Source organism: Streptomyces sp. GL_140, from assembly GCF_057834465.1.
The window spans coordinates 1,353,459-1,463,750 of sequence record NZ_CM174404.1 but is presented as its reverse complement, the minus strand read 5'-3'; the positions used below and the strand labels follow the sequence as shown (position 1 = coordinate 1,463,750).

The 110,292-nt window shown below is 71.0% G+C and carries 116 protein-coding genes and 2 pseudogenes (2 of these 118 running past the window's edge); 53 read left to right on the top strand and 65 right to left on the bottom strand.

Annotated elements, in window-relative coordinates; genetic code table 11:
- From AC3IYJ_RS06810 to AC3IYJ_RS06800, 3 genes are all read right to left on the bottom strand, one after another.
- Positions 1-577, bottom strand: the 5' portion of a protein-coding gene (locus AC3IYJ_RS06810; protein ID WP_489400439.1) for a 4'-phosphopantetheinyl transferase family protein. Its footprint begins 113 nt before the window's first position; 577 of the gene's 690 nt are visible here — the first part of the coding sequence; the start codon lies at positions 575-577; its stop codon lies off the left edge, out of view.
- Positions 574-5,358: a type I polyketide synthase gene (locus tag AC3IYJ_RS06805; protein ID WP_489400438.1), complete on the bottom strand. Its 4,785-nt coding sequence runs from the start codon at positions 5,356-5,358 to the stop codon at positions 574-576. Before AC3IYJ_RS06805 ends, AC3IYJ_RS06810 begins: the two co-directional genes overlap by 4 nt.
- Positions 5,359-5,444: 86 nt before the next feature.
- Positions 5,445-7,631: an MMPL family transporter gene (locus tag AC3IYJ_RS06800; RefSeq protein WP_489400437.1), complete on the bottom strand. Its 2,187-nt coding sequence runs from the start codon at positions 7,629-7,631 to the stop codon at positions 5,445-5,447.
- 203 nt (positions 7,632-7,834) lie between these two features.
- On the opposite strand from AC3IYJ_RS06800, the gene AC3IYJ_RS06795 reads away from it, so the two are divergent.
- From AC3IYJ_RS06795 to AC3IYJ_RS06765, 7 genes are all read left to right on the top strand, one after another.
- The gene (locus AC3IYJ_RS06795) at positions 7,835-8,674 is read left to right on the top strand and encodes a HipA family kinase (RefSeq protein WP_489400436.1); all 840 of its coding nucleotides are present in this window, start codon (positions 7,835-7,837) and stop codon (positions 8,672-8,674) included.
- A complete protein-coding gene (locus AC3IYJ_RS06790) occupies positions 8,671-9,054 on the top strand; it encodes a DUF3037 domain-containing protein (protein ID WP_214957904.1) in 384 nt (127 codons plus the stop codon). Before AC3IYJ_RS06795 ends, AC3IYJ_RS06790 begins: the two co-directional genes overlap by 4 nt.
- A 144-nt stretch (positions 9,055-9,198) precedes the next feature.
- Positions 9,199-9,960 (top strand): 3-oxoacyl-ACP reductase FabG, encoded by a 762-nt coding sequence (gene fabG, locus AC3IYJ_RS06785; RefSeq protein ID WP_489400435.1) that lies wholly within the window; start codon positions 9,199-9,201, stop codon positions 9,958-9,960.
- A 47-nt stretch (positions 9,961-10,007) separates the two neighbouring features.
- Positions 10,008-10,766, top strand: a complete 759-nt coding sequence (locus AC3IYJ_RS06780) for an SDR family oxidoreductase (protein WP_384651531.1) — start codon at positions 10,008-10,010, stop codon at positions 10,764-10,766.
- Positions 10,767-10,918: 152 nt separating this feature from the next.
- Entirely contained in the window at positions 10,919-12,502 is a 1,584-nt protein-coding gene (locus AC3IYJ_RS06775) for an ABC transporter substrate-binding protein (RefSeq protein WP_489400434.1), read from the top strand.
- 137 nt (positions 12,503-12,639) lie between these two features.
- On the top strand, positions 12,640-13,308 hold the full coding sequence (ung, locus tag AC3IYJ_RS06770; RefSeq protein ID WP_489402721.1) for a uracil-DNA glycosylase: 669 nt from the start codon (positions 12,640-12,642) through the stop codon (positions 13,306-13,308).
- 95 nt (positions 13,309-13,403) lie between these two features.
- Entirely contained in the window at positions 13,404-13,892 is a 489-nt protein-coding gene (locus AC3IYJ_RS06765) for a hypothetical protein (protein WP_489400433.1), read from the top strand.
- Between the two features lie 66 nt (positions 13,893-13,958).
- Here AC3IYJ_RS06765 and AC3IYJ_RS06760 read toward each other — a convergent pair whose 3' ends face one another.
- Both AC3IYJ_RS06760 and AC3IYJ_RS06755 read right to left on the bottom strand, forming a co-directional pair.
- On the bottom strand, positions 13,959-14,552 hold the full coding sequence (locus AC3IYJ_RS06760) for a hypothetical protein (RefSeq protein ID WP_489400432.1): 594 nt from the start codon (positions 14,550-14,552) through the stop codon (positions 13,959-13,961).
- Positions 14,553-14,671: 119 nt separating this feature from the next.
- Complete coding sequence (locus AC3IYJ_RS06755; RefSeq protein ID WP_489400431.1) at positions 14,672-15,196, bottom strand: DinB family protein; 525 nt, start codon at positions 15,194-15,196, stop codon at positions 14,672-14,674.
- Positions 15,197-15,280: 84 nt separating this feature from the next.
- On the opposite strand from AC3IYJ_RS06755, the gene AC3IYJ_RS06750 reads away from it, so the two are divergent.
- Positions 15,281-16,186: a Gfo/Idh/MocA family protein gene (locus AC3IYJ_RS06750; RefSeq protein ID WP_489402720.1), complete on the top strand. Its 906-nt coding sequence runs from the start codon at positions 15,281-15,283 to the stop codon at positions 16,184-16,186.
- Here the strand turns inward: AC3IYJ_RS06750 and lnt are convergent.
- From lnt to AC3IYJ_RS06725, 5 genes are all read right to left on the bottom strand, one after another.
- Positions 16,158-17,696, bottom strand: a complete 1,539-nt coding sequence (lnt, locus tag AC3IYJ_RS06745) for an apolipoprotein N-acyltransferase (protein ID WP_489400430.1) — start codon at positions 17,694-17,696, stop codon at positions 16,158-16,160. The genes AC3IYJ_RS06750 and lnt overlap by 29 nt on opposite strands.
- 97 nt (positions 17,697-17,793) lie before the next feature.
- A complete protein-coding gene (locus AC3IYJ_RS06740) occupies positions 17,794-18,264 on the bottom strand; it encodes a nuclear transport factor 2 family protein (RefSeq protein ID WP_489400429.1) in 471 nt (156 codons plus the stop codon).
- Positions 18,265-18,334: 70 nt separating this feature from the next.
- Entirely contained in the window at positions 18,335-18,511 is a 177-nt protein-coding gene (locus AC3IYJ_RS06735) for a hypothetical protein (protein WP_489400428.1), read from the bottom strand.
- A 114-nt stretch (positions 18,512-18,625) separates the two neighbouring features.
- The gene (locus AC3IYJ_RS06730; protein WP_489400427.1) at positions 18,626-19,504 is read right to left on the bottom strand and encodes an undecaprenyl-diphosphate phosphatase; all 879 of its coding nucleotides are present in this window, start codon (positions 19,502-19,504) and stop codon (positions 18,626-18,628) included.
- A 48-nt stretch (positions 19,505-19,552) separates the two neighbouring features.
- Positions 19,553-20,293: a TVP38/TMEM64 family protein gene (locus tag AC3IYJ_RS06725; protein ID WP_489400426.1), complete on the bottom strand. Its 741-nt coding sequence runs from the start codon at positions 20,291-20,293 to the stop codon at positions 19,553-19,555.
- Positions 20,294-20,342: 49 nt separating this feature from the next.
- Between AC3IYJ_RS06725 and AC3IYJ_RS06720 the strand changes: the two genes are divergently transcribed.
- Entirely contained in the window at positions 20,343-21,068 is a 726-nt protein-coding gene (locus tag AC3IYJ_RS06720) for a DNA alkylation repair protein (RefSeq protein WP_489400425.1), read from the top strand.
- Between the two features lie 313 nt (positions 21,069-21,381).
- A pseudogene (locus AC3IYJ_RS06715) lies at positions 21,382-21,648 on the top strand (GTP-binding protein); the annotation flags it as partial.
- A gap of 114 nt (positions 21,649-21,762) precedes the next feature.
- Here the strand turns inward: AC3IYJ_RS06715 and AC3IYJ_RS06710 are convergent.
- The 9 genes from AC3IYJ_RS06710 to AC3IYJ_RS06670 form a co-directional block, all read right to left on the bottom strand.
- On the bottom strand, positions 21,763-22,284 hold the full coding sequence (locus AC3IYJ_RS06710) for an NUDIX hydrolase (RefSeq protein WP_489402719.1): 522 nt from the start codon (positions 22,282-22,284) through the stop codon (positions 21,763-21,765).
- Positions 22,285-22,314: 30 nt separating this feature from the next.
- On the bottom strand, positions 22,315-23,436 hold the full coding sequence (locus AC3IYJ_RS06705; protein WP_489400424.1) for an adenosylhomocysteinase: 1,122 nt from the start codon (positions 23,434-23,436) through the stop codon (positions 22,315-22,317).
- A 15-nt stretch (positions 23,437-23,451) separates the two neighbouring features.
- Positions 23,452-23,874, bottom strand: coding sequence for an ATP-binding protein (locus AC3IYJ_RS06700; protein ID WP_489400423.1), 423 nt, complete (start codon positions 23,872-23,874; stop codon positions 23,452-23,454).
- 92 nt (positions 23,875-23,966) lie between these two features.
- Positions 23,967-24,815: a helix-turn-helix domain-containing protein gene (locus AC3IYJ_RS06695; protein WP_489400422.1), complete on the bottom strand. Its 849-nt coding sequence runs from the start codon at positions 24,813-24,815 to the stop codon at positions 23,967-23,969.
- Positions 24,816-24,827: 12 nt separating this feature from the next.
- Complete coding sequence (locus AC3IYJ_RS06690; RefSeq protein ID WP_489400421.1) at positions 24,828-25,346, bottom strand: DUF6879 family protein; 519 nt, start codon at positions 25,344-25,346, stop codon at positions 24,828-24,830.
- Positions 25,327-25,593, bottom strand: a complete 267-nt coding sequence (locus AC3IYJ_RS06685; RefSeq protein WP_489402718.1) for a hypothetical protein — start codon at positions 25,591-25,593, stop codon at positions 25,327-25,329. Before AC3IYJ_RS06685 ends, AC3IYJ_RS06690 begins: the two co-directional genes overlap by 20 nt.
- Before the next feature lie 159 nt (positions 25,594-25,752).
- Positions 25,753-26,688 (bottom strand): major capsid protein, encoded by a 936-nt coding sequence (locus AC3IYJ_RS06680; RefSeq protein ID WP_489400420.1) that lies wholly within the window; start codon positions 26,686-26,688, stop codon positions 25,753-25,755.
- 1,300 nt (positions 26,689-27,988) lie between these two features.
- A complete protein-coding gene (locus AC3IYJ_RS06675) occupies positions 27,989-28,153 on the bottom strand; it encodes an HNH endonuclease (protein ID WP_489400419.1) in 165 nt (54 codons plus the stop codon).
- A 949-nt stretch (positions 28,154-29,102) separates the two neighbouring features.
- Positions 29,103-30,599, bottom strand: a complete 1,497-nt coding sequence (locus AC3IYJ_RS06670) for a recombinase family protein (RefSeq protein ID WP_489400418.1) — start codon at positions 30,597-30,599, stop codon at positions 29,103-29,105.
- A 53-nt stretch (positions 30,600-30,652) separates the two neighbouring features.
- Here AC3IYJ_RS06670 and AC3IYJ_RS06665 point away from each other — a divergent pair.
- The 3 genes and pseudogenes from AC3IYJ_RS06665 to AC3IYJ_RS06655 all read left to right on the top strand — a co-directional run.
- Positions 30,653-31,570, top strand: a pseudogene (locus tag AC3IYJ_RS06665) (EF-Tu C-terminal domain-related protein); the annotation flags it as partial.
- 85 nt (positions 31,571-31,655) lie between these two features.
- Positions 31,656-32,549, top strand: coding sequence for a patatin-like phospholipase family protein (locus tag AC3IYJ_RS06660; protein ID WP_489400417.1), 894 nt, complete (start codon positions 31,656-31,658; stop codon positions 32,547-32,549).
- A gap of 67 nt (positions 32,550-32,616) precedes the next feature.
- Entirely contained in the window at positions 32,617-33,408 is a 792-nt protein-coding gene (locus tag AC3IYJ_RS06655; RefSeq protein WP_489402717.1) for a spermidine synthase, read from the top strand.
- Here AC3IYJ_RS06655 and AC3IYJ_RS06650 read toward each other — a convergent pair.
- Together AC3IYJ_RS06650 and AC3IYJ_RS06645 are read right to left on the bottom strand one after the other, a co-directional pair.
- Positions 33,395-34,744 (bottom strand): MFS transporter, encoded by a 1,350-nt coding sequence (locus AC3IYJ_RS06650; protein ID WP_489400416.1) that lies wholly within the window; start codon positions 34,742-34,744, stop codon positions 33,395-33,397. The genes AC3IYJ_RS06655 and AC3IYJ_RS06650 overlap by 14 nt on opposite strands.
- Before the next feature lie 71 nt (positions 34,745-34,815).
- Complete coding sequence (locus AC3IYJ_RS06645; protein ID WP_489400415.1) at positions 34,816-35,874, bottom strand: DUF8017 domain-containing protein; 1,059 nt, start codon at positions 35,872-35,874, stop codon at positions 34,816-34,818.
- Between the two features lie 95 nt (positions 35,875-35,969).
- Between AC3IYJ_RS06645 and AC3IYJ_RS06640 the strand changes: the two genes are divergently transcribed.
- The 4 genes from AC3IYJ_RS06640 to AC3IYJ_RS06625 all read left to right on the top strand — a co-directional run bounded on the left by AC3IYJ_RS06640 (position 35,970) and on the right by AC3IYJ_RS06625 (position 40,085).
- A complete protein-coding gene (locus AC3IYJ_RS06640) occupies positions 35,970-36,422 on the top strand; it encodes a DUF4442 domain-containing protein (RefSeq protein WP_250740213.1) in 453 nt (150 codons plus the stop codon).
- Between the two features lie 111 nt (positions 36,423-36,533).
- Positions 36,534-36,686 carry a DUF2191 domain-containing protein gene (locus AC3IYJ_RS06635; RefSeq protein WP_330300797.1) on the top strand — a complete coding sequence of 51 codons (153 nt, stop codon included), beginning with the start codon at positions 36,534-36,536 and terminating at the stop codon, positions 36,684-36,686.
- A gap of 156 nt (positions 36,687-36,842) precedes the next feature.
- Positions 36,843-39,353 carry a beta-glucosidase family protein gene (locus AC3IYJ_RS06630; protein ID WP_489400414.1) on the top strand — a complete coding sequence of 837 codons (2,511 nt, stop codon included), beginning with the start codon at positions 36,843-36,845 and terminating at the stop codon, positions 39,351-39,353.
- Between the two features lie 60 nt (positions 39,354-39,413).
- Entirely contained in the window at positions 39,414-40,085 is a 672-nt protein-coding gene (locus tag AC3IYJ_RS06625; RefSeq protein ID WP_489400413.1) for a DedA family protein, read from the top strand.
- A gap of 55 nt (positions 40,086-40,140) precedes the next feature.
- Here the strand turns inward: AC3IYJ_RS06625 and AC3IYJ_RS06620 are convergent, their stop codons facing one another.
- Positions 40,141-40,686: a gamma carbonic anhydrase family protein gene (locus AC3IYJ_RS06620; protein ID WP_489400412.1), complete on the bottom strand. Its 546-nt coding sequence runs from the start codon at positions 40,684-40,686 to the stop codon at positions 40,141-40,143.
- 125 nt (positions 40,687-40,811) lie between these two features.
- Between AC3IYJ_RS06620 and AC3IYJ_RS06615 the strand changes: the two genes are divergently transcribed.
- Both AC3IYJ_RS06615 and AC3IYJ_RS06610 read left to right on the top strand, forming a co-directional pair.
- Positions 40,812-41,552, top strand: a complete 741-nt coding sequence (locus AC3IYJ_RS06615) for an acyltransferase (RefSeq protein WP_489400411.1) — start codon at positions 40,812-40,814, stop codon at positions 41,550-41,552.
- The gene (locus AC3IYJ_RS06610; RefSeq protein WP_489400410.1) at positions 41,549-42,151 is read left to right on the top strand and encodes a GNAT family N-acetyltransferase; all 603 of its coding nucleotides are present in this window, start codon (positions 41,549-41,551) and stop codon (positions 42,149-42,151) included. Before AC3IYJ_RS06615 ends, AC3IYJ_RS06610 begins: the two co-directional genes overlap by 4 nt.
- 21 nt (positions 42,152-42,172) lie before the next feature.
- On the opposite strand, the gene AC3IYJ_RS06605 is transcribed toward AC3IYJ_RS06610, so the two are convergent.
- The gene (locus AC3IYJ_RS06605) at positions 42,173-43,042 is read right to left on the bottom strand and encodes an EamA family transporter (protein ID WP_489400409.1); all 870 of its coding nucleotides are present in this window, start codon (positions 43,040-43,042) and stop codon (positions 42,173-42,175) included.
- Between the two features lie 147 nt (positions 43,043-43,189).
- Between AC3IYJ_RS06605 and AC3IYJ_RS06600 the strand changes: the two genes are divergently transcribed.
- Positions 43,190-43,804, top strand: coding sequence for an XRE family transcriptional regulator (locus tag AC3IYJ_RS06600; RefSeq protein ID WP_489400408.1), 615 nt, complete (start codon positions 43,190-43,192; stop codon positions 43,802-43,804).
- Positions 43,805-43,834: 30 nt separating this feature from the next.
- On the opposite strand, the gene AC3IYJ_RS06595 is transcribed toward AC3IYJ_RS06600, so the two are convergent.
- Positions 43,835-44,269: a CoA-binding protein gene (locus AC3IYJ_RS06595; RefSeq protein ID WP_489400407.1), complete on the bottom strand. Its 435-nt coding sequence runs from the start codon at positions 44,267-44,269 to the stop codon at positions 43,835-43,837.
- Positions 44,270-44,336: 67 nt separating this feature from the next.
- Between AC3IYJ_RS06595 and AC3IYJ_RS06590 the strand changes: the two genes are divergently transcribed.
- The 3 genes from AC3IYJ_RS06590 (at position 44,337) to AC3IYJ_RS06580 (ending at position 49,271) form a co-directional block, all read left to right on the top strand.
- Positions 44,337-44,963, top strand: a complete 627-nt coding sequence (locus AC3IYJ_RS06590; protein WP_489400406.1) for a YigZ family protein — start codon at positions 44,337-44,339, stop codon at positions 44,961-44,963.
- Positions 44,964-45,066: 103 nt separating this feature from the next.
- Entirely contained in the window at positions 45,067-46,239 is a 1,173-nt protein-coding gene (locus tag AC3IYJ_RS06585) for an exonuclease SbcCD subunit D (protein ID WP_489400405.1), read from the top strand.
- Positions 46,236-49,271, top strand: a complete 3,036-nt coding sequence (locus AC3IYJ_RS06580; RefSeq protein WP_489400404.1) for an AAA family ATPase — start codon at positions 46,236-46,238, stop codon at positions 49,269-49,271. The genes AC3IYJ_RS06585 and AC3IYJ_RS06580 overlap by 4 nt, the downstream gene beginning before the upstream one ends.
- 101 nt (positions 49,272-49,372) lie before the next feature.
- Here the strand turns inward: AC3IYJ_RS06580 and AC3IYJ_RS06575 are convergent, their stop codons facing one another.
- The 4 genes from AC3IYJ_RS06575 to AC3IYJ_RS06560 all read right to left on the bottom strand — a co-directional run bounded on the left by AC3IYJ_RS06575 (position 49,373) and on the right by AC3IYJ_RS06560 (position 55,634).
- Positions 49,373-51,094, bottom strand: a complete 1,722-nt coding sequence (locus tag AC3IYJ_RS06575; protein WP_489400403.1) for a DUF885 domain-containing protein — start codon at positions 51,092-51,094, stop codon at positions 49,373-49,375.
- Between the two features lie 291 nt (positions 51,095-51,385).
- Entirely contained in the window at positions 51,386-52,837 is a 1,452-nt protein-coding gene (locus AC3IYJ_RS06570; RefSeq protein ID WP_489400402.1) for a GNAT family N-acetyltransferase, read from the bottom strand.
- A gap of 188 nt (positions 52,838-53,025) precedes the next feature.
- On the bottom strand, positions 53,026-54,627 hold the full coding sequence (locus AC3IYJ_RS06565) for an alkaline phosphatase D family protein (protein WP_489400401.1): 1,602 nt from the start codon (positions 54,625-54,627) through the stop codon (positions 53,026-53,028).
- Between the two features lie 149 nt (positions 54,628-54,776).
- Positions 54,777-55,634 carry an alpha/beta fold hydrolase gene (locus AC3IYJ_RS06560; RefSeq protein ID WP_489400400.1) on the bottom strand — a complete coding sequence of 286 codons (858 nt, stop codon included), beginning with the start codon at positions 55,632-55,634 and terminating at the stop codon, positions 54,777-54,779.
- A 298-nt stretch (positions 55,635-55,932) separates the two neighbouring features.
- Between AC3IYJ_RS06560 and AC3IYJ_RS06555 the strand changes: the two genes are divergently transcribed.
- On the top strand, positions 55,933-56,691 hold the full coding sequence (locus AC3IYJ_RS06555; protein WP_489400399.1) for a GntR family transcriptional regulator: 759 nt from the start codon (positions 55,933-55,935) through the stop codon (positions 56,689-56,691).
- 137 nt (positions 56,692-56,828) lie between these two features.
- On the opposite strand, the gene AC3IYJ_RS06550 is transcribed toward AC3IYJ_RS06555, so the two are convergent.
- The 3 genes from AC3IYJ_RS06550 to AC3IYJ_RS06540 all read right to left on the bottom strand — a co-directional run bounded on the left by AC3IYJ_RS06550 (position 56,829) and on the right by AC3IYJ_RS06540 (position 59,955).
- On the bottom strand, positions 56,829-57,986 hold the full coding sequence (locus tag AC3IYJ_RS06550) for an ROK family transcriptional regulator (protein ID WP_489400398.1): 1,158 nt from the start codon (positions 57,984-57,986) through the stop codon (positions 56,829-56,831).
- 129 nt (positions 57,987-58,115) lie between these two features.
- Positions 58,116-58,766: a response regulator transcription factor gene (locus tag AC3IYJ_RS06545; protein ID WP_489400397.1), complete on the bottom strand. Its 651-nt coding sequence runs from the start codon at positions 58,764-58,766 to the stop codon at positions 58,116-58,118.
- A 4-nt stretch (positions 58,767-58,770) separates the two neighbouring features.
- Positions 58,771-59,955: a sensor histidine kinase gene (locus AC3IYJ_RS06540; protein WP_489400396.1), complete on the bottom strand. Its 1,185-nt coding sequence runs from the start codon at positions 59,953-59,955 to the stop codon at positions 58,771-58,773.
- 108 nt (positions 59,956-60,063) lie between these two features.
- Between AC3IYJ_RS06540 and AC3IYJ_RS06535 the strand changes: the two genes are divergently transcribed.
- Both AC3IYJ_RS06535 and AC3IYJ_RS06530 read left to right on the top strand, forming a co-directional pair.
- Entirely contained in the window at positions 60,064-60,975 is a 912-nt protein-coding gene (locus AC3IYJ_RS06535) for an ABC transporter ATP-binding protein (RefSeq protein WP_489400395.1), read from the top strand.
- A gap of 26 nt (positions 60,976-61,001) precedes the next feature.
- Positions 61,002-61,751 carry an ABC transporter permease gene (locus tag AC3IYJ_RS06530; protein WP_489400394.1) on the top strand — a complete coding sequence of 250 codons (750 nt, stop codon included), beginning with the start codon at positions 61,002-61,004 and terminating at the stop codon, positions 61,749-61,751.
- A gap of 51 nt (positions 61,752-61,802) precedes the next feature.
- Here AC3IYJ_RS06530 and AC3IYJ_RS06525 read toward each other — a convergent pair whose 3' ends face one another.
- The 5 genes from AC3IYJ_RS06525 to AC3IYJ_RS06505 form a co-directional block, all read right to left on the bottom strand.
- Positions 61,803-62,576, bottom strand: coding sequence for an SDR family oxidoreductase (locus tag AC3IYJ_RS06525; protein ID WP_489400393.1), 774 nt, complete (start codon positions 62,574-62,576; stop codon positions 61,803-61,805).
- Positions 62,577-62,726: 150 nt separating this feature from the next.
- Positions 62,727-63,824 carry a M20 family metallopeptidase gene (locus tag AC3IYJ_RS06520; RefSeq protein ID WP_489402716.1) on the bottom strand — a complete coding sequence of 366 codons (1,098 nt, stop codon included), beginning with the start codon at positions 63,822-63,824 and terminating at the stop codon, positions 62,727-62,729.
- Positions 63,825-63,920: 96 nt separating this feature from the next.
- Positions 63,921-64,454 (bottom strand): G/U mismatch-specific DNA glycosylase, encoded by a 534-nt coding sequence (gene mug / locus AC3IYJ_RS06515; RefSeq protein ID WP_489402715.1) that lies wholly within the window; start codon positions 64,452-64,454, stop codon positions 63,921-63,923.
- The gene (gene purB, locus AC3IYJ_RS06510) at positions 64,451-65,884 is read right to left on the bottom strand and encodes an adenylosuccinate lyase (protein ID WP_489400392.1); all 1,434 of its coding nucleotides are present in this window, start codon (positions 65,882-65,884) and stop codon (positions 64,451-64,453) included. Before purB ends, mug begins: the two co-directional genes overlap by 4 nt.
- A gap of 217 nt (positions 65,885-66,101) precedes the next feature.
- The gene (locus AC3IYJ_RS06505) at positions 66,102-66,839 is read right to left on the bottom strand and encodes a GntR family transcriptional regulator (protein WP_489400391.1); all 738 of its coding nucleotides are present in this window, start codon (positions 66,837-66,839) and stop codon (positions 66,102-66,104) included.
- Between the two features lie 193 nt (positions 66,840-67,032).
- Here AC3IYJ_RS06505 and AC3IYJ_RS06500 point away from each other — a divergent pair, with 193 nt between their 5' ends.
- From AC3IYJ_RS06500 to AC3IYJ_RS06455, 10 genes are all read left to right on the top strand, one after another.
- Positions 67,033-67,266, top strand: coding sequence for a helix-turn-helix domain-containing protein (locus AC3IYJ_RS06500; RefSeq protein ID WP_489400390.1), 234 nt, complete (start codon positions 67,033-67,035; stop codon positions 67,264-67,266).
- The gene (locus AC3IYJ_RS06495) at positions 67,263-67,610 is read left to right on the top strand and encodes a hypothetical protein (protein WP_489400389.1); all 348 of its coding nucleotides are present in this window, start codon (positions 67,263-67,265) and stop codon (positions 67,608-67,610) included. The genes AC3IYJ_RS06500 and AC3IYJ_RS06495 overlap by 4 nt, the downstream gene beginning before the upstream one ends.
- Positions 67,611-67,626: 16 nt before the next feature.
- A complete protein-coding gene (locus AC3IYJ_RS06490; RefSeq protein WP_489400388.1) occupies positions 67,627-68,046 on the top strand; it encodes a hypothetical protein in 420 nt (139 codons plus the stop codon).
- A complete protein-coding gene (locus AC3IYJ_RS06485; protein WP_489400387.1) occupies positions 68,043-68,318 on the top strand; it encodes a hypothetical protein in 276 nt (91 codons plus the stop codon). The genes AC3IYJ_RS06490 and AC3IYJ_RS06485 overlap by 4 nt, the downstream gene beginning before the upstream one ends.
- The gene (locus tag AC3IYJ_RS06480; protein WP_489400386.1) at positions 68,315-68,692 is read left to right on the top strand and encodes a DUF6907 domain-containing protein; all 378 of its coding nucleotides are present in this window, start codon (positions 68,315-68,317) and stop codon (positions 68,690-68,692) included. The genes AC3IYJ_RS06485 and AC3IYJ_RS06480 overlap by 4 nt, the downstream gene beginning before the upstream one ends.
- On the top strand, positions 68,692-68,871 hold the full coding sequence (locus AC3IYJ_RS06475) for a hypothetical protein (RefSeq protein WP_489400385.1): 180 nt from the start codon (positions 68,692-68,694) through the stop codon (positions 68,869-68,871). Before AC3IYJ_RS06480 ends, AC3IYJ_RS06475 begins: the two co-directional genes overlap by 1 nt.
- A gap of 38 nt (positions 68,872-68,909) precedes the next feature.
- Entirely contained in the window at positions 68,910-69,170 is a 261-nt protein-coding gene (locus AC3IYJ_RS06470; protein WP_489400384.1) for an HNH endonuclease, read from the top strand.
- 718 nt (positions 69,171-69,888) lie between these two features.
- Complete coding sequence (locus AC3IYJ_RS06465; RefSeq protein ID WP_489400383.1) at positions 69,889-70,275, top strand: hypothetical protein; 387 nt, start codon at positions 69,889-69,891, stop codon at positions 70,273-70,275.
- A 38-nt stretch (positions 70,276-70,313) separates the two neighbouring features.
- Positions 70,314-70,592 carry a hypothetical protein gene (locus AC3IYJ_RS06460; protein WP_489400382.1) on the top strand — a complete coding sequence of 93 codons (279 nt, stop codon included), beginning with the start codon at positions 70,314-70,316 and terminating at the stop codon, positions 70,590-70,592.
- Entirely contained in the window at positions 70,589-70,987 is a 399-nt protein-coding gene (locus AC3IYJ_RS06455; protein WP_489400381.1) for a DUF6907 domain-containing protein, read from the top strand. Before AC3IYJ_RS06460 ends, AC3IYJ_RS06455 begins: the two co-directional genes overlap by 4 nt.
- 1,379 nt (positions 70,988-72,366) lie before the next feature.
- Here AC3IYJ_RS06455 and AC3IYJ_RS06450 read toward each other — a convergent pair.
- Complete coding sequence (locus tag AC3IYJ_RS06450) at positions 72,367-72,855, bottom strand: helix-turn-helix domain-containing protein (RefSeq protein WP_489402714.1); 489 nt, start codon at positions 72,853-72,855, stop codon at positions 72,367-72,369.
- 292 nt (positions 72,856-73,147) lie between these two features.
- Here AC3IYJ_RS06450 and AC3IYJ_RS06445 point away from each other — a divergent pair, with 292 nt between their 5' ends.
- From AC3IYJ_RS06445 to AC3IYJ_RS06425, 5 genes are all read left to right on the top strand, one after another.
- Complete coding sequence (locus AC3IYJ_RS06445) at positions 73,148-73,351, top strand: hypothetical protein (protein ID WP_400003915.1); 204 nt, start codon at positions 73,148-73,150, stop codon at positions 73,349-73,351.
- Between the two features lie 2 nt (positions 73,352-73,353).
- On the top strand, positions 73,354-73,890 hold the full coding sequence (locus AC3IYJ_RS06440; protein ID WP_489400380.1) for a DUF6879 family protein: 537 nt from the start codon (positions 73,354-73,356) through the stop codon (positions 73,888-73,890).
- Positions 73,887-74,729 (top strand): helix-turn-helix domain-containing protein, encoded by an 843-nt coding sequence (locus AC3IYJ_RS06435; RefSeq protein WP_489400379.1) that lies wholly within the window; start codon positions 73,887-73,889, stop codon positions 74,727-74,729. The genes AC3IYJ_RS06440 and AC3IYJ_RS06435 overlap by 4 nt, the downstream gene beginning before the upstream one ends.
- A gap of 275 nt (positions 74,730-75,004) precedes the next feature.
- Complete coding sequence (locus AC3IYJ_RS06430) at positions 75,005-75,217, top strand: hypothetical protein (protein WP_489400378.1); 213 nt, start codon at positions 75,005-75,007, stop codon at positions 75,215-75,217.
- On the top strand, positions 75,217-75,378 hold the full coding sequence (locus AC3IYJ_RS06425) for a hypothetical protein (protein WP_489400377.1): 162 nt from the start codon (positions 75,217-75,219) through the stop codon (positions 75,376-75,378). Before AC3IYJ_RS06430 ends, AC3IYJ_RS06425 begins: the two co-directional genes overlap by 1 nt.
- A gap of 106 nt (positions 75,379-75,484) precedes the next feature.
- Here AC3IYJ_RS06425 and AC3IYJ_RS06420 read toward each other — a convergent pair whose 3' ends face one another.
- The 14 genes from AC3IYJ_RS06420 to AC3IYJ_RS06355 form a co-directional block, all read right to left on the bottom strand.
- Positions 75,485-76,528, bottom strand: a complete 1,044-nt coding sequence (locus tag AC3IYJ_RS06420) for a tyrosine-type recombinase/integrase (protein WP_489400376.1) — start codon at positions 76,526-76,528, stop codon at positions 75,485-75,487.
- A 42-nt stretch (positions 76,529-76,570) separates the two neighbouring features.
- On the bottom strand, positions 76,571-76,735 hold the full coding sequence (locus AC3IYJ_RS06415) for a hypothetical protein (protein WP_489400375.1): 165 nt from the start codon (positions 76,733-76,735) through the stop codon (positions 76,571-76,573).
- Positions 76,736-76,790: 55 nt separating this feature from the next.
- A complete protein-coding gene (locus AC3IYJ_RS06410; RefSeq protein ID WP_489400374.1) occupies positions 76,791-77,129 on the bottom strand; it encodes a helix-turn-helix domain-containing protein in 339 nt (112 codons plus the stop codon).
- Complete coding sequence (locus AC3IYJ_RS06405; RefSeq protein WP_489400373.1) at positions 77,129-77,500, bottom strand: hypothetical protein; 372 nt, start codon at positions 77,498-77,500, stop codon at positions 77,129-77,131. The genes AC3IYJ_RS06410 and AC3IYJ_RS06405 overlap by 1 nt, the downstream gene beginning before the upstream one ends.
- Positions 77,501-77,529: 29 nt before the next feature.
- Positions 77,530-80,253 (bottom strand): phage tail tape measure protein, encoded by a 2,724-nt coding sequence (locus tag AC3IYJ_RS06400; RefSeq protein ID WP_489400372.1) that lies wholly within the window; start codon positions 80,251-80,253, stop codon positions 77,530-77,532.
- Between the two features lie 154 nt (positions 80,254-80,407).
- On the bottom strand, positions 80,408-80,983 hold the full coding sequence (locus AC3IYJ_RS06395) for a hypothetical protein (RefSeq protein WP_489400371.1): 576 nt from the start codon (positions 80,981-80,983) through the stop codon (positions 80,408-80,410).
- 492 nt (positions 80,984-81,475) lie between these two features.
- Positions 81,476-81,769: a hypothetical protein gene (locus tag AC3IYJ_RS06390; protein ID WP_489400370.1), complete on the bottom strand. Its 294-nt coding sequence runs from the start codon at positions 81,767-81,769 to the stop codon at positions 81,476-81,478.
- A gap of 110 nt (positions 81,770-81,879) precedes the next feature.
- On the bottom strand, positions 81,880-82,125 hold the full coding sequence (locus AC3IYJ_RS06385) for a hypothetical protein (protein ID WP_489400369.1): 246 nt from the start codon (positions 82,123-82,125) through the stop codon (positions 81,880-81,882).
- Positions 82,122-82,316: a hypothetical protein gene (locus AC3IYJ_RS06380; protein ID WP_489400368.1), complete on the bottom strand. Its 195-nt coding sequence runs from the start codon at positions 82,314-82,316 to the stop codon at positions 82,122-82,124. The genes AC3IYJ_RS06385 and AC3IYJ_RS06380 overlap by 4 nt, the downstream gene beginning before the upstream one ends.
- On the bottom strand, positions 82,313-82,540 hold the full coding sequence (locus AC3IYJ_RS06375) for a hypothetical protein (protein ID WP_489400367.1): 228 nt from the start codon (positions 82,538-82,540) through the stop codon (positions 82,313-82,315). Before AC3IYJ_RS06375 ends, AC3IYJ_RS06380 begins: the two co-directional genes overlap by 4 nt.
- Positions 82,541-82,689: 149 nt before the next feature.
- On the bottom strand, positions 82,690-84,090 hold the full coding sequence (locus tag AC3IYJ_RS06370; protein WP_489400366.1) for a DNA primase family protein: 1,401 nt from the start codon (positions 84,088-84,090) through the stop codon (positions 82,690-82,692).
- Positions 84,087-84,518 carry a DUF2742 domain-containing protein gene (locus tag AC3IYJ_RS06365; RefSeq protein WP_489400365.1) on the bottom strand — a complete coding sequence of 144 codons (432 nt, stop codon included), beginning with the start codon at positions 84,516-84,518 and terminating at the stop codon, positions 84,087-84,089. Before AC3IYJ_RS06365 ends, AC3IYJ_RS06370 begins: the two co-directional genes overlap by 4 nt.
- Before the next feature lie 83 nt (positions 84,519-84,601).
- Positions 84,602-84,856, bottom strand: coding sequence for a DNA-binding protein (locus tag AC3IYJ_RS06360; RefSeq protein ID WP_489400364.1), 255 nt, complete (start codon positions 84,854-84,856; stop codon positions 84,602-84,604).
- A complete protein-coding gene (locus AC3IYJ_RS06355) occupies positions 84,853-85,065 on the bottom strand; it encodes a helix-turn-helix transcriptional regulator (RefSeq protein WP_489400363.1) in 213 nt (70 codons plus the stop codon). The genes AC3IYJ_RS06360 and AC3IYJ_RS06355 overlap by 4 nt, the downstream gene beginning before the upstream one ends.
- A 115-nt stretch (positions 85,066-85,180) precedes the next feature.
- Between AC3IYJ_RS06355 and AC3IYJ_RS06350 the strand changes: the two genes are divergently transcribed.
- Both AC3IYJ_RS06350 and AC3IYJ_RS06345 read left to right on the top strand, forming a co-directional pair.
- The gene (locus tag AC3IYJ_RS06350) at positions 85,181-85,834 is read left to right on the top strand and encodes a helix-turn-helix domain-containing protein (protein ID WP_489400362.1); all 654 of its coding nucleotides are present in this window, start codon (positions 85,181-85,183) and stop codon (positions 85,832-85,834) included.
- A gap of 69 nt (positions 85,835-85,903) precedes the next feature.
- Positions 85,904-87,094, top strand: coding sequence for a site-specific integrase (locus tag AC3IYJ_RS06345; protein ID WP_489400361.1), 1,191 nt, complete (start codon positions 85,904-85,906; stop codon positions 87,092-87,094).
- Between the two features lie 148 nt (positions 87,095-87,242).
- Here the strand turns inward: AC3IYJ_RS06345 and AC3IYJ_RS06340 are convergent, their stop codons facing one another.
- The 3 genes from AC3IYJ_RS06340 to AC3IYJ_RS06330 all read right to left on the bottom strand — a co-directional run bounded on the left by AC3IYJ_RS06340 (position 87,243) and on the right by AC3IYJ_RS06330 (position 90,494).
- Positions 87,243-88,049, bottom strand: coding sequence for an SGNH/GDSL hydrolase family protein (locus AC3IYJ_RS06340; protein WP_489400360.1), 807 nt, complete (start codon positions 88,047-88,049; stop codon positions 87,243-87,245).
- Between the two features lie 91 nt (positions 88,050-88,140).
- On the bottom strand, positions 88,141-89,160 hold the full coding sequence (locus AC3IYJ_RS06335; RefSeq protein ID WP_489400359.1) for a hemolysin family protein: 1,020 nt from the start codon (positions 89,158-89,160) through the stop codon (positions 88,141-88,143).
- Positions 89,157-90,494, bottom strand: coding sequence for a hemolysin family protein (locus AC3IYJ_RS06330; protein WP_489400358.1), 1,338 nt, complete (start codon positions 90,492-90,494; stop codon positions 89,157-89,159). The genes AC3IYJ_RS06335 and AC3IYJ_RS06330 overlap by 4 nt, the downstream gene beginning before the upstream one ends.
- Before the next feature lie 209 nt (positions 90,495-90,703).
- Between AC3IYJ_RS06330 and AC3IYJ_RS06325 the strand changes: the two genes are divergently transcribed.
- Positions 90,704-91,129, top strand: coding sequence for a GNAT family N-acetyltransferase (locus AC3IYJ_RS06325; RefSeq protein ID WP_489400357.1), 426 nt, complete (start codon positions 90,704-90,706; stop codon positions 91,127-91,129).
- Positions 91,130-91,165: 36 nt separating this feature from the next.
- On the opposite strand, the gene AC3IYJ_RS06320 is transcribed toward AC3IYJ_RS06325, so the two are convergent.
- The 5 genes from AC3IYJ_RS06320 to bioB all read right to left on the bottom strand — a co-directional run bounded on the left by AC3IYJ_RS06320 (position 91,166) and on the right by bioB (position 98,106).
- Positions 91,166-93,754, bottom strand: coding sequence for an FtsX-like permease family protein (locus AC3IYJ_RS06320; RefSeq protein ID WP_489400356.1), 2,589 nt, complete (start codon positions 93,752-93,754; stop codon positions 91,166-91,168).
- 5 nt (positions 93,755-93,759) lie between these two features.
- A complete protein-coding gene (locus AC3IYJ_RS06315) occupies positions 93,760-94,575 on the bottom strand; it encodes an ABC transporter ATP-binding protein (protein WP_489400355.1) in 816 nt (271 codons plus the stop codon).
- Between the two features lie 160 nt (positions 94,576-94,735).
- Entirely contained in the window at positions 94,736-95,443 is a 708-nt protein-coding gene (bioD, locus tag AC3IYJ_RS06310; RefSeq protein WP_489402713.1) for a dethiobiotin synthase, read from the bottom strand.
- Between the two features lie 100 nt (positions 95,444-95,543).
- Positions 95,544-96,866 carry an adenosylmethionine--8-amino-7-oxononanoate transaminase gene (locus AC3IYJ_RS06305; RefSeq protein WP_489400354.1) on the bottom strand — a complete coding sequence of 441 codons (1,323 nt, stop codon included), beginning with the start codon at positions 96,864-96,866 and terminating at the stop codon, positions 95,544-95,546.
- Positions 96,859-98,106, bottom strand: a complete 1,248-nt coding sequence (gene bioB / locus AC3IYJ_RS06300) for a biotin synthase BioB (RefSeq protein ID WP_489400353.1) — start codon at positions 98,104-98,106, stop codon at positions 96,859-96,861. The genes AC3IYJ_RS06305 and bioB overlap by 8 nt, the downstream gene beginning before the upstream one ends.
- A 155-nt stretch (positions 98,107-98,261) precedes the next feature.
- Here bioB and AC3IYJ_RS06295 point away from each other — a divergent pair, with 155 nt between their 5' ends.
- The gene (locus tag AC3IYJ_RS06295; protein WP_489400352.1) at positions 98,262-99,437 is read left to right on the top strand and encodes an 8-amino-7-oxononanoate synthase; all 1,176 of its coding nucleotides are present in this window, start codon (positions 98,262-98,264) and stop codon (positions 99,435-99,437) included.
- Positions 99,438-99,521: 84 nt separating this feature from the next.
- Here the strand turns inward: AC3IYJ_RS06295 and AC3IYJ_RS06290 are convergent, their stop codons facing one another.
- Together AC3IYJ_RS06290 and AC3IYJ_RS06285 are read right to left on the bottom strand one after the other, a co-directional pair.
- Entirely contained in the window at positions 99,522-99,743 is a 222-nt protein-coding gene (locus tag AC3IYJ_RS06290; protein WP_489400351.1) for a DUF397 domain-containing protein, read from the bottom strand.
- A 12-nt stretch (positions 99,744-99,755) separates the two neighbouring features.
- The gene (locus AC3IYJ_RS06285) at positions 99,756-100,640 is read right to left on the bottom strand and encodes a helix-turn-helix domain-containing protein (protein WP_489400350.1); all 885 of its coding nucleotides are present in this window, start codon (positions 100,638-100,640) and stop codon (positions 99,756-99,758) included.
- A 197-nt stretch (positions 100,641-100,837) separates the two neighbouring features.
- On the opposite strand from AC3IYJ_RS06285, the gene AC3IYJ_RS06280 reads away from it, so the two are divergent.
- A complete protein-coding gene (locus AC3IYJ_RS06280; protein ID WP_489400349.1) occupies positions 100,838-101,287 on the top strand; it encodes an ATP-binding protein in 450 nt (149 codons plus the stop codon).
- Positions 101,288-101,348: 61 nt separating this feature from the next.
- Here AC3IYJ_RS06280 and AC3IYJ_RS06275 read toward each other — a convergent pair whose 3' ends face one another.
- Positions 101,349-101,738 (bottom strand): VOC family protein, encoded by a 390-nt coding sequence (locus AC3IYJ_RS06275; protein ID WP_489400348.1) that lies wholly within the window; start codon positions 101,736-101,738, stop codon positions 101,349-101,351.
- Positions 101,739-102,071: 333 nt separating this feature from the next.
- Between AC3IYJ_RS06275 and AC3IYJ_RS06270 the strand changes: the two genes are divergently transcribed.
- From AC3IYJ_RS06270 to AC3IYJ_RS06240, 7 genes are all read left to right on the top strand, one after another.
- Positions 102,072-102,374: an urease subunit gamma gene (locus AC3IYJ_RS06270; RefSeq protein ID WP_371614748.1), complete on the top strand. Its 303-nt coding sequence runs from the start codon at positions 102,072-102,074 to the stop codon at positions 102,372-102,374.
- A 15-nt stretch (positions 102,375-102,389) separates the two neighbouring features.
- On the top strand, positions 102,390-102,701 hold the full coding sequence (locus AC3IYJ_RS06265) for an urease subunit beta (RefSeq protein ID WP_489400347.1): 312 nt from the start codon (positions 102,390-102,392) through the stop codon (positions 102,699-102,701).
- Positions 102,694-104,415, top strand: a complete 1,722-nt coding sequence (locus AC3IYJ_RS06260) for an urease subunit alpha (RefSeq protein ID WP_489400346.1) — start codon at positions 102,694-102,696, stop codon at positions 104,413-104,415. The genes AC3IYJ_RS06265 and AC3IYJ_RS06260 overlap by 8 nt, the downstream gene beginning before the upstream one ends.
- Before the next feature lie 13 nt (positions 104,416-104,428).
- Positions 104,429-105,103 (top strand): urease accessory protein UreF, encoded by a 675-nt coding sequence (locus AC3IYJ_RS06255; RefSeq protein ID WP_489400345.1) that lies wholly within the window; start codon positions 104,429-104,431, stop codon positions 105,101-105,103.
- A gap of 43 nt (positions 105,104-105,146) precedes the next feature.
- A complete protein-coding gene (gene ureG / locus AC3IYJ_RS06250; RefSeq protein WP_489400344.1) occupies positions 105,147-105,842 on the top strand; it encodes an urease accessory protein UreG in 696 nt (231 codons plus the stop codon).
- Between the two features lie 86 nt (positions 105,843-105,928).
- Positions 105,929-106,675: an urease accessory protein UreD gene (locus tag AC3IYJ_RS06245; protein WP_489402712.1), complete on the top strand. Its 747-nt coding sequence runs from the start codon at positions 105,929-105,931 to the stop codon at positions 106,673-106,675.
- Positions 106,676-106,883: 208 nt separating this feature from the next.
- A complete protein-coding gene (locus tag AC3IYJ_RS06240) occupies positions 106,884-108,557 on the top strand; it encodes an alpha/beta hydrolase (protein ID WP_489400343.1) in 1,674 nt (557 codons plus the stop codon).
- Between the two features lie 44 nt (positions 108,558-108,601).
- Here the strand turns inward: AC3IYJ_RS06240 and AC3IYJ_RS06235 are convergent, their stop codons facing one another.
- The 3 genes from AC3IYJ_RS06235 to AC3IYJ_RS06225 all read right to left on the bottom strand — a co-directional run.
- Positions 108,602-109,312, bottom strand: a complete 711-nt coding sequence (locus AC3IYJ_RS06235) for a lysophospholipid acyltransferase family protein (protein ID WP_489400342.1) — start codon at positions 109,310-109,312, stop codon at positions 108,602-108,604.
- A 153-nt stretch (positions 109,313-109,465) separates the two neighbouring features.
- Positions 109,466-109,624: a hypothetical protein gene (locus tag AC3IYJ_RS06230; protein WP_489400341.1), complete on the bottom strand. Its 159-nt coding sequence runs from the start codon at positions 109,622-109,624 to the stop codon at positions 109,466-109,468.
- 32 nt (positions 109,625-109,656) lie between these two features.
- Positions 109,657-110,292: the 3' portion of a cytochrome c oxidase assembly protein gene (locus tag AC3IYJ_RS06225; protein ID WP_489402711.1), read on the bottom strand. Its footprint extends 294 nt past the window's final position; the window shows 636 of its 930 coding nt (coding positions 295-930); its start codon lies beyond the right edge, outside the window; the stop codon is at positions 109,657-109,659.

Genomic DNA, 110,292 nt, shown 5'->3' with positions numbered 1-110,292 from the left:
CGAGTATCTCCACGCCGCGCGCGGCGGCGCCGAAGATGCCGCTCCGGTCGGCCTTGACCGCGGCCTCCTTCAGGGCCCAGGCGCCGGCCAGGGCATCGGGGCGGTCCGTACCGATGAGGGAGAGTTCCCCGGCGGACAGGACGTGATCGGCGACGCGCAGTACCGCGGGGGCCGAGACGGTCGTGCACAGGTCCACTCCGACCGGTTCCGGCGCGAGGGCCGCGGCGACGTGGCCGGCGGTGTGGCTGATCGAGACGTTCAGGCCGGGTACCGCACTGCCGCCGACCAGGACGCGGGGACTGCCGTCGGTGCGGGGAAGGACCTCCACCTCGTCCGCCGGTACGGAGAGGAGCTCGCGGACCACCTGCTTGGCGAGCAGACGGCCCGCCACCCACTCGGCCCGCCGCCGCGCCGGCAGCTCGCGGACCAGGCGCCGCTCGGCGGGCGAGAGCAGGGGTTCCCGGTCCCGGTGGGGACCGGAGCGCCGGGCCACGGCGACGGCGGCTCCGCCCCATCGGTGGACGTGTCCCGGCGCGATCGGCGGGAAGCAGGTGTGCACGGCCGCGGCGGGGGTCATGCGGCCGCGGGGGCCGTGTCCGGCTGCCGCAGCTCGCGCTCCAGCGCGCTCACGGCGTACCGGATCTGGTCGGGCGTGTGGTCACAGGTGATGAAGAAGCGCAGCCGGGCCATTTCCTCGGGCACGGCCGGGTGGAGGATCGGATTGACGCTGATGCCCTGCTGGAAGAGGGCCTCGGCGAGGCGCAGGGTCTTCAGCGAGTCCCCGACGATGCACGGGACGATCGCCGTGTCCCGGCTGTCCCCGATGTCGATGCCCGCGTCCCGCGCGAGGCGGACGAACAGTGCGGCGTTCTCCCGCAGCCGGGCCACCCGCTCCGGCTCGTCGCGCAGGACCCGCAGGGCGGTCAGGGACGCGGCGGTGTCCGCCGGGGTGAGGCCGGCGCTGTAGACGAAGCCCGGAACGGTGTAGCGCAGGTACTCGACGACCCGGCGGTTCCCGGCGACGTAGCCTCCGCAGCTCGCCAGGGCCTTGGACAGCGTCCCCGACCACAGTTCGACGGCCGAGCGGTCGATGCCGAAGTGCTCGCCGATGCCTCCGCCCGTCGCGCCGATCGTGCCGACGCTGTGCGCCTCGTCGATCATCAGCAGGGCGCCGTGCCGGCGCTTGACCTCCAGGAGGGCGGGCAGATCGGCGATGTCGCCGTCCATGCTGTAGACACCCTCGACGACGACGAGAACCCGTCGGTACTGGTGGCGGACCTGCCCGAGGAGGGCGTCCAGGGCGGCCGCGTCGTTGTGCGGGAACGGCCGCCGGGTCGCGCCGGACAGCTTGCACCCCTGGAGGATGCTGTCGTGGGCGAGGGAGTCGTGGACGACGAGGTCCCCGGGTCCCACGAGGTGCCCGATCACGGTGACGTTGGTGGCGTGCCCGTTGGCCAGGGCGAGCGCGGCCTCGCATCCGAGCAGGTCGGCGAGTTCCGCTTCGAGTTCCAGGTGGAGCGGACGGCTGCCGGAGAGCAGTCGGCTGGCGGACACCGACGTCCCGCAGCGTTCGATGGCCTCCTTGGCCGCCTCGCTCACCCGGGGGTGCGTCGCCATGCCCAGGTAGTTGTAGCTGGAGAACGAGAGCAGCTCCCGGCCGTCGACGACCGTCGTGTCCGTCATCCCGCCTTCGTGGACGAGGAAGTACGGATTCGCCAGCCCGGCCCGGCCGAGGAGGGCGACGCGATCGCCGTGGGCGGTCACCTCGGGGAAGCACTCGATCCGCGTGTGCTCCTCGGGCAGCGGGGCGGGGGAGGACGGGTCCGGGGAGGACGGGGCCGGTACGGTCCGGTCCGCGTCGGGGGTGGGCGGCTCGGCGGCCGGGGGGACCACGGTCAGGTGGACGGGCGGCGAGGGCGGGGACTCGCCCCCGTGGTCGGCGCGCTGCCCGGGGACGACTGCCGCCGCGCCGTCCGCGGCGGGGGCGCCCGCGATCATCGCGGCTATCCCCGCGATGGTCGGCCGGTCGGCGGCCTTCTCGTCGAACCTCCAATGCGGCCACTGCCGCTTGAGGGCGACGAACAGGTCGGTCAGCATCAGCGAGTCGAAACCGAGATCGTCGATCAGCAGTTGGTCCTCGCGCAGACCGCTGACGGGGAAGGCGCTGATCCGGGCCACGTGCGAGAGGACGGCTTCGGTGACCTCGCCGAGGCCGTCGGCCCGTACGGGCTTCCCGTCGGCCGGTGCGGCGGGGGCGCTCGGCACGGCGGCGGCCGGAGCCGGGGCCGGGGCCTCGGGGGCCGGTGAGGCGGGGGCCTGCTCGGCGGGGCTCGGGGCGCTCAGGGTCTTGCCGAGGCGGGCGAGCAGGGTGACCTGCTGCTGGACCAGCTGGAGCAGTTCACTCATGGAGCCGTTCACGGAGTCGTTCGTCGAGTCGTTCATCGGGGCCTCCTCGGTCGATGCGAACTCGGTTGGTGCGGGTGCGGGTGCGGGTGCGGGTGCGGGTGCGGTCGCGGCGGGCTCGGGCCGTATGCGGGTGTCCTCGTTCGTGGCGGTGCGCCGCTCCGGCACCCAGTAGGACCGGGTGTCGAGCTTCGCCACCGGCAGGTCCAGCAGACGGCGGTCCTCCCGGCGGACCAGGGCGCGCGGGTCGACGGGGGTGCCCAGGACCGCGAGCCGGGCGAGGGCCAGCGCGAGGCTGCGTCCGCCGTCCGGCGCTCCACCCTCGACGGGGACGACGTGGACGTCGCCGTGGCCGGTGAGGTTGCGGCGCACCGAGGTGAGGAGCGAGTTTCCGCCCGTCACCTGGAGGAAGACGCGGGCGCCCTGCTCGTAGGCGGTGTGGACGGCGTCCTCGAACAGGACGGGCGCGCAAGCGTGCCGGGTCCACAACCCGCGCAGCACCTCGGGGTCGGTGCAGACCTCCGCGTTCACGGTCGAGACGAACGGCAGGACCGGGCTGCTGATGGGACGGCCGGCGAGGCCGGAGCGGATGGTGTCCTCGACCGAGGCCAGCCTCGGCGAGTGGAAGGCGCTGGACACCTCCAGCGCCGCCGTCACCACCCCGGCCTCGGCGCAGGCCTGTCGCATGGCGTCGACCCCCTGCTGCGTCCCGCTGACCACGACCTGGCGCGGCTGGTTGAAGCAGGCGAGCCAGACGTCGCCGATGCCGTGCATGAGCCGACGGCAGGTCTCCTTGTCGGTCTGCACGGCGAGCATCCCGCCCCGGAATCCCGACTCGGCCCGCCGGAGGGTCGCACCGCGGTGGACGAGCAGCCGGATCGTGTCCACCGGGGTGAGCGCTCCGGCCGCCGCGGCCGCGGCGAACTCTCCGGCGCTGTGGCCGAGGGTGAGGTCGGGGGCGATCCCGCAGTCGGCCAGGACGCGGGTGGTGGCCATCTGGACGGCGCCGAGCAGCGGCTGGCACACATCGGTGGCGGCGAGCTGCACCCTGAGCTGCTCGGTGTCGCCCCGGGACGTCGCGGCCTCGCCGTAGAGCAGGTCGGCGAGGTCGATGCCGAGGTCCCGCCGGGCCACCGCGCTCAGGACACAGACGGCCGACCGGAAGGCGGTGAACCTCTCGTGGAGGTCCCGCATCATGCCCGGCCGCTGGCTCCCCTGACCGGGGAAGAGGAAGGCGATGCGGCGCTGCGCCTCCGGCAGCGGGGCGTCGGAGGCGAAGGCGCCGTCGCCGAGGTCGCCCCGGGTGCCGGCGAGGAGCTGCTCACGGGCGTGGCGCAGCCGCCGGACGAAGGAGTCGGTGTCGTCGGCCACGATCGCGAGCCGGGCCTTCAGGGGCTCGCGCGATCCCAGGGTGTGGGCCACGGCGGCCAGCGGGGCACGGTCCGCCGTGTCGAGTGCGTCGAGTACGTCGCCGATGTGCTGGTCCAGCAGTTCGGCGTTGCCGGCCGTGAGGAGGACGAGCTGGGGTCCGGTGCCTTCGGCACGTTCCGGGCGGCGCCCGGGGTCCGGGGCGGGCTGCTGCTCCTCCAGGACCACGTGGACGTTCGTGCCGCCGAAACCGAACGAGCTGACGGCGGCACGCCGGGGAGTGCCGGTGCTCGGAAAGGGACGTGCGGTGTCCGCGAAGCGCAGGCCCGCGGCCGAGACGGGCAGGTCGGGATGGGGGGTGGTGTGCGGCTGCGGCACGATCGTGCGGTGGTGGACGACCAGGGCAGTCTTGATCAGTCCGGCGATGCCCGCCGCCGACAGGGAGTGCCCGATGAGGGCCTTGCCCGCGCCGAGGTAGCACAGGCCGGGGTCGTCGTCGGGGTACTCGGTGCGCAGCCGGCGCAGCGCCTCCGTCTCGGCACGGTCTCCGGCGGCGGTACCGGTGCCGTGGGCCTCCAGGAAGCCCACGGAGGAGGGGGAGACCTCCGCGTCGTCGTAGGCCCGGAGCATGGCGCGCAGCTGGCCTTCGGCGGTGGGAACCAGCGGTCCCGGGGACGCCCCGTCGTTGGCCGAGCCGATGCCCTTGATCACCGCGTAGACGCGGTCGCCGTCCGCGAGGGCGTCGGCGAGCGGCCGCAGGACGACGGTGCCCGCGCCCTCGCCGAGGACGAATCCGTCGGCCTCCTCGTCGAAGGGGCGGCACACCCCGGCGGCGGACAGTGCGCGGAGCCTGGAGAAGCCGACCAGGCTGTCGGGGGTGAGGTTGAGGTACACGCCGCCGACGAGGGCGGTCCGGCAGGTTCCCCGGCGCAGGTGGGCCATCGCCTGGTCCAGTGCGACCAGCGACCCGGAGCAGGCGGCGTCGACGGCGAAGCTGGGGCCGCCGAGGCCGAAGTGCCGGCTGACGGTCCCGGCCGCCATGTTGAGCAGGCTCCCGGGAAGGGTGAAGGAATCGACGGTGCCGAGCTGCCGTGCCCGCTCCTTGACCGCCTCGAGGGCGCGGGGGTCGTCCGCCGCGCAGGAGTCCTCGGCCAGGGTGATGGCACGGAGGGGGGCCGTCATGAGGTCCTTGTACTCGGACACCGAGATCCCGAAGAAGACCCCGGTGTTCTCCCGGTCGAAGTCGCGGCGGCCCAGCCCCGCGTCGTCGAGCGCCTCGCGGGTGACGTCGAGCATCAGCCGGTGCTGCGGGTCCATGGCCCGCGCGCGGGCGGGCGCCACCCCGTAGTGCGTGGCGTCGAACCGGTCCACGTCGTCCAGGAAGGCGACCTGGTCGGTGTAGGCGGCATTGGGGCCGGACCGGGTGCCGGGCTCGTGGAAGAGGTGGTGGTTCCAGCGCTTCCCCGGGACGGTGGAGAACTGCCGTTCCCCGCTCAGCAGGAGCTTCCAGTAGCCGTGGACGTCGGGGGCCCCGGGAAAGCGGCAGCCGAGTCCGACGATGGCGATGTCGTTGACGATGTCGTTCATGACGGATCTTCCTTGTCGTACTGGTCGTGGCGCCCTGAGCGGCCTGCGGCCGCGGTGGCGAGGGAGGGAGGGTGTGCGCCCGGTGGTCAGCGGCGCGCGGGGGTGTGCGTACGGACGGGGGTGCGGGCCGGTTTGCAGCGGCCCGGGGGACATCGCCCGGGAGCGGCCGGCGGTGGCCGGGGGGTCGGGCTCGGCGCCTTGCGCCGCAGCGGCCGCGGCGCCCACCAGTTCAGGCCGCCGGCCAGCCGCATCAGCGCCGGTACGAGGACGCCCCGCACGAGCGTGGCGTCGAGGAGGACGCCGAGACCGGCGCCGATCCCGAAGAACTGCAGGAGGGAGACCCGGGAGGTGCCGAAGCTCAGGAGGGTGAACGCGAGCAGGGCTCCGGCGGTGGTCACGATGGAGCCGGTGCGCGAGACGCCGGTGACGATCGAGCGGGCGTTGTCCTGCCCGGCCTCGTGCGCCTCCTTGATGCGGGCGAGGACGAACACCTCGTAGTCCACCGAGAGCCCGAAGACGATGCAGAACAACAGCACCGGCATGGTCGTGGTGAGCGGTCCGGGCGTGAAGCCGAGCAGGTGGCTCAGGTGCCCCGTCTGGAAGATCCACACCATGGCTCCGAGGACCGCCGTCAGGCTGAGGGCGTTCAGCGCGATCGCCTTGAGCGGCAGGAGCAGGCTGCGCGTGAATCCGAAGAGCAGCAGGAAGGTCGTCAGGGCGATCAGGGCGAGGGCCACCGGAATCCGGTTTCCCACCGTGTCCTTGGCGTCGACCAGTACCGCGTCCGGTCCGCCGACCAGGACCTCGGCGCCCGCCGGGGCGGGCGCCGCGCCGTGGATCTCGCGGATCTCGCGGACGAGCCGCTGGGCGGCGCGCGATCCGGGGTCGGCCAGCGGCACCACGGAGAGCAGGGCCGGTCCGTCGCCGACGGGTCCCACGACCCGGGCGACCTGGGGGAGCGCGGCGAGCCGGCGGGCGTACTCCTGCTGGGCCGGCCGGGACGCCCGACCCGTGATGACGACGGTGAGGGCGCTGGAGCCCTTCATGTCGAACGCTCCGCGCACCAGGTCTCCGGTCCGCCGGCTGGACGCGCTCACCGGCAGCGCCCGGTCGTCGGGGGTGGCGAATCCGGCGTGCGCGACCGGCCCGGCGAGCACCAGCAGCAGGCCGATCACCGGCAGCGCCGCGAGCAGCGGACGGCGTACGACGATCCGCGCCAGCCCCTCCCAGAAGCGCGAGCGGGACCCGGCGCGGACCCGGCGGCGCCACGGCACGGGCCAGGCGTTCACCCGCTTGCCGAGCAGCGTGAGCAGGGCCGGCAGGACGGTCAGGGCGCTCACCGCGGCGATCACCACCACGGCGATGCCCGCGTAGGCGAAGGAGCGCAGGAAGTACGGCGGGAAGACCAGCAGCGTCGCGAGGGCGGCGCAGACCGTCGCAGCGCTGAAGACGATCGTGTGGCCCGCCGTGCGCACGGTCCGGATGGCGGCGTTGCGCGGCCGGTAGCCGTGGGCGAGCTCTTCGCGGAACCGCGAGACGATCAGCAGTCCGTAGTCGATTCCCAGCCCCAGGCCGAGCGCGGTGGTGAGGTTCAACGCGAACACGGACACGTCGGTGACGGAGCCGAGGACGCTCAGGACCAGCAGGGTCCCGGCGATGGCGAGGACCCCGATCAGCAGGGGCAGGGCGGCTGCGACCGCACTGCCGAAGACCAGGACCAGCAGGACCAGCGTGCCGGGCAGGACGACGGACTCGGCCCGCTTCAGGTCGGACTCCGCGATGTCCTGGAGCTGGGCGTCGGTCAGCGCCGTCCCTCCCACGTCCACCGTCAGGGCCTCACCGGCGGAGGTGGGGACGGTCAGCTCCGCGCTCAGCCGCTCGACCCGCGCCGCGAGCTGTTCGCCCTCTCCGTCCACGTGGGCGGTGAGCATGGCCGCCCCGCCGTCCCGGCCGCGCAGCTGGGCCGCGCGGCCGGTCCAGTACGAGGTCACGGCGCTCACGTGCGGCTGGGCGGTGAGGCGGGCGGTCAGTTCCTCGCCCGCGCTCCGGGCCGCCGGGTCGTCAACGGAACCGCCCCGGGGCCGTGCCACGACGACGAGGTTGGGGGACGCCCCCAGGTGCTCGGCCGCCACGCGGCCGGCGCGGCTGGACTCGGAGCGCGGGTCGTCGTACCCCTGTGTCTTCAGCCGGCCGGTCGCCTGGGCCCCGAACACGGCGGACACCAGGAGGAACAGGAGCGCGGCGAGGAGGACGAGGCGGGGACGGCGGGTCACGAGGACCCCTGAGCGATGGGACATCGGGGCCTCCGGTCCGGGTGGGGGCCGTCCTGCTCGGTGCGGGACGGTCGATTTCCACCGTGCCCGGAGCGGGGACGAGGTCGTAGACCCGGCTATTCGTTACTTGACAGGCGACCCGAAAGCCGCATTCCGGGAAAAACCTTGGATCATGATCCACGTCCGCCCGTTAGCCTGGGAAAATGCTCACAGAAGTGATCGCGACCCGCTACGTCACGCCCCTGCGTGAGGGCGGCTCTCTGCCCGGGATCGTCGAGGCCGACGATCTCGGCACATACGTCATGAAATTCACCGGAGCCGGCCAGGGGCGCAAGACCCTGGTCGCCGAGGTCATCTGCGGCCGCCTGGCCCAGCGGCTGGGGCTGCGCGTCCCGAGGCTGGTGCAGATGCAGCTCGACCCCGTGATCGGGCTCGGCGAGCCCGACCAGGAGGTCCAGGAGCTGCTCAAGGCCAGCGGCGGCCTGAACCTCGGAATGGACTACCTCCCCGGCTCGATCGGCTTCGACCCGCTCGCCTACCAGGTGGACCCGGTCGAGGCGGGGCGCGTCGTCTGGTTCGACGCCCTGATCAACAACGTCGACCGGTCCTGGCGCAATCCGAACATGCTGGTCTGGCACGGGGACCCGTGGCTCATCGACCACGGCGCCACCATGATCTGGCACCACAACTGGCCCACGGCCGAGAGCGCCGCCGCCAAGCCGTACAACGCCTCCGACCACGTGCTCGCCCCGGTCGGTCCGGACATCGCGGCGGCCGCCGCCGCGCTCGCCCCCCTCGTCACGAGGGAGCTGCTCACCGAGGTCGCGGCCGACGTGCCCGACGAATGGCTGGTCGACGAGCCCGGCTTCGACTCCACCGACGCGCTGCGCCGCGCCTACGTCGACGTGCTGCTGCCGCGCGCGGCGACGATCCACGAGAGGATCTCGATGGAGGCCGAGGTGAAGCCCCGGTCGGGCCCGCCCGGCTGGCTCGCCGACCGCCTCGACCCCCGTCCCCGGAAGAACAAGAGCGACAACGAGTGACCAAGCGGGACGTGTTCGAGTACGCGCTGGTGCGCGTCGTGCCCAGGATGGAGCGCGGCGAGTGTTTCAACGCCGGCGTGATCGTCTACTGCCGTGCGCACTCCTACGTGGCTGCGCGCACCCACCTCGACGAGGCCAAGCTCCTCGCCCTGGACCCGAAGGCCGACGTGGCCGGGGTCCGGGCCGCACTGCGCGGGGTCGAAGGCGTGTGCAGCGGGGGTGAGCGGGCCGGACAGGCGGCTGGGGACGATGCGGGCCGCCGGTTCCGCTGGCTGATCGCGCCGCGCAGCACGGTGGTGCAGCCGGGGCCCGTCCACACGGGGCTGACGGCCGACCCCGCCGCCGAGGTGGAACGGCTGCTCGACCTGCTGGTCCGCTGAGCCCCTGACCGGCATGACCTCGGGAGCCCTGGTGCCCGGTGGCGTTGACACCGGGTGCCAGGGCTCCTAGCGTCTCCTCAGCTGAAGCTACTAAGCGGTTGCTCACCCATGGGGAGCCGCTTTCCTAGGGCGAGGAGATCCAGCATGTCCACCACCGAGCAGCGCGTCGCGATCGTGACCGGGGCGGCCCGCGGCATCGGCGCGGCCACCGCCGTGCGCCTGGCCGCCGAAGGACGGGCGGTCGCCGTTCTCGACCTCGACGAGGCGGCCTGCAAGGACACCGTGGAGGCGATCACGGCGGTCGGCGGCAAGGCCGTCGCGATCGGCTGCGACGTCTCCGACAGTGCGCAGGTGGAGGCGGCCGTCGAGCGCGTGGTGAGCCTGCTCGGCGCCCCGACCATCCTGGTCAACAATGCGGGTGTGCTGCGGGACAACCTGCTCTTCAAGATGAGCGACAACGACTGGGACACCGTCATGAACGTGCACCTGCGCGGCGCGTTCCTGATGTCGAAGGCCTGTCAGAAGCACATGGTGGCCGCCAAGTTCGGCCGCATCGTGAGCCTCTCCAGCAGCTCGGCGCTCGGCAACCGCGGCCAGGCCAACTACTCGGCGGCCAAGGCCGGTCTGCAGGGCTTCACCAAGACCCTGGCCATCGAGCTCGGCAAGTTCGGCATCACCGCGAACGCCGTGGCCCCCGGTTTCATCGTCACCGAGATGACCGCGCACACGGCCGCCCGGGTCGGCATGGACTTCGAGGACTTCCAGGCCGCGGCCGCCACCCAGATCCCGGTGCAGCGCGTCGGGCGCCCGGACGACGTGGCCAACGCCATCGCCTTCTTCACCGGCGAGGCCGCGGGCTTCGTCTCCGGCCAGGTCGTGTACGTGGCCGGCGGCCCGCTCAGCTGACGAGAGGCGGGGCCCACCAGATGAGCGACGAAGGGGCAGGCGGCGCAATGAGCAGTGGAACGGACAGCGGCAGGGTCGCGCTGATCACCGGCGCGAGCCGGGGCATCGGGTACGGCATCGCCGAGGCGCTGGTGGCACGCGGAGACCGGCTCTGCATCACCGGGCGCAACGAGGAGGCACTCAAGGAGGCCGTCGAGCGGCTGGGCGCGGACCGGGTGATCGGGGTCGCGGGGAAGGCGCACGACGAGGCCCACCAGGCCGTCGCCGTCGAGCGCACGATGGAGGCCTTCGGCCGCGTCGACTTCCTGATCAACAACGCGGGAACCAATCCGGTCTTCGGGCCGATCGCGGACCTGGACCTCGGGGTCGCCCGCAAGGTCTTCGAGACCAACGTGATCTCGGCGCTCGGTTTCGCCCAGCGGACCTGGCACGCCTGGCAGAAGGAGAACGGCGGGGCGATCGTGAACATCGCCTCGATCGCCGGGGTCTCCGCCTCGCCCTTCATCGGGGCGTACGGGATGAGCAAGGCCGCCATGATCAATCTGACCCTGCAGCTCGCCCACGAGATGGCGCCGGGGGTCCGGGTCAACGCGATCGCGCCCGCCGTGGTGAAGACGAAGTTCGCGCAGGCCCTCTACGAGGGCCGTGAGCAGGAGGCCGCGGCGGCGTATCCGCTGGGCCGGCTCGGGGTCCCGGAGGACATCGGAGGGGCCGCCGCGTTCCTTACATCTGCACAAGCGGAATGGATCACGGGACAAACTCTGGTCGTTGACGGGGGAATGTTCCTCAATGCCGGAGTGCATTGACCGATAGTCGGACGCATTTGCCTCCCAAGGGGAGGTAAATGCGTACCGAATATGCACTAACTCGGTCAAGTGCCTCACGAAACCTGCCCATTGGATTTGTGAGGCACTGCGGTAGGGTCTGCCGCACCCCTGGCTGATCGAGGAGCGTGCACGTGTTCAACCGGACCAGATGCCTGCAGATCACTGCGGCCCTTGCGTCCATATCCCTGCTCTCCGGCTGCAGCCTGTTTTCGGACAGTAGCGGCGACGGAGCGAAGCGGATTGTCGTAGGAACGACGAGCGCACCCAGCACACTCGATCCGGCAGCAGCCTGGGACGGCTCCTGGGAGCTGTACCGGAACGTCTACCAGACGCTGCTGGCTTTCCCCACGGGTGCCACCAAGCCCCAGCCCGACGCGGCCCAGAGCTGCGATTTCACGGACTCCGGGAACGAGTCGTACCGCTGTGTCCTGAAGAAGGGCCTGAAGTTCTCCGACGGCGAGGCGCTCGACGCCAAGGCCGTCAAGCACTCCCTCGACCGGATCATGACCATCGACGCCCCGGCCGGCCCCAAGGCCCTCTTCGGCAGCCTGGACAAGATCGAGACGCCGGACGCGCAGACGGTGGTCTTCCACCTGAAGACCCCCGACGCCACCTTCCCGTTCGTACTCGGCTCGCCGGCCGCCTCGCTGGTCGCGCCGAAGGCCTACCCGGCCGACAAGCTCCGCGAGGACGGCAAGGTCACCGGCTCCGGCCCGTACACCCTGGAGTCCTACAAGGAGGGCTCCGAGGCGGTCCTGAACAGCAACGGCAGCTACACGGGCTTCGCCAACCGCCGCAACGACGGCGTGACGATCCGCTACTTCGCGGACTCCAAGAAGATGATCGCCGCGCTCCGGGGCAAGGAGGTCGACGCGACCTACCGAGGCCTGTCCGCCCAGGAGGTCAAGGACCTGCAGAGCCCGGAGTCGCACAACGAGGGCGTCCAGGTCGTCGAGAACGTCGGTTCGGAGATCCGCTACCTGGTCTTCAACCCGAAGGACCCGCAGGTCGCCAAGCTCCCGGTGCGCCAGGCCATCGCCCAGGTCGTCGACCGCGGGGCGCTGGTCTCCAAGGTCTACCAGGGCACCGCCGAGCCGCTGTACTCGATGGTTCCCAAGGGGGTCGTCGGTCACAAGACGCCGTTCTACGACAAGTACGGCCAGGCCGACGTCGCGAAGGCCAAGAACATCCTCAAGGCCGCCGGGATCACCCAGCCGGTGGACCTGACCTTCTGGTACACCACGGACCGCTACGGCGCCTCCACGGCCGAGGAGTTCACCGAGCTCAAGCGCCAGCTGGAGGAGAGCGGACTCTTCAAGATCACCCTGCGAGGCCAGCCCTGGAAGGCCTTCCAGGAGGGCTACAAGAAGGGCGACTACCCGGTGTTCGGCCGCGGCTGGTTCCCCGACTTCCCGGACCCGGACAACTTCATCGCGCCGTTCGTCGGCAAGGACAACGCGGTCGGCACCCCGTACGACGCCACTGTGATCCTCAACGACCTGCTGCCCAAGTCCCGCCGCGAGAGCGACCGGTCGGCCGGAGTCCACGAGTTCGAGCAGGCCCAGCAGATCTTCGCCGACGACGTCCGGCTCCTGCCGCTCTGGCAGGGCAAGCTGTACGTGGCCGCGCGCGACGACATCGCCGGCGCCGAGCGGGCGCTCGACCCGCAGACCGTCATGCAGGTGTGGGAGCTGTACCGCAAGACCAGCTGGTAGCCGCCGCGGCGGTGCGGGTGGGTGAGGCGTTGTCAGTGGCCCCCGGTAGGTTCTTGAGCAGTTGCGCGAAGCAGTTGCGCGAGGTGAAGACGCGAAGTCTTGAAGAACGTGTACCGGAGGTTGTCGCCGTGACCCAGATGCTGCCCGAGTCCTGGCTCCCCGTCCTCGGCGGGGAGCTGGACCAGCCCTACTTCAAAGAGCTCCTGGAGTTCGTAGAGAAGGAGCGGGCGAACGGGCCGGTCTACCCGCCCCGCGAGCAGGTCTTCGCGGCCCTGGAGGCCACGCCCTTCGACCAGGTGAAGGTGCTGGTCCTCGGCCAGGACCCCTACCACGGCGCCGGCCAGGGCCACGGGCTCTGCTTCTCCGTGCAGCCCGGCGTGAAGACCCCGCCCTCGCTGCGCAACATCTACAAGGAGATGCACGCGGAGCTCGGCACCCCCATCCCGGACAACGGCTATCTGATGCCGTGGGCCGAGCAGGGCGTCCTGCTCCTCAACGCGGTGCTCACCGTCCGCGAGGCCGAGCCCAACTCGCACAAGGCCAAGGGCTGGGAGAAGTTCACCGACGCGGTGATCCGCGCGGTGGCCGAGCGCCCCGACCCGGCCGTCTTCGTCCTCTGGGGGGCGTACGCGCAGAAGAAGCTCCCGCTGATCGACGAGGAGCGGCACGCGGTCGTCAAGGGGGCCCATCCCTCCCCGCTGTCGGCCAAGAAGTTCTTCGGCTCGCGCCCGTTTACGCAGATCAACGAGGCTGTCGCCGCCCAGGGGCATGCGCCGATCGACTGGCGGATCCCGGACCTGGGCTGATGCCCGACCGCGCCTAGGCGGCATTGCCGGTGCCTCCGGCTAGCGTCTTGATGATCAGACCGGAGCAGGTCTGGCAGAGCTAGCCGGAGGCCGCGTTGACGGAGCAGCAGGAGGCGTCGGAGGACGCCGTCATGACCAGGATCGGCCAGGCGGTCATCCTGCTGCACGCAGGTGACCGCGAGGAGGCCCGCAACCGGCTCGGCGAGATCTGGTCCGAGATCGGCGAACAGGGCGATTCGCTGCACCGCTGCACGCTCGCCCACTACATGGCCGACGCCCAGGACGACCCCGCCGAGGAGCTGGCCTGGGACCTGCGCGCCCTGACCGCCGCCGACGGGCCGGGTCCGCCACCGGCCGTCCGGGTCTTCTACCCCTCGCTGCACCTGAACCTGGCCGCCGACTACGTGAAGCTGCGCCGGCCCGAGACGGCCCGGATCCACCTGGCGCGGGCCCGCGCCGCCACCGGCGCGCTGGCCGACGACGGGTACGGGAACGGCGTACGGGCCGCCATCGCCCGGCTGGAGCGGCGGCTCGCGGCGGAACCGGGCGACCGGCCCAGGCCGTTCCCGGAACAGCATCCGTAGGACGGATCGCGATACGAGTCGCGGTACGGGTCGCGATACGGGTCGCGATACGGGTTCGCGCGGGGGTCAGCCGCCGTGGACGCCCGCGCAGATGCGGGCCTCCGGGCTGTCCGGATGCCAGCGCCCCTGCCGTCGGCCCAGCGCGCACACGTCGGCCGGCCGCACCGGCAGCTCGCCCACCAGCTCGCGCGGAACCTCCGCCTCCCCCGACCGGGGGCGGTTCGGGTGGTGGCCGCCGTGCCGCCCGTCGCCCTCGCCCCGGCCCGGTTTGCCCGCGTGTTCACCCGGCTGCCGGGGCTCGGGGATGTCCGGGACCGGCAGGGCGGACCCGCCCCCGGCGGCCGTCCCGCGTGCCGCGGTCCCGGTGTCCGGGTCCGCCGCGGGGGCGCCGGAGCGCGGGGCGGACTGCCGGCCGCCGGCCGGGGGCGGCCCGGCCGACTGCCCCGGCATCGCCTTCAGGGCCTCCAGGGCGGGCGCCTGGACGACCACCGGAGTGGCTCCGGGCCCTCCTCGCGGCTCGTGCCGGGGCGCCGCCCCCGGGGTGCTGGGGGCTGCGGCCGGCTGGACGGAAGCCGGGGTCACGTTCACGCAGCCGGAGACGGCCGAGACCGCACAGGCGACTCCGAGCAGCAGTTTTGTCGTGGTTCGGGTTGGATGCACTCGCGCAACTCTGGTGTGCGAGGACCCCGTTGCGAAAACCCGGAGCCGATATTCACCCCGCATGAGTTACGGCCGTCCGCCCGTTGACCCGGGAGCGCCCGTTCGCCGCCGCCCCGGGGCTACTCGCCCGTGGCGCCGTCGATGTGTTCCCGGAGCAGGTCCGCGTGGCCGTTGTGGCGCGCGTACTCCTCGATCATGTGGGTGTAGACCCAGCGCAGGCTGAACACCTCGCCCCGGCGGTGGCTGGCGGCCGACGAGGTGAGGTCCAGGGAACGCCCTGCGGCGGCCTGCCGGGACAGCTCCACCTCGGTCTGCCACACCTGCTCGGCCTCGGCCCAGGTGTCCTTCTCGGTGAAGTCGAAGTCCCCGTCCCGGTTCTCCGCGGTGCAGTACAGCTCGGACAGGTCCTCGCCCAGCATGATCTCCCGGAACCAGTACCGCTCCACTTCCGCCATGTGCCGCACGAGCCCCAGCAGACTCAGCGAGGACGGCAGCAGCGGGGTCGTGCGCAGCTGCTCCTCCGACAGCGCCTCGCACTTCCAGGCGAGGGTGGAACGGTGGTAGTCGAGCCAGCCGTCCAGCATGTCGCGTTCGTCGGCCGTGGTCGCGGGTTCGGTGCGGTGTGATCCGTCGCTGAGAGTCATGGGCCCCATCCTGGTCGAACCCGGTCGGGGTGACCACCGATTAGGCTGCGTACCTCGCACATGGAACGAACCTGGAGGCTCCTGGTGAAGGTCGGCTGCATCGGACTCGGCGACATCGCGCAGAAGGCGTACCTGCCCGTCCTCACCACGCGTCCAGGCCTCGAACTGCACCTCCAGACACGGACTCCGGCCACGCTGGAGCGGGTCGGCGCCCACCACCACCTTCCGCCCGGACGCCTGCACACCGACCTCGACTCGCTGCTCGCGCAGAAGCTCGACGCGGCCTTCGTGCACGCCCCGACCGCAGTCCACCCCGAGATCGTGGAACGGCTGCTGGAGGCGGGCGTGCCGACGTACGTGGACAAGCCGCTCGCCTACGAGCTCGCGGACTCGCGGCGGCTGGTGGAACTGGCCGAGGAGCGCGGGGTGTCGCTCGCCGTGGGCTTCAACCGCCGTCACGCGCCCGGCTACGCGCAGTGCGCCGACCATCCGCGCGAGCTGATCGTCATGCAGAAGAACCGGGTCGGCCTGCCCGAGGACGTGCGGACCTTCGTCCTCGACGACTTCATCCACGTCGTCGACACCCTGCGTTTCCTGCTGCCCGGCGAGGCCGACCACGTCGATGTGCGGGCCGTGGTGCGTGAGGGGCTCATGAGCCAGGTGGTGCTCCAGATGTCGGGGTCCGGTTTCACCGCGCTCGGCATCATGAACCGGCTCTCCGGTTCCACCGAGGAGGTGCTGGAGGTATCCGGACAGGACACCAAGCGCCAGGTCGTCAACCTCGCGGAGATCATCGACCACAAGGGGCAGCCCACCGTGCGGCGGCGTGGGGACTGGGTGCCGGTCGCCCGCCAGCGCGGCATCGAGCAGGTCGTGGACGCCTTCCTGGAGGCCGTGGAAACGGGCACGACCCTGAGCGCGCGCGACGCGCTGCTCACCCACGAACTGTGCGAGCGGGTGGTCAGCTCGGCTCTGGAGCAGGCCTCCTGAACGGCAGTCGCAGCGAGCGGGCGCCCGCGACCGCGCCGTAGACCGCCAGGGCGGCCAGCGCCGCGCCCACCGGCCAGTCCCCGAAGCGGACGTAGAGGGTGGTGCCCCGGGCGAGCGGGACCTCGTACGTCCGGGCCGTGCTCGCCGAGGTGGGCAGCGCCGGCCCGACCGGTTCGCCGGACGGGCCGCGCACCTCACTGATGCCGGTCAGGGTGGCGTGGACCATGGGCCGGCCGGTCTCCGCGGCGCGCAGCGCCGTCAGCGAGGCGTGCTGGGCCGGGGCCCAGCCGTCCTGGAACGTGGACGTGGCCGACTGGTCGATCAGCAGGGTGGCTCCGTCGCGGGCCAGGTTGCGGGTCATGTCGGGGAACGCCGACTCGAAGCAGACCAGCGGCCCGAGGCGGACGTCGGACCGGCCCGGCAGGTCCATCAGGACCTGGGCGCTGCCCGGGACCCGGTTCTCGGCGGCCGCCTTGCCCACCGAGGTGGCCCAGCCCAGCAGCGCCCGCGCCGGTACGTACTCGCCGAAGGGCACCAGGCGCATCTTGTCGTACCGGTCGCCCGTCGGGCCCCGGGATCCCACGAGGACCGCCGATTTGCGGATCCCGGGCCGGTCGGCGGCCCGCGCGTCCACATTGACCAGCAGCGGAGCCCCGACCTGCGCCGACAGGGCGGCCAGCCGCCGGGCCAGGTCCGGGCGGGCCGTCAGGTCCTCGCCGACGCTGCTCTCGCCCCACACCACCAGGTCCGGGTGCTGCCCCGCCAGGGTCCGGGTGAGCCGCTCCCCGATGTCGAACCGCCGCTCCGGGCCGTCCGGGCCGTCCGCGACCAGGCCCGGCTGCACGACGGCCACGCGCAGCGCGCCCGAGGCCTCGGGGCGGGGCGCCCACAGCCACACCACCCCCGTCAGCACCGCGCACCCCGTCACCCCGGCCACCGCCGGGATCCGCGCTCCCGGCACCGTGACCAGCAGCACCAGGGCGCAGTTCACCGCCACCACCAGCAGGCCGACCAGCCAGACCCCGCCCACCGAAGCCAGCCGCAGCGCCGGGGGCACCTGCCACTGGCTGGCCCCGAGCAGCCCCCACGGCCCGCCCAGCCCCTGCCAGGACCGGGCCAGCTCCGACAGCAGCCACCCCGCCGGTACGAGGACCAGCGCGGCCGCGGCCCGGCCCCCGCCCGGGGTCCCGCCGAGCAACTCCCGCACCAGCAGCGCCCAGGGGATCCAGAGCACGCCCAGCAGCGCGGCCAGGGCGAACAGGAACACGTGCAGGCTGGGCAGCAGCCAGTGGTGGACCGCGAAGATGAACCCGGCTCCGCCGAGCCAGCCCTCCAGGGCGGCGCGCCGCCCGGTGGGGGCCGACCTCAGCAGCAGCATCCAGGGCACGAGGGCGACGTAGGCGAACCACCAGAGCGCGGGGGCGGGGAAGGCGAGGCAGGGCAGGGCCCCGGCCACGACCGCCGCCGCGGCGCGCCACCATCCCATCCGCTTCGAGACCGTCGCCGTCATGAAGGTCCTCCGCTTCCAGTGTGGAACAGCCCTGCGGGTCCGGCCCAGCGGTTCCAGCCCTGTGGTTCCGGCCGGGCACCGGGACCCGGCCGGCCGCTCAGAAGGCCATGTGGCGCCACTTCTCGTGGACGGTGACCCGGGACAGCCGCCAGCCGTCGCGGGCGGTGCGCGCGGCGGCGAAGGTGTAGCGGCCCGCGGCGACGAAGTTGGGCGCGGTGACCGTGCCGTCGAAGTCCTCGCCGTCCAGCCGCATCGGATTGAGGAAGTCCGCCCGGACCTCCGCCGTGTCACCGGGGGAGCCGCCCAGGTCCGCCACCCGGATCAGCCGGTTGACGATGAGGTGCTGGCGCACCGGGAAGAGCTTCATCGTCTCGGCGAGCCAGTCCGCCACCTCCCCGGCCGGGCCCTCGACCCCGCCGGCCGAGCTGTAGTCGGCCCGCCCGCCCGGGGCGAACAGGGCGCGGTAGGCGGCCCAGTCCCCGTCGTCCACGGCCACCGCGTACCCCGTGACCAGTTCGTCGATCGCCATCCGGTCCATCACGGTCGCAAGGTCCACACGCTGAGTCATCGGGCAAGTGTGGAGGTACGGGGCGCGGAGGCCAAGAGGCGTGCGCGGCCGGGATCCGTCCCGCCGCGGATCAGTGGCCGGAATGGGCCTCCCGGGGGCGGACCACGACGAGGAACGCGTCGCTGGCCAGATCCATCACCACCTCCGCCGGCACACCCTCGCGCATCCGCTGCGCCGCGTACTCCTCGGCCGGCCAACTTCCCCTCGGACTTCCGGCCGGAAAACGTTCCAGTACCACTCGACCCATGGGACACCCCCTGCTGCTTGCCTTCAGGTCTCTCCAGGCACAACGACGCGGAGGCCGCCCGGGAACGTTCCCGGGCGGCCTCCGATTCACGCGAAGTGGTGAGCGGAGCCGGTGCTAGCCGGCCGACGCGCCGGCGTCGGGGTTGAGGACACCCATGGAGAGCAGGACGATCAGCACGATGCCGAGCAGGATCCGGTAGATCACGAAGGGCATGAAGCTCTTCGAGGAAATGAATTTCATGAACCATGCGATGACCACGTAGCCGACGATGAAGGCGATGACCGTCGCGAAGATCGTCGGACCCCAGGAGATGTGTCCCGGGGTCTCGAGCACGTCCTTGATCTCGAACAGGCCGGAGGCCAGCACGGCCGGGATGGCGAGGAGGAAGGAGTAGCGGGCCGCCGCTTCGCGGGTGAAGCCCAGCAGTAGACCGCCGGAGAGCGTCGCACCGGAGCGGGAGACACCCGGGATCAGGGCCATGGCCTGGCAGAGACCGAAGATCAGGCCGTCCTTGACGCCCAGTTCCTTGAGGGTCTTGCGCTCGCGGATGGCGCGGTGCCGACCCCCCTCCTCGTCCCGCGCGGCCAGCCGGTCGGCGGCACCGAGCACGATGCCCATCACGATCAGGGTGGTGGCCGTCAGCCACAGGTTGCGGGCCGGGCCCACGATCGCGTCCTTGAAGACGAGGCCGAGGACGCCGATCGGGATCGAGCCGACGATCACCAGCCAGCCCATCTTCGCGTCCTGCTCGGAGCGCAGCGCCTTCGTGTAGAGCGAGCGGAACCAAGTGGAGATGATCCGCGCGATGTCCTTGCGGAAGTAGATCAGCACGGCGGCCTCGGTGCCGATCTGGGTGATGGCGGTGAAGGCCGCTCCCGGGTCCTGCCAGCCGGCGAACACCGCGGTCAGCCGCAGGTGGGCGCTGGAGGAGATCGGGAGGAACTCCGTAAGTCCTTGGACGAGACCGAGGATGAGGGATTCGATCCAGTTCATGTCGGGGTGTGCTCGTCCTTGTGATCGTCGGGCAGTTCGGGTCCGATGCTAGGGCCCGTGCGGTAGGGCCGTGACCACAGGGGGGTGGTTGGCCGTCAGTTCGCCTGCGGGTACGGGCACTCGCGCGGGTTCGCGCGCGGGCGCCAGGTGGTGCCGCTTGCGCCACGCGACGATCGCGGCGCCCACCCCGGAGACGGCGATGAAGCCGAACGAGGCGAGGAACGCGGGGGAGGTGGGGGAGGACGCTGTGGCCCCCGCGACCACGTACGCGGCGGTGTTGGGAATCACGCCGATCGCCGTGGCGAGGAGGAAGGGCCCCCAGCCGCAGCGGGACATCGAGGCCGCGTAGTTGGCCGCCGCGAAGGGCAGGCCGGGGAAGATCCGTACCGCCAGCACCGAACGGAACCCGTGCCGGTCCAGCTGGTCGTCGGCCGCCCGCAGCCAGCGGCCGCGGATCAGCGGACGCAGGGCGTCACGGCCCAGCATCCGGCCGAGGCCGAAGGAGATCCCGGCCCCGATCACCGAGCCGGCGACCGCCGCGACCAGGCCGAACTGCGATCCGAAGAGGGCGCCCGAGGCGAGATTGAGCAGCGGGCGCGGCACCAGCGCGGCCGTGCACACCCCGTACGCCGCCGCGAAGAGGACCACCGCCGCACCCACCGGGAGCCCCGGGGGCCAGCCCTCCGAGAGCAGCCGCTGGGGCTCGTACAGCACCACGCAGACGCCGGCGGCCACGAGCAGCACGACGAGCAGCGAGAGCCGGGTCCACGGCGCGAGGAGGAGGGACATTCCGGGAGACTAACCGACCCCCGTGACCGCGCGCCGTAATCTGGGCCTCATGCAGCCGAACGACCGGCGGAGTCCGCGGGTCCCGCCCAGCGCCCTCGCGGACCTGCTGACGCAGCGCCTCACGGAGTCCTTCGGCGCCGCGGCCGACGCGGCTCAGTCCGGGCACATGGCCTCGTACATGAAGGACGTCGCGCCCTTCCTGGGAATCCCCAGCCCGCTGCGGCGCGAGCTGTCGCGGGCCGTGACCAAGGACACCCCGCAACCGTCCGAGGCGGACTGCGCGGCCCTCGCACTGCGCTGTTGGGACCTTCCGGAGCGTGAGTACCAGTACTTCGCCGTCGACTACCTGCGCCGGCACGTCCCGCACTGCTCCTCCGGCTTCCTGCCCGTCGTCCGGCACCTCGTCGTCACCGTCCCGTGGTGGGACACCGTCGACGCGCTCGCGGCGCACACGGTCGGACCGCTGGTGGCGGCGGACCCGGCGCTCGCGGCCGTCATGGACGAGTGGATCGGGGACGAGGACATGTGGATCGCCCGCACCGCCCTCCTGCACCAGCTCCGGTACAAGTCCGCGACGGACGCCGAGCGGCTCTTCGCCTACTGCCGCCGCCAGTCGGGCCACCCCGACTTCTTCATCCGCAAGGCCATCGGCTGGTGTCTGCGCGAGTACGCCAAGACCGACCCCGGCGCGGTGCGGGCCTTCGTGGAGGCCGAACGCGACTCGCTGTCCCCGCTCTCGGTGCGCGAGGCGCTCAAGAACATCGGCGGGGCGTAGGGCCGGGACCGTCGGGGCGCGGGAGCTGGACCCTGCGGGCCAAGTCCCGGCCGCCGGGGCGAAATTCATTGGCCCTGCCGAGTCCCTTCCGGCAGGATCGAGCACATGTCCAGGTACGCCTTCCCCTCAGCGCCGTCCGCAGTCGCGGACGCGCCGAAGGCTGCCTTCCCCGCGGAGCTCGCCGCAGGCGCACCCGCATTCGACGGCGCACGAAGCTGACCCTTCCCGGATCGTCCGGCGGACCCCACAGGGGGAGGGTCGGTTCGCTTCGGGGGTCCCGTATTTCCAGCTTCGGACCACACGGGAAGACATCATGGCCAAGACGGCCTTCGTGCGCACCAAGCCGCACCTGAACATCGGCACCATGGGTCACGTCGACCACGGCAAGACGACCCTGACCGCCGCCATCACCAAGGTCCTCGCCGCGCGCGGCGGCGCCTCCTTCGTGCCGTTCGACCGCATCGACCGGGCTCCGGAGGAGGCCCGGCGCGGGATCACCATCTACCTCACGCACGTCGAGTACGAGACCGACACCCGGCACTACGCGCACGTGGACATGCCCGGTCACGCCGACTATGTGGTTGGTTCACCCTTGTATGACCTTAGCTGTGCTGATCAGGCAAGAGAAGAGCCCCCGTCCTGCGGCCGCTGAAACGGACCGTGCACGGGGGCGATCATGGGTTCGTCAGGCGCCCTAGCGGAGTGCGGCGGCGACCCGAGTCCGCAGTGTCTCGTCAGTGATCGTTTCCACGCTGCGCCACGCGTACCCGCTGACTTCCTCCGCTTGGAGCGTCACGGCCTGGTCGCCGGTAGCGCGGAAGAGGTACCGGAAGTCTGCGTGCCAGTGAGCGCCCTCTCCCTTGCTGTCGTTCGCAGGGATCGGGTGCACGTCGATGTGCACGGGCCTGGGCTGGACGGGGGCGATGCTTAGCGTCACGCCCGTTTCCTCGACCAGTTCGCGGAGCGCCGCACCCAAGAGGTTCGTGTCCTCGGGCTCAAGGTGGCCACCCGGGGTCAGCCACTTGTCGAGCGCGTTGTGATGGATGAACAGCGCCTCGCCCCGGTCGTTGACAAGCACAGCGCCCGCAGTGACGTGCCCGCTGAACTCCTTGCGGCTTGTCACGTCCGCGCCCTGATCCAGGAGCTCTGTCAGAGAGGCAAGCGCGTGCTTGTCCTCGGGGTGCGCGTCGGTGTACTCGGCGAGGGTCGTACGGATGTGGTCGGGTCTGCCGTGATGGGCATGCGATCACCTGTTGTAGTAGTGGAGCCAGGTCGCCGCAATGGCTTCCCGGTCGGCGGTGGGCACCTCGTACATGGCGGCTTCCAGACCTCCGCGAGCCAGCATGGCCGCGCCCGCGAGGATCTCGCCCTGAACGAGGAAGATGAACGGTCCAACGCTCGCGCCGTGGATGAAGTTGACCGCTTCGCCGCCATTCAGCAGATAGAAGTAGTGGCCGGTCGTGCTGTAGCGGCTGACGTGCTCGCCGGCGCTGTCGCGGATGTAGCCCGAGGGCAGGCCGCTCAGCTCCAGCTCGTCTTCGGAGCTGGTCACGGTCGCTACATAAGCCCCGTTCTTGAGCTGCGGGAAATCCTCGCCGCGCAGGGACAGCGCGCCCGTTGCGCAGAGAACGAGTCCAGCCGTGGCTATGGCCTGGTCTCGGTCCCGGGCCACCTCGAAGCCCTGGGACATGGCCTGTGCGCGCCGTACAGGGTCGATGTCGTAGACGATGACCCGCACGCCCTTGACGTGCAGCAGACGGGCGATGTTGGACCCGAGCTTGCCGAACCCGAGGACCAGGGCAGGACGCCCGTGCAGGATGTCTCCGCGCTGCCGTAACAGCGCTTCGGCCGAGAACACGACGGACTGACCAACCAGGAAGTCTTCCGGGTCCTTGAGGGGGCTTCGGGCTACCGAGACGACCGGGCACGGCAGCTTGTCCCGTTCGGCGTAGCGCTTGTGGCCGTTCTCGGTGTCTTCGACCACGCCGACGATGGTTCCCGAGAACCGTTCGCACAGCGCGTCCAGCGAGGGAGCGAAGTACCCGCCCACATCGAGCAGAACGACGCTCTCCCCGGCTGCCCTGGTCTCCAGGTACGTCACGGCAGTGTCGGGGTCGCCGAACATGTCCCGGGACAGTTCGTCGCACGCCACGGTCCGTTCGATCTCCCGGCGAGCGCTCGCGTGGATGGACTTGGGCTTGGGGAGAACAGCACGCAGGTGCGACACCTTGCCCACGGCCCCGACGAACGCGGGGCGCTCGGGGAGCAGATGTGTGATCAATAGCGAGGACGGTCGGTCGATCGGGGTGAACGCCTCGGCGATCTTCCCGAAGTACGTGTCGAGCCGTGCGCGATCGGTCGTTTCCATGGGAGTACCTCTCGGTCAGCGACGAAACTCGGTCCAGACGGCCTTGCCGGGATTCCGCTCTCGCACGCCCCACGCGTCCGAGAGGGTGGCCACCATCGGTAGCCCGCGCCCGCCCGTCGCGTCCGTGCTCGCATCCCTCGGCGCGAGGCTGGGCATGGGCCTTCCGCTGTCGTGCACCTCGACGCGAACGACTTCCCTGCCGTGCACCATGCGGAGCAGGAATCCGCGGCCCGGCGGCACCCCGTGTAGAACGGCGTTCGCTGCCAGCTCGCTCACGCACTGCACGATCTCGTCCGTGCGGCCGTTCACTCCCCACTCGCCCAGGGTGGTTCGGGCGAAGTCCCGGGCAGCAGACACCGCTCGGGTCGTCCGCAGATAGAACTGATCGCGCTGGAGAGGGGCATTACCTTCCCTCTCCTGCTGTGCTGGCGTCACCATGCCGAACCCCTCCGCGTCGTCTGCCGGACGATGCCAACGCTAGGGAGGGGGCAACCTCAACTCATATGAGATTGCACGAGGTTGCATGGCAGTCACTCAAGTGCATCCATGGCGGATGTGATCAGCGCGCGGGCGGCCGCACCATAGACGGCCAGCTCTGACAGTTCGGTGAACGTTTCGGCGTACATGGCTACCTCACTCGGCTGCGTGAGGGTCAGATAGCCGGAGATCAACTCGACGTTGACCTGCGCCGTGCCATAGATCCAGAACCCCTCAGCCGGCCACCGCTCCCGATCCGGCCGCATGGGAACAACTCCCAAGCTCACATTGGGAAGTGAGGCAACCGAGATCAGGTGACCAAGCTGCCCGGTCATGACCTCGGCACCGCCGATCCCGGATCTCAGCACCGACTCCTCTACGAGGAACGCGAAGCGTCGGTCACCCTCGTACAGAACTCGCTGCCGCTCCATGCGGGCGGCCACCGCTTCGGCCACGTCGTCCACCAGACCACGCCGCCGCTGGATCGCTTGCAGCGCCGCCGTCGTGTACGGCTGCGTCTGGATCATCCCGGGCACGAGCCACGAGGAGTACGAGCGAAAACGGCGGGTCCGTTGGTACAGCGGCAGACGAGCTTCCTGAGCTTGCTTGAGCCCGGCCCGCTCCATGCGCCGCCAGCCGACCCACATGCCCTCAGCGGTTCTCAGCGAGGCAATCAGGTCCTCGGCTTGGTCCTCGGCTCCGCACGCGTTGCACCATGCCCGGATGTCCTCAGCGGACGGGGGCGTGCGCGCGTTCATGATCCGAGAGGACTTCGACCGGCTCCAGCCGCAGAGTGCAGCGAGATCGACCCCGGTCAGCCCGGCGTCCCGGCAAAGCTCCCCGAGGCGATCCGCGAGAGCTTGCCGGGCCTGCTGGGCACTGGAAGATGGAGAGACAGCCACGGTACGAATGTGTCAGCTCGGCCGGTACTCCTCATGCGGGGTCGCTCGTTCCCACGCTGCCTCATACGCCGCCGCGTACTGCTCGGCCAACGCCGGATCGTGGTAGACCTCCATGCGCGGGCCGGTCCACTGCCCCTCCCCGCTGAAGTGGTGGAGGATCACGGTTTCCTCATCCATGACCCAGCCGTCCAGCACGGGGAGCAGCAGACCACGGGCGTGGGAACGGGGCAGCCAGCGGACCAGCTCGCCGGCTGCGACGTTGGAGAACGTGCCGTCGTACTCGTAACGCACGTAGTCACTCAGCGGCTCCGAGACGACGCGCAGACGACGCATGACCACGCCCCTAGCAGTCGTCTCGGCCACCACGTCCAGCCATGAGCGCCACCACGACTCCCGGTCCGCGGGGTCGTATCGGTGCCCTTCCTGCCAGCGCAGAAACTCAGGATCATCCCGCATGTAGCTGTCCCGCATCTCAAGGTGCATCGCTGAGCGCTGCGCCTTTTCGAGTGCTTCACGTACCTCTGTTGCCACCGTGGTCCTCACTGTCCGGGCGGGGGATGAACTGGAGCATGTTCGCGGGCAGCCGGATCACAGTCTCGTGGTCCGGTACGTCAGTGGAATGGCCCGGCACTGAGCCGACTTCCTGTGCCTGCTGGATGGTCGCTTCGTCGGCCTTCCAAGACTGGATGATCAGGTCACCGGTCGTCTCGTCCAGCCAGATCGTGGGCGATCCGTCATCAGGGGTGTTTGGCCAAATCCCCAGAAATTTTAGAGTCATCACGGTCTCCTTCGCCGAGCGGGTTGCACCGATGTGCACGACCCTTCTCCGCCCGACACAAGCCGTCAAGAGCGCTTCCAAGCCTTCTGCGACAACGCAGAGAGCCCCCGCACCCGTCGCCCAGTGAAGGGAGACGAGCACGGGGGCTCTGTAGGTTGATCAGCCGTTCAGCACGTTGGTCAGTCGGGCGGCGGCCTTCCCGCCGAACAGGGCGAGACCGCAGTAGAAGTCGATGCGGGTGCGGTAGGCGGGCTTGTCGTGGGACTCGCCCAGGTCGGTGGCCTGCACGCCGCCGTTGGTCAGCCCGGTAACTCCCGCGTCGGCCTCGGTGGAGCCGAAGCGGACGGCGTAGATGTCACCGGTCTGCTTGCCACCCGTACCGATGGTGAGAGGCAACACGTCTGTACCGTCCAGCTTCTGGCCTGCGTCCAGCATGGGAATCCCGTTCCACATCACGGCCCGCTTACCGGCGATCTCCGAGGTCAGCAGCTCGGAGCCGCCGAGCCGGCGGAACCCTGACGCGATCTTGACCCGGATGTCGGCGTTCATGTAGAGCGCGCCGTTCGATCCGTTGATGCCCCGAACCCGCGCGGTCAGCGTGTCGAGTGCATCGAAGAACTCATAGCCGTTGGCCACAGGAGCGAGACCCTTGGCGTCGACCACCTGAGTGCCGAACAGCCGCTTACGCAGACCGTCGAACCCCTTCAGGTCCACCATCACGTCACCGTTGAAGAACTGGTCCGAGAAGTGGATGGAAGCTGCCTTGACCTTCAGCATGATCTGAACGGCTCGCTGATCGTTCAGGTTTCCACGCGTCTGCGCGATGAACTTGTCCACGTCGGCGTCACCACCCAGGATGGCGAGCGTTTCGATCTTCTGGTTGAGCGTCCCGGTACTTTCCGGGTACGCCTCGTTGACCGCACGGAACGAGAAACCCGGGAGGGTGGATTCCTCGTTGTACCGGTAGGCGTTTCCGGCGACCGTCAGCAGTGGAAGGCGATCCAGGATCGGCGATTCCTGAACGAACGTCTCGATGACGCCGCGCTGCAACTGGTCCTGCGAGAGCTTGGCGGATTCAGCCAGAGTGAGAGTCATTAAATTCTCCAATATTTAGAAGCGGATAAAGTAAAGGAGCGAACCGATAATTCGGCGCGCTCCACAGGAAAGCTCTAATGAGCCATGAGAGTTTTTTGCCTCCCTGCCGATCAATGGCGGGAGGGGAAGGGGGCACCCCCCTGGGTAGGGCAGGAATTACGTCCGAATTGGCTGCACATTTGCTGCTGCCCAACCGCCCGGCTGCCGCTTAGCGGTCTCCCGGTTGTGACACTGCGTGCACAGCGGACGCAGCCGATGCGCTCCATCCGGATCGGGCACGCCCTGTGCAACCAACTGCCTGCGAGACAACGGGAAATGGTCCGCCACGGTGGCCGTGCGACCGCACAGCAGGCACCACGGGTTGCGGTACAGGTAGGCGCGTCTCACGCGCTGCCAACGGGTCGCATAGCCCCGCTCGGCGGTAGACCCTCGCTGCCGGTCCGCCTCACGCTGGTGAGCCTCACGGCGGCCCCCAGACGTCAGCTCAGGGCAGCCGGGTACCGAGCACGGGGCGCGTGGTTTGCGGGGCATGCTGCACCTCCAATCCAGGCCAATAACTGTCCAGAGTGTCAAAGTTCCGGGACGCGGATTTATACACATACGTTGAGCGACAAGCAGGGGTTAAAGAGTGCTTCAATTGATGTCATGAACTCGACATCCGAGACGCGCCCTGCACTCGAACTCCGTTGCGGTGGACTGCACTTGACCATTCAGCGCATCCCCGGATGGCTCCTCGGGCTCGTCACCACCGCAAGCGGAGCCGCAGCAGCCTGGTGGACGACCCACTAACCCAGCGTCCGCCGGCTCGGGTCAGCCAGGGGTACCCGGGTACAGAGCAAGGTGGGCGGGGCCGTCGGGGCATGAGGGGTCACCTCCTGCGGGCACCTCTCGATTACGCAACCCATCGCCAATCGGCTGAGCGGCCTACGGATAGCCTCGAATCGCACCCTCGCGATCATGATGCGTTCCCGCATCCAGGCGTCGTGGAAGCACTACTCCTTGCCTGCAAACCCGCTGGTAGGCGGCGTGCGCCCCCTCGTGCTGCCGCAATCGGTCGGTGCACTGGCGCTGATAGTTATGATCCGTAGTGCGCATTGGGTACAACTCGCGGACCGGAAAAGCCAGTTACTCAGGAGGTCGGAATGACACCCACCCAGACGCGTCCCGTACCGCCCCACATCGAAATTCGATGGGGTGGAGTGCACTTGACGGTGCAGCGCGTGCCCGTGTGGCTCGTGTCGCTTATAGCCACGGCCGCAGGAACCGCCGCCACGTGGTGGGCACACCAGTAGGGCGACCCTCAGAACGGCGGACCCGCGGCCCCGAAGTCCTCGCGCGTCTTGAGCTTGTGGCAGCCCCGACACAGCGTCTGCACGTTGTCGTCTACGTCCTCGCCACCGAGGGCGAGCGGCTGCACATGGTCTATGTCGATGGCCGACGCGAGGACATGCCGACCACAGCGCACGCACTTCCAACGCCCCGACTTCCGGATGATCCGGCGGAGCCGAGCAGCAGCGCTGTTGCCCTGTGCGAGAACAGCCCGACGCTTCCGCCGAGCCCTTACCGCGGGACGGTCCTCGTAAGCCCGGTAGTGGGGCTCACAGCGGCCCCGATGGGTCGCCGGCTCCGGGCAGTCGAGACAGTGCACAGACACCCCCTTGTCGTTGCTCCTGGTGCTCGTTGTCCTCGCCGGCGAGCCGGTCCGGACGGGTTGGGGACCACACGCGCTTCAACCCCTTTCGGCGCGCTCCGAAGAGCGGGTTACTCATGGGCGGTGTGGTCCCCGCATGCGCTGCCTCACGACTCCTGCGGCCACCCCGGTAACGCGGGGTGCGTGGTGCACGGGCAACGCTGGTGAGAGAGCGGGCGCTCGGTCCGCCGGTTTCCCCCGTTGGGTGGGTGCGCGCTAGTCCCGCTCCCTCTCGGAAGTGGTAGGGAGGGACGAATTCTCGCCTGTCGTAGCGGACGGGGCTCGCCGTTCCCTCTTGCGGGAGTAGTAGGGACCGGCGAATTCCTGCACCCTGCCGTAGCGGGTCGAACACCATCGCTCTCGGATCTAAGGGGGATCGAAGGTTTCCGGCCCCCTCGGCGAGCTCGACGCGCTTCACCGCAGTGAGGTTGGCCGCTCTTGCCCCGGTCCTAGTGGAGAGCAGACCTTGCCTGCGGCCCGTTCGGTGATGCTGTGCCGAACGAGGCGGCTGTCTCTCTTCTTCTATATTTTTTTACGTGTTACTAAAAAACCGGTTGTAACCGTCACTACAACACCGCTCGCCCCGCTGTAGGGCAGCCCGGACCGAAGCCCGAGGGTGCGGCCAGCGAGCAGAGCGAGAACGGCCCTGTACGCCCGTCTGCGGGCATAGGAAAGCCCCGGCGGTCCGAAGGGACTACCGGGGCGAGGCGGGCACCATGAGGGGCTACACGGGGTCTCTACCGTCAGTGACTTGAGCCCAGCCGATGTCACATCTGGCGTCACCGTCGAATGGTGCGCCCCGGCGCGATGCTTGCGTCACAGTGATTTGGTCGATGGCCACTCGGAGAAGGTCTCGACGCAGCGAGGTGTCCGCTGCCTCCCATGCCGCCTCAAGCATCTCGTGGTTGTCGAACATGGTGAGGTCCACGCTTAGGCCTGCGTGGCTGGCTGCGTTCTCCTGAGCTGAGCGGAGGGTCTCCTCCGCCTCGCTGACGAGCCGGGGGAAGTGCTTCCCCATAGTCCCGCTGTAGAGCCCGGCTGCCCGGTCGTTGGCGAGCTGTTCAATGGCCGCCTCAGCCGCTTTTACTGCCGCGACGGCTTCCCGTGCGTCCTCGCTCGCTTCGGGAACCGTCAGCGCTGCCCAGCGTTCGGCCACGGCGATCATCAGCGGGTCGAACATCTCGGCGTAGGCCACCTCTGCGAACCAGCGAGAGAAGACGTAGTCCTCTATGCGCTGCCGCATGGCTGAGGCGGGCGCCGGACACGGCTTCCCCATGGCATGGCCGTTGCAGACATACGAGCGGCCCATGGTCGGCATCTTGGAACCGCAGCCAGCGCAGCGCAGGAGATCCGTCAGCAGGTGCGACGCACGCCCAACCCTCGTGCCGAGTGCGCCCCGCTGGTGGCCTGCCTGTACCCGGCGAGCACGTTCGACAGTCTCCGTTGGAACCGGGGCGACGTCAGCAGCCATCACACGCAGGCGCTTGCCAGAAGAATCTCGGTAAGCCACGGGCCACGTGTGTTCGCGTGAGAGGGCAACCACCTGCCAACCCTCATATACGGGATTGGCCACGATCCGGCGAATCGTTGATGCGCCCCAACTGCCGCCCTTGGGGGAAAGGATGCCATCGGCAGTCAGTCCACGAGCCACCGTGCGGGCCGACGTCCCGGCGCCGATTTCCTCCAGGATGCGCAGCACCACATGCCATTGCTCCGCGTGATGCAGCTTGCCGCCCGCGTCCTTGCGTAGTCCGTACGGTGCAGCCGACAGCCACAGTCCCTTCCGGCGTTGTGTGTCCTTGGTGTCGCGTACGCGGTAGGACAGGAGATCGGACGACGACTTGGCCCGCTCGGCATCCATGATGATGCGCTCGCGGTCCCGAGGGTCAGCGCTGTCCAGCCGCTCGTAATCGAAGATCAGACGGGTTCCGGCATCCAGAAGTCCGGCAACCACCCCCGCGCCCTTACGGCTGAACCGGTCCACGGCGTAGCACCAGAGCGCAGGGACTTCCTTACGCTTGAGTGCCGCAAGGGCAAGGTCGAACTCGGGACGCTTCGTGTCGGTCCAAGCGCTGAGGTTGTCCTTCCAGACCTTCCGCACTCGGTATCCGTGCTGGTCGGCCCACGCGCGGCCGCGATCCTCCTGCGTTTGGAAGGTCAGCGCCTCCACGCCCTCCCGCACGATCTTGCTCTTGCGGAGGTACAGGTCTATCTCTTCCACGTTCCCCACCCTGTGACGGTCGGATCACATCATGACAGGGTGCGCCAACCACATACGTCAAGAACATGGTCACGGGCGCGGCCCAGCTCGACGGGGCGATCCTCGTCGTCTCCGCGCTCGACGGGGTCATGCCGCAGACCGCCGAGCACGTGCTCCTCGCCCGGCAGGTCGGCGTCGACCACATCGTGGTGGCCCTGAACAAGGCCGACGCCGGGGACCCCGAGCTCACCGACCTGGTCGAGCTTGAGGTCCGCGAGCTGCTCACGGCCAACGGCTACGGCGGGGACAGCGCCCCGGTCGTACGGGTCTCCGGGCTCGGGGCGCTGGAGGGCGACCCGCGCTGGACCTCGGCGATCGAGGCCCTGCTCGACGCCGTGGACACGTACGTGCCGATGCCCGTGCGGTACACGGACGCGCCGTTCCTGATGCCGGTGGAGAACGTCCTCACCATCACCGGGCGCGGCACCGTGGTCACCGGCGCCGTCGAGCGGGGCACCGTCCGCATGGGCGACCGCGTGGCCCTGCTCGGCGGCGACGGCGAGCCCGTCGAGTCCGTGGTCACCGGGCTGGAGACCTTCGGGAAGCCGATGGAGTCCGCCGAGGCCGGGGACAACGTCGCGCTGCTGCTGCGCGGGGTGCCCCGCGACGCGGTGCGCCGGGGGCACGTGGTGGCCGCGCCCGGCAGCGTCGTGCCCACCCGGCGGTTCACCGCGCGGGTCTACGTCCTGTCCGCCCGTGAGGGCGGTCGCACCACGGCGGTGGCCTCCGGCTACCGGCCGCAGTTCTACATCCGCACCGCCGACGTGGTGGGCGACGTGGACCTGGGCGAGGCGGCCACGGCCCGGCCGGGGGAGACGGTCACCATGACCGTCGAGCTCGGACGGGACGTCCCGCTCGAGAGCGGCCTCGGCTTCGCGATCCGTGAGGGCGGACGCACGGTCGGCGCGGGGACGGTGACCGCGGTCGGGTAGCCGGCGGGGCGGTACCCGTTGTGGTGGCGGTGGTCGGCTTGCGCCAGACTGCCGTCACCACTGGCATGCGGGGAGGGAGCGGTTCATGGGCGGCGACGGCCACGGCGGGACCGATGGCAGGACCGACGGCAAGGGCACGGCGCTGGTGCTCGGCGGCGGCGGGCTGACCGGCGTGGGCTGGGAGGCCGGAATGCTGTACGGGCTAGCCCGCGCGGGCGTCGACCTCTCCGGCGCCGATCTCGTCGTCGGCACCTCGGCGGGCTCGGTCGTCGGCGCGCAGCTCACCTCCGGGCTGCTCACCCCGCAGGAGCTCTACGAGCGTCAGCTCGGCGACCCCGGCGGGGAGCTCCCCGCGAAGCTGGGGACCGGGCTGATCGCGCGGTACGCCGTCGCGATGGTGCGCTCCCGGGACCCGAAGGCCTACCGGCGCCGGGTCGGGGCCATCGCGCTGGCCGCCGACGCCGGTGCGGAGTCGGAGCGCCGCAAGGTGCTGGAGGCCCGGCTGGTCTCGCACGCCTGGCCCGAGCGGCGCCTGGTGGTCGCGGCGGTGGACGCGCTGACCGGCGAACTCGCCGCCTTCGAACGGGGCAGCGCGGCCGGGCTGGTCGACGCCGTCTCGGCGAGCTGCGCCGTACCGGGGGTGTGGCCGCCGGTGACGGTCGCCGGGCGCCGGTTCATCGACGGCGGGATCCGCTCGGCGACCAACGCCGACCTGGCCGCCGGCTACGCCCGCGTGGTGATCCTCGCGCCGATGTCCATGGGCGGCGGGCTCGTCCCCTCGCCGGCCACGCAGGCCGCGCGGCTGCGGGCGGCCGGGGCCAAGGTGGTCCTGATCACCCCGTCGGCGGCGGCCCGCAAGGTCTTCGGGCGCAACGTACTGGACCCGGCCCGGCGCGATCCCGCGGCGCGGGCGGGGCTGGAACAGGCCGCCGGGCACGTCGCGGAGGCTGCCGGTGTCTGGGCGGATCCGGCGGCCTGACAATGGTGCGGTGAGTGACGAACAGATTCCGGTGATCCGGGACGTGGCCCAGGGCACCGCCAAACTGATGCCGGACGTCGACGGGGAGCGGGCTTGGCTCCTCACCGTGGACGGCGCCCCGCAGTCGTACGTGGACCTCGACGACCCGGAGCACCTGGAGTTCGAGTACGTACGCCGCCTCGCGCACGTGCTGGACCGCGTCGGCGGGCCGGGGGCCCCGCTGGACCTGCTGCACCTGGGCGGTGGCGCGCTGACGCTGCCCCGGTACGCGGCGGCGACGCGTCCCGGATCGCGGCAGGACGTGGTCGAGTTCGACGGGGGACTGGTCGAGCTGGTCCGCGAGTTCCTGCCGGTGGCGGACGGCGTGGGGATCACGGTGCACGTCGCCGACGCGCGGGCCTGGCTGGAGGCGGCCCCGGACGCGAGCGCGGACGTGGTGGTGGGGGACGTGTTCGGGGGATCCCGGGTGCCGGCTTCGCTGACCTCCGTGGAGTACGCGCGCCAGGTGGCGCGGGTGCTCAGGCCCGGCGGCGTCTACGTGGCGAACCTCGCGGACGGGGCGCCCTTCGGGTTCCTGCGCGGGCAGCTGGCGAACTTCGCCGCGGTCTTCGGGGAGCTGGGGCTGATCGCGGAGCCGGGGGTGCTGCGGGGCCGGCGGTTCGGGAACGCGGTGCTGCTGGCTTCGGACCGGGAGCTGCCGGTCGCGGCGCTCTCCCGGGCGTGCGCGGGGGACGCGTTTCCCTCCCGGGTGGAGGTGGGGGTGGCGCTGGCCCGCTTGATGCGGGGGGCTCTGCCCGTGGCCGACGCCGACGCGGTGGCTTCGCCCGAGCCGCCGGAGGGGGCGTTCAGCCTCGGCTGAGGTCGGCGGGGCCGGCTGACGCTGCCGCCGCGGGGCTCGGGAGAGGGGCGGGGGCGGGCTCGGGTGCAGGTGCCGGCGCGGGGGGTCTGCGCGTCATGTGGCGGACGTCCGGGACCAGGAGGACGGCCGCGGTGACCACGACGACCAGGGTCGCGCAGCCCCAGAGGGCCGAGGTGCGGCCGATGGCGGATTCGACCGGGCCCGCCACCGCCGTGGCCAGCGGGAGCATCGAGACCGAGCCGAACCAGTCGTAGGCGGAGACCCGGGAGAACTTCTCCTCCGGGATCTCCTGGTGCATGGTCGTCATCCAGCTCACGCCGAACACCTCGATGGCCGTGCCGCTCACGAACATCACCGCGCACAGGCCCCACACCGGCAGCGGCACCGCCAGTCCCGCCGAGGGCAGCGCCAGCGGGAACACGCACAGGGTTCCGACCAGCAGCAGGCGGCGCGGTTTCCACACCATCATCAGGACGGCCCCGCCGATGGTGCCCAGTCCGAAGAAGCCCAGCGCCAGGCCCCAGGGAGCCGGGCCGCCCAGTTGGTCCCGGGCAACCAGGGGACCGTAGACCGCCTCCGCGGCGCCGACGACGGCGACGACGACGGAGAACTGGAGCACGATGCTCCACAGCCAGGGGCGGCTCCTGAACTCCACCCAGCCCTCGCGCAGATCGGCCAGCAGGCCGCCGCCGGCGGTCCGTTCGGCGACGTGGCCGACGTCGAGGAAGGCGCGCAGGGCTCCGGCGACCGCGAAGGCGGCCGCGTCCACGGCCAGGACCCAGCCGGGCCCGATCGCGGCGATCATGGCTCCTCCGAGGGCCGCGCCGCCGATGCCGGCGCCGTTCATCGCCATCCGGAAGAGGGCGAAGGCGCGGTTGGCGTGCTCGCCGGAGACGCTGGAGAGGAGCATGCCCTCGGCGGCGGGGTTGAAGAAGGCCGTACCGGTTCCGCACAGCGCGGTGAGCAGCATCATCTGCCACAGCTGCGGGTCGCCGGCGAGGACCAGCACGGCGAAGGCCGCCTGGGAGAGGCAGTTCAGGATGTTGGCCGCGACCATGACGCGGTGGCGGGGCATCCGGTCGGCTATGGCTCCGCCGATGAGGAGGAAGAGGACGAGCGGCAGGGTGCGGGCGGCGGCCACCAGGCCGACGTCGCCGCCGGAGCCGCCGGCGTCGAGCACGGCGAACGCGGCCGCGATGAGCGCTCCGTGGCTCCCGAGGTTCGTCACGACCGCCGCACCCGTCAGCAGGGTGTAGTTCCGGCCGGCCCAGGCGGGCCGACGCCGGAATACGGACGAACGGGACGCATGGGGGGAGGAGGTGGGGAGAGGGCTCACCCCAGGACTATCCCGGTACCGGGCCGGGAATCCAAACGGATTTCCGGCCCGGATCCGTACGTCGCGGGAGATCAGCCGGTGTTGATGCGGACGCTGCTCAGGATCTTCTCGTAGGTCTCCTGGGTCACTTCGCCCTGGACGTTCGCGGCGCCGTAGAGGACCCAGCTGGAGAGGTCACCCTTGGGGGTCAGGAAGCTGAAGGCGATCGACTTGCCGTCGGAGGAGCACTTGTTCTCCTTGGGCAGCCCGGAGACGGTCGCGGTCGCCATGGAGCCCTTGAGCCCGGAGGCGGTCGTGTAGTCCTTGGGGTCGGAGACCTTGACAGTGCCCTTGGGCGCCTTCTGCGCGTACGCGGCGAACACCCAGTTGCCGGCCTCGTTGCGCGCGGCCTCGGCGAGGTCCTTCGCGCCCTGGCCGCCCTTGGTCCCGGTGCCCGCCAGGGCGGTGGACTCCTCCTTGCCGTCCTTGTTGGCGTCGACCTTGCACCAGTCCTCCTTGAGGAAGGCGGGTGCTCCCATCATGACGAGGGCGGAGCCGTCGTTCTTGACGTCGTCGGAGAAGCCGACGGACATGCCCGAGGACAGGACGTTCCAGTCCGGCGGGACGTCGAAGGCGGTGCCGTACTTCGGGTTGACGACGACCTTCCAGCCCGGGATGCCCGGCTTGACGTCGCCACCGCCGCGCGGGTTGGGGCCCGAGCTCGCCGGGGCCGGGGTGCCGGAGGAGGCCGGGGCGGTGGGGGAGGTGGTCGGCTTGTCGTCCGCCCGGTCGCTCGTGCCCTTGTCCCGGTTCATGACGACCACGCCGGTGACGACGGCCGCCACGACCACCGCGGAGGCCGCGACGATCGCCACGGTCTTCGTCGCGAAGGGGCTCTTGCCGCTCGGCGGCTGGGGCGCGGCGGGCGGCGGAGCCCCCCACTGCTGTACGGGAACGGTCGCAGGCTGCTGGCCCCACTGCTGGGGGGCGGGCGGCTGCTGCGGGTATCCGTAGCCGGGCTGCTGTTCGCCGTACGCCGGCGGCTGCTGCTGGTACGGGTTCGGCGTTCCCGGCTGCTGCTGGTACGGGTTCTGTTGCGCGTCCTGAGGGTTCTGTTCTCCCCCGGGCGGCTGCTGCTGTCCTGGCCACATGGCCGGTAACGATAGTGGGAGCGGGAGCGGGGAGTCACGGCCGCCCCCGTACAGGTATGGCCAATGCCGCTTACCGGTGGGTAACATCGTGTCGCATGAGCGCTGAACAGATGAACGTGGGCGAACTCCTCGCCGCCACCGTGCCGATGGCCAAGACCCTGAACCTCCAGTTCCTGGAGACCACCCCCGAGCGCGCGGTCGTGCGGCTGCCGGACCAGCCCGACTTCCACAACCACCTCGGCGGCCCGCACGCAGGCGCCATGTTCACCCTCGCCGAATCCGCCAGCGGTGCGATCGTCCTGGCCGCCTTCGGCGACCAGCTCTCGCGCGCCGTGCCCCTCGCCGTGAGCGCCGAGATCGGCTACAAGAAGCTCGCCAAGGGCGTCGTCACGGCCACCGCCACGCTCGGCCGCCCCGCCGCCGATGTGGTCGCCGAACTCGACGCGGGCGGCCGCCCCGAGTTCCCCGTCACCATCGCCATCCAGCGCGAAGACGAGGCCGTGACCGGCGAGATGACCGTCGTCTGGACGCTGCGCCCGAACGCGTAACGGCGTGGGCCCGGTGCCGATAGAGTCCCTGCCACACCGGATGGAGGGGGTCTCGTGACGAGCCGGGCCAAGGTCAGCATCAGCCTCGACGCGGAACTCGTCGTGGAGGTCATGGTCCTCGCGGGGATCGGATCGCCCCAGGACGCGGTCGAGGCCGTCGTACGGGACTACATCGCGCGCGGCCACCGCACCGAGGCGCGGGTCCAGCTCCAGGACGAGCCCCGCCGGGACCCCGACACCGCGCAGCCGCCGCCGCAGGGCTGAACGTCGGCCGCGCGATGGCGCGCCTGAGGCGGGCCCGGCCGACGGGCGGCGCACAGTGGGCGGCGGGAGCGGTCCGGCGCGGGCCGCTCCCGCCGACCGGCGTGGCAGGCTCCGCCGTGGACGGCGCCGCCGATGCCCACGCCGCAGGGAGCGCCCATGAGCGAGGCCGTGTCCAGACGCCGGGTGATGGGCCTCCTCGGGGCGGTGGGCGCCGCCCTCGCAGCGGCGGGCTGCGTACCGGCGCCGCCGCCCGGCGCGCAGTCCCGTAGGACCTCCGCCGCGAACGCGCCCAAGGCCGGCAGTGCGGCCAGGGTCGACGGGCTGCTGGGACGGCTCACCCTGGAGGAGAAGACCGTGCTGCTGCACGGAGCCCCCGACCCGGCCCCGCTCGGGCAGGCCGGATACGTGCCCGGCATCCCCCGCCTCGGCATCCCCGCGCTGCGGCTCGCCGACGGACCGGCCGGGGTCGGCACGGGCAAGCCCGCCACCGCGCTGCCCGCCCCCGTACTGCTCGCCTCCGCCTTCGATCCGGCGCTCGCCCGCGAGTACGGCCGGGTCCTCGGACGCGAGGGCCGGGCGCTCGGCCAGGACGTGCTGCTCGCGCCCATGGCCAACCTCATCCGCACCCCGTACGCCGGACGGAACTTCGAGACCTTCGCCGAGGACCCGAAACTCACGGCCGACCTGGTCGCCGAGGTCGTCCGGGGCATCCAGGACGAGGGCCTCATCGCCACCGTCAAGCACTTCGCGCTCAACAACCAGGAGAAGGGCCGCGACACCGTCGACGTGATCGTCGCGGAACAGACCCTCCACGAGACCGAGCTACGGGGCTTCGAAGCCGCCGTGGCGGCCGGCGCGGGCGCGGTGATGGGCGCCTACAACAAGGTCAACGGGGCCTACGCCTGCGAGAGCAGGCCCCTCCTCGACGAACTGCTGCGCGGCCGCTGGGGGTTCGACGGCTGGGTGATGTCCGACTGGGACGCCACGCACAGCACCGTCGCCGCCATCGGCGCCGGCCTCGACATGGAGATGCCCGGCGGCACCCACTACGGAGCCCCCCTGCGCGAGGCGGTGCGCGGCGGCTCCGTCCACGAGAGCGCCGTGAACCTCGCGGTACGCCGCGTCCTGGCCACCATGGACCGCTTCGGGCTGCTCGCCGAGCACCCCGCCGCGCGGCCCGCCCGGGACGCGGCCGCCGGAGCCGGGACCGCCCGCCGGGTGGCCGTGGCCGGCGCGGTCCTGCTGCGCAACGAGCGCGCCACGTTGCCACTGGCGGGAGCGGCCGCCCGCTCGATCGCCGTGATCGGTCCCACCGGCGGAACCCCCTTCGTCAGCGGCGGCGGCAGCGCGCACGTGGTCCCCGACGCGGCCGCCGCCCCCCTCGCCGCGATCCGGCAACGGGCCGGGACCGGCGCCACCGTGCGCTACGCGCTCGGCGAGGACCTGTACGGGCGCCCGCTCCCGGCGAAACTGCTGGCGCCCGGCACCGGCCTCGACGACCGGAAGGTGGACGCCGGGCGCACCTGGAGCTATGAGGGCACCTTCCGGCTCGCGGCCGACGACGAGTGGACCCTGCTCGTCCACTACACCGGGAAACGGCCGGTGGTCAGGCTCGACGGGGAAGAACTGTTCCCGGTGCTCCAAGGCGTGGCCGAGTACTTCGCGGGCGGGCTCCTCGCCGCCGCGCCCGACGGACTCGCCGTGCGCCGCCGCACCCTCGCGCTCAAGGCGGGCGAACACCGGCTCGCCGTCACCGCCGAAGGCGGGCCGCAGGGCCAGCGGCTGCGACTGCGCCACACGACGGGTGCGACCCGCGCCGCCGACCTCGCCGAGGCGGTGAAGACCGCCAAGGAGGCGCACAGCGTGGTGCTGTTCGCCTACGAGGACGCCACCGAGGGGAGCGACCGGACCTCGCTGGGTCTTCCGGGCGGCCAGGCGGCGCTCGTCGAAGCGGTCGCCGCGGCCAATCCGCGGACCACGGTGGTGCTCAACACCTCCTCCAGTACGACGATGCCGTGGCTCTCCCGCACCGGAGCGGTCCTCCAGATGTACTACCCGGGCCAGGAGGGCGCGGGAGCCACCGCCGACGTGCTCTTCGGTGACGCGGACCCGGGCGGCCGGCTCACCCAGACCTTCCCGGCCGACGAGCACGCGCACCCGGTGGGTGGCGACGCCGCCCGCTACCCGGGGGTGGGCGGCCGCCAGGAGTACTCCGAGGGCGTCCACGTGGGCCACCGCTGGTACGACGCGCAGCGGGTGGCTCCGCTGTTCGCCTTCGGGCACGGGCTCTCGTACACGACCTGGGAGTACGAGAAGCTGACCGTCCGGCCGGGGCCCGGGCACGGGCGGGGCAGCGGGCTGCGCGTGGAGTTCACCGTCCGCAACACCGGGCGCCGCAAGGGCACCGAGGTGGCCCAGGTGTACGTGGGCCCGTCACCGGACCTGTCGCTGGAACAGCCGGTGCGCCTGCTGGCCGGCTACCGCAAGCTCACCCTGGAGCCCGGCGCGGCGCAGCGGGTGGTCCTCGACATCGATGCGCGCACGCTGTCCTCGTGGGATCCGGAGCAGCACGCGTGGGTGGTGGGTTCCGGTCGTCGGGAAGTGTTCGCCGGTCGTTCCTCGCGCGAACTGCCGCTGCGGGCAAAGGCTGTGGTGGCGACCGGATAGGCTGCCCGTTCGGCCTGTCACAGGGGGCGGGCCGGGCGAACAACTCGGGAGGACGTACCGGTGCACATCCAGGAATGGCTGGAGACGATTCCGGCGGTCAGCATCTACCTCCTGGTGGGGCTCGTCATCGGGGTCGAGAGCCTCGGAATTCCGCTGCCGGGAGAGATCGTTCTGGTCAGCGCCGCGCTGCTGGCCTCGCAGCAGGGTCATATCGACCCCGTGGTGCTGGGCGCCTGCGCGACCGTCGGGGCGATCGTGGGCGACTCGATCGGCTACGCGATCGGGCGCAAGGGCGGGAAGCCGCTGCTCGAGCGGCTCGGGCGGCGCTTCCCCAAGCACTTCGGGCCGGACCAGGTGGCCGTCGCGGAGCGCTCCTTCGAGAAGTGGGGCATGTGGGCCGTCTTCTTCGGCCGGTTCGTGGCGCTGCTGCGGATCTTCGCGGGGCCGCTGGCGGGCGTGCTGCACATGCCGTACTGGCGGTTCCTCATCGCGAACGTCCTCGGCGGAATCCTGTGGGCGGGCGGTACGACGGCCGTGATCTACACCATCGGGGTCGTCGCCGAGCCGTGGCTCAAGGGGTTCTCGTGGGTGGCGCTCGCGGTGGCGCTGCTGTTCGGGATCGCGGTGACGGTGGTGGTGCGCGGCCGGATGAAGAAGGCGGCCGCGGCGGCGCGCGCCGAGGCTTCCCAGGAGTCGTCCACGGCCTCTTCCGCGGCCGTGCTCACCGACTGAGTGGCCCTTCCCCCGCCCGCCCCGCCACGGGTGAGTGGGGCGGGGCGGGGGATCCTCACGCGTCCGGGGTCACCGAGGCGCGGTGCTGCTTGGCCAGCTCGGTGTACATCAGGGCGTTCACCTTGATGCCCTCGCGCTCCTCCTCGGTCAGCTCGCGCCGGACCTTCGCCGGGACACCGGCGACCAGCGAGCCGGGCGGGACGACCATGCCCTGCGGGACCAGCGCCTGGGCCGCCACCAGCGAGCCCGCGCCGATCACCGCGCCGTTGAGGACCGTCGCGCCCATGCCGATCAGGCAGTCGTCCTCGACCGTGCAGCCGTGCACGACGGCGTTGTGGCCGATGGAGACGCGCTCGCCGATGGAGACCGGGAAACCGGGGTCCACGTGCACGGTGCAGTTGTCCTGCACGTTGCTGTCGGCGCCCAGGGTGATCGGACCGCAGTCCGCGCGCAGCACCGCGGAGTACCAGATGCTCGCGCCCGCGCCCAGCCGTACGTCGCCCACGACCACGGATGTGGGCGCCGTGAAGGCGGAGGGGTCGATCTCGGGGTTCTTCCCGTTGACACCCGCCACGAGTGCCCGGGCCGCCTGCTGCGTCATGTGTTCTCTTCCTCAGCTGTAAGTCGTGTCGCGCTACCGGCACCGTAGGGCACGCGGTCCGGGCCCCCCGAGATGGGGTGAAGATCACGGCGCGGTGCGGGCGTCCGGCGCGCTACGGTGACCCGGTGGCGAAGAACCAGAACACGTTCTCATCTCTGACGGCCGTGCGCCGTCGGCTCGCGGCCCGCGTCGTCCACGCGGGCTGGCGCTGGATGCAGCGGGCCGGTGCGGTCACCGCGCAGACCCCGGGACCGTTGCGGTTCGGCGCGATCGGGCACGGAACCCGGCTCGCCTTCCCCCAGGGCACGGTCTTCGGCGAGCCCTGGATCCGGCTCGGCGACCACTGCATCATCGGTGAACAGGTCACGCTCACCGTCGGGATGATGCCGGACCTCGACCTCGGCGCCGAGCCGATGCTGATCCTCGGCAACGGCGTGGTCATCGGCCGCGACAGCCATGTCATCGCCGACGCCCGGATCGAGATCGGGAACGACACCTTCTGCGGTCCCGGGGTGTACATCACCTCCACCAACCACAGCTACGACGACCCGCACGAGCCCGTCGGCAGGCAGTGGCCGCGCAGCGCCCCGGTGGAGATAGGGCCGGGCTGCTGGCTGGGCACGGGCTCGGTGATCCTGCCCGGGGCGCGGCTGGGCCGCAACGTGGTCGTGGCCGCGGGGGCCGTCGTACGGGGCGAGGTGCCGGACCACGCCGTGGTGGCGGGGGCGCCGGCCCGGATCGTCCGCCGCTGGGAGCCCGGCACGGGCTGGCAGCCGCCCCTGCGCACACCGGCCCCGGTGCCGATTCCCGAAGGAGTGACGCCGGAGCAGCTGCGCGCCCTGGCGGAAGTGGCGGAGGCGGAGTGAACCCCACGATCCGGGTGAAGGCGACGTCCTCCGCCGCCGGGCTCGTGCTGAGGCCCTGGGGCGGGGCCGACGCGGCGGATGCCGGAGTCGTCGCGGCGGTGGCCGAGGCGTACCGGGATCCCGCGATGAGGCACTGGCTGACGGGGCGGATCGACGGGGACGAGGACGCCCGGCGGTGGCTGGAGAACCAGCGGCTCGGCTGGGAGAGCGGGGAACGGCTGGGCTTCGCCGTCCACGAGGCCGCGTACGGGGACGCGCGCGAAGCCCCGTACGGGGGCGCCGGTTCGCTGGTCGCCAACGTGTCGCTGAGGTGGGACACCGACCGTCCGGGATCGGCGGAGGCCGGCTACTGGACGGTGGCGTCGGCGCGGGGCCGGGGCGTGGCTTCGCGGGCCCTCGTAGCCGTCACGGCCTGGGCGTTCGACACCTTCGCGACCCGGGGCCCCGACCGGCTGGACCGGGTGGAGCTGGTGCACCAGCTGGACAACCTCGGCTCCTGCCGGGTCGCGGAGAAGGCCGGCTACACCTTCGACCGGATCCTCCCGGCCTTCCCGCCGTTTCCGCTGGACGGCCATGCCCACGTCTGCGAGAGGGCCTGATCCGGCCACGCACCAGGCCGTCTAGCCTGCCGCGAGCAGGACCGTGCCCGCCAGGGCCAGGCCCGCGCCCGCGGCCTGGACGGTGCGCAGCCGTTCCTTGAGGACGGCGAAGGCGGCCAGTGCGGTGATCACCGGGTAGAGCGAGGAGAGCACGGCGGCCACGGTGACCGGTCCGTGCTGGGCGGCGATGGAGTACGTGCCGTTCGCGGCGACGTCCGCGAGCCCGACGCAGGCGAGCGCCGGCAGCAGCCCCCACAGGATCCGCAGGCCGCCCGCGTCCGCGGGGAGGGCCGGGACCCCCCTCCGGGTCTGGACCCACAGGGCGGTGCCGCCGACCGCGACGTTGGTGACGCGCTGCACGAAGAGCGCGAGGAACAGCCCCGGGACGGTGGAGGAGGCGGGCGCGATCAAGGCCATCACCGCGCCGAAGCCGAAGGCCGCCACGAGGGTGAGGACGACGGCCTGCCGCTGCACGGGGGCGCCGCGCAGCTCCGGGCCGCCCGCGAGGACGATGCCCGCGACGGCCACTGCGATCCCCGCGAACTGGCCGATGCCGGGCCGCTCGCCCAGCATCAGCCCGGCGGCCACGGGGACCACCACGCCGAGGGAGCCCAGCGGGGAGACCACGCCCATCGGGCCGAGGGCGAGCGCCTTGTAGAAGCTGAGCATCGCCACCGGCCCCACCAGGCCCGCCCCGACCGCGAACCAGAGCTGCGGTCCGGCCTCCCGCCAGGCGCCGGTGCCCAGTACCACCGCGCCCAGTGCGGCGACGGCGACGATCTGGGAGGCCACGACCACGGTCAGGGCCGGCAGCCGGCGGGTCAGCAGCCCGCCGCCGAAGTCGGCGAGCCCCCACAGGATGGCTGTGGCCAGGGCGAACAGGGCGGTCATGGCAGGACCTCGCAGTACAGTGCGGTGGATGATGGAGTGCAGCGTCCTATACGACGGGCACACCGCACGATAGTTCAGCCTGTTGCACTGTGTCATTCAAAATCTTGGACTCCAAGTCCATGATGTTGGACGGATTGGACGGTAGAGGTGTCGGACCTCGAACAGCTCACCCAGGCGCTGGCCCGGAATCTCAAGCGCTGGCGCGGGGAGCGCGGCTTCACCCTGGAGGCCCTCGCGACCCGTGCGGGGGTGAGCCGCGGCATGATCATCCAGATCGAGCAGGCCCGTACGAACCCCAGCGTCGGCACCACGGTCAAGCTGGCCGACGCGCTCGGCGTGAGCATCACCACCCTGCTCGACTACGACCGCAGCCCCCAGGTGCAGGTGGTTCTGCCGGGGCAAGGGGTGCGGATGTGGTCCACCGAAGGCGGCAGCGGCGCGAGCATGCTGCTCGGCGACGACCGGCGCGGGCCGGTGGAGATGTGGACCTACCGCCTGGAGCCCGGCGAGGGGACCGACTCGGACCCGCATCCGTCCGGCACCTTCGAGATGCTGCACGTCACGGCGGGGGAGCTGACGCTGGTGGTCGACGACGAGAAGTACCTCGTGCCCGCGGGCGGAGCGGTCTCCTTCGAGGCGAACGCCCCGCACGCCTACCGCAACGAGGGCTCCGGGCCGATGGAGATGACGATGGCGGTCTCCATCCCGCCGGTGTCCGCCCCTGCGGCCACCGTCCCGCCGTCGGCACCCGCCCAGCGCTGACCGGATCGCGGGCGCCGACGGGCCGGGACCTCAGAGCGCGGGGATCTCGATCGCCGGGCAGCGGTCCATGACCATGTCGAGACCGGCCTCGCGGGTGCGGTCGTAGGCGGCACCGTCGACCACGTTCAGCTGGAACCAGACGGCCTCGGCCCCCTTCGCGACGGCCTCGTCCGCGACCGTGCCCGCCAGGGCGCTGTTCACGAAGACGTCCACCACGTCCACCTTGAACGGAATCGCTTCCAGCGAGGGGTACCCCGGCTCGCCGTGGACCGTCTCGGCCTTGGGGTGCACGGGGACCACGCGCTTGCCGTACCGCTGGAGCACTTCGGCCACGCGGTACGCGGCCCGCTCCTGGTTGTTGGACAGGCCCACCACGGCCCAGGTGTCGCCGAGCTCGGTGAGGATCTTGCGGATGGATGGTCGCGGAATCGCCGTACACGTGTGCCGCCTCCTGCTGCTTCTCATGGCCGCTGACTGCTGCCAGGTCGTACAACGGAAAGGACACATGTCCGATTCCCCGTAGGGTGGACCGGTGAAGGCAGACCAGTACGTGACGGTGGCCCGTGAGGGCGTGCACGAGTCGGAGATCAACCGCTCGCGGTTCCTGTGCGCGCTCGCCCCCGCCGCGACGGAGCGGGAGGCGCAGGAGTTCGTCGCGCGCATCCGCAGGGAGCACCCCACCGCCTCGCACAACTGCTTCGCTTACGTCATCGGAGCCAACGCCTCCGTCCAGAAGGCCAGCGACGACGGGGAGCCCGGCGGCACCGCCGGGGTGCCCATGCTCCAGATGCTGATGCGCCGCGACATCCGCTACGCCGTCGCCGTCGTCACCCGCTACTACGGCGGCGTGAAACTCGGCGCCGGCGGGCTCATCCGCGCCTACGGCGGGGTCGTCGGCGAAGCCCTCGACGCGCTCGGCACCGTCACGCGGCACCGCTACCGGCTGGCCACCGTGACCGTCGACCACCAGCGGGCCGGGAAGACCCAGAACGACCTGCGCTCCACCGGGCGGACCGTGGTGGACCTGCGCTACGGAGCCGCCGTGGAGATCGAGGTCGCCCTCCCCGAGGCCGACCTGCCCGCCTTCGAAGCCTGGCTGGCCGACAGCACCGCCGGCAGCGCCACCCTCACCCTGGGCGGGGAGACGTACGCGCCCTGAGCGGCCGGGGTGGGGCGGGGGAGGCGTTAGCGTAGAGGGGTTCAGGGTCCGGTCGGCGGGTTCATCCAGCAGGGGGAGACGGTATGCGCGGCGGGGCCGGCGAGTGAAGTTCCTGCACACCTCCGACTGGCATCTGGGCCGGTCATTTCACCGGGTGAACCTGCTCGGCGCCCAGGCCGCCTTCGTCGACCACCTGGTGGAGACCGCCCGCGAGCGCGAGGTCGACGCCGTGCTCGTCGCCGGTGACGTCTACGACCGGGCCGTGCCCCCGCTGCCTGCCGTCGCGCTGTACGACCAGGCCCTGCACCGGCTCGCCGATCTCGGCGTGCCCACCGTGATGATCTCCGGCAACCACGATTCCGCCCGCCGCCTCGGTGTCGGGGCCGGGCTGATCGGCCGGGCCGGGATCCACCTGCGGACCGACCCGGCCGGGTGCGACGACCCGGTGGTACTGGCCGACGCGCACGGGGACGTGGCGTTCTACGGGCTGCCGTACCTGGAACCCGCGCTGGTCAAGGACGACCTCGGGGCGGGCAAGGTGAGCCACGAGGCGGTCCTGGGCGCGGCCATGGCCCGGATCCGGGCCGACCTTGCCGACCGCGCGCCCGGCACCCGCTCCGTGGTCCTCGCGCACGCCTTCGTCACCGGCGGGCAGGCCAGCGACAGCGAGCGCGACATCACCGTCGGCGGGGTCGAGGCCGTGCCGGTCTCCGTCTTCGACGGGGTCGACTACGCCGCCCTCGGCCACCTCCACGGCTGCCAGACGATCAACGAACGGGTCCGCTACTCCGGTTCCCCGCTCGCCTACTCCTTCTCCGAAGCCGACCACCGCAAGACCATGTGGCTGATCGAGCTGGGCGCGGAAGGGGAGATCGCCGGAGCCGAGCGCATCGACACTCCCGTGCCGCGCGGGCTCGCCCGGGTCCGGGGGCCGCTGGAGGAGCTGCTCTCCGGGGACGCGTACGCCCGCTACGAGGACTGCTGGCTGGAGGCCACCCTCACCGACGCCGTCCGGCCCGAGGACCCGATGGCCCGGCTCACCGCGCGCTTCCCCCACACCCTGAGCCTCGCCTTCGACCCCGAGGGACGCACCGAGGACGGCGGTGGCTCCTACGCCCAGCGGCTCAAGGGACGCAGCGACCAGGAGATCGCCGAGGACTTCGTCACCCACGTGCGCGGGGGCGGCGGCTTCTCCGACGAGGCCGAACGGGCCGTCCTCCAGGGCGCCTTCGACGAGGTACGGGCCGAGGACAGCCGGCAGGAGACCCACCGATGAGGCTGCACCGGCTGCGGATCACCGCCTTCGGCCCCTTCGCCGAACCGCAGGAGATCGACTTCGACGCCCTCTCCGGCGCCGGGATCTTCCTGCTGCACGGACCCACCGGAGCCGGCAAGACCTCCGTCCTGGACGCTGTCTGCTACGCCCTCTACGGGTCGGTGCCCGGCTCCCGCCAGGCCCCCGGCACCAGCCTGCGCAGCGACCACGCCGCCGGCGACACCCCGACCGAAGTCACCCTCGAACTCACCGCGGGCGGCCGCCGCCTGGAGATCACCCGGCGCCCCGAGCAGGACCGGCCGAAGAAGCGCGGCACCGGGACGACGAAGGACAAGGCACAGAGCTGGCTGCGCGAGTACGACCGCGAGGGCGCGGGTGAGGGGGGCGGGGGACACTGGCGCGCGCTCAGCCGTTCCCACCAGGAGATCGGCGAGGAGATCGAGCAGCTGCTCGGCATGAGCCGCGAGCAGTTCTGCCAGGTCGTGCTGTTGCCGCAGGGCGAGTTCGCGCGCTTCCTGCGGGCCGACGAGGTGGCGCGGGGCCGACTGCTGGGCCGGCTCTTCGACACCCGCCGCTTCGCCGCCGTCGAGACCCTGCTGGGCGAGCGGCGCCGGACCGCCGAAGCCAAGGTCCGCGCCGGGGACGAGCAGGTGCTGCACACCGCCCAGCGCCTGGCGCAGGCCGCCGGGGACAGCGCCGACCTGCGGGCCTGGCCGCTGCCCCGGCACCAGCCCGGCGACCCCGGACTCGCCGAGGCCGTCCGCGCCTGGGCCGCCGTCGCACGCTCCTGCGCCCGCGAGCGGCTCACCGTCGCCGAGTACGCGCTCGCCGCCGTCGAGGGACGCCACGCCGCCGCCCGGCGGGCCGCCGAGGAGGCGCGCGAGCTCGACCGGCTGCAACGCCGGCACGCCGAGACCACCCGCCGGGCGGCCCTGCTCGCCGAGTCCGCCCCGGAGCGGGAGCGGGTGCGCGCCCTGCTCGACCGGGCCCGCCGCGGAGCCCTCGTCGCCCCCGCACTGGAGCTGCGCGGAGCCGCCGCCGGGGCACACATGGCCGCCGCTCACGCGGAGACCATGGCCCGGTCGGTGCTCCCGCCGCAGTACGCCGAGGCGGGCACCGAGCAGCTGGCCACGCTGGAACAGGGGCTGCGCGGCGACCTCGGGGCGCTCGGAGCCGCCCGCCGGGCCGAGCAGCGCAGCGCCGAGATCCGCCGCGAACGGGCCCACCTGGAAAGGGAGTCCCGGGCCGCCGAGGAACAGCAGCAGGAGGCGGCCGAATGGCTCGGCCGCTGGGACGCCACCCGGGCCGAGCTGGCCGGGCGGGTGGACGCCGCCCAGCAGGCCGCGACCCTGGCCGAGCAGCTCGCGGGCAAGCTGGAACCCGCCCGGCTGCACCTGCACGCCGCCGAGCGCCGCGACGCGTTCGAGGCCGACGCGGAGCGGGCCAGCGGGGAACTGCTCACCGCGCGCGAGGAGTCGACCGCCGCCCGGGAGCACTGGCTGGAGCTCAAGGAGGCCCGGCTGCGCGGGATCGCCGCCGAGTTGGCCGCGGCCCTCGTGGCGGGCGAGCCGTGCAGCGTGTGCGGAGCCGCCGAGCACCCGGCCCCGGCCCGGCCGGCCCCCGGTCACGTGGACAGCGCCGCCGAGGACGCGGCGCACGCCCGCTTCGAACAGGCCGAGGAGCGCAGGGCGGACGTCGAGCGCAGGCTGGCCGCCGTCCGGGAGGCCCGCGCCGAAGCCGCGGCCGCCGCGGGCGGGGCCACCACCGCCGAACTGCGCGAACTCGCCTCCGACCTGAGCACCCGGCACGCCGCCGCCCACACCGCGGCCGCCGGACTGCACGGCGCCCGCGAGCGGCTCGCCCGCGCCGAGCGGGAGCACGCCGTGCGCAGCGCCGACCGGCTGGAGGCCGAGGTCCGGGCCGCCGGGCGGGCCACCCGCCGCGAGGCCCTCGACCAGGAACAGGCCTCACTGGAGGTGGAGCTCGCACGGGTACGGGGAGACGCGCCCAGCGTCGCGGCCCGTGCCGAGGTCCTCGAGGACCGGGTCCGGATGGTCACCTCGGCCTCGGCCGCGCTGCGCCGGGCCGAAACCACCGCCGCGCGGTTGAAGGAGGCCGACGGCCAGCTCGCCGACGCCGCGTTCAAGTCCGGCTTCGAGACCGTGGACGAGGCGGCCGACGCCGTACTCCCGGAGTATCAGCGCACCGGCCTGCAGCACCGGATGGACGCCTGGCAGGCGGAGGAGGCCATGCTGGCCGACCGCCGCGGGGAACAGGACACCGCTGCGGCGGCGGCCCTGCCCCCGGCCGACCCGGACGCCGCCGAGGCCTACGCGGCCCGGGCCGCCGCGAAGCTCCGTAGCGCCGGATCCGCCTTCGACGCCTCCCGGGTGCGCTGCGCCGAACTGGACCGGCTCTCGCAGCAGGCGGAGCGGGAACTGCGGGCCCTGGGCCCGCTGCGCCAGGCCTACGAGCGGGTGGCCCGGCTCGCCGGACTCACCGCGGGCACCTCCGCCGACAACGAACGCAAGATGAGGCTGGAGGCGTACGTGCTCGCGGCCCGGCTGGAACAGGTCGCGGCCGCGGCGACGGTACGCCTGCTGCGCATGTCCGGCGGCCGCTACACCCTCGTCCACTCCGACGCCAAGGCGAGCGGACGCGGGCGCTCCGGGCTCGGGCTGCACGTGGTCGACGCCTGGACCGGCAGCGAACGCGACACCGCGACCCTGTCCGGCGGCGAGACCTTCTTCGCCTCGCTCGCCCTCGCGCTCGGCCTGGCCGACGTGGTCACGGACGAGGCGGGCGGCATGCGCCTCGACACCCTCTTCATCGACGAGGGGTTCGGCAGCCTCGACGACCAGGCGCTGGACGAGGTGCTCGACGTACTGGACTCGCTGCGCGAACGCGACCGCAGCGTCGGCATCGTGAGCCACGTCGCCGACCTGCGGACCCGGGTGCAGGCGCAGCTGGAGATCGTCAAACAGCGCGGCGGCTCGGTGGTGCGCCACCGCACGGCCGCCGGAACGGGCTGAGCGGCCACCGCGACGACGGACCGGGCGGAGGGTCCGGCCCCCGTACGAGGCGGGCGGACCGGCCGGCTCCCGTGCGGTCCGGCCTGTCCGCCCGTGTGCGGTCAGAGCTTGGACAGCTCGTCCACCAGGTCGTCCAGGCCCAGCGACCCCTGGGACAGCGCCGCCATGTGCCACGCCTTCAGGTCGAAGGAGTCGCCGTGCGCGGCCCGCGCGTTGTCGCGGCCCAGCAGCCAGGCGCGCTCGCCCAGCTTGTAGCCGATCGCCTGGCCCGGCATCGACAGGTAGCGGGTGAGCTCGCTCTCGACGAAGTCGGCCGGGCGGCCGCTGTGCAGGCCGAAGAACTCCTGAGCCAGGTCCGCCGTCCAGCGCTCGCCCGGGTGGAACGGCGAGTCCGCCGGAATCTCCAGGCCCAGGTGCATGCCGATGTCCACGATGACCCGCACGGCGCGCATCATCTGGCAGTCCAGGTAGCCCAGTCGCTGCTCGGCGTCCTTGAGGTAGCCCAGCTCGTCCATCAGCCGCTCCGCGTACAGCGCCCAGCCCTCGGCGTTGGCGCTGACGAGGCCGACGCTGGCCTGGTAGCGGGAGAGCTGGTCCGCGACGTGCGTCCACTGCGCCAGCTGGAGGTGGTGGCCGGGGACGCCCTCGTGGTACCAGGTGGAGACCAGGTCGTACACGGGGAAGCTGGTCTGGCCCATCGTCGGCAGCCAGGTGCGGCCGGGACGGGAGAAGTCCTCGGAGGGGCTCGTGTAGTACGGGGCCGCCGCGCCGCCCTGAGGGGCGATCCGCGACTCCACCTTCTTGACCCGCTCGGCGAGTTCGAAGTGGGTCCCGTCCAGGTTCTCGATGGCCTCGTCCATGAGGCCCTGCAGCCAGGCCTGGACCTCGTCCACGCCCTCGATGCGGGTGCCGTGCTCGTCCAGGTGCTTGAGCACCTCCCAGGGGCCCGCGTCCGGCAGGATCTTGGCGGCTTCCGCCTTCATCTCGGCGAGCAGCCGGTGGTACTCCGACCAGCCGTAGGCGTACGCCTCGTCCAGGTCCAGGTCGGTGCCGTTGAAGTAGCGCGACCAGCGGGCGTAGCGCTCGCGGCCCACCGGGTCGGGCTGCCCCTCGATCGCGGGGGCGTACACGTCCCGCATCCAGTCGCGGAGTTCGACCACGGCGGCGGTCGCGGCGGCGGCCGCTTCGTCGAGCTCGCCGCGCAGGGCCTCGGGGCCGCCGGCCGCGAACTCGGAGAAGAAGTCGACGGAGGTCTCGCCCGCCGCGTCGGCCGCAGCCTCGCCGGCCCAGTCGGTGAGCTGCCCGATGAAGGTGGCGGTGGGGCGCGGGCCGCCGTACAGGCCTCGGTCCAGACCGAGGGCGAGGCACTCGCGGTAGCCCGCGTAGGCGGCCGGAACGGCGCGCAGCCGCTCGGCGATGGCGGCCCAGTCCTCGTCCGTGTCGGCCGGGGTCAGGGTGAAGATCTCGCGGACCGAGTGCGCCGGGGAGTGGATGTTGCTGACCGCGCGCAGGTCCTCGTCGGCCTCGTGGACCGCGAGCTCGGCGGTGAGGCGCTCGCGCAGCAGACGGGCGCAGCGACGCTCGACGTCGGTGTCGGCGCCCGGCTGCCGCTCGGCGGCGTCGAGCAGTACGAGGGTGGAACGGGAGAGCTCGGCCGCGGCGGCGCGGCCCGCGGGGGAGAGGTCCGGGAGCTTGCCGGAGGATGCGGCGACACCGAGGTAGGTGCCCATGATCGGGTCGATGGCGATGAGATCGTCGACGTAGGAATCGGCGACCTGGCGGGGCAGTCGTGCGGCGCTGTCGCTGGCGAGGATGTCTGACATGTGGACATCTTCGTACGGGAGACCGGGCCGCGTCATCACCGATTGGCTTCAAACTGCTGTCGAGGTGGCTGCCGGAAATCCGCCGGACTCTTCGGAGAAGATCAACACCGCTGTCTCGCGGGTGAATTCACCGAGCGGCGCGCATGTGACGGGATTCGGCCACCGGGGCGCGGCCCGGCAGAACCCGAGCCGGGCCGGACCCGGAGTCGAGCCGGACCCGAGCCGGACCCCGGCCCGAGCCCTGCTCGGCCGGGTCCGGCCCGCCGGTCGTCGTCGGATCCGGCCCGCCCGTCAGTGCTGCGTACGGGGCAGACCGCGGGACTCGCTGGGGAGGTCGTACGGCAGTCGGGAATTGACCGGGGTCGCGTCCAGCCGGGCGGTGATCACCAGGGTGCCCTCCTCGATCTGGTAGTCGAGGGGCAGGCCGAGGCCGCGCATGGCGGCGACCATGCCGGTGTTGGAGGCCTGGGTGACGGCGTACACGCTGTCGCACCCGGCCTCGATGGCCATGCCGATCAGCCGGCCCAGCAGCTCGGAGCCGATGCCGCGGCGCTGCCAGTCGTCCTCGATGAGCAGCGCGACCTCGGTCTCGTCGCCGTCCCAGAGCAGATGGCCGAGGGCGACGAGCTTGCCGGAGGCGGTGGTCGCGGCGAGGGTACGGCCGAAGCGAGGGCTCAGCAGGTGACCGAGGTAGCGGTCGGCGTCGGCGACGGGGCCGTGGTAGCGCAGCGACAGGGTGCGCTCCGAGCAGCGGTCGTGCATCGCGCGGGCGGCGACCAGATCGGAGCCGTCGGCGCGGCGGACGGTGATCTCGTTGCCCTCGGGCAGTGTCAGCACGTCCTGGCTGCGCGGGACGCGCGGCCCGAGCCGGGCGTCGAGCTCGACGAGCGCGCGGGCGCGGGCGAACTCGGTCGGGGTGAAGGGCAGGTAGGGCCGCTCGATGGTGATCGCGCCGCCCGACGGGTCGCGCAGCCGCATGACCGTGGCCTCCAGGACCCCTTCGACCGGGGCGTCCGCGCCGGCGTTGGGGCGACCCGAGAGGGTGGTCGCCGGGATGGAGTGGATGGTGCAGCGGCCGAGCAGCTGGCGCAGGGCGAGCGGGAGCTCGGCGGCGTCCAGCGCGGTGCGGGTGGCCAGGCCCAGGACGCGGGTCGGGGTGTCGACGAGGTCGTGGGCGTCGGCGCGTTCGATCCAGGTGCTGTGGCCGCCGGCCCCGGCGATGGCCCGGATGAGGTCGGCGGAGGGCAGCTGCTGCGGGGCCCGCAGCAGGAACTCGTCCACCGTGCCGCCCTCGGGGAGCGGGTGCGTCTGGAGGGTCAGGATGTCCACTCCGCCGCGGGCGAGCGCGGTGCAGATCGCGGCGAGGCTGCCGGGCTCGTCGCGCACGGTGGTCCGCATCCGCCACAGCGTGGTGGTGAGCGCGGCGTCCGTGGCCGGTCCGGGCGCGGTGGCGGCCGCGGTGGTCGCGGCGGCGGCCGCCGCGCCCGGACCGAAGGGCGCCGTGTCCGTGGGAGGCGGCGCATGGCTGTGGCGCCGCGCCCACCAGGTGTGGAACGCCGCCGTGACCAGGAGCGCCACGGCCGAGGCCACCAGGAGGACTGGGCCGCGCGGACCGTGTGCGACGAGATTGGCGATGCCGTCGGCGACGGCTACGGCGCAGAAGAGGGCGGCGAGTTCGACGAGGTCCCGGCGCCAGTGGTGGCGGTGGGGACGCTGGGCAGAGGCAGGAATACGCTCAGTCATGCAGACCACTGTGACGCAGGGGTGTTGCGTGATCACGAACGATCTGTGACCGACTGGTTAAGGATCCATCTGGCCGATTTCGCCCTGTTTTCCGGCTGATTTCAGATATCGGGGCGTGGAGTCGATTCCAGGGGCGCCGCCGGTACGGGGCTCATCCCCTGCTGTCCCAACCTTCCGGGCCCCATCCCCTACTGTCCCACCCGTCCGGGCTGCAGCGTCCGGGTGAAGAGCACCCCGCCGCCCTGGCGCCGCAACCGGACGGTGAGCTCGCCGCTGTCCCCGTCGATCTCGACCTCGCCGTAGTACGGGGGGTTCTCGGACGGGGACATGTTGGCGAGCGGCGCGGACTGCACGTACGCCGTCTCCGGGCCGAAAGTGGCGTCGAGCCGGCCGGCCGGGAAGCCGCCCGCCCCGATGGGGCCGGAGACGAACTCCCAGAACGGTGCGAAGTCGGTGAAGGCGGCCCGCTCGGGCGCGTAGTGGTTGGCGGCCGTGTAGTGGACGTCGGCGGTGAGCCAGAGGGTGCCGGTGACGCGCTGGTGCTTGATGTGGCGCAGCAGTTCGGCGATCTGGAGCTCGCGGCCGAGCGGCGCACCGGGGTCGCCCTGGGCGACGGCCTCGAAGTTCGCGGTCCCGTCGGCGACCACGATGCCCAGCGGCATGTCGGCGGCGATCACCTTCCAGGTGGCACGGGAGCGCGAGAGCTCGCGCTTGAGCCAGGCCAGCTGCTCGGAACCGAGGATGCCGACGGGGTCGTCGGTCTGGCGGCCGGGGGAGTTGGCGTCGCGGTAGGTGCGCATGTCGAGGACGAACACGTCGAGCAGCGGCCCGTGGCGCATCACCCGGTACATCCGGCCTTCGGCGCGGCCGCCGCGCAGGTCGGTGACGGGGAAGTACTCGCCGAAGGCCCGGCGGGCCCGGCCGGCGAGGGTGTCGATGTCCTTCACCTTGTAGCGGGGGTCGTCGAGGATCTGGCCCGGGTACCAGTTGTTGCGGACCTCGTGGTCGTCCCACTGCGCGAGGACCGGGACCTGGGCGTTGAAGTCGCGCAGGTTGCTGTCGAGGAGGTTGTAGCGGAAGTTGCCGCGGTACTCGGCGAGGGTTTCGGCGACCTTCGCCTTCTCCTCGGTGGTCACGTTGTGCCACAGGGTGCCGTCGCGCAGGGGGACGGAGGCCTGGAGCGGGCCGTCGGCGTAGATGGTGTCCCCGCTGAAGAGGAAGAAGTCGGGGTCGTGCAGCCGCATTTCGTCGAAGACGCGGTAGCCGCCGATCTCCGGGTTGATGCCCCAGCCCTGGCCCGCGAGGTCCCCGGACCACAGGAAGCGCACGTCGCGGCGGCGGGAGGCCGGGGTGGTGCGGAAGGTGCCGCGGACCGGCTCGCCGGTCCGGCGCGGGTCGTCGGGGTCGGCGAGGACCACCCGGTAGTGGATCTGCTGGCCGGGCGGGAGCTCGCGCAGGGAGGCGGTACCGGTGAAGTCGGTGCCGGGGCCGAGGAGCGGGCCGCGGTGGCGGCGGACGGCGTAGCGGAACGATTCGCTCGGTGAGGTCTCGACGTACATCCGCGCGGGCCGGTCGGACCGGGTCCACACGGTCGCCGAGTTGGCGGTGATCTCGCCGGACTGGACGCCCCAGAGGGCGTTCGGGCGGCCGGACCGGGTGAAGGCGGGTGCGGGGGCGGCGTACGCCGGGAGGGCGAAGGCGCCGGACAGGGTGCTGGACAGGGCGATCCCGACCGGAACTGCGAGGGATCCGCCCAGCAGGGAGCGTCGGGTGTGCGGCATCGGTGCCATCGGTGCGTCTCCATGGGCCGGCGGGACGGGCCGGACCAGTGTGCCGACGCGGACCGGCCGCACACCGGCCCGTCCACGTCGTGTACACGAACCGTGCGTGAACACTGATGAGCGGGCGGGCCGGGCGGCGGGCGGAGGGTGAGTATCCGTCAGGAGGTCACCGGGCGGGCCGTGTTCAGCCGGGCCGTGTCCAGGATGACCCGGGCGACGAGCGCCGGGTCGTCGTTCATCGGGACGTGGCCGCAGCCCGGGAGCCGCACGAGGCGCGCGCCCGGGATGGCGTGCTTGGCGCGTATTCCCTGGCGGCGCAGGAGCAGCCGGTCGCGGCTGCCCCAGGCGATGGTGACCGGCAGCCCCGGCAGGTCGTCGGTGAAACGTACGGAGCCGCCCGCCGCCAGGGTGTCCTCGAAACCGGTGGCCTCGCGCAGGGCGAGGGTCTCGGCGACCACCGCCTCGGGGGAACGCCGGGCGGGGCGCGCGTAGATCGTGCCGGTGAGCGCCGCCCGGCCCGCGCCGCTGCGGGAGAGCCGCTCCACGGCGGAGCGGGGCAGCGCGGTGGCGCCGACGCGCATGGCGCGCAGCGCGGTGAAGGCGTAGCGGCGCTCGCCCTCGGACCAGAAACCGGCGGGGGAGAGGGCGGTGACCGAGCGGGCCAGGCCGGCCCGGCCCATTTCGAGCGCGAGCAGACCGCCGAGGGAGTTGCCCGCCACGTGCGGGCGCTCGACGCCGAGGGCGGCGCAGAGCGCGCCGAGCGCCGGGGCGACGGTGCCGAGATCGTACGCAACCCCGTGCGGCAGCGGCTCCGAGGTGCCGAAGCCGGGCAGGTCGACGGCGATCACGTCGTGCTCCGCGGCCAGGATGCCGGTGACCGGGTGCCAGGCCTGGAGGTGGTGGCCGATGCCGTGGAGCAGGAGGAGGGGCTCGCCCGCGCCCCGGCGCTCGTAGGTGGCGGTGGTCGTGCGGGGGCCCAGCGGCGAATCGATCGTGAAGGAGACCGTGGCGGTCATGCTGCTCCTCGTCGGGGTCGGGCGGACACGTGTGAGACAGGTTGTCAGTAGTGTCTCCCGCCATGATTACCGCCCGGTAGCCCCCGACTTCAAGGCTTCTGGTAACTGCGGCCCGCGAACATCCCGTGAACGGGTTGATACATATGCCCGATCTGCCCGGCAAAGGGATGAGGATTGGTCTTGACCAAGGGGTGGCGCCGTCCTATCGTCGCAGGGATAGTGCAGGAACCTTTAATAAACAAAGGCGCGGAACTGCCGCTGGAACACGGCGATTGCAGCGATTGCAGGAGGAGTCAGGGTGGGGACCACGCAGCTCGAATCGGTGCCGGAGCCGAAGTACTGGCACCTCAAGACCGTCCTCAGTGAGGCGCTCGACCGGGACTTCGCCGTGGGCGAGGTGCTGCCCAACGAGCGTGAGCTCGCCGCCCGCTTCGGCGTCGCCCGTGCCACCCTGCGCCAGGCCCTGGAGCAGCTGGAGCTCGAAGGCCGCCTGCAGCGCCGCCGCGGCGTCGGCACCACCGTCGCCCCGCCGCGCGTGGGCGTGGCCGTCGGCAACGCCCAGCACAGCTGGCCCGGCGAGAGCACCGACGGCTGGGACCCCGTGGACGCGGCCGAGGCCGTGCCGGGCGCCGCCGTCCTCAAGCTCCTCGGTACCGTTGCCGACGCACCGGTCCTCGCGGTGCGCCGGACCCGCATCGAGCAAGGCCAGGTCCTCGCCGCCGAAATGCTCTACGTGCCGGCCGCCTCGGTGCCGGGCCTCTCCGGGATCGACGCCCCGGCCGGTCCGGCGCGTGCCCGCGCCGTCATGCGGGAGCTGCAGCGGCTCGTCCTCGACGGGCAGGACCGCTCGGTGGAGCTCGGCTCGGCCCGCGCCGACGACGCGAAGGAACTGGACCGGCTGCCCGGCGCCCCGGTCCTCCTGGTCACCACCCGCTACTTCACCGCGGCGGGCACGGCGGCCGTCTCGGTGGCCACCTACCGTGCGGACACCTGCCGCCTCACCTTCGGTGACTCCGGCGACGTCCAGATCACGCACGACGCACGCGTCGCTTCCTGACCTGCGCCACGGGCCGGCCCGCGAGGGCCGGCCTCGTCGTTGCCTCCGGCGGTGATCCACCGGCCCGCTGACCGTCCGCTCGCTCCCGGGCCGGGCCGGGCCCCGGATTCCGCCGCCACTGCCCGCCCCGGGAGGAACTATCGGCGGCGGGCCGTCACCGTCTTCTCCACCGCGAAGAGCTCTTCCTCCACGTGGTCCAGAGCCAGTCGCAACGCTCCCGTGGCCACCGCCGCCTCGCCGAGCATGGACAGGGCAACGCGCGGCGGGCGCAGACAGTACCGCTCCAGTTCCCGGCGCAGGGGGTCCAGGACCCCGTCCAGGCCGGCCGCCCAGCCGCCGACCACCACCAGTTCCGGATCCATCGCCAGCACCAGTGCCGCCACGTCGTGGACCAGCCGCTGGATGAAGCGCTCCACCGCGGCCACCGCGTGCCCGTCCCCGCGCTTGGCCATCGCGAAGACCTCCGCCACGGCCGGCTCGTCCAGCGGGTGCAGGGGTTCGCCGGTGGTCGACAGCAGCCTCTCCGGCGTGACCTCGCGGCCCAGCAGGTGCAGCGCGCCGATCTCTCCGGCCGCCCCGCCGAAGCCGCGGTGCAGGCGTCCGCCGATCAGGGAGCCCGCGCCGGGGCTGAGCCCGGCCATCACGAAGACCATGTCGTCCGTGTCGGTCGCGGCGCCCTTCCAGTGCTCGGCGACCGCGGCGGCATTCGCGTCGTTCTCCACCTGCACCGGACAGCGGAAGGAGCGGCGCAGCCGTTCGCCGAGCGGCAGCCCGGTCCAGCCGGGCAGGGCGGTGCCCAGACGCACGGTGCCGTCGGCCTCCACGATCCCCGGGCTGCCCACTCCGACGGCCCGCAGGGAGTCCCGGGGCACTCCGGCCTTGCGCAGCAGATCGGCCACCGCCGTGCGCACCCGCTCCAGGCGCTCGTCGGCCGACGCGGTTTCGGCGACCTCCTTGGTGCCGGCGCCGATCACCCGCCCGTCCAGCCCGGACAGCAGCACCGCGATCCGGTGCGAACCGATCTCCACACCGAGCAGGTGTCCCGCCTCCGCGCGGAAGCGGAAGCGCCTGGCCGGCCGCCCCTGGCGCCGCGCGCCTTCCTCCGCACCCGCTTCGACCACGAGCCCGGTACCGATGAGTCCCTCGACGACCCCTTCGACGGTCGGCCGGGAGAGCCCGGTCATCCGTGTGAGATCGGTGAGGGTCGGCGATTCGGCGGCGCGCAGTGCCCGCAGTACGACGGCGGAGTTGATCCGCCGGAGCAGAGAGGGGTCCCCGCCGGTCAGCTGCCCCAACGTGTGTCCTCCCAGCTAGCGAGCTTGTCACGCGGATCGTACTGCGGACCCGGTGCGACGGCGAGAAGCAGCCCCCCATCGGCCGGAATCAGCCCCTCCTCCTGCTGCCGCTCCCGCCGCTCCCACTGGTCAGGCAGGGGACACGAACCCCGATTCGTACGCGGTGATCACGGCCTGGGTCCGGTCCCGCGCGCCGATCTTCCCCAGGATCGCGCTCACGTGGGACTTCACCGTCTCCGTCCCGACGATCAGCTCGCGGGCGATCTCGATGTTGGTCAGTCCCTTCGCCATCAGCCGCAGCACGGCCTCCTCCCGCTCGGTCAGCGACGCCCGCTCCAGTACCGTCCGGGCCTGCCGGTTTCCGTACTCGGCGGCCAGTGCGCGCACCGCCGAGGGGAAGAGCAGCGTCTCTCCTTCCGCGACCAGCCGGACCGCGTGCACGATCTCCGACGGCCGGGCCCTCTTCAGGAGGAACCCGTCCGCGCCGGCCCGCAGCGCCTGGTAGACGTACTCGTCGTTCTCGAAGGTGGTGACCACGAGGATCTTTGGCGGGGAGTCCACGGATCGCAGGACCGCCCGGGTCGCCTGGATTCCGTCGAGCAGCGGCATTCGGACATCCATCGCGACCACGTCCGGTCGCAGCTGCCGTACGAGCGGGACCACGGAGGCGCCGTCGGCTGCCTCGCCGACCACCTCGATGTCGGGCTGGGCGTCCAGGACGGCGCGCAGACCTGCGCGCACCAGGGGTTCGTCGTCGACGAGCAGTACGGTAACCGGCATCCGGTCAGCGTATTCGCTCCAGCGGAAGCCGTGCGCGCACCCTCCAACCGCCCTTGTGCAGCCCGGTGTCGACTTCCCCGCCGAGCAGTGCGGCCCGCTCCCGCATTCCGCGCAGTCCGCTTCCGCTGCCTGCCATGACGGTCGGCCGCTCCGGCAGCGGATTGGTCACCTCCAGGTCCAGCCGGTCGGCGACCATGCCGATCCGCACCCGTACCGGAACGGGACCGCAGTGCCGCAGCACATTGGTGAGGGCCTCCTGAAGGATCCGGTACCCCTCCTGGGTGACGGGCCCCGGCAACTGGTCCAGGGGGCCGACGAGTTGCGCGTCGACGGTGGCGCCGGAGGCGCGCGCCGACTCCAGCAGCCGGTCGGCCTCCGCCAGCGTCGGCCGCTGGGAGGGCCGCTGACCCGACTCCCGCAGGACGAGGAGCACCCGTTCGAGGTCTTCCAGCGCGGCCCGGCCCGTCTCCTCGATCGCGTTCAGGGCGCGGGCGGTGAACTCCGGGTCGCCCGCGGCCCGCGCGGCCCCCGCCTGCACGACCGCCACGGTCAGCGCGTGGCCGATCGAGTCGTGCAGCTCCCGCGCGATGCGGGTGCGCTCCAGCAACTGCTCGGTACGCGCCTCCAGTGCGGTGAGCCGCTCCGCCGTCGAGGGTCCCAGCAGTCGGCGGGCTATGGCGGTGATCAGCTCGCCGAGCAGGATCACTATGACGAGCAGCAGGACCAGCGGCACCGGAGCCAGCAGCCACGCCGCCCAGGGCGGGGGAGTGAACGGCATCACGTTGTCCTTGGTGACCGTCCCCCCGAGCGCCGTCGTGATCAGTTCGACCGTCAGCACCGGCAGCCACACCGTGGAGAACAGCGCGGCCATCGAGAGTACGAGCCGGATCTCCAGCCACAGCAGTGTGCGCCAGCGGTCGCTCCACCGCTTGGACGCGACGGTGCTGAAGCTGTTCTCCTCCTCGCCCTGGGAATCGAGGCCGCGCGGTGCGAGGAGGAACTGGGCCTGGAGGCCCTCGGCCAGCCGCATCCACGGCAGCAGCCCCAGCGGAACGACGATCAGCAACGGCACCCACGGAGCCTCGGGCCCTATGAACATCCACACGGCCAGCATGAGCACGGGCACGCACAAGTGCACCCAGCGCGAGTAGGTGACCGGTTGGAGTGCGGCGCGGAACAGTCGGTACATGCCCCCATCGTGGCAGGCAGCGGCCTTGTGGCGTCTCCCCCACGTGGGGGAGACGCCACCCTCGCACGGGGGAGGAAGAGGGGTGGGTCGCGCGGCGAACCTTGAGGCATGAACAGCATCGAGATCCGAGAACTGACCAAGGAGTTCGGCCGTACCCGGGCCGTGGACCACCTCACCTTCGACGTCATGCCCGGTCGCGTCACCGGGTTCCTGGGGCCCAACGGCGCCGGGAAGTCCACCACGATGCGGCTGCTGCTGGGCCTGGACCGGATCACCTCCGGGACAGCCACCATCGGCGGCCGGCGGTTCACCGACCTTCCCGACCCCCTCCACCAGGTGGGAGCCCTGCTCGACGCGCAGTCGGCCCACGGAGGCCGGACCGCCAGGGACCACCTCCGCTTTCTCGCCGCAGCCAACCGTGTCCCGATGAGCCGGGTGGAGGCGGTCCTGGAACAGTCGGGAATCGCCTCGGCGGCCAAGAGACGGATCAAGACCTTCTCACTGGGCATGCGCCAACGCCTGGGCATAGCGGCGGCCTTGCTCGGGGACCCGGGTGTGCTGCTGCTGGACGAGCCCACCAACGGCCTCGACCCCGAAGGCATCATCTGGATCCGCGAGCTCATGCGGGACCTGGCCGCCGAGGGCCGCACGGTTCTCGTCTCCAGCCACCTGATGACCGAGACCGCCGCCCTCGCCGACCACTTGGTGGTGCTCGGGCAGGGCCGGCTGCTGGCCGACACCCCGATGGAGGACTTCATCGAGGCCCGCAGCACCCCGAGGGTACGACTGCGCACCACCGACCCGGTCCGGCTCCGGGAGGCCCTCGCCCGGGAGGACTTCGAACTGGTCACCGCCCAGGACGGGCGGTGGACCGTGGAGGGCATACAGGCCGAGCGGCTCGGGGTCCTGGCCGCCCGCGAAGGCATCCCGATGCTGGAACTGAGCGACGAGCGGGCCTCGCTGGAGGAGGCCTACCTCGATCTCACCGCCGAACACGCCCAGTTCGCCGCCACCCGCTGACCCGTCACTTCCAAGGAGGCTCCTCCATGAGCACCGCTCTGCCCACCGCCCCCGTCCTGCGCTCGGAATGGATCAAGATACGTTCCCTGCGCGGCACTTTCGGAGCGCTGACAGCGGTCTTCGCCGTCACCGTGGGAATCCAGCTGCTGGCAGCCGCGCTGATAGGCCGGAAGGAGGCCGGCGGCATGGGGGACGACCCGCTCCTCGCGGCCTTCTACGGGATCAACTTCGGCCAGGTCGCGGCCTTCGCCTTCGGCGCCACCGCGCTGTCCAGCGAGTTCCGCAACGGCGCCCTGCGCACATCGCTGACCGCGGTCCCCAACCGGGCACGGCTCTACCTGTCGAAGATGGCCGTGGTGGGCGGACTCGCACTCCTGGCCGGACAGCTCGCCGGATTCGCGACGTTCCTCGGGGGCCAGGCGTTCATGGGCACCCACTCCCTCGACCTGGGCAGCCCGGGAACCTACCGCGCGATCTTCGGATGCGGCATGTACCTCACCCTGATGGCCCTGCTGGCGGCCGGGCTGACGGCCGTGCTGCGCAGTGCGACGGTCACCCTGAGCCTGCTCATACCGTTCGTGCTGATGGTGTCCTTCGTCCTCGGCGCGGCCTCCGACGGCGTCGCCCGGTACCTTCCGGACCGCGCGGGCCAGGCGATGATGCGCCTCGACCCGTCGACCGGCCTTGCCCCCTGGACCGGTCTCGGAGTCCTGGCCCTGTGGGCACTGCTCGCGGTGGCCGCCGGATGGCTGTCCGTACGACACCGGGACGCGTAACACCGGGCCGCCGACCCGGCCCGGCCGGCCGGGCCGGGTCGGGTCGGCGATCTAGAGGCGGGTGCCTCCGCTGGCGTCGATGATCTGGCCGGTCACCCAGCGACTGTCGTCCGAGGCCAGGAAGGACACCACGTCGGCGATGTCCTGCGGAGTTCCCACCCGGCCGAAGGCCGATTTGGCGGCGGTCTCACGCCAGGCCTCCTCGTCGAAGCGGAGCCAGCTCGCGTTGGAGTCGGTGTCGATGTAGCCGGGAGCCACCGAGTTGACGGTGATGTTCCTGGCCGCGAGGACCTTGGACAGGATCAGCGTGAAGGTGTCGAGCGCGCCCTTCGTGGTGCCGTAAGCGATGACCTCGGTCAGTGCGAGCCGAGTGACCGCGGAGGAAATGTTGATCACCCGCCCACCGTCGCGGAGTCTGCCGAGGCCCCGCTGGACGATGAAGAACGGCGCCCGTACGTTGACCGCGATCATCTCGTCGAAGTCGGCGCGGGTCGCATCCTCGAACTCGTCGCGCAGGGCCACCGCGACGTTGTTCACGATGATGTCGAGCCCGGTGTCGCCGCTGTCGTCGTACTTCGCCCGCTGTTCGTCGAACCCGGTCCAGAAGCGTTCGGTGTCCCCGTCCGTACCGAGCTTCGCGTCGAAGGCGAAGGCCCGGCCGCCGCCGTCGACGATGGCGTCGACGGCCTCGGCGGCGGCCTTCCGGCTCTCGGAATAGTGGATGCCCACCAACGCCCCGTCCGCGGCGAGCCGTTCGGCTATTCCGCGGCCTATGCTGCGGCTGCTGCCCGTGACCACCGCGGTCTTGCCTGTCAGTTTGTCCACTGCCCTGGGCCCCTCACGAGTCTGTTCCGATGGATGGAACTCGATGGACGACCCGAGGGTAGGTAGGAGGTATTCCGGTGAGCACTCCGTTTCTTGCGGCCCTAGTGGAACTTCTCGGTCCGCCTGATCTCTCCCCCGGGCGGGCTGTCGTCAGTGCTGCTGCCGGATCGCGCGGACCAGGCCGGCGACGAGGTTCGCACGCTCGGGCATGGCTTCGACCACCAGGTACTCGTGATCCGCGTGGGCGCCGCCGCCGACGGCTCCGAGGCCGTCGAGGGTCGGTACCCCCAGGGCGGCCGTGAAGTTGCCGTCGCTTCCGCCGCCGACCGCCTTGCCTTCGAGGCCGGGGAGCAGCCGCTCGGCCAGCGCGAAGAGTTCTGAGGAGGCCGACTCGGGCATCGGGGGGCGGCCGACGGATCCGTGTACCTCGATCTTCGCCTCGTCGAGGTGCGGGGACAGGGCCGCGAACGCCGATTCGATGCGCTCCTTCTCGTCGGCCGACTCGACCCGGACGTCGACGACGAGGCTCGCCTCGGCGGGGACCACGTTGTCCAGGGTTCCCGCGGCCGCGACGGTCGGGGTGACGGTCGTGCCGATCTCGGGCCGGGCGAGCGCCGCGATGTCCAGTACCTGGTGGGCCGCTTCGATCAGGGCGTTGACCCCGGCCGCGGGCTCGAGGCCCGCGTGCGAGGCACGCCCCGCGATGGAGACCTGGAAGGTGCCGCAGCCCTTGCGGCCGGTCTTGAGGGCTCCGCCGTCGGCGGCGCCCTCCATCACGAGTACGGCGCCGCAGGCCAGGGCGCGTTCCTCGATGAGGTGCCGGGAGGAGTGCGAGCCGACCTCCTCGTCGGCCGTCACCAGGATCTCGACTCCCGACAGGTCGGCGAGCGTGGCCAGGCCGTGCACGGCCTGCACCAGACCGCCGAGCATGTCGAAGACCCCGGGGCCGGTCGCGTGCCCGTCCTCGACCCGGAACGGGCGGCGTTCGAGGGAGCCGAGCGGGAACACCGTGTCGTGGTGCCCGAGGACCAGCACCCGGGGATCGCCTCCGGCCGACCAGTGGACGTGCGGACCGGCTTCGCTCTCCACCAGGACGGCCTGACCGCCCAGGCGGCTCTCGATGAAGGCGGCGACGGTCTTGGCCGATGTCGCCAAGGCGTCGAGATCGCGCGAGGGGGACTCGACCTCGACGAGAGTCCTGAGGTCCTCGATCATCGCGTCAACACTCACCGGGACCGCCGTGTGCATCTTCATACCGCAAGGGTATCCAGCACGCGCGGCTCCGCCCCGCGCTGATCGCCCGGACAGGGCTGCGGGCGCTACCGGCGGGACCTGGGAGGCGGGTCAGCCGGCGGCCGCGCGCAGGCGGGCGTACTCCTGGGCCATGGACTCGGCGGTCCAGTGGGCGTTGAGGCCGCTGGGGTTGGGGAGCGCCCAGATCCGGGTGGAGCCGATGGTGCGCTCCTGCGGGCCGATCCGTGCCCGTCGCTCGCCGAAGGCCGTGCGGTAGGCGGTGACTCCAACCACGGCCAGCCACTGGGGGCTTAGGCGTTCGACCTTGGCCGTCAGGATGCGCCCGCCTTCGCGGAACTCCTCGGCGCTCAGCTCGTCGGCGCGGGCGGTTGCGCGGGCCACCACGTTGGTGATGCCGAGGCGGTAGGAGAGGAGTTCCTCCTGCTCCGCCGAGGCCAGCCGGCGCGGGGTGAAACCCGACAGGTGCAGGACCGGCCAGAACCGGTTGCCGGGCCGGGCGAAGTGGTGGCCCGTCGCGGCGGAGAGCAGGCCCGGGTTGATTCCGCAGAAGAGCACGCGCAGACCGCCCGCGACCACGTCCGGGAGGACGCGGTCGCGGGCGGCGTTCAGCTCTTCGGGGGTCAGAGGATCGACCCGGGGGCGTAACCGGCGGCCTCCGGGTGCTCCTTGGTGATCTCCTCGATGCGGGAGACCACCGCGGCGACCTGGTCGCCGGCGGCGCCGGTGAAGGACAGCTTGTCCGCCATCAGGGCGTCGAGCTGCGCCCGGTCCAGCGGCATCCGCTCGTCGGCGGCCAGCTTCTCCAGCAGCTCGTTGCGCTCGGCGCCCTGCTCGCGCATGGCGAGGGCGGAGGCCACGGCGTGCTCCTTGATGACCTCGTGGGCGGCCTCGCGCCCGACCCCGGCCCGCACGGCGCCCATGAGGACCTTCGTGGTGGCCAGGAAGGGGAGGTAGCGGTCCAGCTCGCGGGCCACGACGGCCGGGAAGGCGCCGAACTCGTCGAGGACCGTCAGGAAGGTCTCCATCAGGCCGTCGAGCGCGAAGAACGCGTCGGGCAGGGCGACCCGGCGGACCACGGAGCAGGAGACGTCGCCCTCGTTCCACTGGTCGCCGGCCAGCTCGCCGGTCATCGACGCGTAGCCGCGCAGGATGACCATCAGGCCGTTCACGCGCTCGCAGGAGCGGGTGTTCATCTTGTGCGGCATCGCGGAGGAGCCGACCTGGCCGGGCTTGAAGCCCTCGGTGACCAGCTCGTGGCCCGCCATCAGGCGGATCGTCTTGGCGATCGAGGACGGGGCGGCGGCCAGCTGCACCAGGGCGGTGACCACGTCGTAGTCGAGCGAGCGCGGGTAGACCTGGCCGACGGAGGTGAAGGCCTGGCCGAACCCGAGGTGGGCGGCGATCCGCTGCTCCAGATCGGCCAGCTTCGCGGCGTCCCCGCCGAGCAGGTCCAGCATGTCCTGGGAAGTGCCGACCGGGCCCTTGATCCCGCGCAGCGGGTAGCGGGTCAGGAGGTCTTCCAGGCGGCTGTACGCGACCAGCAGCTCGTCGGCCGCGGTGGCGAAGCGCTTCCCCAGGGTGGTCGCCTGAGCGGCGACGTTGTGGGAGCGGCCGGCCATGACCAGCTCGGCGTGCTCGCCGGCCAGCTTGCCCAGGCGGGCGAGGACGGCGACCGTGCGGTCGCGGGCCAGCTCCAGCGAGAGCCGGATCTGGAGCTGCTCGACGTTCTCGGTGAGGTCGCGCGAGGTCATGCCCTTGTGGACGTGCTCGTGGCCGGCGAGGGCGTTGAACTCCTCGATGCGGGCCTTCACGTCGTGCCGGGTGACCTTCTCGCGCTCCGCGATGGAGGCGAGGTCGACGGTCTCCAGGACGCGCTCGTAGTCGGCGAGGGCCTCGTCGGGGACCTCGATACCGAGGTCCTTCTGGGCGCGGAGCACGGCGAGCCACAGCCGCCGCTCCAGCGTCACCTTGTACTCGGGGGACCACAGGACGGCGAGCTCCGCGGAGGCGTAGCGGCCGGCCAGGACATTGGGGATGCGGGGCTTGGCAGTCACGTGGATGGAGTTTACCTGTCGTCCATGGAGGACCGTACATGTCCATGGCACCCGGGAAAATGCAGGTCACTAGGCCATCACGCAGTGTTGAGAGCGCGGGTCTGTGAGACGTGTGTGAGACGTCCGTCGTAGCAACAAACGAAGGCCCCGCCGGGACTGGCGGGGCCTTCTTCGTGTCGTGTCGGGTGGCTGCGTAATGAGCTCATCCACCTCACCGTCAGTCCAGGTCGTACTCAGACATGAGTTCACGGCCAGGGGCGTGGTAGTCGACGGCGTACTCGGTGGGTTCGCCGTTCTGGTCCCAGTACCTGTTCGTGACCACAAGGACGTCGCGTCCGGCCTGCACGTCCAGGAGAGCGGCGACATCGTCGGGCACTGAGCGAACTGAGACAGCGTCGCGGCGGCGAGACGCTCGGCGCCCGGTCCGTTCCTCGATGAGCCCGAACGTCATGGTGGGCAGCGGCTCGGCCCTCGTGAACTCGGGCAGCTCGCCCGCCAGCCCGCCAGCGATCCAGGTGGAGGAGACGGCGGACACCCCGGCTGCATCGACGTAGCGCCGGCGACGCACTGCGACCTGAGCACCCACGTCGAGGCCGAGAGCATCAGCAACCTCCTGGTCGGCCGGGCCGATGGCACCGAGCAGGATTTCGACGCGCTCGCCCTCACCCAGGCCGGTTCCGCCACCGCGCAGCATGGACAGCCGGTCCGCGCCTCGCGTCAACGTGGCGGGAGTCCTCACGAAGCTCCCGCGGCCGGGCACGGTGTCAATCCAGCCCTCGTCGCGCAGCACACCCAGAACCCGGGCCGCTGTCGCGCTGCTCATTCCCGTGCTCTCCATGAGCTGACGCGCTGAGGGCGCCATCGCTCCAGGCTGCAAGTCTCCGCCCTTGATGCGCTCGATGATCTCGTTGGCTGCCTCCCGATAGACCGGCAGGCGCTTCGAATCCCCAACCATGCAAACCTCACCCTCTTAAGACACCTTAGGAAACCTCTTGACATGACAGAGCCTCTTAAGACACCTTAGTGGAACGCCCGACGGAACGACAGGTCGGGACAAGTCAGGCATGCAAAAGGCCCCGACGGGGGGTCTCGGTGCTACCAACACCGAGCCCGTCAGGGCCGCGCATCAGGTGTCTTGGAGGAAACCGATGCAGGAGAACTCTACCCCCGAGGGCCGTTCGGCCCCGGCGCTGAAGGTGAAGGACGTGGCCGACGCGCTCGGCGTCGACACCTCCACCGTGTACGTCGCCGTCAGGACGGGCCTGCTGGGCTCGTACCGGGTCGGCGCTGGCCGTGGCACCATCCGTGTCCCCCGGTCCGCCCTGAAGGCTTACGCCGATGAGCGTGGCATCCCCGCCGCGGAACTGGGCGTGGCGCTGTGACCGCCGCCAGCCGCACCCGCCGCTCCACCCTCCGCCAGCGGGCCACCGCCGCCCGTACCGCCCGCAAGGCTGCCCGCGCCCTCGCCACCGGCCAGCCGCAGCCCGCCACGGTGCACCTGATCGGCCGGGGCCTGGATGCCGGGACCGCGAAGCGCTTCTCCGGCGCCTTCTCCCGCGGGGTCACCCCGACCGCGATGGGCAAGACCGTCGTGAAGCTCAAGGGCCGCGCCCGTAAGGCCGTCGCCCTGAAGCTGTACGACCTCGCGACGTTCGCGGCCCGCTTGGCCGTGTACCGGCCCCGCGACCCGCGCGCCGCCGCCCAGTTCGCCAGCCTCGCCGCCTGATCGCAGGGAGTCAGCCATGAGCAGTAAGACCCTGAACAGCCTGCCCGAGTCGGCCAAGGTCCCGCCGCAGCCGACGGCCGAGAACCGCGAGGCCCTTCCCGCCAAGACCCCGGACCGCCTGCACATGACGGCCACCCGCGTCCCCATCGAGCACAAGACGGCTGACTACATCTTCGAGACCGACCTGGCCGCCCTGCTCACCGAATACGACGCGCACATCCTGTTCACCCCGGCAGACACCGACCCGGCCTTCTTCGCCGCAACGGTGGTCCGTGACAGCGGCATCGCCATACTGCTGTCGCCCAACCTCGGTGACTTCGAGCGGGACTTCTTCCCTCGCTACCTGATCTGCCAGGCCCTCGGCATGGACCTGACGCCGCTCCCGACCCCCTTCGCCGTCGAGCTCGGCCCGCTTCTCCCGGGGGTGCCGGCGTGAGCGCCTTCACCTTCTCCCGTTGGGAGTTCCTGACGGACCCGCTTGCGGACGTCCTGGCCGAATGCGGCGCCACCATCGAGTACGTGGCGGAGCTCGGGGGCTTCATGGGCGGGATCATCGCCAACGACCAGAAGCTGACGGTGCACATCGCCGAGAGCTTGGGCCGCCAGATGGAACACGACCTGGTGGTCCGGGGCCTGCTGGCTGCCTGGCACGACGTGGACGTTACCGACTGGCCCGTCGCCATGTTTGTTCAGGGAGGCCAGTCGTGAGCGCGGCCCGCACCGTGACGGTGCAGACGCTCGACTACGGCCCGGTCGAACTCGTAGAACCGACGTGGTGCGTGATCGACCACCCGAACGGCAACCACCGCTCCGGAATCCGCCACGACGGAGTGGAGCACTGCGCCTCGATCGACGTCCCTGGCCATGGCCGGGTCGAGTTCCTGAAGGCGAACCTGTCGCAGTTCCCGTTCGCCGAGCACGGCAGCCGAGACGTGAAGGTCGTCGTAGAGATCGACGGGGAGCACCCGGAGTTCGACTCAGCCGGCCTCGGCGACCTGGCCGCAGCCATCACCGCGCACGCCCTGCACGGGCTGCTGCCGCTGCGGGCCCGCCTGCAGGCCCTCGAGGGCGGTGGCGAGTGATGGGGACCGCGATCGTCCGCAGGCCCACGGAGGCCGCCGCGCTGGGCCGTGTGAAGCCTCGCCAGCTGCCGCCCATCCCCTGTCTGTTCGCCGCTCTGTTGGCCGCTCAGGCGACCGGCGACCGGCACGGCGCCAACCTGGCCGGGCACGCCATCGCACGGGCCGGAGGCGCCAAGTGAGCCGCGGCCGGCCGAAGGCCGAGACTCGGAACAGGATCGTGCAGAACCTGGCCCGCCGGGACGGCGCCCACTGCTTCTACTGCCGGCGCCCGTTCGGCTCGGAGATGACCGGGGCGACCCTCGACCACTACGTGCCGCGGGCCCTCTGGAAGACATGGCGTCAGCGGAACCTGGTCCTGTCATGCGGGCCGTGCAACAACGCGAAGGCCGACACGCTGCCGTGGACGTTCGTCGCGCTGCTGCTGCGGAACGTGCGGCAGAACCAGCTGTGGCACGACGCCTGCGCGGCGGCCCGTTAGCCCTGGTCGTTTCCGATCTCCCCCCTCCTCCGGGGGGAGGAAACGGCAGGTCGTTCCCGATCTATCCCACGGGTTCGCGGCGCCGCGAACGCCCAGCATGCGATCCAAATCAAGGTCCCGTCGACTGGGTGCTCGACCCCAGGTCGAATCCCTAATGACGGGTCCAACGGACCGCATCACTGCAGCGTGTTCCTCAAGTGCTCCCCCTCGCTTCGGGGGGTGCCGAAGCGCAGGTCGAATCCCAAATTGGACCAGCCGCGGCACCCCGGACAGCGGGTCGCATCGCAAGAGTTCCCGGCGGCCGGAGAGGACGTTCCCGCAGCGTCTTCCACATCTCCCCCCGACCCCGTGAGAGGTCTGGGGGCCTAGGGGTGGAGACCCCGGACCCCTTGGGCGTAAAGGGCCGCAGCCCAATCCTCACAAGGCCTCGGAAGCCCTCTGTGCCCAAGCCCCCCAGGGGTTCGTGGCCAATCCCCCGTAGGGCTCCGCACCCAATATTCACAAGGCCTCGGCCCAATACTCACTTGGGCTCCGAGCCCTTTACCCCCAAGCCTCCCAAGGGCTCGGACGCCTTCTCCGCAACGAGGGGCAGGCCCTTGGGGCATTGAGAACCATCACTCTGCGGACACCCGCAAAGCGATCACCGCAAGACGAGAACGGCCGGCCCGGGATGACCCCCCGGACCGGCCCACGGTCCAACGCCACAGGAGGCGGAACCATGGCCATTCTCTACACCCAGCGCGACGGAACACAGGACCCGCGCCCGACGTACCCGAACCCGATCCCTCCCACCGAGATCTTCGGCGCGACCGACCCCGGCGAGGACGTCCGCGCGGTCGTCACGGTTCAGGTGGCCATGACCCGCGACATGCTCGCGACGGCCCTGGACCTGGCGGTGGGGAACTGCGAGGAGCACCCCGACAACTGGTCGGTGCCGTACATCCGCGAGTCCGTCGAGCTGCAGCTGACCTACGAGAACTTCGTCGAGCTGGAACGGACGGCGCAGGGTCTCGCCGAGTGGGAGGAGATCGACGAGTCGATCAAGCCGTACATGCAGAGCGTCTATCGCGCAGTTGATCGTGCCTACCCGGTGCAGGGGCGGTGACCGCCGTGCAGACCCTCGCCGCCCAGGTGGCATGGCAAATGCCTCTGCCTCCCGTGCTGGTCCGCACGACTGCCCCGGGTTGCCCGCTTCAGTGGATCGACCCGACCCCGAAGACGGCCGACGAGAACGGCCACGCGTGGATGTTCAGCGTGGACGAGCCGCTGACCGGACCCGCCTACTGCGTCCTCTGCTGCGAGGACCACGGCGGCATCGACAGCTTCGCCCCCTGCTACGAAGCCGCCCGCCTCGCCACGTACAACGCGGAGCGGACCGCCTGGATCGCCGCCAACCGCGTGAACCCGGAGGACATCCGATGAAGACGTATACGGGCCCCACCCTCGGCGGCGCCACCGCAACCATCACGTGCCCCGACTGGTGCGCCGTGGACCACGCCTACTGGGACGACCGGGCGGACGACTGCTTCCACAAGAGCGCGCTCCTCGAGGTGCCCCTGCCGCGGGATCGGGCCAACCACCCGACGCCCGTCGTACACCCGCAGCTGGGCGCCGAACTCCTGCTGCACTCCACGAGCCCGCTGCCGTCCGCCGCGTCGGTCTGGCTCCAGCTGTCGGAGTACAAGGAGGACGGCGTCGAGATGGATCTGGCTGGCGTCGACAAGCTGCTCGCCGAAGTCGACCGGTACCGGGACGGTCTTGCGAACCTGCGCGGTCTCCTGGCGGGCATCGACACCGAGCGCCGTACCCGCCGCTGACCAACGGGCCGTCCGCCCCCGACTCCTACCGGGGACGGCCGGCCCCTGACGATCCACCCGCGGCGCCCCGTCGTCCGTCCCTGATGCAACCGGGGGCGGCAGGCAGGGCGCTTTCGTCGTTGGCTCAACGGCTCGGCTCAAGTCATTCACTCCGAGTCCTTGACATCCACGCGCTCCCGCGCGCACGCGCACGTGCGCGCATAGAGCCGCTCTTCGTTCATCTGGGGGCGCGGGTGAACGAGTGAATGAACGAGTGAACGCGACCAGTGAGAGCCCGGCTTCCGTGAAGGGCCCGACCTGATCCGGACCCCACACGCGGTTCGGGGTTCCGTCCATCAGGCGGATGGATCTCCTGCGATCGCAGGATGAGGTGAGCGGTCCTCACCCGTGCGTTCTCTCCGCAGCGTGGAGAGTGGCTGGGTGGATGCCGGGCAGTTAGGGGCGGATCAAGCTGTTTGCCATACAGCTTGATCGCTTCATTGGCACCCATAAAGTGATCAAGGGGCGGGCCGCTGACCTGCGTGGCCATCCGTGGCCTCGGCCGTGACCCTGCGGCCCGCAGGGCTCTGGCCTGCGTGTCCACCGTGACCCGAGGCGTGACCCCCAAAGGGGGCGGAAACGGGCCGGACGGTGTCCCAATATGCCCCCGGAACGCGGGGCGGAAAGGGGGCGGAAAGAGGGTGGGTGATTCCGCCCCGTTCCGGCCCCGTTCCGCCCTCATTCCGGGGTAATTCCACCCTGAACAGGGGTGGACATGTCCCAGTATGCCCCCGGACACAGGCCCGGACAGCACCCGGACAGAGGGCGGGCGGGCTGGACAGTGTCCGGGTGCTGTCCGGGGGATGTCCGGGACATATCGGTGCACTGTCCGGGGTGATTCCAGCCCATATGTCCACCGCTCGGGCGCCGATCGGGCCCTGATCGGTCCTGCTACACCGCAGGTCGCCGCCTGATCAGACCCTGATCGACAGGCTCCAGAGATCAGCCCAGATCAGCCGCCGATCAGCTTCCGGCCTGCGGTGTAGCAGCCGCGATCAGCCTCTGATCGGTGCTGTATTGCCCCGATTTCCTCCCTGCTCGGGCGTTGCTCTGGCTGCTCCGTCGCAGGTCAGCTTCTGCTCGGGTCCTGCTCGCAGAGGCGCGCCGAGCGGGATCGAGCAACCGGCGAGCAGAGGCTGACCTGCAGTCGAGCAGTGCGAGCAGGAGCCGAGCGGCCTGCGAGCAGGGCGGTATGCCCCAGCTTGAGCCCCGCCTGTCAGTCGTCTGCGGATCGGCTGTCAGCGTCGCCCCGGAGATCCATGGCCGGGACAAAGTCGGATGCCAGCGCCACGGTGAGCAGCCGTCAGCTCCTGCTCGGCGCCCGTTCGGAACCGGACTGTTCAGGTTCGCCTCCTAGCTGGCTTACCTCGCTTCCTTCGGGTCACAGTGCGGGGACGGGAGCCGGGCAGAACGTGGTGCATCTCGTAGATGCGCTCAAGGTCCTCGCGGGCGAAGAGGAGACGGCTCAGGCGGGCGTGGGGGAAGCCTGCATAGTTCACCCCGTCTCGAAGCCACTTCGTGCTGCATCGAAGAACGAGCGCGGCCTCATCGACCGTGAGATACGGTCCGGGCTGCGGGTTGGCCGGCTCGGCGGGCTGCGGGGGCTCTGCTCCGTCACTACCCGTAGACGTGAGTTCGGGCAATGGCGCTACGGCCGACATCGCACACATGGAGCGGATGTCATCCGTACTGAACGAAGTACTATCGCCCAGCTTGTGATGCGGCACCTTCCGGGCCTGGATCCACTGTCGAAGCGTCGCCGCGGATACGGGGAGGAACTCGGCCGCCTCCTCGGGTGTGTAGTGCCGCAAGCTGTCCGCACCTGGCATGCCGTAAGCCTCCATCAGTACTCCCCTTTCCGCGTGGATCCCCGGATTGCCAGCGTCGCTCCGGACGGGATAGCGATGCGGCAAATCGGCGCAGGTGGGGCACTATCGGGTTAAGTTATGCGCCATTTCGTTTACCTCCGACCATGGGGCATAAGTCCCTTCAGTTGCCTCATGTCAGATTGCGAGCGGAAGGGCTGTGCCGCTGCCGTCCGGGCAATCTGCTGCAACTGGCCCCCGCGCTAGCGATGGTCACCGCATGCTGGTGCCCCAACCGGCCTGAACGGAGCTCGCCATGACCCTGCGGTTCATCGGGACCACATCCGAGTACGGCAACTGCCCCACCCTCTACGAGGTCGTCGAGACCGGCGACATCGTCGTCCAGGGCGACATGCTGACCGACCCCGAGCACCTCGCGCAGCTCCGTGACGTTGGCGAGCACGAGACATTCGTCGTCATCCCGCGCGACCTGCTGACCCGCTTCGCCCCCAAGGAGTGACAGTGCCCGCCCTGGTCCCCTTCGAGGACATCAATCACCTGTTCGCCGAGTTCCAGCACACCGCGTTCCGGCTGGAGACCCGCCGCGGTTACGCCAGTGATCGGGCTGGCGCCCGCTTCCAGGCCTTCATGCGCGGCGTCGAACCAGAGGCTCAGCTCGAGCACCCATGGAACGCGAATGTCCGGGAGAAGGCCGAGCAGGGTGCACAGTTCTCCCGCGTCCGCATCATCGACGAGCCACCCACCGACGGTCAGCGGTTCCTCATGGCGGCTGCGGCCGGGAACGTGGCTGCCGGCGAAGACATTCGGGTGCTGACTCGGTCGGAGGCCGAGAGGCTGGAGCTGCCCGACTACGACCTGTGGCTGTTCGACTCTCGGATCCTGGTTCGCCTACATATCGACGACCAGGACGTCACGACGGGCGTGGAGGTCATGGACGACGCGGGGGAGGTGCTCGCCGCCTGCCGGGCCCGCGACCGGGCTTGGCCCCTCGCTGCCCCTACTGCCGAGGTGTGGGCGCAGGTACGTTCGTCCGTGTGAGCACCGACTTTCAGAGCGCCAGGGTGGCCCTCGGCGCGCGCCTACGGGAGCTGCGTGCCGAGGCCGGCGCGAACGGCAAGGACTTCGCCGGCCTCCTCGGTTGGCAGCCCTCGAAGGTGTCCCGGCTGGAGAACGGGAAGCAGACCGCCACCGCTGACGACCTCGCCGCGTGGGCGACCGCCGCCGGAGCGCCCGAACAGGCCGGAGACCTCACGAGCCGACTCCGGGGCCTGGAGTCGCAGCAGCGGTCATGGCGCCGCCAGCTCGCCGCGGGCAACCGCCCCGTGCAGGACCGGTACGTCGTCGAGTACCAGCAGACGGCAACGATGCGCGGCTACGAAGCCACCGTGATCCCGGGCCTGTTCCAGACCCCGGACTACGCACGGCATCTGTTCGCGAAGAATGCCGAGTTGATGCAGTCCCCCAGGGACACCGAGGCTGCTGTATCCGCCCGTATGCGTCGCCAAGAAGTGCTGTATGAGGCGGGCAAGCTGTTCCGGGTCCTGGTGTGGGAGGGGGCCCTCCACGTACTCGTGTGCCCGCGCGAAGTCATGGCTGGTCAACTTGACCGCCTTGTCGGACTGATCGGCATGAGCACGGTCGAGCTCGGCATCGTCCCCCTCGGTGCGTCCATGGACTTGACCCCCAAGCATGGATTCTGGATCTTCGACGAGCAGCGCGTCATCGTCGAGACCATCAACACTGAACTCTCCTTCGACTCACCCGACGACCTCGCTCTATACGGCCGGGTGTGGGATGGCCTGAACGCGGCAGCTGTGTACGGGCCGCAGGCACACCGCCTCATTGCCCGAGCACGGCGTCTCCTTGCCGCCGCGTGAGCAACCCGCGCCAACCATGCGGCCGCTGGTCGCAATCCGCCGCAATCGGCCGGACGGCCCCGGGTAGCCGTTCCTACGGTGCTGGTCATGGCCACACAAGCGGGCGCAGCAGGCGCCACCAGCAGCCCGGTTTCCTGGTGCCACTGGCACATGGGCCCTTCCCAGACGGCCAAACCGATCAAGTTCGGTGGTCGCTCTTCCGGACCCCCGGTCCTGCTGTACGCCTGCGCACCCTGCCGCGAACAACGCGGGTTGACGGTCCGCAGGAGCCGACCATGACAGCCGCCGTGGTGTTCATTCGCTGCCAGGATGTCCTGCTCCCGTCCGCGCTCGGCCTCGCGTGGGATCGGGCAGCCGGCCGCGCCTGCATCGCCTGCGGCAAACAGCTCACCACAGGAGCCGTCTCCCGGGGGCGCGTCCACGGAAGCCACGGCGTGCACGTCCTCGACACCGAAGTCTGGTCCTGCCCCGACCTGGAGGAGTCTTGATGCCTATCTGTTGCCGCTGTGACCGGACGATCCGCAGCACGGACTACGAGACGATCCCCGTCGACTCCGCGTCGGCCGCCCGCCCCGACCAGCATGCCCACGGCCAGGGCGACGCCAACTGTCGGCCCATCACCGACAAGGACCCGGCCGACATCCACTAGCCCCCGGCCCGTCCGTGATCTCGGCGGAGTACGGGTGGGCCGGGTACCACGAAGCCCCACCGCAACCTTCTGCGGTGGGGCTCAGTTGTGACCGGACGCCGGCTCCTCAGGTTGTCGGCAGCGCGTCCATGGCCTTGGTGATCTCCTCTTGCATCTTGTACGAGGGTGACCGGTGCAGAGCCCCCGCGGCCCGGTCGTAGCGGCGAGTGGTCCGAGGGTCCGCGTGCCCCATCGCATCCTGTACGTCGGCGAGCGGAACGCCCTTGCTCAGCAGCGCCGTGGCATAGGAGTGGCGCAGCGAGTGGGGCGACAGCTGGTCAGCATGCGGAATCCCGGCGGCTTTGGCGACGCGGCGCACGGTGCGGAACGCGGCAGGTTCATCCATCGGCCGGCCGGTGCGGGTGGCCAACAGGAACTCGTCGGCGCTCAACTCCCCCCGCGCGGCGAGGGACGCTTCGACGGCCTCCACCGCGAGCGGTACGAGAACGAAGCGCTTCTTGTGGTCCCCCTTGGTCGTCAGGTCGATGACTCGGTGACCCTTGTCGTGCCCGAGGGCGCCCACGCGTGCGTCAAGGACGGACCCGATACGGGCGGCCGTGGTGGCGAGCAGGACCAGCAGGGCGTAGGTGCGGGGCGTCTCGTTCTTGCGGGCGTGCGTGAGGAGCATCGCCAGCTCGGCCGGCGTCATGCCGCGAGTGGGCGAGTCATCGGCGGAGACCGAGGGCCTGTCCATGGCGAGGAATGGGTTTCGCTCGGCTGCCTCAGAGCGCACCAGGTAGTCGTACCAGCTCGAGGCAGCGGCAAGCCTGCGGGCCCGCGTTGACTTCGCCAGCCCCGACGCGCGAAGAGCCACGTCGTACTGGTCGGCGTTGAGGGGGCGGGCCCCTGCGGGGTTGGTTCCTGCGGCGGCGCACCAGGCGAGCCACCAAGAGGCGTCTTTGGCGTAGGCCGTGCGCGTGTGGTCCGAGCCGCGGCGCATCAGCCATGTGCCGGTCGCTTCGACGACGTTGGGCGCGGCGCCGGCGTGGGCGAGTAGTTCGAGGAGAGCGGCCGGAGACGACGCGGGCGGAGTACCGCGCAGCGAGAGCGGAGCGGCGGTGGCCGGCTCGAGGAAGTCGGGCTGCGTGCGAACTGCCGGAAGGAGAGCCATGGTTACAGGATAACGGGCATTATTCTGTAGTCCAGTGCTTCCCTAGGAAAGCACCCCCAGAGGGTGTCTTTGGAGCTCGAGGTCGTCGATTGCCGCGCGCACCAGTTGCCGCTGCGCCACGTACACGGAGCGCTTCGGTTCCGGGGTCGTCCGGATGAGGGTGGCGAGCAGACGCAGTTGCCGTTTGCGCTTCGCGAGGATGGTCAACCACAGATTGCGGCACAGAGGCCTGCAGAACCGCTGACGGTTCCCGCCGTGCGGCTTAGGTACGAACCAGCGCTGGCACTGATCGCACATCACCACGAGGGTCCTCCTTCCTTGCGGCTGAGCGCTGCGGGTGGTCCCGGCCGGCATCGGTGACAGACGCCTCGAAGAGCACCGACCGTTCGAGAGCTTCCAGGGGGAGGGTTGCGTCGATCAGTTGGGCCACCGATCGCGACGGGCAGCGATGGCCTGCCTCGAGCGCGGCCAGGTAGCCGGAGGTGACGCCGATCCGGCGGGCGGCTTCGCGCAGGCCGATACCCGCGCGGAGCCTGCCCGCGCGCAGAACGAGGGCAAGCCCCTCGGGAGGTACTCGCCGGATCCGCGCCTTCGGCTCCATCAGGCCGCTCCGTCGTCCGGCTGCGACCCCAGAAACTCCGACATCGTCATGGGCTGGTACTTCGGGGTCATCTGGTCGGCCCAGTACTGGCTCGCGTGAGCCTGCCAGGCGCCGGGCTCCAGCTTGTGCAGCGGAGTGACATCAGCCTCGCTCGGCGTTTCAGGAGGGGACTGGAGGGCCGACTCGACCACCGGCGTCTTCCCTGCCAGCAGGTTCTGCACAGCGGTTCGGACCGCTTCATCGATAACGGCCCTCAGCTTGTCGTCCGAGGCCTCTTGGACGGCCAGGCGCGCCGCGTGCCGCTTGGCCGCGTCTGCGTCCATGCGGGCCTGCAGAGCCTTCCAGCTCGCTTCCTTTTCGGCGTGGGTCATATCTACTCCTGGGGTCACGGGTGTACTTGTCAGCGGGTGTAGGGGGTGTAGGTGCCGGAGTTGCGCATGCCGAGCTGCAGCATCTGCCTCTCGACGGTGTCGCGGAGGTCGCGTTCAGCGAGGACGCTGCCCTGCACGATGATCGTGACGTTTGCGGCCGGCCCGGCAGCGGAGCGACCGCCGCCCGCGATTCCATAGCCGGCACCACCGATGGAGGGGACGCCCATCTTCTGGCCCGCGAGGAGCCCGGACATCGAGCGGAGAGACGACACGGCGGTGTCGGCATGTTCATCGATGCCCTGGGCGATGCCCTGGGCGATCGGTGCGCCGACTTCACGAGCGAACCGCTTCGACGGCGACTTGGAGTCGATGAAGTTTTTAGCGGCTTTGAGGGCGCTGTCGGCCAGGTTGCGCAGGGTGCCGTACAGCGCGCCTGCCGCCCCCAAGATGCCGTTCACGATCCCATGGACGATCGCCGAGCCGATGCTCTGGAACCACGAACCGACGTCCTTTACCGCGTTCCAGGCGCTGCGCAGCCCGTCGCGGATCGAGGCACCGATCCGGTCCATGGTGTTGTGGATGGTGTTGTAGGCGCTGATCAGCGGGTCGATCATCGAGGATTTGATGCCGCTCCAGGCGCTGGAGGCGATCGATCTGATCCCGCTCCACTTACTGGACAGCCAGCCGGTAATCGCATTCCAGGCCGATACCAGCCACCCCCAGGCAGCCATGATCGGATTGATGATCGCGAGCTGGATCGCGCCCCACACGGCTACCGCCGCAGCCCTGATCCCTCCCCAGATCGCAGAGAAGAAGCCGGCGATCGAGTTCCAGGCGGAAACGGCAGCGTTCCCAGCCGCCCCATGGAAGTGATTCCAAAGGGCCATGAGGATCGCAATGGGCGCCGCGAACACCACCAACAACAGCGGCCACCACTTCCGGAAAAACGCGGTGATCCCATCCCAGGCAGCAACCGTGACCCGAGAGACCCAGTTCCAGGCCATGACGATCGGATCGACGAGCAGATGCCAGGCCGCCACGAAGAACGCCGCAATGGCCCGCCAGGCCCCCGTGACCACCGACGTAATGCCATTCCAGATCGACGCGTTCCTACTGGCGAAGGTGTTCCAAAGGCCGAGGACATAGTCGACGGCCACCTTGGTTACCGACTTGATCCACGCCCACACCGTGTCCCACTTGATGACCAGCAGCACGATGATCGCGATCAGAGCCACTACCCCGACAGCTATCCAGACCATCGGGTTAACAGCCGCGGCGGCCGCCATCGCATAGAGCGACATCGTGAAGGCCGTCATGGCAGCCACAAGGATCGTGCCGACCACGATGGCCAGCGCGACCACCGCAGGCTTGTTTCGCTCGAAGAACGTGAGGACCGCGAGGATCACCGGGATCAGCTTCAAGCCGATAGTGATGGCCGCAGTGGTGACCGCCTCCTTCAGGCGCCCCATCTGAACGTTGAAGGATGCCTGGGTGACCTCCCAGCCCTCTACGTTCTTGGAGGCGTGATCGAAGCTTTCGCTGACCTTCCCTACGCGCTCCTTGAAGCCCTCAGTGTTCTCGCCAGTCAGTTGGAGCGTCGTGTTCAGGCCGATGGCGCCGCCGGTCATCTTCTTGATGGCCTCGGTGTACGTCTGAGCGGCCGGCCCGCCGCGCTTGAGTTCGGCGCTGAAGCCGTTCGTCTTGTTCTGAAGAGTCGCGTACTGGCTAAGCAGGTTGGCCTGCTCCGGCGGCAGTCCCTTCAGTTCCTTGCGCCAATCGCCAAGGGAAATCGACCCGGCCGCGTAGGAGCGGGCGAGTTCCTGAATGCTGGCCGGCATCGACTTGATCATCGTTTCGGCGTTGGCGGCCGCCTGCTTGGTTTTGTTGAAGCTGTCGAGCAACACCGTCCCGGACGGGCCCATCTTCGACAGGACCGTCTGCGACAGAAGGTCGAGGGTGCCGGTCAGGCCGCGCTGCCCGAGTTTCGTCGCCACGTCCGTGGAAGACAGACCCAGACGCTGCATCTCCTGCACGGCCACGTTGTTCGGCGCCGCCAGACCACGGATCGTGGAGGCAAGCTCCTGGGTAGCCTCGCGGGCCGAGGTGCCGTGCTGCGACAGAGTCGCGATCGCGCCGCCGACTTCAGCGAAGGAGACTTTGTTGGCGGAGGCGATCGGGATGACCGTGGCCAGCGACGAAGAGAACTCCTGCATGGTCATCTTGCCTTCACCAGCAGCAGTCTTGATCGCGTTCATGACGCGCACCGAGTCGCTGGCCTCAAGGTGGTACGAGGCCATGACGCTGGTCATGGCGTTGGTGACGTCCTTGAGGTCCGCGCCCTCCTCGCGGGCGCCCTGGGCCGCGGCCTTCAGCACCTGCAGGCCGTCTCCGGCCCGGTAGCCAGCCTTCTCCACCTGGTACATGCCCTCGGCGAGCTGGCTCGTGGATGTACCGGTCTCCCGGGCCAGACTCAGGACCCCGTCGGAGACCATCTTCAGCTTCGAAGAGGACTCGCCACAGGCGGTGACCAGCAAGTTCATCTGCTGCTGGAAGTCGCCAGCACTCTTGACGCCGTAGGCGACGAAGGCCAGCCCGACGACGGTGGTGGCCTGGCCGACCTTGGTGAGGAGGCCCTGGACGCCACCCATGCGCGCGGTGAACGTCTCGCCGCTGCGGCTGGCCGCAGCCATGCCCGAAGTGAACTGGGACGTCTCCGCACGCAGACGGATGAAGAGGTCGCCCACCTCGGTCATATCAGCCTGCCGTCCGCGAGGACAGGGAGGGGCGCGGGGCGGGCGCAGGCCGGATCAGCGCGACGGAAAGGAGGACATCGCTCCCCAGCCTTGGTTCCAGCGCGCCCCACCCACACGGCACGCCCGGTGACGTTGACGCCCACCACGCGCCGCCTCAGGCCCCAGACCGACGGATCGCGGTCAGGACAGCATCGAGGTCGACGGTGGGCTGCACCATGGCCGCCGGAGACACCCCGAACGCCATCGGTTCGACCCAGCCGGCCCCGACCTCGATCTGGTGGATCTCCTGCCGGAATCCGGTCTCGCGTGCTTCAGCCGCGAACGCCCTGCGGAGCGCGTCGGCCGCCTCGGTCACTGCCGTCTGGGCCGCCTCAAGGTGCTTCTGAGCCTCCGTATGCGCGGCCCGCTCCCCAGCCATTGCTTCAGCCCTGGCGGCTTCGGCACGCTCCTGCTTCTCCTGCTGAAGCGCGGCGGCGTTCTCTCGCTCCCGGTGCTCAGCCAGGGCCCTGGCTGCGGCTTCATACGCCGCTACCTGGGCCTCGGCGAGCAGCATTGCGGGGCGCATGCCGTTGGCTGCAGTCTGGGCGTTCTCGGCCGCGCGGTAGTCCTTCGCCTCGAGGGCTTGGGCCAGGTCGCTCTCGAGCCCAGACAGCTGAGTGCGGAGTTCCCCGGCCCTCTGGCGGGCCTCGGCCAGTGCCTCAGCGGGATGCGTCTCGGTCTTGGTCGCCACGCCCAGTCCTCCGTCGTCCGTTGCGGTAGGCACGCACGGTGGAGGGGTCGAGTAGCCAGACGTTCCTGTCGGTCTTCCGGCCCGCGATGGTTCCCGCGGCGGCCAACTGACGGATCCTGGCTTCGGTGATCCCCGCGATGGTGGCGGCCTGCTCAGTCGTGATCTCTGGCACCGACTGTGCGGGGATTTGCGCAGGAGCAAGAAGTTTGGTTGCGGCCGTGCTTGCGGCTGCGTTAGCGGCCACGTATTGGGCCTGCTGCGCGGCGGCCTGGGCGGCGGCACGCGCGGCGGACCGCACAGCGACGGCTACCGGGGAGAGTCGGCCGGGCGGGCGCACTCCTCGAGGGAGCGCGCCGCAGACATACGCTTCGAGAAGGTCGAGTGCGGCGACCAAGTCCGCAGCCAAGGCGCCCGGGACCACGAGCCCGTCGTGAATTACTACGGGGGCCGGCCGGTGATCTGTGTACGCCACGCGGGGCGCCTTGGCTGTGGTCATCGCTGGCCGTCGTCTTCTCGATGCCCGGCCATGGCCAGCATCAGGCCGACCCAGTTGACCGTGGTGGACGCCTCGAGAGGAGTGTTCGGGTCGCGGACCGGGGGAAGGTCCCAGGCGGCAAGGAAGAGCTTTCGGGCTGCCTCGCCAGCCTCCCGGCTGGTCCCGATGATCTCGACGATGCGGGCGTTGCGGACGCTCTGAGCGAAGGCCACGGCGGTCGCCACGTCGGACGGGCCCAGGCCGGCGCCGACGCCGACCCGGACGAACCCGTCGTCCCTCACGGTCGGCATGGGGTCGGGGTTGGTGGGGTCTGACAGGTCTGCCGCGGTGCGATACCGGCCTGCGATACGCGAGGTTGTCACGTTGATCCTCGGCCGGCGCCGCGACGGCGTGGGGGCGTTCATGCTGCCCCCGTCTCGACCTGTGCGGCCAGTCCGCCGATGTCGCGCAGCATGGGCTTGCCGAGGTCGGGCATCGTGGCGCCCATCGAAGCGGCGGCAATGACGGCCAGGGCGGACAAGGCTTCTTCGGCCGGGGTGTCGCCGAGTACGGCCGCCTGGTCGACGTTCACGTCCCAGATGCGGGCCGTCATGAGGCCGATGGCGGCCTGGAGCCCGCGGACTGTGACGTCAGGGCGGTCGCTCACGACTGGCTCCCGACGACCTTGACGAGGTACCAGCGTCCGCAGGGGCTGCGGCGGAGGCCGAGGCCGAGGTGCCGATGCTGCTGGCTGCAGTGTGGGCAAGTGACGGTGACCTGGTTGTTGCCGCTGGTTATGAGCCTGGTTGCGGTGATGGTGGGGAGTTCGTGTTCGAGGGCGGTGTACGGGATACTCATGTGTTCTTCCGATCTGCGTCCTTTATTGCGGTTTGCTCAGGCTGCTCTGTTGGGGCGGTTGGCACGTTTCCTGTCGGCGGGTGCAGGTTGCGGAGCTTCTGCGCGTGGCGGAGGAGGAGTCCGCGGCGTCTGGCTTCGGCGAGTTCTTCGCGGCGCCGTTTCACTGCGGCTGCCTTCCAGCGGGCCTGCTGTATTCGCTCGGCCACGATGTCGTTGATGTTCAAGATGGGCCTCCAAGAAGAGGTAGGTGGGGGCTTCGGTGATCTCCCGGGCATAGGGGGTGTGTAGGGTTGTGCAGGGTTTTCCGAAACTCTCCACGCGTACATGTATGGGGATTAACGGGAAACCCAGCACAGCCCTACACTTCCGCAGGTCAGGGGCTTTCGTCGTCCTTCCCTGCGAGCAGCAGGCCCTTATAGATCTGGCCGGCCGCGCTGCGCTTCTTCTCGAAGCCGCGATGGCCCAGAGATTCGGCGAACGAGACCTCACTGCCTGCCTGTTCGCGGCTGCTCTGGCACCACTCCACCCAGTCCAGGAAGAGCTCTCGGGCTTTCACGACACCGTGCGGGTTGGCGATTGTCCGGTCGTCCAGGAAGCGCCCCAGGACGTCGCTGGCGGCCTGGTACTCCTGCGTGCGGACCCGCACCGCCTCCGGAGGCTTCAGGCCCTCCGTCAGGTACGCCTGCCAGCCCCGATAGACCCACCCGAGGATCGCGGCCGACGCGGCCTTCAAGCGGCCGGGCAGGCCTCCGTCGCGCTCTTCTTCAGGGATCACCACGTCGAACGGGACGACGAGGATGCGCCTCCACACCGCGGGGTCGTCGCCGCTGACCGCTGGCAGGTGGTTGGTCAGCATGATCAGCGTGTGTGTCGGGTCGAACGTGATCGGGTTCTTGTGCATGTAGTTCGCTTCGATGGGGTCGCCACCGACGAGCCGCTTCATGGTGGCTTCAGCGAACTTGCGGCCCTTCTCGGTCTCCGAGCAGAAGGCCAGCCGGGCCCCTCGTAGGCGCATCTTGAAGGAGCCATGCCGGTCGTGCTTGGACTCCATGAGGAGGGCGGGGTCGACCTCGATGGCGTAGTCCCCGAAGGCAGTCATGACGGCGTCGCGGATGGTGCCCTTGCCGTTGGCCCCGGTGCCGGTGAAGATCGGCATGACGTGTTCGGTCTGCTTGCCGAGCATGGCGTAGCCGAAGAGCCTCTGTACGAACGCTCGCACGTCCTCGTCGGGCAGGATGCGCTTGAGGAAGGCTTCCCACTCGTCGTTGGTCTCGTTACCTAGGACGGCGCCGGCCACCTTGGTGATGAGGTCGCTGCGTTCGTTGGCGTAGGACGTCCCCTTCTCGAGGTCGATCGTCTTGCCGGGGGTGTTGAACAGGTAGGGGTCGGAGTCGAGGTGCCGGGCCGCGGTCGAGATCGGTCGCATGGCCGAGGCCAGCTTGAGCATCCCTTCGACGCCGGCCGCTGATTCGGACTTGCGGATGTCGGCGTACAGGTCGTCTCGCTCCTGCCCCTTGTCCATGGCCTGGACTTCGCCGAGTGCCTGCTTGGTGGTACGGATAGCGGCCTGGATGTCGACGCGCTGTTCGTCGAGGTACCAGCGGGCGCCGGTCCAGAAGTGCCAGCCGATGCCATGGACGTGCCGGAGGCTGTCTGCGTGCTCTTCGGCGAAGCGTTCGGCCATGCGCAGGTGGCCGCGGTGCTGCTCCGGCCGGGGCCGGGGAACGATGCGCAGCGGCGGCGCTTCGGGCGGGGGGAGGGCCTGTTCGCTCACGCTGCCCTCCTCTCGTGGGTGTAGGTGAGGTAGCGGCCGTGGCCGCCAGGGACGCGGATGGGTGGCCATCCGGGGGTGGCGTGCAGGTTGGCGCCGATGCGGCGTGCCTGGCAGGACGGGCAGCCGCAGTCAGGGGCGTGAGGGGTATTTCGCCGTGCGACGGTTTCGGCGTGCGTCGCCGCGTTGGCGGTGAAGGTCCGGCTGCTCACGTCGCGGAACCACTGGAGTAGCGACTCCTCGTCGCCGTACTTCCGCCACTTTTCGGCGGCATCTAGGGCGCCGGCGAGCCTGCGGGGATCGTCTGGCCGGAGTGCCCGCCAGGCCCTTGAGGCGTAGGGCGGGAACTCGTCGGCGTAGAAGAGGGTGCGGGCTTCGGCCCAGAGGGCGACGATGTCGCCGGGGTCGATGTGCGGCCCGTCCTGTGGCAAGCTGGTCGCAGTCGACCCGCTAGCCGCGGAGACTTCCGGATCCCGAGTACGTGCCCCGTACTCGGGATCCTTTGCGTTCTGGATCATGCCGCCCCCTGGCTACCGGCCTGGGCCTCGAGCTGGGCGTGCGTGGTTTCGCCGGAGAGCAGACGCACCAGGTCTGCGGTGATCACGACGACGCGGGCGCCGAACGGGATCGTCTTGACGGGGCTGTCTCCGCGCTTGATTCGCTCGTGCAGGTGGCTCTTGCTGCAGCCAATGGCTCGGGCCGCTTCAGCGACTGAGACGGTGGCCGCCCAGCTGCGAACTTCCGTCAGGGTCGGTCGGGTCTTGATCATGCCGCCACCTGCTTCTGCGAGGCGGCGAGCCAGGTGAGCACGTCCGTCCGCTGGTACCGCACGCGACCGGACCGGCCGGGGCTGAGCTTCCGGTAGGACGGCCCGATGCCGAGAGAGCGCCAGTTTGCGAGCGTCTGAACTGCGACGTTCAGGAGTTCGCTGACTTCCCGGGGGTTGAGTAGGTGCCCTTCATTAAGGATCTCGGTCATCTAGACACTCCAAGTCAGAGTGCGCGATCTCGTAGATGTGGAACTGGATCGCTACAGTGACGAATATAGAGCGGTAGCTTGCGGGATGTCTAGTCCGTGCCGCAGAATCGCCATCATGGCTTCTAATGCAGTGGTGGCAGGGCCGACCGCAAAGCGGGTAGCGGCCAACATCGAGCGCGTGCGTAAGGCGCGCCAGCTCAAGCAGAAGGACGTCTCGGACGCTTTGGGCGCGATCGGGCGGGCGACACTGGCGACGGTCGTCAGCAAGATCGAGCGCGGTGAGCGGCGTATCGATGTAGACGACGTCGTGGCCATCGCCCTGGCACTCAACGTCTCGCCTCTGACGCTCCTGATGCCGGACGAGGCCGGCGACCAGGCGGCCAGGCTGACGGAGGGCTGGGAGGTGAGCGGCAGGACCGCCTGGGCTTGGGCATTGGGCCGAGAGCCGGCCATGGACCCGCGACCCGACGGGTACCCCATCGGTCCGGGTGACGACCCTGCGGCTGCGGTTGAGGCGGACGAGCGGCAGCAGGAATACAACCGACTCAGGGCCGATTACCTCGCGCTCGCTCTGCCGCAGGGGCTCCGGCGGGCCGCAGATCGACCTGCTGTGCGCTTGGCGCGCCAGCTCGAGGAATTGATCGCGGACGTCACTGGCGGCACCGCGGAAGATGCCGCCGATCGCGCGGCATTGCTGCGTATGGCGCGGCGCCGATACCAGCAGCTCGGCATCGAGTTGGACGAGATCGAGGACCAGATGAAGAGCTGAGCGCGCCCCGCCCGGCCGCAGCTGGCGCTCACGAACCGACGGATTGCAGGGCTGAACCGGAGGAACACAATGGCGGATTCAATCAAGAAGATCACCCTGAGGAACGGCACCACCCGCTACCGAACGGTGGTCGATGCCGGCCGTGACGAGGCCGGCAAGCGAATCCAGCTCACCATCACCAAGAACACCAAGACGGAGGTTAAAGACGAGCGCATCCGCATCCAGGCTGGCCGGAAGGACGGCACGTTCGTCGCGCCGAACAAGATCACGGTGGGGGAGTGGCTCGACCAGTGGCTGGAGTTCAAGAGCCGTGACGTCGAGGAAACGACGATCCGCACCTATCGGCTCGCCCTGGTGCATGTCTACGACCGTCTTGGGGCGATCCGCCTCCAGGAGCTGACCGAGGATCGTGTCCGCGATTTCGTGGACGAAGTCGTCGCGACCGGGCGGCGGAAAGGTGGTGAGCCGGGCACCCGCTTGGCCATCTCTACGGTTGAAGGGATCCTCACCCGCCTCCGAGAGGCCCTGGCGCGAGCGGTCATTCGGAAACTGGTCGCGGTGAACGTGGCGTCAAAGGTGCGTCCCTCACTCGCTGACAAGAAGACCGACAAGCGGGAGGACGTCCGGGCCAAGCCGTGGACGGTGGCAGAAGTCCAGACGTTCATCCGTGGCGTCCATCAGGATCGGCTGTTCGCACCCCTGCTCTTGTCGTTGATGGGTCTCCGGCCCGCCGAGGTGTGCGGCGTGCGATGGGCGGACGTTGACCTCGAGCAAGGGCTGCTGTCCATCGAGCGGACGCGCACGATGATCGGTAACCATCGCGTGCTCGAGAAAGACACGAAGACGGCGTCCGGCGAACGCGTCCTGCCGCTACCCCGCGGGCCATGGGAAGCCCTGCGCGCCCTGCGCCTGCAGCAGGCCCAGGAGGAGCGAGCTGCAGGAGAGGGCTACACGGGCACTGGGTACGTCGCTGTGAACGAGCTCGGTGTCCCGCTGAATACACGGCAGCTTCGGGAGTACGCCTACGCGCTCATGGCTGCGCTGGAGCTTCGCAAGGTCCGCCTGTACGACGCGCGGCACTCGGTCCTGAAGGCCCTGGCGCTCAGCGGTGTGCCTGATGTCATCCTCGCCGCGTGGGCCGGCCACACGAATGCGGCCTTCACCAAACGGAAGTACGTGTCCATCGAAGCCGAGGATATGAGGGGCGCGGCTGCCGCCCTCGACGTCTTCCACGGCGAAGATCGAAAAGCCATCCTGTGAGAAATTGTGAGATTTGATCTCTCGCGAGTCCACTCAAACGTCGTTTGACCTGCTGGAATCTGATTCTCGGTAGAACAGTGGATGGATTCTACTTGGGCCGCAGCTGTGCGTTTACGCAGGTAGGGGGCCCGGCCCGGATTGTGCCTTGCTACGAGAGCCGTCCGGCCCCCGGAGCTTCGCCGGCCGGGGCCTCGTACGCCAGCAGCTCCGGGCGTTTGGCCGGGCGGCCGTCCCCGCTGGAGCGGCCGGTCAGGCGGCGGCCGACCCAGGGGAGCAGGTGCTGCCGCGCGAAGCTGAGGTCCTGTGCGCGGCGTACCGCCCAGCCCGGCGGGAGCTCGGGCGGCAGTTCGGTGCGCCAGTCCGTCTCGGGGGGCAGGCCCAGCGCCTGCCAGACGGCCTCCGCCACCCGGCGGTGCCCCTCGGCGGTCAGGTGCAGCCGGTCCACGTCCCACATCCGGGGATCCCCGAGCACGGAGGCCCCGTACAGGTCGACCACGAGGGCCCCGTGGCGCGCGGCGAGCTCTTCGATGATGAGGAAGAGTTCCTCCATGCGGGGGCGGAAACGTTCCATCACGGGTCCGTTGCGGCCCGGGGAGCGCATCAGGACCAGCGTCCCGCAGGAGGGGGCGAGCAGGCCGACGGCCTCCTCCAGGTGTCCGCGCACCCGGCCCATGTCCACCTTGGGGCGCAGGGTGTCGTTCAGCCCGCCGACCAGGGTCACCACGTCGGCGCCCATGGCGGCCGCCGCCGGTGCCTGCTCCTCGGCGATCTGCCCGATCAGCTTGCCGCGGACCGCGAGGTTCGCGTAGCGGAAGCCGGGCTCGCGCGCCGCGAGGCGGTCGGCCAGCAGATCGGCCCAGCCCCGGTAGGAGCCGTCGGGAAGCAGGTCGGACATGCCTTCGGTGAAGGAGTCGCCGACCGCGACGAAACTGGTGTAAGACGCATTCATCTCCATGGCGGGAGCGATGCTACCGCGCGGTACGCCGGTTTCGCAGCGGTGCCCCGCCCCCGTCGTCGGAGGCGGGGCACCGCGCGGCACGTCCCGGCTACGCCGACGCGGGGTTGCCGAACAGTTCCCGCAGCACGTCCTCCATGGTGACCAGGCCCGTCATGGCGCCGTCCGCCCCTAGGACCGCCGCCAGGTGCGTACGGCTGCGCCGCATCGCGGTCAGCACGTCGTCCAGCGGGGTCTCGGCCCGCACCTGGGCGATCGGCCGCAGCGCCGAGACCGGGAAGGGCTCGTCGCGCTCCGCCGCGTCCAGGGCGTCCTTGACGTGCAGATACCCCAGGATCCGGTGCTGTGCGTCGATCATCGGGAAGCGGGAGTACCCCGACTCCGCCGACAGCCGCTCCAGGCCGGCGGGCGTGATGCCCTCGCGGGCCGGAACCACCCGGTCCGCCGGCAGCACCACATCGGTCACGGGTCGGCGCCCCAGCTCCAGGGCGTCGTGCAGCCGCTCGCTCGCCCGGCCGTCGATGAGCCCCGCGTCACTGGAGTCCTTGACGATGCGGGCCAGCTCGTCGTCCGAGAAGGTGGCCGTGACCTCGTCCTTCACGTCCACCCGCAGCAGGCGCAGCAGGGTGTTGGCGAAGGCGTTGATCGCGAAGATCACCGGCTTCAGGGCCCGCGCCAGGGTCACCAGCGGCGGACCCAGCAGCAGCGCGGTGCGCACCGGCTCGGCCAGGGCCACGTTCTTCGGCAGCATCTCGCCGAAGAGCATGTGCAGGTACGTGGCCAGCGCCAGCGCCACCACGAAGGAGATCGCGTGGGTCAGTCCGGCCGGTACCCCGAAGAAGTCGAAGGCCGGGGTGAGCAGGTGCGCGATGGCCGGCTCGGCCACCACACCCAGCACCAGCGTGCACAGGGTGATGCCCAGCTGGGCCGCCGCCATCAGCGCGGACACGTGCTCCAGGGCCCACAGCACGGCCTTGGCGCGCCGGTCGCCCTGCTCGGCGTAGGGCTCGATCTGGCTGCGCCGGACCGAGATCAGCGCGAATTCCGCGCCGACGAAGAAGGCGTTGACGACCAGGGTCGCCAGGCCGATCAGCAGCTGGACGGCGGTCATCGCGCCCCCTCCCCGTCGGTGTCGGACGGCTCGGCCGGAGCGTGCAGCAGCACCCGCGCGGCCCGTCGCCCACTGGCGTCCACCACGTCCAGGCGCCAGCCGCCGAGCTCCAGGCTGTCGCCGACCGCGGGGATCCGCCCCAGTTCGGTCGCTATCAGACCGGCCAGGGTCTCGTACGGACCGTCCGGCACGCGCAGGCCGATCCGCCGGAGCTGGTCGGTGCGGGCGGAGCCGTCGGCGGAGAACAGCGCGCGCCCGGCGTCGTCCACCCCTGCCGAGTCCAGGTCGGAGGTCTCGTGCGGGTCGTGCTCGTCGCGGACCTCGCCGACGACCTCCTCGACGATGTCCTCCAGGGTGGCCACACCGGCCGTGCCGCCGTACTCGTCGATGACCACGGCCATCGTCTGCTTGCCGGACAGCCGGTCCAGCAGCCGGTCCACGGTCAGCGACTCCGGTACCAGGAGCGGCTCGCGCAGCAGCTGCGACACCGGGTAGCGGTGGCGCTCCTCGGCGGGCAGTGCCAGTACGTCCTTGATGTGCACGGTGCCGACGACCGTGTCGAGGCTGCCCCGGTAGACGGGGAAGCGGGAGAGGCCGGTGGCGAGCGTCGCGTTGGCCACGTCCTCGGCGGTGGTCTGCACGTCGAGGGCGGTGACCTGGACGCGCGGGGTCATCACGTTCTCCGCGGTCAGGTCGGCGAGGTTGAGGGTCCGCACGAACAGCTCGGCGGTGTCCTTCTCCAGAGCGCCCGCCTTCGCGGAGTGCCGGGCCAGGGCCACCAGCTCCTGCGGGGTGCGCGCCGAGGCGAGCTCCTCTGCGGGCTCCAGGCCGAACCGGCGGACCATGTGGTTCGCCGTGCTGTTCAGATGGCTGATGAGCGGTTTGAACGCCCGGCTGAAGACCCGCTGCATGGTGGCGACGCGCTTGGCGACGGCCAGCGGCGAGGAGATCGCCCAGTTCTTGGGCACCAGCTCGCCGACGACCATAAGGACGACGGTCGACAGCACGGTGCCGAGGATCAGGGCGGTGGAGGACGCGGCGCCCTCGGAGAGCCCCATGGCCTTGAAGGGGCCCTGGAGCAGGGCGGCGATCGAAGGCTTGGAGATCATGCCGATGACCAGGCCGGTCACGGTGATGCCGAGCTGGGCGCCGGAGAGCTGGAAGGTCAGGCTGCGGACGGCGGCCATGGCGCTGTCGGCGCCGCGCTCGCCGCGCTCGACGGCCCGCTCCAGTTCGCTGCGCTCGATGGTCGTCAGCGAGAACTCCGCGGCGACGAAGACTCCGCAGGCAAGACAGAGCAGCAGCGCCAGGACGAGCAGGAGCACTTCGGTCATCGGTGGTTCACCTCCGTCCCATGATCAGCCAGGAGGAGGGGTATCGCGCGATGTCGCCGAAGTGGAGGAAGGGGACTGGGAGGCTCGCCCATGGGCGGACGCTCACACCTTTCGTTATGAGTGGAACCGATGGCTACAGGGTAAAGGAAAGGCAAAGCAAAGTGCATATTCTTTTGGTGGAGCCCGTTCGGCCGTGATGGGATCCGCACATGAACGATCTTTACATCGAACCCGCCACGGCGGCGGACCTCGCCACCGTCCTCGACTTCTGGAAGGCCGCCGCCGAGGGCACGAGTATCAGCGACGACCTCGACGGCGTCGAGCGGCTGCACGCCCGCGACCCGCAGTCGCTGCTGCTCGCCCGGCGCGACGGCGAACTGGTCGGCACGGTCGTCGCAGGCTTCGACGGCTGGCGGTGCCACCTGTACCGGCTCGCGGTGCACCCGGCACACCGCCGCCAGGGGATCGGCTCGGCGCTGCTCGCCGCTGCCGAGGAGCGGTTCGCGGCGCTCGGCGGACGGCGCGCGGACGCGATGGTGCTCAACCGGAACGAGCGCGGACAGCGCGCCTGGGAGGCCGCGGGCTACCACCCCGAGGACCACTGGACGCGCTGGGTGAAGCCGCTGAACGGGTGACGGCGCCGGCAGTGGTGGGGCCGGGGGCCACCGCGCTCAGTCGTGCGCGACGGCCGCCAGTACGTTCATCCGCGCGGCCCGCAGCGCCGGCAGGACGGCCGCCGCCAGCCCGACCACCACCGACCCGGCGAGCACGGCCCCCATCACCGGCCAGGGGATCTCCAGGGTGGTCATCCCCTGCAACTCCAGCACCTGCTGCATCGACAGGCCCCAGGCCAAGCCGAGGCAGAGCCCCAGCACCGCCCCGAACACCGCGATCACCACCGACTCCAGGTGGATCATCCGGCGCAGCTGCGCCCGCGAGAGCCCCACCGCCCGCAGCAGCCCGATCTCCCGGGTGCGCTCCACCACCGACAGGGCGAGGGTGTTGACCACGCCCAGCACCGCGATGACGATCGCCAGCGCGAGCAGCCCGTAGACCATCATGAGCAGCACCGATATCTGGCCCCGGATCAGCTCCTTGTAGTCGGCCTGGTCCCGTACCTGCACCTGCGGGTACCCGGCCAGGGCCGCCTCCAGGCGGGTCCGCAGCGCGGCCACGTCCGCCCCGCGCGCGGCGTTCACGTACACCGCCGCGTCCTGGCCGCCCGGCAGGTACTTCTCCAGCGTCTCCAGCCCCATGAACAGCCCGCCCGTGGTGCCCGGAGCCTGCGGCGCGTCCATGTCGGTCAGCGCCCCCACCGTCAGCGAGGCCTTCGAGCCGCCCGCGAAGAGCACCGGCAGGACCGTGCCGACCCGGATGCCGTGGGACACGGCGAAGTCGCGGTCCATGCCGATGCGGTCCGCCGCGAGGGCCGCCGGGGTCGCGCCCTGCGCGTACGTCACGTGGGCGACCTCGTCGAGCTCCGGGCCGTACCCTGCCGCCGAGGATTCGACCGCGGAACCGTCCGGGAGCTGGAGGCGGACCGGCGCGAAGCGCTGGCGCACCACGAGGCCGTCCGGCACGCAGCGGCGTACCGCTTCGGTCACCTCGGCGGGGAACGGCATGAAGTTCGCGTTCTGGACCACGTAGTCCGCGCCCAGCGTCCTGTCGATCTGGGTGTCGAACGAAGCCGCCATCGAGGAGCTCGCCACCGACAGCCCGCCCACCAGGGCCAGCCCCACCATCAGGGCCGAGGCCGTCGCCCCGGTCCGGCGCGGATTGCGCAGCGCGTTGCGCCGGGCGAGCAGACCCACCGCGCCGAACAGCCGCGGGAAGGCCCCGCCCAGCAGCCGGATCACCGGCCGCACCAGCACCGGCCCCGCCACCACCGTGGCCACCAGGGTCAGTACTACACCCAGCCCGAGCAGCGCGGAGGCGCTCGACGTGCGGCCGCTGACCGCGCAGCCCGCCAGGGCGGCGGCCCCGGCCGCGCCGAGCAGCGCGCCCGCGGTGGCCCGCACGGTCAGGGGTTTGCCCAGCCCCGCCACCTCGGCGTCGGCCAGCGCGGCCATCGGGGAGACCGCGGCCGCGCGGCGGGCCGGCAGGTACGCGGCCACGAGCGTGACGCCGACGCCGACCGCGTAGGCGGCCACCGGAGTTCCTGGGCCGACCACCATCTCGGAGGGATCCAGATTCATCCCGGCCAGGCCCATCAGCGCCATCAGCCCCGCCGCCAGCCCGATTCCGGCCCCCAGGCCCAGGGTGGAGCCGGTCAGCCCCAGCAGCAGGGCCTCCGTCAGCACCGAGCGGCGGACCTGCCGGCGGTCGGCACCGAGGGCGCGCAGCAGGCCGAGCTCCCGGGTGCGCTGGGCGATCAGCATCGAGAAGGTGTTGACGATCAGGAAGATCCCGACCAGCACGGCGACTCCCGCGAAGCCGAGCATCACGTACTTGATCACGGAGAGGAATCCGCCCAGCTGGGCGGTGGCGCTCTTGGCCTGCTCGGCCGCGGTGCGCAGCTCGTACCCGGTGCCGGTGCCACCAGAGGTGCCGGTGGCCAGGGCCGCCGCGATCCGGGACTTCAGCTCCGCGTCCGGGACGCCCGGGGCCGCGTCCACCGCGATGGCCGTGGCCCGGTCGGGTCCGCCCAGCAGCTGCCGCTGCGCGGCCGAGGTCTCCAGGAAGACCAGGGCCGCGCCCGGGTTGGTGGTGGTGAAGGTGGCGATCCCCGTCACCTCGACCTGGAAGGAGCCCGGAGCGGCGAGAACGGTGAGGGTGTCGCCGATCCGCACCCCGCGCCGGTCGGCCGTGTCCCGGTCGATCAGCGCCTCGCCGGGGCCGGCCGGAGCGTGTCCGCTGGTCAGCTTTACGGGGCTGCGCGAGGTGACGTACCAGTTGGCCGCGATGGTCGGCCCGCCGGTGGTGGGGCCGACGGGTTTGTTCGCGCCGTCCACCACAGTGACGTTCTCGGCGGTGACGTCGAGGTGGACCGCGGCGACGCCCGGCACGGCCCTCACCCGGTCGGCCAGGGAAGCGGGCAGCGTCGGGACGAAGCCGGAGGGCAGGGGCTGGGTGAAGTCCTGGTGCGGGCCGACCGTCACGTCGGCGGAGGTGGAGGCGAAGAGCCTGTCGAAGGTACGGGTGACCGTGTCCGAGAAGATCAGGCTGCCGGTGACGAAGGCCACGGACAGCAGGACCGCGAGGGCGGAGAGGAGCAGGCGGCCCTTGTGGGCGAGGAAGCTGCGCAGGCTCGCGCGGAACACGGCGGTCAGCCCTCGGAGGCGGAGGCGGATTCGGTGTCGGAGCCGGCCCGGGTGTCGGCTCCGGTGCCCGCGCCGGACCCGGTGTCCGGAGCGGACAGCCGGCGCATCCGGTCCAGGACCGCCTCGGCGGTCGGGTCCGGCATCCGGTCCACGACCCGGCCGTCCGCGAGGAAGAGGACGAGATCGGAGTGGGCGGCGGCGCCGGGATCGTGGGTGACCATCACGACGGTCTGGCCGAGGGAGTCCACCGCTTCGCGCAGGAAGCCGAGCACCTCGGCGCCGGAGCGGGAGTCCAGATTGCCGGTGGGCTCGTCCGCGAAGATCAGCTCGGGGCGGGAGGCGAGGGCGCGGGCGCATGCCACCCGCTGCTGCTGTCCTCCGGAGAGCTGGTTGGGACGGTGGTGGAGGCGGTCGCGCAGCCCGAGGGCGTCGATGACGCGGTCCAGCCACTGCTGGTCGGGGCGGTGGCCGGCGATGTCCATCGGGAGGGTGATGTTCTCCGCGGCGGTCAGGGTCGGCAGGAGGTTGAACGACTGGAACACGAAGCCCACGCGGTCGCGGCGCAGGCGGGTGAGTTCGCGGTCGGCGAGGCCGGTGATCTCGGTGTCGCCGAGCCAGACCCGGCCGGAGGATACGGTGTCCAGCCCGGCGAGGCAGTGCATCAGCGTGGACTTCCCGGAGCCGGAGGGACCCATCACCGCCGTGAACCGGCCCCGGGCGATGTCGACGTCGACGGAGTCGAGGGCGACCACGCGGGTCTCGCCGGCGCCGTACGCCTTGGTCAGCTCCCGGGCCCTGGCCGCGGCCTGTGTACTGGTCACCCTGATCTCCCCCGTGGGACAACTCCGTTGCCTTGGGGGAGAGTAGGGGTGGAACCGTTGCTTCGGAACGGGCGGTGACCCGGCCTCTCAACCGGCCGGGCCTTTCAACCGACCCGGCCGCTCAAAGGCAAAGGGCCGGGCCCTCAGGCGGCAGCGCCCCTCAGGCGGGCCAGGCCGTCAGGAAGGACCGCTCCGACCACGTGCCGTGCAGGGACGGCGCCAGCCAGCCGGGTGCCGCCGTGCGGAAGGCCACGGGGTCCAGGGCTCCGGCACCCTCCGCGATCGCACCCAGCAGGGGGAGCGCGGAGACGGCGGGGAGGTCGGCCAGGTTGCAGCGGGCCGCCAGGCCCGGGTCGGCGGGCCAGCTGCCGATCACCACGCCCAGGGCGGCAAGGCCGCGGGTCCGGAGGGCTTCGGCCGTGAGGGCGGTGGAGTTGAGCGTGCCCAGGCCCGCCGGGGCCACGACCAGGGTCGGGGCGCCGAGCAGCCGGGCCGCGTCGGCCAGGGTGTGGCCGGCCTCGTCGAAGCGGACCAGGAGACCGCCCGCACCCTCGACCAGGACCAGGTCGTGGGAGAGGGCCAGCCGGTGCGCGGTGTCCGCGATCGCGGCGGGGGAGACCGTGGGGAGGGCCGCGCGGCGGGCCGCCGTGTCCGGGGCCAACGGCTCGGGATAGCGGGCCAGTTCCACGGTGGTGATGGCGGAGCCGGCCAGCCGGGCGGCCTCCGCCACATCCCCGGGCTCGTCCGGGCCCACCCCGGTCTGGGCCGGCTTGAGGACGGCCACCGAGAGGCCCGCGGCGAGGGCCGCCGCGGCGAGGGCCGAGGTGACCACCGTCTTGCCGATCTCGGTACCCGTGCCGGAGACCATGACGATCCGGGGCGCAGGCGCGGAGGCGCTGGTCACCGTGGAGCCGGGCACAGAGGCGCCGGGCACAGAGGCGCCGGGCGTGGGGATGTCGTCGGCCATGTCAGGCCTCCTTCGCGGCCGCGAGGACTCCGCGGCAGATGCGGGCCACGTCGGCGTCGCCCGTGACGAACGGCGGCATCGTGTAGATCAGGTCCCGGAACGGGCGGAGCCAGACGCCCTCCCGGACCGCGGCCCGGGTGGCGGCCGACATGTCGACGTCGTGGTCGAGCTGGACCACGCCGATCGCGCCCAGGACCCGTACGTCCTTGACTCCGGGCAGGGACGCGGCCGGTGCCAGGCCTTCGAGCAGGCCCGCTTCGATCCGCTTGATCTCGCGCTGCCAGTCCTGCCCGAGGAGCAGGTCGACCGAGGCCAGTGCCACGGCCGTGGCCAGCGGGTTGCCCATGAAGGTCGGTCCGTGGGCCAGTACGGGGACTTCGCCCCGGGAGATCCCGTCCGCCACGCGCTCCGTGCACAGGGTGGCGGAGAGGGTGAGGTATCCGCCGGTCAGCGCCTTGCCCAGGCACATCACGTCCGGGGTGATCCCCGCGTGGTCGGCCGCGAACAGCACGCCCGTGCGGCCGAAGCCCGTGGCGATCTCGTCCAGGATGAGCAGCACGTCGAACTCGTCGCACAGCTCCCGCAGGACCCGCAGGTAGCCGGGGTTGTGGAAGTTCATGCCGCCCGCGCCCTGGACCACCGGTTCCACGATCACCGCGGCCAGCTCGTCCGCGTGCGCGGAGACGAGGGAGCGCAGGTGGGCCACGTACGCGGGGTCCAGCGGGGCGGAGAACCCACTCGGCGGGACGTCCGCGAAGAGCTGGCGCGGGAGCATGCCCGACCACAGCTCGTGCATGCCGCCCTCCGGGTCGCAGACGGCCATCGGCTGCCAGGTGTCCCCGTGGTAGCCGCCCCGCCAGGTGAGCAGCCGGGTCTTGCCCGGCCGGCCCACGGAGCGCCAGTACTGCAGGCACATCTTCACCGCGACCTCGACCGAGACCGAGCCCGAGTCGGCGAGGAAGACGTGTTCCAGGCCGGCCGGGGTGATCTCGACGAGCTTCGCGGCCAGCCGCACGGCGGGCTCGTGGGTGAGCCCGCCGAACATCACGTGCGACATGCGGCCGAGCTGGCCGGTCACCGCGTCGTTCAGCACCGGGTGGTTGTACCCGTGGATCGCCGACCACCAGGAGGCCATGCCGTCGACCAGCTCGTCGTTGCCCTGCGCCGTTTCGGCCAGCCGCAGCCGGACGCCCGAGGCGGAGGCGACGATCAGGGGGTCCTGGCGGCCGGGCATCGGGCCGTAGGGGTGCCAGACGTGCTGCCGGTCCAGCGCGAGCAGTTCGGCGGCCGGCAGCGCGTCGGGCGAGTGGTGCAGGTCAGGCATTGGGAGCGAGGTCCGTTCCCGCGCCACGGCGGCGTACCGCCACCAGACCGGAGCGGACCTCGCCCGCCTCGGCCTGGGCGGGTACGGGGGCCTCGTGCCCGGCATGCCCGGAGCAGCCGCCGCACGCCGAACCGCAGCCGGGCTCGTCCGCCGCGGAGGAGGAAGAAGAGGAGCCGCAGACGGAGGCGCCCGCACCCTGCGAGCCGCAGCGGCCGGTGGCGGCCGCCGCCTGCTCGGAGCGGTGCGCGGGCAGGGTCGTCGTACCGGCGCCCTCGACCTCGAAACCGGCGTCCGCGATCATGTCGAGGTCGGCCTGTCCGGCCTGTCCCTCGCTGGTCAGGTAGTCGCCCAGGAAGATCGAGTTCGCCACGTGCAGCGCCAGTGGCTGCATGGTGCGCAGGTGCACCTCGCGGCCGCCCGCGATCCGGACCTCGACGTCGGGGCAGACGAAGCGGACCATCGCCAGGATGCGCAGGGCGCGCTGCGGGGTGAGGTTCCACTCCTTGGCGAGCGGGGTGCCCTCGAAGGGGATCAGGAAGTTGACCGGCACCGAGTCGCTGTCGAGCTCGCGCAGCGCGTAGACGACATCGACGAGGTCCTCGTCGCTCTCGCCCATGCCCGCGATCAGACCGGAACAGGCCGACAGCCCGGCGGCGTGCGCCTTTTGTACCGTGTCGACCCGGTCCGCGTAGGTGTGGGTCTTGGTGATCTGGCCGTACGTGGCCTCGGAGGTGTTGAGGTTGTGGTTGTAGGCATCCGCACCCGCGTCCTTGAGGCGCTCCGCCTGGCCGTCCGACAGCAGACCGAGGCAGGCGCACACCTCGACGCCCTCGTTGTTCTCCTTGATGGCCTCGATGGTCTTGCCGACACGGTCCACGTCGCGGTCCGTCGGGCCGCGCCCGCTCGCCACCAGGCAGACCCGCTTCGCCCCGCCGGCCACGCCTGCGGCGGCCGCCTGGGAGGCCTCCTCGGGCTTCAGCCAGGTGTACTTGAGGATCTCGGCCTTCGATCCCAGCCGCTGGGAACAGTACGAGCAGTCCTCCGGGCACAGCCCCGATTTGAGGTTCACCAGGTAGTTCAGCTTGACCCGGCGGCCGAACCACTGGCGACGCACCTTGCCGGCCGCCGCGACCACGTCGAGCAGTTCGTCGTCAGAGGTAGCCAGCACGGCGAGTGCTTCTTCACGGGTCGGCAGCTCGCGCCGCAGCCCCTTGTCCACGAGGGTGTTCAGCAGGTCCATGACGCCGATCCTGTCCCACGTGACCACTCCCGGCCAAGGAGAGATCCAACAACATGGCTTGAAGAGAGTGTGTGTATCGCCACACTTGGCGGTCGAGTGGTGACGGCTAGGGTCGGTCAGGTCTGTGGACTGCCGACAAAACGCGAGGACTGCCGATGCCCGACCAGCACACCGCCGCCCGCGCGGACGTCTTCTCCTGGATCGACGACGCGGAGCGGGCCCGGGAGAAAGGCGGACTTGTCCGGACGCTGCGCCCGCGCCCGGCCTCCTCGCCGCTCCTCGACCTCGCGAGCAACGACTACCTGGGGCTGTCCCGGCACCCCGAGACCGTACGGGGCGCACGCGAGGCGGCCGAGCTCTGGGGCGGCGGAGCCACTGGATCCAGGCTGGTCACCGGCACGACCGAGCTTCATGCGGAGCTCGAGCGGGAGCTCGCCGCCTTCTGCGGTTTCGAGGCCGCGCTGGTCCTCTCCTCCGGGTACGCGGCCAACCTCGCCGCCGTCTGCGCGCTGAGCGGCAAGGGCACCCTCGTCGTCTCGGACGCCTCCAACCACGCCTCGATCGTGGACGGCTGCCGGCTGTCGCGCGCCGAGATCGCCGTGGTCGCGCACTGCGATCCGGAGGCCGCGCGCAAGACCCTCGCCGGGTACGAGGGGCGGGCGCTGATGGTCACCGACTCGGTGTTCTCGGTGGACGGGGACGCGGCCCCGCTCGCCGAATACGCGCAGGCCTGCCGGGCCGAGGGCGCAGCCCTGCTCGTGGACGACGCGCACGGACTCGGCGTACTGGGCGAGGGCGGCCGGGGCGCACTGGCGGCGGCCGGGCTGGCGGGCGCACCCGGGGTGGTCGCGACGCTGACCCTCTCCAAGTCCCTGGGCAGCCAGGGCGGGGCGGTCCTCGGGCCGGCCAAGGTGATCCGGCACCTGGTCAACACGGCCCGGACCTTCATCTTCGACACCGGGCTGGCCCCGGCCGCGGCGGGCGCGGCCCTGGCCGCCCTGCGCCTCCTGGAGCGGGAGCCGCAGCGCGCGGACCGGGCCCGCGAGGTGGCCGCCGATCTGTACGGGCGGCTCACCGCGTCCGGCCTGACCGCGGCCCGGCCGGACGGGGCCGTGGTGTCGGTACGGGCCCCGTCGGCTTCGGCGGCACTGCGCTGGGCCGCCGACTGCCGCGAGGCAGGACTGTCCGTGGGGTGCTTCCGCCCGCCGTCGGTGCCGGACGGCATCTCCCGGCTGCGGCTGACCGCGCGGGCCGATCTCACGGGGGACGAGATCAGCCGTGCGGTGGAGACGATCCTCAGGACCGCTCCGGACGGGGCCACGGACCGCTAGGCAGTCTTTCTCGGATCCTGCCGTCTCCGAGAAACGACCCGGGCGGACCCACGGGCCCGAGGGCCCACGGGCCGCCGGACGGAGCTACGGGAGCACGTCCGCCCGTACGGAGACGAGGAAGCCGTCCCAGGCCGGACCGGTGAAGAGCACGGCCGGGCCGTCCGCCCGCTTGGAGTCGCGGACGGCCATCAGGCCGCTACTGAGCACGGCCGTTTCCACGCAGTTGTTCATTCCGGTGCTGCGGCTACTGCGCCGCCACCTCGCGCTGTTCAGAAGTCCGCTGGTGGATAAGGGGGTTGCGGACACGGGTGTGCCTCCTTACGCGTCGTCAGCGAGGGCGCTGATGAGATCCGACGAATCGCGGGGCGGGAGGGCGTGCGCCTGAATGGTGCGGAACGCGGCGCTGTACGCCTCAAGGTCTTCCTTCCGCTCCAGATAGAGGCTACTCGTCAAATGGTCGAGTACCACCACATCCAGATCGGCGATGTTCGGAAATGAGAAAATAACGAACGGTCCGGTCAGGCCGAGATGACCACCCACGCTGAACGGCAGTACTTGCAGCCGCACTTGGGGCAGCCGTGACACCTCCACCAGGTACCGCAGCTGCTCGGCCATCACCCCCGGCCCGCCGATCTTCCGCCGCAGCACCGCCTCGTCCAGTACCGCGCTCAGCTCCAGCGGCGGATCGGCCCGCAGTACGGACTGACGCGCCAGCCGTACGTCGACCAGCGCGTCGACCTTCGGCTCCGGCAGGCCCCCCAGCGCGGCCCGGGTCACCGCCCGCGCGTACTCCGGGGTCTGCAACAGGCCCGGCACCACCGAGAGTTCGACCGTGCGGGCCGCGCGCGCACCGGCCTCCAGGCTGATGAAGTCCCGGTACTCCTGGGGCAGCAGCCCCCGGTAGTCGTGCCACCACTGGCGCCCGCGCCCGGTGTCGGCGCCCGGGGCGGGGCCGGCCGCCGAGGCGGAGAGGGCCTCCAGCAGCGCGCGCTCCTGCGGGCTCACGACCTCTCCGTAGGCGTCGAGCAGCAGCCGGATGTCCTCCAGCTTGACGCCGCTGCGCCCCGTCTCGATTCGGCTGATCTTCGACTGGTGCCATCCCACGAGCCGGGCCGCCTCACCACTGGTGAGTCCGGACCGGTCGCGCAAGGCGCGCAGTTCCTCGCCGAGCTTGCGCCGGCGCACCGCAGGACCGTGCTGCACACCTGCCTCCTTTCACCGGCACAGGTCGCACCAGTCTGCCGTCCAAATACGCTCTTCCGTAGCAGAGTTCACTGCATCGAGCGACAGATATATGCATATGTTGGGGGATCGGCAGAAACGGCGGGACTACGGGTGGCACTCTGGCGTCCAGCGCAGATCCGGGGCGGCTGCGCCCCGGTGGGAAAGGGACCGTCGCCATGGCAGATCACCAGGAAGCATCCGTCACTCTGCCGAGCGATCCGGCCTCGGTCAGGGCCGCCCGCCGTTACGTCGCGGAGGTGCTGGACGGCTGGGGACTGTCCGAGGGGACCGACACGGCCGACAGCGTGCGGCTGATCGTTTCGGAGCTCGCCACCAACGCCGTACAGCACACCTTCGGCCAGTCGCCCACCTTCACCGTGGACATCCGCCTGGAGCGCGAGGAACGGCTGCGGGTGGGGGTCACCGACAGCCACCCGCGCTGGCCCAAGCGGCTCCCGGCCGCCGTCCAGCAGGACAACGGCCGGGGCATGGTCATCATCCGGTGGCTCACCGCGGAGGCGGGCGGCCGGCTCTCCGTCAGCCCGACGGAGGACGGCGGCAAGACCGTGTGGATCTCCCTGCCCTGGACGGTCGGAGCCCCGGCGAGGACCGCGCAGGGCTGCTGAGCGACACCCCGTCGAGCCGAGGCCCGTCGAGCCGAGGGACGCCGGGCCGCGGCCTGTCGGGTCAGGCGCCGGCGCGCTCCGAGACGCTGCGCTCTATGCACAGCTCGTTGCCCTCCGGATCCGCGAGCACCACCCAGCCGGTGCCGTCCTCCCGGCGGCGGTCGTCCAGCAGCTTCGCGCCGAGTCCGACGAGGCGCTCGACGTTCTCGTCGCGGGTCCCGGTCGTCGGCATGATGTCCAAGTGGACCCGGTTCTTCCCGGACTTCTCCTCCGGGACCTTGATGAAGAGCAGTCCGGGCACGCCCGGCTGACCCGGCACCAGCAGGATCTCGGGGTCCTCGGCGAGGTCGTCCGGGTGGATCGGGAATCCCGTGACGGCGGACCAGAACTGCGCCAGCAGGTAGGGCTCCTGGGCGTCGATGGTGATGTGGTGGATGGGGTTCGCGAACACTTTGCTCCTTCTTGGGCGTTGTCGGCCGGTCCGACGGCGGTGGTGGCCGCGTATACGGAAACCGGGTCCGAAGGCTCCCCGAATTGAACCGGGTACCTCCCCGAAACGTGGGTTAACTCGGCGGAAAAATGCGGTCCCTAGCGTGATGGGCACGTCCTGCGGTCAATGGGCGCCCATGGATCGGCAAAGGGACGGTCCGTGCCACGGAAAGCCTTTCCCCGCGTTGGGGCAAGAGAAGCTTGATACGGATACGTGCAGGTCAACAAAGTGTTGAAGTCCCTTAGGGTCGGCTCGGCGCGATGCTGATCATGTCCCGGAAGCTTGGTGATTGCTGTGCAATTGACCCCCCACGAGCAGGAGCGACTGCTCATTCACGTCGCCGCGGACGTGGCCGAAAAACGTCGGGCGCGCGGTGTTCTCCTCAACCACCCCGAGGCGATCGCCCTCATCACTTCGCACATCCTCGAAGGCGCCCGCGACGGACGGACGGTGGCCGAACTCATGGCCTCCGGCCGCACCGTGCTCTCCCGCGCCCAGGTCATGGAGGGGATACCCGAGATGATCCACGACGTCCAGGTCGAGGCGACCTTCCCGGACGGCACCAAGCTCGTCACCGTCCACGACCCGATCGTCTGAGAGGGAGTACCCCGCATGATCCCCGGCGAAATCGCCTACGGGGACGGTCCGGTGCGCCTCAACGAAGGCCGGCCCGTCACCCGCATCACCGTGCTCAACGCCGCCGACCGGCCCGTCCAGGTCGGTTCGCACTACCACTTCGCCGAGGCCAACCCCGGCCTCGACTTCGACCGTGCCGCCGCCCGCGGGCAGCGGCTCGACATCGCCGCGGGCACCGCGGTCCGCTTCGAGCCGGGCATCCCGGTCGCCGTGGACCTCGTACCGCTGGGCGGACTGCGCACCGTACCGGGACTGCGCGGAGAGGTCGGAGGGCCCCTCGATGTCTGAGATATCGCGCCAGAACTACGCCGACCTCTTCGGCCCCACCACCGGCGACCGCATCCGCCTCGCCGACACCGACCTCTTCGTCGAGATCGAGCAGGACCTCGCGGGCGGCCCCGGACGGGCCGGCGACGAGGCCGTCTTCGGCGGCGGCAAGGTCATCCGCGAATCCATGGGCCAGGCCCGCACCACGCGCGCCGAGGGCGCCCCGGACACCGTCATCACCGGCGTGGTGATCATCGACCACTGGGGCATCGTCAAGGCCGACGTCGGCATCCGCGACGGCCGGATCTGCGGCATCGGCAAGGCCGGCAACCCGGACACCATGGACGGGGTGGAACGAGCACTCGTCATCGGGCCCGAGACCGAGATCATCGCGGGCAACGGGAAGATCCTCACCGCCGGGGCCGTCGACACCCACGTGCACTTCATCTCCCCGACCGTGATCGAAGAGGCCCTGGTCTCCGGCATCACCACCCTCGTCGGCGGCGGCACCGGACCCGCCGAGGGCAGCAAGGCCACCACCGTCACCCCCGGACCCTGGCACCTGGCCCGGATGTTCGCCGCGCTGGAGTCCTACCCGGTCAACATCGGCCTGCTCGGCAAGGGCAACACCATGTCCCGCGAGGCCATGTACTCCCAACTGCGCGGCGGAGCGCTCGGCTTCAAGCTCCACGAGGACTGGGGATCCACCCCCGCCGTCATCGACGCCTGCCTCACCGTCTGCGAGGAGACCGGCGCCCAGGCCGCGATCCACACCGACACCCTCAACGAGGCCGGGTTCGTCGCCGACACCCTCGCCGCCATCGGCGGACGGACCATCCACTCGTACCACACCGAGGGCGCGGGCGGCGGGCACGCACCCGACATCATCACCGTGGTCTCCGAGCCCAACATCCTGCCCAGCTCCACCAACCCGACCCGGCCGCACACCGTCAACACCGTCGAGGAACACCTCGACATGCTGATGGTCTGCCACCACCTCAACCCCGCCGTCCCCGAGGACCTCGCCTTCGCCGAGTCCCGGATCCGGCCCTCCACGATCGCCGCCGAGGACGTCCTGCACGACCTGGGGGCCATCTCGATCATCTCCTCCGACGCCCAGGCCATGGGCCGCGTCGGCGAGGTGATCCTGCGCACCTGGCAGACCGCCCACGTGATGAAGAAGCGGCGCGGGTTCCTGCCCGGCGACGGACCCGCCGACAACCACCGGGCCCGCCGCTACGTCGCCAAGTACACGATCAACCCCGCCGTGGCCCAGGGCCTGGCCCGGGAGATCGGCTCCGTGGAGACCGGCAAGCTCGCCGACCTGGTGCTGTGGAACGCGGCCTTCTTCGGGGTCAAGCCCGAACTGGTCATCAAGGGCGGCCAGATCGCCTACGCCCAGATGGGCGACGCCAACGCCTCCATTCCCACCCCGCAGCCGATGCTGCCCCGCCCCATGTTCGGGTCGTACGGGCGTGCGCCCGGCCTCAACTCGGTCAACTTCACCGCCCAGGCCGCCCTCGACGACGCCCTGCCCGAACGTCTGGGACTCGGCAAGGAGTTCGTCGCCATCGAGAGCACCCGCAAGGTGACCAAGGCGGACATGCGCAACAACGACGCCATGCCCAGGGTCGAGGTCGACGCGGACACCTTCACCGTCACCATCGACGGCGAGGTGGTGGAACCGGCTCCGGCGGCCGAACTGCCCATGGCACAGAGATACTTCCTCTTCTGATGGGCGCAGCCCGATGAGCCTCGCCACCCTCCTCGTCCTCGCCGACGGACGCTTCCCCGCCGGGGGCCACGCCCACTCCGGCGGGGCCGAGGCCGCCTGCAAGGCGGGCCGGATCCACGACGCCGCCACCCTGGAGGAGTTCTGCCGGGGCCGGCTGCACACCGCCGGGCTGGTGGCGGCCGCCCTCGCCGCGGCCGCCGCCGACGGGCTCGATCCGGCGGCCCTCGACGAGGCCGCCGACGCCCGCACCCCGGTACCCGCGCTGCGCACCGTCGCGCGCAGGCTCGGCCGGCAGCTGATGCGGGCCGCCCGCGCCACCTGGCCCGGGGTCGAACTCGACGCACTGGCCGCCGTGTTCCCGCGCGGAGCGCACCAGCCCGTGGTGCTCGGCGTCACGGCCCGTTCGGCGGGGCTCGGGGCGCTGGACGCCGCGCACGTGGCGGCGTACGAGAGCGTCAGCGGTCCGGCGACCGCCACCGTACGGCTGCTCGGGCTGGACCCCTTCGAGGCGAGCGGGGTCCTGGCCCGGCTCGCCCCCGACCTCGACTGCGTCTCCCGGCAGGCGCAGCGGGCCGCGGTGCGCGCCCGCACGGAAGGACCGCGGACCCTGCCCGCGGCCTCCTCGCCCCTGCTGGACCTCGCGGCGCAGGCCCATGCCGACTGGCCGGTACGCCTCTTCGCCTCCTGAGGCCCCGAACCGGCCTCCCGCGCCCCCACCAAGGAGAACCCCCATGCATCTCGACCACGGCGTGACCTTCCCGCACCGCCACACCCACAGCGCCGACGCGGTCCGCACCGACGGCACCCGCCGCGCCCTGCGCATCGGGCTCGGCGGCCCGGTCGGCTCCGGCAAGACCGCCACCGTCGCCGCCCTCTGCCGGGCCCTGCGCACGGAACTGTCCATGGCCGTCGTCACCAACGACATCTACACCCGCGAGGACGCCGAGTTCCTGCTCCGCGAGGCCGTGCTGCCGCCCGAGCGGATCAGCGCCGTCGAGACCGGCGCCTGCCCGCACACCGCCATCCGCGACGACATCTCCGCCAACCTGGAGGCGGTGGAGGAGCTGGAGGAAGCCCACCTGCAGACCGCTCCCCTCGACCTGATCCTCGTCGAGTCCGGTGGCGACAACCTGACCGCGACCTTCTCCCGGGGCCTGGTCGACGCCCAGATCTTCGTCATCGACGTGGCCGGCGGCGACGACATCCCGCGCAAGGGCGGCCCGGGGGTCACCACCGCCGACCTCCTCGTCGTCAACAAGACCGACCTCGCCCCCTACGTGGGCTCCGACCTGGGCCGGATGGCCCGCGACGCCGCCGAGCAGCGCGGCGAACTGCCCGTCGCCTTCCAGTCCCTGCGCGGCGAGGAAGGCGTGGCCCCGGTGGCCGCCTGGGTGCGCGAGCGGATCGCCGCCTGGGCCGCCGCGTGAGTCCTACGGTGACGGGCGCGGCCGCCGCCCGACCCCCGGCGGGGGCCCCCGCCCCGGCTCAGCTCCCGGCCCTCCCCGCGGCCGGGCTGCGCGCCACCGCCCGGATCGGCGCAGTGGCCGACGGACGCGGCGGTACCGCCCTGCCCCTGCTGGCCGGTGAGGGGCCGCTCGCCCTGCGCCGGACCCGGGGCGAGGGGGCCGAGGCCGGGGTGATGCTGGTCGGCGCGATGAGCGCCCCCCTCGGAGGCGACCACCTCACGGTCGAGGCCGACGCCGGACCCGGTGCCCGGCTGCTGCTGCGCTCGGCGGCGGCCACCCTGGCGCTGCCCGGCCGGCACGGGGAGCCCGCGCGCTACGACGTACGGCTCGACCTGGCCGCGGACTCGGCGGTGCGCTGGCTGCCGGAGCCGCTGGTCTCCGTACGCGGCAGCGATCTGCGGGTCCGCACCCGCGTCGAACTCGCCCCGACCGCCCGGCTCCTGCTGCGCGAGGAGCAGGTGCTGGGCCGCACCGGGGAGGCTCCGGGCCTGATGCGCAGCCGGCTCACCGTCAACCGGGACGGCCGTCCGCTGCTGGACCAGGAACTGGCCTGCGGCCCCGGAGCACCGGACGGCTGGGACGGCCCGGCGGGGCTCTGGGGGTACCGTGCGATCGGTCAGCTCCTGGTGGTGGACCCGGAGTTCGAAGCGGCTCCGCCGCAGGCCGGGATGGTCGGGGAGTTCGCGGCGGCCACCCCGCTGGCGGGCCCCGCGGTCCTGGTCACGGCGCTGGCCCCGGACGCGCTGAGACTGCGCGAACTGCTCGACGAGGCCTGCCGGACCTACGGTTGGTGAAGCTCCGGACGAACGGGGTCCGAACACGGGACGAACCAGACACCGCTCAGCGGTACACGCATTTCCGGATATCGGGTTGGCAAAGAACATGGCCGTGCTCTGTCGCACGGTCCATGTGAGGCGAAAGTATCCCCCTGCACGCCGACACCCACCCACCCGCCCGAACCACGCCGCCCATGGCGGCAGATGACGCAGGGGGAACAACCACGTGATACGCAACGCGGCGCTGGGGAGCGCCGCCACACTGATCACCGGCACGCTGGCGGCGAGCCTGCTGCTCGCCCCGTCCGCCTCGGCCGCCCAGGCCTTCCCGTCCGGACGTGACAACGGTGCGGCCGAAGCGATCGGTACGCAGATCGCCGCCGCCCGTGCGGCGCAGGCCGGTATCGACTGGAAGGACTGTCCTGCCGACTGGGGCTTCGCGGCCCCCATCCAGTGCGGCTATGTGAAGGTCCCGCTGGACTACAAGAAGCCCTTCGGCAAGACGATCGACCTGGCGGTCGACCGCGCCGTCAGCACCGGCACCAAGGAAGAGCGCCAGGGCGCGCTCGTCTACAACCCCGGTGGTCCCGGTGGCTCCGGCATGCGCTTCCCGCGCCGCGTCACCACCAAGAGCCCGCTGTGGGTCAACACCTCCAAGGCGTACGACTTCGTGGGCTTCGACCCCCGCGGCGTCGGCCACTCGGCGCCGATCTCCTGCATCGACCCGCAGGAGTTCGTCAAGGCCCCCAAGGCCGACCCGGTCCCGGACAACGAGGCCGACAAGCGCGCCCAGCGCAAGCTCGCGGCCGGGTACGCGGACGGCTGCAAGGAGCGCAGCGGCGAGATGCTGCCGTTCATGACCACGCCGAACATCGCGCGTGACCTGGACGTCATCCGCGCCGCCCTCGGCGAGAAGAAGCTGAACTTCCTCGGCGTCTCCTACGGCACCTACATCGGCGGGGTCTACGCGACCCTGTTCCCGACCCACGTGCGCCGCATGATCGTCGACAGCGTGGTCAACCCCGACCAGGACAACATCTGGTACGAGGCCAACCTCGGCCAGGACGTCGCCTTCCAGATGCGCTGGAACGACTGGCAGGACTGGGTCGCCAAGAACGACGCCTCCTTCCACCTCGGCGACACCCGCGCCAAGGTCCAGGCCAAGTGGGAGGCGCTGCGCGCCAAGGCCAAGGCCAACCCGCTCGGTGGCGTGGTCGGTCCGGCCGAGCTCCTGGGCTTCTTCCAGGGCGCCCCGTACTACGACTCCTCCTGGGTGCCCGTCGCCCAGACCTGGAGCAAGTACGAGGCCGGTGACCAGCAGGCGCTGATCGACGCCATCGCCCCCGACATGAGCGACATCGCGGGCAACATCGCCTCGGAGAACGGCAACGCCGTCTACACCGCCGTCGAGTGCGCCGACGCCAAGTGGCCGACCAGCTGGACCAAGTGGGACCGGGACAACACCAAGCTCAACGCCAAGTACCCGTTCCTGACCTGGTCCAACGCGTGGATGAACCTGCCCTGCGCGACCTGGAAGTCCAAGCAGAGCAACCCGATCGAGGTCGGCGCCAAGCACGGTCTGGCCCCGGTCCTGATCGTCCAGTCCGAGCGGGACGCGGCCACGCCGTACGAGGGCGGTGTCTCGCTCCACAAGCGGCTCGCCGGTTCCCGTCTGATCACCGAGCAGAACGCCGGCTCGCACGGTGTCACCAGCCTGTTGAACCCCTGCATCAACAGCCGCGTGGACACCTACCTGCTCACCGGCAAGGTCGACGCCCAGGACGTGAAGTGCGGTCCGCACGCCACTCCGGTCGCGCCGGCCCCGGCCGCGGCGAAGTCCCTCGCCAAGACCGCGGTCGCGGACGCGCAGGCGCTCGAGGAGCTCCCGTCCGTCCGTTAGCAGCACCCGGTAGCCGAAACGGCTCCATGTGAACGGGAGAAGGCTCAGCGCATCCTGCGCCGGGCCTTCTTCCGTGCTTCCTCTTCCTCGGCCTTGACCTCGGCGGCGTACCGGTCCACGTACTCCTGGCCCGACAGCGCGAGGATCTCGTACATGATCTCGTCGGTGACGGCCCGCAGCACGGCCCGCTCACCCTCCATCCCCTCATAGCGGGAGAAGTCCAGCGGCCGGCCGAAGCGGATCGTGACCCGCCGGATGCTCGGGATCTTCTGCCCGGGAGGCTGGATCTCGAAGGTGCCGACCATCGCGCACGGTACGACGGGCACCTTGGCGCCCAGCGCCATGGCCGCGACCCCCACCTTTCCCTTGTAGAGCCGCCCGTCGTGGGAGCGGGTGCCCTCGGGGTAGATGCCGAGCAGCTCGCCCTTGGAGAGCACTCCGAGCCCCTCGCGCAGCGCGGCCTGGCCGGCGTCCTTGCCGGAGCGGTCCACCGGGATCTGCCCCGCACTGCGGAAGAAGGCGGCGGTGAGCCGCCCCTTCACGCCGGGGCCGGTGAAGTACTCGGCCTTCGCGAGGAAGGTGATGCGCCGCTTGAGGATCGCGGGCATCAGGAAGTGGTCGGAGAAGGAGAGGTGGTTGCCCGCGACGATCGCGGCCCCGTCCTCGGGGATGTTCTCCAGCCCTTCGATCCGGGGCCGGAACAGCAGCCGCAGCAGCGGCCCGAGGATCACGTGCTTGAGCAAGTGGTAGAACACCAGGCCGCTCCCGTCGACATCCCGTTGTCACGGACATCTTACGGACGGTCAGCCGCGAACCGGAGGGGTCGGTGGGACCGGGCCCGAGGGCGGGCCGGACTTCCCGTTCGGGGCAGGGGGGAATCGGGGAGGGCGCGGGGGGCGTTCGCGCACTCACACGCCGCGCGAGGCGGCCATCGCCGCGGTCAGCAGCCCCAGCACCACCCAGCCGAACCACAGCCAGCCGTTGCTGCCGAGGGCCGCCGAGTACGTGGCGATTACCACCAGGGAGGCGAAGGTCATCACGGCCATCGCCCTCACGGATCCGGTCATGCCCCATGGTGGCGCCTGAAGGCGGTCCTCCGCTACTGGCCACGCGCCTGGAGCGAGGCGAGATATGAGTTGTACGCCGCCAGCTCCTGATCGCCGTTGCGGTCCTCGGACCGGTCGGAGCGCTTCGCCGCTCGCTGCTCCGAGTGGTACCACTGGTAGACCAGGGCGATGAGCACCAGCACCGAGGGAATCTCGCTGAAGGCCCAGGCGATGCCGCCGCCCCACTGCTGGTCCAGGAGCGGGTCGATGCCCAGGGAGGCCGGCGGGTTCGAGTACGTCTTGATCATCGGCTGGCTCGCCATCATCAGCGCGATGCCGAAGAAGGCGTGGAAGGGCATTCCGGCGAACAGCTCCAGCATGCGCATCACGTAGCCGGGGCGGTGCGGGCCCGGGTCCACGCCCATGATCGGCCAGAAGAAGACGAGGCCGACGGCGAGGAAGTGCACCATCATGGCGATGTGGCCGGTCTTGGACTCCATCAGGAAGTCGAAGATCGGGGTGAAGTAGAGACCGTAGAGGCTCGCGATGAACAGCGGGATCGTGAACACCGGATGGGTGATCACCTTCATGTAGCGGCTGTGCAGGAGCATCAGCAGCAGCTCGCGCGGGCCCTTGTGGCCGCGGGCGGCCGGCGCCAGCGCGCGCAGCGCCAGCGTCACCGGGGCGCC

Bases quoted from the DNA above. Each gene is read 5' to 3' on its own strand.
- AC3IYJ_RS06325 (WP_489400357.1), top strand. From the start codon at position 90,704: ATGAACGATCTTTACATCGAACCCGCCACGGCGGCGGACCTCGCCACC.
- AC3IYJ_RS06545 (WP_489400397.1), bottom strand. From the start codon at position 58,766: ATGCCGGTTACCGTACTGCTCGTCGACGACGAACCCCTGGTGCGCGCA.
- AC3IYJ_RS06640 (WP_250740213.1), top strand. From the start codon at position 35,970: ATGAGCGCTGAACAGATGAACGTGGGCGAACTCCTCGCCGCCACCGTG.
- bioD (WP_489402713.1), bottom strand. From the start codon at position 95,443: ATGGTCTCCGGCACGGGTACCGAGATCGGCAAGACGGTGGTCACCTCG.
- AC3IYJ_RS06595 (WP_489400407.1), bottom strand. From the start codon at position 44,269: ATGAGAAGCAGCAGGAGGCGGCACACGTGTACGGCGATTCCGCGACCA.
- AC3IYJ_RS06655 (WP_489402717.1), top strand. From the start codon at position 32,617: ATGCCGGACGTCGACGGGGAGCGGGCTTGGCTCCTCACCGTGGACGGC.
- AC3IYJ_RS06645 (WP_489400415.1), bottom strand. From the start codon at position 35,874: ATGTGGCCAGGACAGCAGCAGCCGCCCGGGGGAGAACAGAACCCTCAG.
- AC3IYJ_RS06345 (WP_489400361.1), top strand. From the start codon at position 85,904: ATGGCGGATTCAATCAAGAAGATCACCCTGAGGAACGGCACCACCCGC.
- AC3IYJ_RS06465 (WP_489400383.1), top strand. From the start codon at position 69,889: ATGGCCATTCTCTACACCCAGCGCGACGGAACACAGGACCCGCGCCCG.
- AC3IYJ_RS06420 (WP_489400376.1), bottom strand. From the start codon at position 76,528: ATGGCTCTCCTTCCGGCAGTTCGCACGCAGCCCGACTTCCTCGAGCCG.
- AC3IYJ_RS06530 (WP_489400394.1), top strand. From the start codon at position 61,002: ATGAGCACCGCTCTGCCCACCGCCCCCGTCCTGCGCTCGGAATGGATC.
- ureG (WP_489400344.1), top strand. From the start codon at position 105,147: ATGCATCTCGACCACGGCGTGACCTTCCCGCACCGCCACACCCACAGC.
- AC3IYJ_RS06265 (WP_489400347.1), top strand. From the start codon at position 102,390: ATGATCCCCGGCGAAATCGCCTACGGGGACGGTCCGGTGCGCCTCAAC.
- AC3IYJ_RS06755 (WP_489400431.1), bottom strand. From the start codon at position 15,196: ATGACTCTCAGCGACGGATCACACCGCACCGAACCCGCGACCACGGCC.
- fabG (WP_489400435.1), top strand. From the start codon at position 9,199: ATGTCCACCACCGAGCAGCGCGTCGCGATCGTGACCGGGGCGGCCCGC.
- AC3IYJ_RS06730 (WP_489400427.1), bottom strand. From the start codon at position 19,504: ATGAACTGGATCGAATCCCTCATCCTCGGTCTCGTCCAAGGACTTACG.
- AC3IYJ_RS06400 (WP_489400372.1), bottom strand. From the start codon at position 80,253: ATGACCGAGGTGGGCGACCTCTTCATCCGTCTGCGTGCGGAGACGTCC.
- AC3IYJ_RS06430 (WP_489400378.1), top strand. From the start codon at position 75,005: ATGACAGCCGCCGTGGTGTTCATTCGCTGCCAGGATGTCCTGCTCCCG.
- AC3IYJ_RS06305 (WP_489400354.1), bottom strand. From the start codon at position 96,866: ATGCCTGACCTGCACCACTCGCCCGACGCGCTGCCGGCCGCCGAACTG.
- AC3IYJ_RS06490 (WP_489400388.1), top strand. From the start codon at position 67,627: ATGAGCAGTAAGACCCTGAACAGCCTGCCCGAGTCGGCCAAGGTCCCG.
- AC3IYJ_RS06380 (WP_489400368.1), bottom strand. From the start codon at position 82,316: ATGAGTATCCCGTACACCGCCCTCGAACACGAACTCCCCACCATCACC.
- AC3IYJ_RS06570 (WP_489400402.1), bottom strand. From the start codon at position 52,837: ATGACTGAGCGTATTCCTGCCTCTGCCCAGCGTCCCCACCGCCACCAC.
- AC3IYJ_RS06660 (WP_489400417.1), top strand. From the start codon at position 31,656: ATGGGCGGCGACGGCCACGGCGGGACCGATGGCAGGACCGACGGCAAG.
- AC3IYJ_RS06680 (WP_489400420.1), bottom strand. From the start codon at position 26,688: ATGACTCTCACTCTGGCTGAATCCGCCAAGCTCTCGCAGGACCAGTTG.
- AC3IYJ_RS06405 (WP_489400373.1), bottom strand. From the start codon at position 77,500: ATGACCCACGCCGAAAAGGAAGCGAGCTGGAAGGCTCTGCAGGCCCGC.
- AC3IYJ_RS06725 (WP_489400426.1), bottom strand. From the start codon at position 20,293: ATGTCCCTCCTCCTCGCGCCGTGGACCCGGCTCTCGCTGCTCGTCGTG.
- AC3IYJ_RS06455 (WP_489400381.1), top strand. From the start codon at position 70,589: ATGAAGACGTATACGGGCCCCACCCTCGGCGGCGCCACCGCAACCATC.
- AC3IYJ_RS06700 (WP_489400423.1), bottom strand. From the start codon at position 23,874: ATGGTGACGCCAGCACAGCAGGAGAGGGAAGGTAATGCCCCTCTCCAG.
- AC3IYJ_RS06340 (WP_489400360.1), bottom strand. From the start codon at position 88,049: ATGGAGATGAATGCGTCTTACACCAGTTTCGTCGCGGTCGGCGACTCC.
- AC3IYJ_RS06330 (WP_489400358.1), bottom strand. From the start codon at position 90,494: ATGACCGAAGTGCTCCTGCTCGTCCTGGCGCTGCTGCTCTGTCTTGCC.
- AC3IYJ_RS06460 (WP_489400382.1), top strand. From the start codon at position 70,314: ATGCCTCTGCCTCCCGTGCTGGTCCGCACGACTGCCCCGGGTTGCCCG.
- AC3IYJ_RS06620 (WP_489400412.1), bottom strand. From the start codon at position 40,686: ATGACGCAGCAGGCGGCCCGGGCACTCGTGGCGGGTGTCAACGGGAAG.
- AC3IYJ_RS06335 (WP_489400359.1), bottom strand. From the start codon at position 89,160: ATGACCGCCGTCCAGCTGCTGATCGGCCTGGCGACCCTGGTCGTCAAC.
- AC3IYJ_RS06565 (WP_489400401.1), bottom strand. From the start codon at position 54,627: ATGGCACCGATGCCGCACACCCGACGCTCCCTGCTGGGCGGATCCCTC.
- AC3IYJ_RS06260 (WP_489400346.1), top strand. From the start codon at position 102,694: ATGTCTGAGATATCGCGCCAGAACTACGCCGACCTCTTCGGCCCCACC.
- AC3IYJ_RS06425 (WP_489400377.1), top strand. From the start codon at position 75,217: ATGCCTATCTGTTGCCGCTGTGACCGGACGATCCGCAGCACGGACTAC.
- AC3IYJ_RS06295 (WP_489400352.1), top strand. From the start codon at position 98,262: ATGCCCGACCAGCACACCGCCGCCCGCGCGGACGTCTTCTCCTGGATC.
- AC3IYJ_RS06575 (WP_489400403.1), bottom strand. From the start codon at position 51,094: ATGTCAGACATCCTCGCCAGCGACAGCGCCGCACGACTGCCCCGCCAG.
- AC3IYJ_RS06390 (WP_489400370.1), bottom strand. From the start codon at position 81,769: ATGCCGACCGTGAGGGACGACGGGTTCGTCCGGGTCGGCGTCGGCGCC.
- AC3IYJ_RS06540 (WP_489400396.1), bottom strand. From the start codon at position 59,955: ATGTACCGACTGTTCCGCGCCGCACTCCAACCGGTCACCTACTCGCGC.
- AC3IYJ_RS06255 (WP_489400345.1), top strand. From the start codon at position 104,429: ATGAGCCTCGCCACCCTCCTCGTCCTCGCCGACGGACGCTTCCCCGCC.
- AC3IYJ_RS06500 (WP_489400390.1), top strand. From the start codon at position 67,033: ATGCAGGAGAACTCTACCCCCGAGGGCCGTTCGGCCCCGGCGCTGAAG.
- AC3IYJ_RS06450 (WP_489402714.1), bottom strand. From the start codon at position 72,855: ATGCCAGGTGCGGACAGCTTGCGGCACTACACACCCGAGGAGGCGGCC.
- AC3IYJ_RS06805 (WP_489400438.1), bottom strand. From the start codon at position 5,358: ATGAACGACATCGTCAACGACATCGCCATCGTCGGACTCGGCTGCCGC.
- AC3IYJ_RS06795 (WP_489400436.1), top strand. From the start codon at position 7,835: ATGCTCACAGAAGTGATCGCGACCCGCTACGTCACGCCCCTGCGTGAG.
- AC3IYJ_RS06780 (WP_384651531.1), top strand. From the start codon at position 10,008: ATGAGCAGTGGAACGGACAGCGGCAGGGTCGCGCTGATCACCGGCGCG.
- AC3IYJ_RS06475 (WP_489400385.1), top strand. From the start codon at position 68,692: ATGGGGACCGCGATCGTCCGCAGGCCCACGGAGGCCGCCGCGCTGGGC.
- AC3IYJ_RS06355 (WP_489400363.1), bottom strand. From the start codon at position 85,065: ATGACCGAGATCCTTAATGAAGGGCACCTACTCAACCCCCGGGAAGTC.
- AC3IYJ_RS06505 (WP_489400391.1), bottom strand. From the start codon at position 66,839: ATGGTTGGGGATTCGAAGCGCCTGCCGGTCTATCGGGAGGCAGCCAAC.
- AC3IYJ_RS06280 (WP_489400349.1), top strand. From the start codon at position 100,838: ATGGCAGATCACCAGGAAGCATCCGTCACTCTGCCGAGCGATCCGGCC.
- AC3IYJ_RS06705 (WP_489400424.1), bottom strand. From the start codon at position 23,436: ATGGAAACGACCGATCGCGCACGGCTCGACACGTACTTCGGGAAGATC.
- AC3IYJ_RS06230 (WP_489400341.1), bottom strand. From the start codon at position 109,624: ATGACCGGATCCGTGAGGGCGATGGCCGTGATGACCTTCGCCTCCCTG.
- AC3IYJ_RS06720 (WP_489400425.1), top strand. From the start codon at position 20,343: ATGCAGCCGAACGACCGGCGGAGTCCGCGGGTCCCGCCCAGCGCCCTC.
- bioB (WP_489400353.1), bottom strand. From the start codon at position 98,106: ATGGACCTGCTGAACACCCTCGTGGACAAGGGGCTGCGGCGCGAGCTG.
- AC3IYJ_RS06635 (WP_330300797.1), top strand. From the start codon at position 36,534: ATGGTCCTCGCGGGGATCGGATCGCCCCAGGACGCGGTCGAGGCCGTC.
- AC3IYJ_RS06350 (WP_489400362.1), top strand. From the start codon at position 85,181: ATGGCTTCTAATGCAGTGGTGGCAGGGCCGACCGCAAAGCGGGTAGCG.
- AC3IYJ_RS06735 (WP_489400428.1), bottom strand. From the start codon at position 18,511: ATGGGTCGAGTGGTACTGGAACGTTTTCCGGCCGGAAGTCCGAGGGGA.
- AC3IYJ_RS06630 (WP_489400414.1), top strand. From the start codon at position 36,843: ATGAGCGAGGCCGTGTCCAGACGCCGGGTGATGGGCCTCCTCGGGGCG.
- ung (WP_489402721.1), top strand. From the start codon at position 12,640: ATGCTGCCCGAGTCCTGGCTCCCCGTCCTCGGCGGGGAGCTGGACCAG.
- AC3IYJ_RS06580 (WP_489400404.1), top strand. From the start codon at position 46,236: ATGAGGCTGCACCGGCTGCGGATCACCGCCTTCGGCCCCTTCGCCGAA.
- AC3IYJ_RS06535 (WP_489400395.1), top strand. From the start codon at position 60,064: ATGAACAGCATCGAGATCCGAGAACTGACCAAGGAGTTCGGCCGTACC.
- AC3IYJ_RS06685 (WP_489402718.1), bottom strand. From the start codon at position 25,593: ATGACTCTAAAATTTCTGGGGATTTGGCCAAACACCCCTGATGACGGA.
- AC3IYJ_RS06605 (WP_489400409.1), bottom strand. From the start codon at position 43,042: ATGACCGCCCTGTTCGCCCTGGCCACAGCCATCCTGTGGGGGCTCGCC.
- AC3IYJ_RS06445 (WP_400003915.1), top strand. From the start codon at position 73,148: ATGACCCTGCGGTTCATCGGGACCACATCCGAGTACGGCAACTGCCCC.
- AC3IYJ_RS06520 (WP_489402716.1), bottom strand. From the start codon at position 63,824: ATGCACACGGCGGTCCCGGTGAGTGTTGACGCGATGATCGAGGACCTC.
- lnt (WP_489400430.1), bottom strand. From the start codon at position 17,696: ATGACGGCGACGGTCTCGAAGCGGATGGGATGGTGGCGCGCCGCGGCG.
- AC3IYJ_RS06560 (WP_489400400.1), bottom strand. From the start codon at position 55,634: ATGACCGCCACGGTCTCCTTCACGATCGATTCGCCGCTGGGCCCCCGC.
- AC3IYJ_RS06360 (WP_489400364.1), bottom strand. From the start codon at position 84,856: ATGATCAAGACCCGACCGACCCTGACGGAAGTTCGCAGCTGGGCGGCC.
- AC3IYJ_RS06410 (WP_489400374.1), bottom strand. From the start codon at position 77,129: ATGGAGCCGAAGGCGCGGATCCGGCGAGTACCTCCCGAGGGGCTTGCC.
- AC3IYJ_RS06740 (WP_489400429.1), bottom strand. From the start codon at position 18,264: ATGACTCAGCGTGTGGACCTTGCGACCGTGATGGACCGGATGGCGATC.